This is a genomic window from Streptomyces sp. NPDC048604, assembly GCF_043199435.1.
Classification (GTDB): domain Bacteria; phylum Actinomycetota; class Actinomycetes; order Streptomycetales; family Streptomycetaceae; genus Streptomyces.
In genome coordinates this window covers 86,054-201,396 of sequence record NZ_JBICVX010000014.1, presented here as the reverse complement: position 1 = coordinate 201,396, position 115,343 = coordinate 86,054, and the positions used below count along the sequence as shown (strand labels likewise).

Below are 115,343 nucleotides of genomic sequence, written 5' to 3'. Positions count from 1 at the left end.
TGGTGGCAGGGATCTCCGGGGTCCTGGTCTTCGAGGGGATGACCGGGAACGCGGACGGAGAGTACGACGGCAAGGCACACGGCCCTGTCGAGACGAAGACCAGCAGCGTGGCGCTGAAGACCGCCGACGGCGGGCGCAGCGCCTCGCTGTCGCAGCAGGACACCGAGCCGTTCAGCATGCTCGGCGTCACCTGGGCCGACCCGGCCGCCCGGATGCCGGGCAAGGTCGAGGCACGCGCCCGCGGCGCGGAGTCCGGCGACTGGTCGCGCTGGATCGAGCTGGACGACCACGGCACCGCCGACCCGACGGCCGAGCGCGGCGGCACCGAGCCCGCCTGGTTCGGCGCGTCCGACGGCGTCGAGGTGCGGGTGGTCGCGAGCGGCAGGGCGACCGCCGTGCTGCCGACCGACCTGCGGCTGACGCTGGTCGACCCGGGCAAGAGCAACGCGAAGCCGCAGGCGATGGCGCCGGCCGGGTTCTCGGTCGAGGAGAGCGGGACCCCCACCCCGCCCGCTCCCGAGCCGAGCACCGAGAGCCCCGCGCCCGACCCGTCGACGCCCGCCGCGTCCCCCACCACGGAGGAGCCGCCGCCGGCTCAGTCCACCGAGCCCGCGCCGCCGGCGCCGAGCACCAGCGCGTCGGAGAGCGCCGCGCCGTCCGCCTCGGCCTCCACCACTCCGGCCCCGACGCCCTCGTCGACCGGCCCGACGGCGCCGCCGTCGACGGCCGCCCGGCCTGCGATCACCACGCGGGCCGGCTGGGGCGCCGACGAGTCGCTCAGCCCCGAGGCCCCGACGTATCTTCCGGCTGGGAAGATCAAGGCCGTGGCCGTGCACCACACGGCCGCGACGAACGACTACTCCTGCGCCGACTCGGCGGCGATCGTGCGCGGCATCTACGCGTACCACATCAAGCCGGCCACCCAGGGCGGCAACGGCTGGAAGGACATCGGCTACCACTTCCTCGTCGACAAGTGCGGCACGATCTTCGAGGGCCGCAAGGGCGGCATGGACCTGCCGGTGGTGGGCGCGCACACGTACGGCTTCAACAGCGAGACCACCAGCATCTCGCTGATCGGCGACTACTCGACCACCGCGCCGTCGAAGTCGCAGCTGATCTCGGCCGCGCGGATCGCCGCGTGGAAGCTCGGCCAGTACGGCGTGGACCCGGCCGGCACGACCACGCTGACCGCCGGTGACGTCGGCACCAACTACTTCGGCAAGTCGTGGGCGAAGGGCGCCCAGCTGCCGTTCTCGACGGTCTTCGGCCACCGGGACGGCTACAACACCCAGTGCCCGGGCACGACCGGGTACGGCCAGCTGCCCACGATCCGCTCCTGGGCCGCCGGCCCGGTGGCCGGGCTGAAGGTCACCTCGGTCACCGGCGCGACGCTGTCCGGCGGGACGTACCACACGCGCGGTCCGCTGACCGTCGCCTGGACGTCGACGACCCCGTCCGCGTTCATCGTCCGGCACGAGGTGCTGGTCGACGGCAACGTGGCGGCCACCGCCGCCGGTTCGGCGACGTCCGCCGCGATCACCGTGCCGGCCGGCAGCCACTCGGTCGCCGTGCGCGCGGTGCACACCTCGCGCAAGACCGTGACGACGCCCGCGCTGACCGCGGTCGGCGACACCACCGCCCCGGTCTTCTCCACCACCCCGCGGGTGTACCTGCGGGCCGGCACGGTGAACACCACCGCCGCGCCGCTGAGCCTGGTGTGGAAGGCGACGGACGCCGTCGCGCTGCGCGACGTCCGGCTGACGACGCCGGTGGCCGCGACGTACGGCCCGACGATCACCACCGCCGCGCACTCGGCGAAGCCGGCCGTCACCACGACCTGGACGCTCAACGCGTACGACCAGGCGGGCAACCGGACCACCGCGTCGGTCGGTTCGACGCCGATGATCCTGCAGGAGACCTCCGCGGTCCGCTCCGGCACCTGGGCGGCGAAGTCGTCGACCAGCTACCTGGGCGGCAAGTCCCTCTCCAGCACCGCCAGGAACGCCTCGCTCACCTGGACGTTCACCGGCCGCTCGGTCGCGTGGGTGGTGTCCCGGGCGTCCAACTCCGGCCAGGCGTACGTGTACGTGGACGGGGTCAAGCTCGCGACGGTCGACCTCAGGTCGACGACCGCGAAGTACCGGGACGCGATCTGGACCCGCAACTGGTCCTCGGCGGGCAAGCACACGGTGAAGATCGTGGTGGTCGGCACGGCCGGCCGGCCGACGGTCACCACCGACGGTCTCGTCTACCTGCGCTGAGCAGCCACGCCCAGGCGGCGCCGGCTCCCACCCCTCTCGGGTGCGGAGCCGGCGCCGTTCCGCGTCCGAGGGCGGCTTTGAGGCGGGTGACGAGGGGTTCGGTCCAGCGCGCCGCGAGCGGGCCGACGAGCACCATGAGCAGGACGTAGGCGGTGGCGAGGGGGCCGATCCGCGGGTCGGTGGCGGCGGCGAGTCCGGCGATCACCACGGAGAACTCGCCGCGGGCGACCAGCGCCCCGCCGGCCCGTAGCCGGCCGCGCGGGCCGACGCCGGCCCGCCGGGCCGCGTACCAGCCGGTGGCGACCTTGGTGAGGACGGTGACGACGGCGAGCAGCGTCGCGACGCCGAGGACCGGCGGGATGGCGCCGGGGTCGGTGGACAGTCCGAAGAAGACGAAGAAGACCGCGGCGAACAGGTCCCGCAGCGGGGTGAGCAGCCGGTGCGCACCCTCGGCGACCTCGCCGGAGAGCGCGATGCCGACGAGGAACGCGCCGACCGCGGCGGAGACCTGGAGCCGCTGGGCGATCCCGGCGACCAGCACGGTCAGGCCGAGCACGACGAGCAGCAGCAGTTCGGGGTTGTCGGAGGAGACGGCCCGGCTGAGGTGGTGGCCGTGGCGGAGCGCGAAGTACAGCACGACGCCGACGGTGCCGAGGGCGATGACGAGGGCGATGCTGCCGCCGGCCAGGCCGACGCCCGCCACGAGGGCGGTGAGCAGCGGCAGGTAGAGGGCCATGGAGAGGTCCTCGAGGACGAGGACGCCGAGCACGGCGGGGGTCTCCCGGTTGCCGAGCCTGCCAAGGTCGGCGAGGACCTTGGCGACGACGCCGGAGGACGAGATCCAGGTGACGCCGGCGAGGGCGACCGCGCCGACCGGGCCCCAGCCGAGCAGCAGTCCGGCGACGGCGCCGGGGACGGCGTTGAGGACGAAGTCGACGAGTCCGGAGGGGTATTGGGTGCGCAGGCTGCCGACGAGTTCGGAGGCGGAGTACTCCAGGCCGAGCGTCATCAGGAGCAGGATGACGCCGATCTCCGCGCCGACGGCGACGAACTCCTCGCTGGCGTCGAGCGGCAGCAGGCCGCCCTTGCCGAAGGCGAGGCCGGCGAGCAGGTAGAGCGGGATGGGCGAGAGCCCGATGCGGGCGGCGAGACGTCCGATCAGCCCGAGGGTGAGGAGCAGCGAGCCCAGTTCGACGAGGAGGGCGGTGGTGTCGTGCACGTCACCCTCCGCCGATGATCACGGCGAGCGCGTCGACGCCGTCGCGGGTGCCGACGGCGACGAGGGTGTCGCCGAGGGCGAGCCGGAAGTCGGGGCCGGGGGACGGGTGGACGCTGGTGCGGCGCAGTACGGCGACGATGGAGGCGCCGGTACGGGTGCGGGCACGGGTGTCGCCGAGGAGCCGGCCGGCGTACGGGGAGCGGGAGCCGAGGGGGATGTGCTCGGTGACGAGGTCGAGCCCGTCGGTCTCGATGCCCTCCGGACGGGCCGGGTCGATCAAGTGGGCGAGCTGGGTGGCCTCTTCGGGTTCGAGCGCGACGGACTCGCAGGAGTCGGGGTCGTCGTGACGGTAGACCCCTACGAACCGCCGCCCGTCGTGGTGCACGACGACGGAGAGGTGTCCGCCGGACTCGGTGGTCACGTCGTACTGGGTGCCGACGCCGGGAAGCGGGATGCGACGCGTGCCCATGACGGTCGCCTCTCTGGGAACAGCGGCCGGGTGCGGCAGCGTCGCGACGTGACGATTCGGACTTTCCACCGCAAAACGACGCTCTCACGGTACCACCGGAGACCTGCCCGGGGCGGGACGATGGCAGGTGGACGCCGCGGGCCCCGTCCGGCGCGTCGTACGTCCGAAACCTTCAAGACCGGGCCGCGGCCGAGCCCGTAGCGTGCCGGGCATGAACGCACCTCGACTCGATCTCATCGGACTGGTCGTGGCCGACATGGCCGCGTCGCTCGCCTTCTACCGACGGCTGGGACTCGACCTCCCCGACGGCGCCGAGAACGCCCCGCACGTGGAGGCCACGCTGCCCGGCGGCCTGCGGATCGCGTGGGACACGGAGGAGGTCGTACGGTCCTTCGACCCGGAATGGACCCGCCCGAGCGGCGGCGACCGGCTGGGGCTCGCCTTCCGCTGCGACTCCCCCGCACAGGTGGACGCGGTGTACGAGGAGCTGGTCGCCGCCGGATACCGGGGGCATCTGAAGCCCTGGGACGCGGTCTGGGGGCAGCGCTACGCGGTGGTCCTCGACCCGGACGGCTGCGGCGTCAGCCTCTTCGCGGACGCCGCGTAGGCGCTCAGCGTGGTGCCGGCCAGCGTCCGGGCCTCGCGCGCGAGGTGGGCCTGGTCGGCGCAGCCCGCCGCTACGGCGGCGTCCGCGAACGGGACCCCGGCGGCGACCAGCGCCAGGGCGCGGCGCAGCCGGAGGATCCGGGCGAGGGTCTTGGGCCCGTAGCCGAAGGCCACGAGCGAGCGCCGGTGCAGCTGCCGGGCGCCGAGCCCCACGGCGTCGGCGGTCTCGGCCACCGGCCGGCCGGCCCGGAGCGCGGCGACCACGGCGCGCAGCACCGGGTCCGGCGCGGGCGCGTGGGCGGCGCGGCTCAGCGCCAGCTCCTCCTGGGCGGCGGCGGGAGACGGCGCCGCGGCGATCCGCCCGCCGAGCCGCCGGGCCCGAGCCGCGCCCCACAGGTCCGCGAGCTCGACCCGCAGATCCAGCAGCTCGTGGGCGGGGACGCCGAGCAGCCCCGGCGCGTCCCCGGGCGCGAACCGCAGCCCGGCCCAGGGCGCGCTGCCGACGGGCAGGTGCGGGCGGGTGTCGGGGCCGGCGACGAGCAGCCGCCCCTCGCTCCAGAGCAGGTCCATGCAGCCGTCGGGCAGCACCGGCCGCATGTCGGCGGCCCGCCGTGGCTCCACCGTCCAGAGCACGGCCCCGTCCAGCCGGGAGGCCCGTTCCGCGTACACGCCTCCAGCCTAGGCCGGGGCGGTACGGGACGTCAGTCGCGTTCCCAGCCGCTGTGCAGGCGGGCCTTGACGTCGTCCGGCGGCAGGAACCGCGACCAGCGCTCGGGGAACTCCGAAGGCATGTCCGGGTCGTCCTCGTCGACGTCGTCCGCCTCCGCGCGGGCACGGGCGAGCAGTTCGGCCGCCTGGGCGGCGCGGGCGCGCACGCCGGCCTCGCGGGCGGCGGCGGTGGCGACCGAGGGCCACACCCGGTCGATCGCCGCGTTGACGGCCGCGCCGACCAGCACCGCGAACGCCGAGATGCCGATCCACAGCAGCACCGCGATCGGCGCGGCGAGCGAGCCGTAGATCGTCGGGCCCTCGACCTGGCTGGTCAGGTAGATCCGCAGCACGAAGCTGCCGAGCACCCACATCGCGAGCGCGACCAGGGCGCCGGGGATGTCCTCGATCCAGGGCGAGCGGACCGGTACGGACACGTGGTACAGCGTGGTCAGGAAGGCGACGGAGAGCAGGATGACGGCCGGCCAGTACAGCACCGACACCACCTCCGTGCCCCAGGGGATCAGCTCCACCACCCGGTCCGGGCCGACCACCGCGAGCGGCAGCACGACCGCGCCGATCAGCAGCGCCACGATGTACAGCAGGAAGGCGAGCAGCCGGGTCGCGACGATCCCCCGGTGGCCGTCGAGCCCGTACATGACGGTGATGGTGTCGATGAAGACGTTCACGGCCCGCGAGCCGGACCACAGGGCGATGGCGAAGCCGATGGAGATGAGATCGGGCCGGCCGCCCCGGGTGACGTCCTCCAGGAGCGGTTTGGCGATGTCGTTGACGCCCCGGTCGGACAGCACCGTGCCGGAGGCGCGCAGGATGTTCTCCTGGATGGACGCGACGGTCGTGGTGTCCGTCCAGTCGTCGACGTAGCCGAGCAGACCCAGCAGACCCAGCATCAGCGGCGGCAGCGAGAGCAGGGTGAAGAACGCCGCCTCCGCCGCGAGACCGAGGATGCGGTACTCGATGCACGAGTTGACGGTGTCCTTCAGGAGCAGCCAGACCAGCTTCCGCTTGGAGACGTTGCGGTAGAGGACTCTCGCCCGGTGAAGTCTTCCCCGGCGGCGCTCGGGTGTTTCATTTGCTGCCTGCACCTCCTTACCGTATCGGCATGGCAGCCAGCACCCACACAGTGACCAACCAGGCTCCGCCCCTGGTGGGATACGACGTATTCACGTCCGACCGGGCACTCGTCGAGGCGGTCGAGCGCCATCTGGACCCCGGGCTGCTGCCCGGGGCGCGGGAGGACCTCTCCGCACTCGGCCGCAGCGCCGGCTCGGCCCAGGTGCAGGAATGGGGGGTGCTGGCCAACGAGTACCCGCCGAAGCTGCGCACCCACGACCGGTACGGCCACCGTATCGACGAGGTCGAGTTCCATCCGTCCTGGCACCGGCTGCTCGGCCACGCCGTCGGCGCGGGTCTGACGAACGCCTGGGGCCGGCCCGGCGGCCATCTGCGGCGCGCCGCCGGGTTCCTGGTGTGGACGCAGGTGGAGGCCGGGCACGGCTGTCCGCTGTCGATGACGCACTCCGCGGTGCCGGCGCTGCGGACCGACCCGGAGCTGGCCGCCGAGTGGGAGCCGCGGCTGACCTCGCAGGTGTACGAGCAGGGCCTGCGGCCGGCCGCGGAGAAGGCCGGCGTGCTCTTCGGGATGGGCATGACGGAGAAGCAGGGCGGCAGCGACGTCCGGGCGAACACCACCCAGGCGCGACCGCTGGACGCCGAGGGCGAGTATCTGCTGACCGGTCACAAATGGTTCTGCTCGGCGCCCATGTCGGACGGGTTCCTGGTGCTCGGGCAGGCGCCCGGCGGGCTGACCTGCTTCCTCGTGCCGCGGGTGCTGCCGGACGGCAGCCGGAACGTGTTCGCGATCCAGCGCCTCAAGGACAAGCTGGGCAACAAGTCCAACGCCTCGAGCGAGGTGGAGTTCGACGGGACGTGGGCGCGCCGGGTCGGCGAGGAGGGCCGCGGGGTGCGCACCATCATCGAGATGGTGGCGGCCACGCGGCTCGACTGTGTACTGGGCTCGGCGGCGCAGATGCGGCAGGCGCTGACGCAGGCCGTGCACCACGCCTCGTACCGCAGCGCCTTCGGCGGGCTGCTGATCGAGAAGCCGCTGATGCGCAACGTGCTGGCGGACCTGGCGCTGGAGTCGGAAGCCGCGACGACGCTGGGCATGCGGCTCGCGGCGGCCTACGACGCGGACACCGAAGCCGAGCGGGCGTTCCTGCGGCTGGCCGTGCCGGCGGCGAAGTACTGGGTGACCAAGCGCTGCACGCCGATGGTGGCGGAGGCGCTGGAGTGCCTGGGCGGCAACGGGTACGTGGAGGAGTCGGGGATGCCGCGGCTGCTGCGCGAGGCGCCGCTGAACTCGATCTGGGAGGGCTCGGGCAACGTCCAGGCGCTGGACGTGCTGCGAGCGCTGCAGCGGGAGCCGGCGGCGCTGAACGCGTTCCTGCAGGAGGTCGGGCAGGCGCGCGGGGCGGACCACCGGCTGGACGCGGGGATCAAGGACCTGCTGACCGAACTGGCCGATCTGGACGGGATCGAGGCACGGGCGCGGCGCCTGGTGGAGCGGATGGCGCTGGTGCTCCAGGGCTCGCTGCTGGTCCGGTTCGCGCCGCCGGAGGTTGCGGACGCGTTCTGCGGTTCACGGCTCGGCGGAGACTGGGGGACGGCCTTCGGGACGCTTCCCCACTCGCTCGATCTGGCGAAGGTGGTGGAGCGGGCGCGGGTGGCTCCCTGAGCCGCCCGGGAACGCGAAAGCCGAGGGTGGTGCTGCGCCGACACGGCACCACCCTCCGCTGGTGCACCACACTCACGCACTTCCGGGGGATCCGCCAGAGTTGCAGACGGTTGCAGGATTGTCCGAACCGCCCCGCGCCGGGGAGGCCGGGGCGGCACCATGGGCCTGCGAGGCCGCGCAGTGCAGAACCGATACCGCACCACCGGCGCCTGGGGGATACCGATGAACGACACCGCGCTCGACCTGCGCCGGCTGGCCGCCATGGACGCCGCCCAGGCGTCCCGGCTGCTCCACCGGGTGCGGGAGGAGACCCTGGCCGGCCGGCGGCCGCCGATCGCCCCCCGCCCGGTGATCGACGCCTCGTGGCGGCGGATGTCGCAGCTGGGGCTCGATCCCGACCAGAGCAGCAGGTCCGTACTGCTGCGGCGGGACGAGCTGGAGGAGCGGCGGCGGACGACGCTGATCGGCGAGGTGATGCGGACGCTCACCGCCGGGCTGAGCGGGATCGCCGACGCCTCGATGCAGATCATGGTGGTCACCGACGAGCACGGCCGGGTGCTGTGGCGCGACGGCAACCTGTCGGTGCTGCGCCGGGCCAGCGGGATCTGTCTGGAGGAGGGCGCGGCCTGGAGCGAGTCGAGCACCGGCACCAACGCGGTGGGCACGGCGCTCGCGGTGCGCAAGGCCGTCCAGGTCCACTCGGCCGAGCACTATCTGCAGACCCTGCACAACTGGACCTGCGCCGCCGCGCCCGTGCACGATCCGCGCGACCAGCGGCTGCTCGGGATCGTGGACGTGAGCGGTCCGGCGTCGAGCTTCCATCCGGCCACGCTGGCACTGGTGGCCTCGGTGGCGCAGCTGGCCGAGGCCGAGCTGCGGGAGCGGCATCTGCGGTCGGTCGAGCGGCTGCGGGCGGTGGCCGCGCCGATCCTGTGCCGGGTGGGCGGCCGGGCGATCGCGGTGGACGCGCACGGCTGGACGGCGGCGGTGACCGGGATGGCCCCGGTGGACCGGGTGACGCTGCCCAAATCGTTCCGGGCGGGACGGGTGTGGCTGCCGTCGCTCGGGATGTGCGCGGTGGAGCCGCTGCCGGGCGGCTGGCTGCTGCGGGTGGACGACGGGACGACGGCGGAGGCGGACGGCAGCCGGGTGGTGCTCGACCTGAGCCGGCCGCGCCGCTGGACGGTGGCGGTGTCGGGGGCGGCGGGCAGCTGGACGCAGGAGCTGAGCCCGCGTCATGCGGAGCTGCTGTGGGTGCTGGCCCGCAGCCCCGAGGGGCGGACGGCCGCGGAGCTGGCGCAGGACGTGTTCGGCGACCGGACGCGCACGGTGACCGTGCGCGCGGAGATGTCGCGGATCCGCCGCAACCTGGCGGGCGTGCTGGCCCACCGGCCGTACCGGTTCCACGAGGAGGTCGAGGTCGAGCTCCTCGTCCCCGAGCACCCCGCCGACCTCCTCCCCCACTCCACGGCCCCCGCGGTCCGCGCGGCGTGGGACGCGCCGGCGGGGGCGCAGGACTGAGCCCCGGGCGCACCATCCGTACCCGGTCGTGATCGTCGACCGGTGCATGTGGGCCTGGCGCATCCTGGACGGGATGCAGGCGGAGGTTGTCCGCAATCCGGACGAGCGGCTCACAGAGCGGATGGCCGAGCTGCGCCGGCTGACGGCCGAGGCGTCCTCGGACCCCGGCCCGGCCTGGGAATCTGGGGCTCCGCATGATGCGATGGGCCCATGAGCACCATCACTCTCACCACCTGGTCCCTCGAACAGACCGACCCGTCCGATCTGCGTCCCGCCACGCCGCCGGAGGGCGGCGACGTGACGATCGCGCGGGCCGAGCTGCCCTCGCCGGAGTTCAGCCGCTTCCTCTACACCGCGGTCGGCGGCGACATCCGGTGGAACGACCGGCTGCCGCTGACGTACAAGGAGTGGCAGCAGATCGTCGAGAAGCCGGGCGCCGAGCTCTGGGTGGCGTACGAGAAGGGGACGCCGGCCGGGTACGTGGAGCTGGACCCGCAGGACGACGGCGTGGTGGAGATCGTCTACTTCGGCCTGATCCCGGCCTTCCGCGGCCGCCGGATCGGCGGCCATCTGCTCTCCGAGGGCGTGCGGCGCGCCTGGGACCTGGCCGAACGCTGGCCGGACCGGGAGCCGACCCGCCGGGTGTGGCTGCACACCTGCTCGCTGGACGGCCCGCACGCGATGGACAACTACCGGCGCCGGGGCTTCCGGCTCTTCGACACGAAGGTGGAGGAGGTCGAGGAGTCCGAGACCCCCGGCCCCTGGCCCGGCGCGCACGCCTGAGCCGCCGCGGGGACCACCCCGCGCCCGGGCCCGCAGGAGGGCCCGACGTGACCCAGAGCACACCGTCTCGCGATGCGGGACGGCGGTGTCCACATAATGGATGAAGCTGGACTGGGTCCAAAGTCCCGTGACACGCTTCCGTCATGTCTGGAACTGGAATTGCCTTGGTGAGTCGGCGGCACGTCGACCTCGGCCGCGTGTCCAGCGCCATCTGTCCGGTGCGCTGAGAGAACCAGCAACGCCGCGATTCCTTTTCTGCCCGACTCTGCTGCGCACCGTCGCGCCATCCTCTGACACCTGCCTGAAAGTGCAGGTCAGAGCCGCCCTCCTGCAGTCCCGAAGGACGAAACGCCATGGCCGCCACCCCGGAAAACCCCACCCCCGCCACGCCCCGCCGCAAGGTGAGCCGTCACCGTGGTGAGGGTCAGTGGGCCGTGGGGCACTTCACCCCGCTGAACGGCAATGAGCAGTTCAAGAAGGACGACGACGGTCTCAATGTGCGGACACGCATTGAGACGATCTACTCGAAGCGCGGCTTCGACTCGATCGACCCCAACGACCTGCGCGGCCGCATGCGCTGGTGGGGCCTGTACACGCAGCGCAAGGAAGGTCTGGACGGCACCAAGACCGGTGTCCTGGAGCCGGAGGAGCTGGACGCCGAGTACTTCATGCTCCGCGTCCGCATCGACGGCGGCCGGCTGACCACCGAGCAGCTCCGGGTGATCGGCGAGATCTCGCAGGAGTTCGCCCGCGGCACCGCCGATGTCACGGACCGGCAGAACGTCCAGTACCACTGGATCCGGATCGAGGACGTCCCCGAGATCTGGAACCGGCTGGAGGCCGTCGGCCTGTCCACCACCGAGGCCTGCGGCGACACCCCGCGCGTCATCCTCGGCTCGCCGGTCGCCGGCATCGCCGAGGACGAGATCATCGACGGCACCCCCGCCATCGAGGAGATCTACCGGCGGATCGTCGGCAACAAGGACTTCTCCAACCTGCCCCGCAAGTTCAAGTCCGCGATCTCCGGCTCGCCGCTGCTCGACGTGGCACACGAGATCAACGACATCGCGTTCGTCGGCGTCGAGCACCCGGAGCACGGCCCCGGATTCGACGTCTGGGTCGGCGGCGGCCTGTCCACCAACCCCAAGCTGGGCGTGCGGCTCGGCACCTGGGTCTCGCTGGACGAGGTCCCTGACGTCTACGAGGGCGTCATCTCGATCTTCCGCGACTACGGCTACCGCCGGCTGCGCAACCGCGCCCGGCTGAAGTTCCTGGTCGCCGACTGGGGCGCGGAGAAGTTCCGCCAGGTCCTCGAGGACGAGTACCTGAAGCGGAAGCTCACCGACGGCCCCGCGCCCGAGGAGCCCGCCGGCCGCTGGCGCGACCACGTCGGCGTCCACAAGCAGAAGGACGGCCGGTTCTACGTGGGCTTCGCGCCGCGCGTCGGCCGGGTCGACGGCGCGACGCTGACGAAGATCGCCGAGATCGCGGAGGCGCACGGCTCCGGCCGGGTGCGCACCACCGCCGAGCAGAAGATGCTCGTCCTCGACATCGAGGAGTCCCAGGTCGAGTCGATCGTCTCCGCCCTGGAGGCGCTGGACCTGCGCGTCACCCCCTCGCCGTTCCGCCGCGGCACGATGGCCTGCACCGGCATCGAGTTCTGCAAGCTGGCGATCGTCGAGACCAAGGGCCGCGGTTCCTCGCTCATCGACGAACTCGAGCGCCGTATCCCCGAGTTCGACGAGCCGCTCACCATCAACATCAACGGCTGCCCGAACGCCTGCGCCCGTATCCAGGTCGCGGACATCGGTCTCAAGGGCCAGCTGGTCCTGGACGACGAGGGCAACCGCGTCGAGGGCTACCAGGTGCACCTGGGCGGCGCGCTGGGCCTGGAGGCCGGTTTCGGCCGCAAGGTCCGCGGCCTGAAGGTCACCGCTGCCGAACTGCCCGACTACGTCGAGCGGGTCCTCACGCGCTACCAGGAGCAGCGCGAGGACGGCGAGCGCTTCGCCACCTGGGCGGCGCGCGCGTCGGAAGAAGCGCTGTCATGAGCGAGCGAGCCGCGCCGTTCCACTGCCCGTACTGCGGTGACGAGGATCTGCGGCCGTACGAGCAGGGCAGTCACGGCGCGTGGGAATGCCGGGCGTGCAGTCGAGCCTTCCAGCTGAAGTTCCTGGGGCTCCTCGCCCCGGGAGCTTCGAGCAACTCCGACGGAGGGGAAGAGAGATGACGATCACTCAGGACGCGACCGCGGCCGACCTGAAGGCACTCGCCGAGCAGGCCGGCCGCGAGCTGGAGGACGCCTCCGCGCTGGAGATCCTCCAGTGGGCGGCCGACACCTTCGGCCCGCGTTTCTGTGTCACCTCGTCCATGGAGGACGCGGTGGTCGCCCACCTCGCCTCGCGCGCCATGCCCGGCGTGGACGTGGTCTTCCTCGACACCGGCTACCACTTCCCGGAGACCATCGGCACCCGGGACGCGGTCGACGCGGTGATGGACGTCAACGTCATCACCCTGACCCCGCGTCAGACGGTCGAGGAGCAGGACGCCGAGTACGGCCCGAGGCTGCACGAGCGCGACCCCGACCTGTGCTGCGCGCTGCGCAAGGTCAAGCCGCTGGAGGAGGGCCTGACCAAGTACGCGGCCTGGGCGACCGGTCTGCGCCGCGACGAGTCCCCGACCCGGGCCAACACCCCGGTCGTCGGCTGGGACGAGAAGCGGGATAAGGTCAAGGTCTCCCCGATCGCCCGCTGGACGCAGGACGAGGTGGACGCGTACGTCGCCGAACACGGCGTGCTCACCAACCCGTTGCTGATGGACGGCTACGCCTCCGTCGGCTGCGCCCCCTGCACCCGCCGGACCCTGGAGGGCGAGGACGCCCGCGCCGGGCGCTGGGCGGGCCGCGCCAAGACCGAGTGCGGGCTGCACGGATGACGGACACTCAGGAATCTCAGGAGAAGCACGTGACGGGTGCCACCATCTGGCTCACCGGTCTGCCGAGCGCCGGCAAGACGACGATCGCGTACGAGCTGGCCGGCCGGCTGCGCGGCGAGGGCCACCGGGTCGAGGTGCTCGACGGCGACGAGATCCGCGAGTTCCTCTCCGCAGGCCTCGGCTTCAGCCGCGAGGACCGGCACACCAACGTGCAGCGGATCGGCTTCGTCGCCGAACTGCTCGCCTCGAACGGCGTGAAGGTCCTGGTCCCGGTCATCGCCCCGTACGAGGACAGCCGCGAGGCGGTCCGCAAGCGGCACGCCGGCGAGGGCACGCCGTACGTCGAGGTGCACGTCGCGACTCCGGTGGAGGTGTGCTCCGTGCGCGACGTCAAGGGGCTGTACGCCAAGCAGGCCGCGGGCGAGCTCAGCGGCCTGACCGGCGTCGACGACCCGTACGACGAGCCGAAGAACCCCGATCTGCGGATCGAGTCCCAGAACCAGACCGTGCAGGAGTCGGCAGCGACCGTCCATGCGCTGCTCACCGAGAGGGGTCTCGCATGACGACCGTCGCTCATGTCCACGAGGAGACCGACAGCCCGTTCGCGCTGTCGCACCTCGACTCCCTGGAGTCCGAGGCCGTCCACATCTTCCGTGAGGTGGCGGGTGAGTTCGAGCGGCCGGTGATCCTGTTCTCCGGCGGCAAGGACTCCATCGTCATGCTGCACCTGGCGCTGAAGGCCTTCGCCCCCGCGGCGATCCCCTTCACGCTCCTGCACGTCGACACCGGGCACAACTTCCCCGAGGTCATCGAGTACCGCGACCGCGTCGTCGCCGAGCACGGGCTGCGACTGCACGTCGCCTCCGTGCAGGAGTACATCGACGCCGGCAAGCTGCGCGAGCGCCCCGACGGCACCCGTAACCCGCTGCAGACCGTGCCGCTCACCGAGGCCATCCAGCAGCACCGCTTCGACGCGGTGTTCGGCGGCGGCCGGCGCGACGAGGAGAAGGCCCGCGCCAAGGAGCGGGTGTTCAGTCTCCGCGACGAGTTCTCCCAGTGGGACCCGCGCCGGCAGCGCCCCGAGCTGTGGCAGCTGTACAACGGCAGGCACGCGCCCGGCGAGCACGTCCGCGTGTTCCCGCTGTCCAACTGGACCGAGCTGGACGTCTGGCAGTACATCCAGCGCGAGGGCATCGAGCTGCCGGAGATCTACTTCGCCCACGAGCGCGAGGTCTTCGCCCGCAACGGCATGTGGTTGACCGCCGGCGAGTGGGGCGGCCCGAAGGACACCGAGACGACCGAGACGCGGCTGATCCGCTACCGCACCGTCGGCGACATGTCCTGCACCGGCGCGGTGGACTCCGACGCCACCACGCTCGACGCCGTCATCGCCGAGATCGCCGCCTCCCGTCTCACCGAGCGGGGCGCCACCCGCGCCGACGACAAGATGTCCGAGGCCGCGATGGAAGACCGCAAGCGCGAAGGGTACTTCTAATGAGCACGTCCACCCAGCAGCCGGCCGCCGAGCTGGCCGCCACCACCCTGCTGCGCTTCGCCACCGCCGGGTCCGTCGACGACGGCAAGTCCACCCTCGTGGGCCGGCTGCTCCACGACTCCAAGTCGGTCCTCGCCGACCAGCTGGAGGCCGTCGAGCACGCCTCCCGCTCCCGCGGCCAGGAGGCCCCGGACCTCGCGCTGCTCACCGACGGCCTGCGGGCCGAGCGCGAGCAGGGCATCACCATCGACGTGGCCTACCGCTACTTCGCGACCCCGCGACGCCGGTTCATCCTGGCCGACACCCCGGGGCACGTGCAGTACACCCGGAACATGGTCACCGGCGCGTCGACGGCCGAGCTGGCCGTGGTCCTGGTCGACGCCCGCAACGGCGTCGTCGAGCAGACCCGCCGGCACGCCGCGGTGGCCGCGCTGCTGCGCGTCCCGCATGTCGTCCTGGCCGTGAACAAGATGGACCTCGTCGACTACGCGGAGCCCGTCTTCGCCGCGATCGCCGAGGAGTTCACCGCGTACGCCACCGGGCTCGGCGTCCCGGAGATCACCGCGATCCCGATCTCCGCGCTGGCCGGCGACAACGTGGTGGAGCCCTCCGCCAACATGGACTGGTACGGCGGCCCGACCGTCCTGGAGCACCTGGAGACCGTGCCGGTCAGCCACGACCTGACGGCCTGCCACGCGCGCTTCCCGGTCCAGTACGTGATCCGTCCGCAGACCGCCGAGCACCCCGACTACCGCGGCTACGCGGGCCAGATCGCGGCCGGCGCGTTCCGGGTCGGCGAGACGATCACCGTCCTGCCGTCCGGCAAGCAGTCCACGATCACCGCCATAGACGCGCTCGGCGAGCCGGTGGACATCGCCTGGGCCCCGCAGTCGGTGACGATCCGGCTCGCGGACGACATCGACATCTCGCGCGGCGATCTGCTCGCCCTGAGCGGCGACGCCCCGGCGACCAGCCAGGACGTGGTGGCGACCGTCTGCCATGTGGCGGACCAGCCGCTCACCGTCGGCCAGCGGGTGCTGCTCAAGCACACCACCCGCACCGTCAAGGCGATCGTGAAGGAGATCCCGTCCCGGCTCACCCTGGACGACCTCTCCCAGCACCCGAACCCCGGGCAGCTCGTCGCCAACGACATCGGCCAGGTGAAGGTCCGTACCGCCGAACCGCTCGCGCTCGACGCGTACGCGGACTCCCGCCGCACCGGTTCCTTCCTGCTGATCGACCCCGCGGACGGCACCACGCTGGCGGCCGGCATGGCGGGCGAGTCGTTCGCCTCCGCCAAGGCCACGGCCGTCGCGGACGACGAGGAGGGGTGGGACTTCTGAGATGACCGACCTCTACGCATCCTTCGCCAAGGAAGGCGGCCGGGTGGGCTCCGGCGCCCTCGGCGCGGGCATGGGGGGTGTCGCGCGATGTGCGTGCTGACGCCGATGCGCCGCGTACGCGGCGCCATGCCGCTCCACCCGCTCCACCGCTCACGACACAGACGAAGACTTCGAAGACCCTGAGGGGACAACCTCCGTGCCTGCCTCACGTACCACCCTGCGCCGCTCACTCGCCGCCGCCGCGGCTCTGCCGCTGCTGATCGGCGCGCTCGCCTCCTGCGGTTACGGCTCCCAGGCGAAGAACGACGAGAAGAAGGTGGCCGCGGAGGGCGAGAAGCTCTCCGCCGACGCCGTCCGGCTCGGGTACTTCCCGAACCTGACGCACGCCACCGCCCTGGTGGGACACCAGGAAGGCATCTTCCAGAAGGAACTGGGCGGCACCCAGCTGAAGGTCTCCACCTTCAACGCAGGCCCCTCCGAGATCGAGGCCCTGAACGCCGGCTCGATCGACATCGGCTTCATCGGCCCCTCGCCGTCCATCAACGGCTACACCAAGTCCAAGGGCACCAACCTGCGCATCATCGGCGGCTCGGCCTCCGGCGGCGTGAAACTGGTCGTCAACCCGGACAAGATCAAGACCCTGGACGACGTCGAGGGCAAGCGCATCGCCACCCCCCAGCTCGGCAACACCCAGGACGTGGCCTTCCTCAACTGGGCCTCGGAGAAGGGCTGGAAGGTCGACCCCCAGAGCGGCAAGGGCGACGTCTCCGTCCTGCGCACCGACAACAAGGTCACCCCCGACGCCTACAAGTCCGGCTCCATCGACGGCGCCTGGGTGCCCGAGCCGACCGCGTCCAAGCTCGTCAGCGAAGGCGCGAAGGTGCTGCTCGACGAGTCGGACCTGTGGCCCGACAAGAAGTTCGTGATCACGAACATCATCGTGTCGCAGAAGTTCCTGAAGGAGCACCCCGACGTCGTCGAGGCCGTGCTGCGCGGATCGGTGAAGACCAACGCGTGGATCAACGCCAACCCGGACAAGGCGAAGGCCTCGGCCAACGCCAAGCTGAAGGAACTGTCCGGCAAGCCGCTCGGCGACAAGGTCATCAACAGCGCCTGGCCCTCCATCCGGTTCACCGACGACCCGCTGGCCGCCACCCTCCAGGCGCAGGCCGACCACGCCGTCAAGTCCGGACTCCTCGAGCAGCCCGACCTCAAGGGCATCTACGACCTCACGGCCCTGAACAAGGTCCTCAAGGCCGCCGGCAAGCCCGAGGTCTCCGACGCCGGCCTCGGCGCCAACTAACCCGACCAGCAGCCCAGTTCCCAGGAGGTGACGACCATGGCCACGACCGCCACGCTCGCCGAGGCCGAGGACCGCGCGGTGCAGACGCACGCGGCCCGGCTCGCACATGTCTCGAAGTCCTTCGGCGGACCCAAGGGCGGACAGCTCGTCCTCGACGACATCACGCTCGATGTCGCCCCGGGCGAGTTCGTCACCCTCCTGGGAGCCTCGGGCTGTGGCAAGTCCACCCTGCTCAACCTGGTCGCCGGGCTCGACCGGCCGTCCGCGGGGTCCATCGAGACCCCCGGCGGCCGGCCGGCCCTGATGTTCCAGGAGCACGCCCTGTTCCCGTGGCTCACCGCGGGCAAGAACATCGAGCTCGCGCTGAAGCTGCGCGGGGTCCCCAAGGCCGAGCGCCGCCCCGAGGCCGAGCGGCTGCTCGAACTGGTGCGGCTCGGCGGCTCGTACGGCAAGCGGGTGCACGAGCTGTCCGGCGGCATGCGCCAGCGCGTCGCCCTGGCCCGGGCACTCGCCCAGGCCAGCGACCTGCTGCTGATGGACGAGCCGTTCGCCGCGCTCGACGCCATCACCCGGGACGTGCTGCACGACGAGCTGACCCGGATCTGGCGGGAGACGAACCTGTCGGTCCTCTTCGTCACCCACAACGTGCGCGAGGCCGTGCGGCTGGCCCAGCGCGTGGTGCTGCTGTCGTCCCGGCCCGGCCGGATCGCCCGCGAGTGGCGGATCGACATCCCGCAGCCGCGCCGCATCGAGGACGCCGCCGTGGCGGAGCTGTCCGTCGAGATCACCGAAGAACTGCGTGGGGAGATCCGCCGTCATGGCCAGCACTGAGACCACCGCCCCCAAGGCAGACGACCTCGCGGGACTGGAGGCCGGACTCGACGCGCTGGACAGCGTACAGATCCGCCGGGCCCCGGTGCGCGAGGTGCTGCTGAAGAAGGTCCTTCCGCCCGTCCTCGCCGTGGCGCTGGTACTGGTCGTGTGGCAGCTGCTCGTCGTCGCGAAGGTCGCCGACGAGGGCAAGCTGCCGTCGCCCGGCGCGGTCTGGGACAGCCTGAGCGACATGTGGCTGCAGGGCACGCTCCTGGACGTCCTGTGGACCAGCGTGTCGCGGGCCCTGCTCGGCTTCCTGCTTGCGCTCGCCATCGGCACCCCGCTGGGTCTGCTGGTGGCCCGGGTCGGCGCGGTGCGCGCGGCCATCGGCCCGATCCTGTCCGGTCTGCAGTCCCTGCCCTCGGTCGCCTGGGTGGCCCCGGCGGTGCTGTGGCTGGGCCTGAACGACTCGATGATGTACGCGGTCATCCTGCTCGGCGCGGTCCCGTCGATCGCCAACGGCCTGGTGGCCGGCGTGGACCAGGTCCCGCCGCTGTTCCTGCGCGCCGGGCGGACGCTCGGCGCGACCGGCCTCAAGGGTGCCTGGCACATCGTCATGCCGGCCGCACTGCCGGGCTATCTGGCCGGCCTGAAGCAGGGCTGGGCGTTCTCCTGGCGCTCGCTGATGGCCGCGGAGATCATCGCCTCCTCCCCCGATCTCGGCCTGGGCCTCGGCCAGTTGCTCGAGAACGGCCGGAACAACTTCGACATGCCGGGCATCTTCCTGGCGATCATCCTGATCCTGCTGGTCGGCGTCGCCATCGACCTGCTGATCTTCAGCCCGCTGGAGCGCACGGTGCTGCGCCGCCGCGGTCTGCTGGTGAAGAGCTGATCCCCATGAACCGTCCCGTCCTCCTCGTCATCGCCCACGGCAGCCGCGATCCGCGGCACGCCGCGACCGTGCACGGGCTGGTGCGCGCCGCGCGGGCGCTGCGGCCGGGGCTGCGCGTGGAGACGGCGTTCCTGGACTTCGACCTGCCGTCCGTGTCCGCGGTGCTGGAACGGCTGGCGGCGGAGGGGGTCCGCGACGTGGTGGCGCTGCCGCTGCTGCTGACCCGGGCCTTCCACGCGAAGTCCGACGTGCCCGCCGTGCTGCGCGCCGCCCCGGCGTCGCTGCGGATCCGGCAGGCCGAGGTGCTGGGCCCGTCGCCGCTGCTGCTCGCGGCGGTCGAGCGACGGCTGTTCGAGGCGGGCCTGACGCCCGCCGCCAAGATCTCGACCGGGGTCGTCCTGGCCTCGGCGGGCTCCACCGACCCGGAGGCGATCGCAGCGATCGCACAGACGGCGCGGGAGCTGCGGCGCACCGGTTGGTGCTCCGTGCGGCCTGCGTTCGCCTCCGCTGTAACTGCCGGGGGCTTCCCCCGCACCGAGGACGCGGTCCGTGCGCTGCGCGCCGACGGCGTGCGCCGGGTGGCGGTCGCCCCGTACGTGATCGCCCCCGGGCGGCTGCCGGACCGCATCGCGGCAGGCGCCCGGGACGGCGGCGCGGACGTGCTCGCCGACGTCCTCGGCCCGTCGCCCGAGCTGGCCCGGCTGCTGCTCGAACGCTACGACGGGGCCCGGGCCGAGGAGCGGCTGGCCGCGTGACGCGGCTCGGCCTCAGCTGAAGTCGAGGCCGCCGGTGCGGGTGCGCTTCAGCTCGAACAGGTCGGGGTGGCCGGCCAGGACGCGGAAGCCGTCGAAGAGTTCGGCGGCCTTCTCGCCGCGCGGGATGGCCCGGAGCACCGGACCGAACCAGACCGTGCCGTCCACGTGGATCGTCGGGGTTCCGACGTAGCCGCCCGCCTCGGGGTCCTTGCCCGCGTCGTGGCTGACCCGCACGGTCTCGTCGAACGCGGGGTCGTGGGCCGCGGCGGCCAGTTCGGCGGGCAGGCCCAGTTCGGCGAGGGACTCGGCGACGACCTGGTCGAAGTCCTCGACCTTCTTCTCGTGGATCCGCGTCCCGTACGCCGTGTACAGGTCCCGCAGCACCTGCGGACCGTGCAGCGAGGCGGCCGCGGCGGCGACCCGGACCGGGCCGATCGACTTGTCGACGAGCGTGCGGTACCAGTCCGGGAGCTCGTTGCCCTCGTTGTGGAAGTACAGGCTCATCACATGGAAGCGCAGTTCGACGTCGCGCTGCCGCTCGACCTCCAGCATCCAGCGGGACGCTATCCAGGCGAAGGGGCAGGCGGGGTCGAACCAGAAGTCGACGACGGGCTTGGCGGCGGGTGCGGTCTCGGTGGTCATGACAGCGAGCCTAGTCAGCATGTGGCCTGTGTCAGCGGGCCAATCCGCACTCCGTCAACTGGGCCAACCGCTCAGTCGCGGGTCAGCTCCACGAGCTTGACGACGGTGTTCCAGTTGCGGGTGGTGGCGACGATTCCCTTGGTCCGGGACGGCCGGTGCAGGACCTCGGCCAGCTTGGAGCGGCCCAGGCCCTCGGGGGCGTACAGGTAGAGCGCGCGGTCGCCGAGCCGGAACTCCTCGGGCAGGAAGGCCGCCGGGTCCAGGTCGGCGAAGGTCTCGGGGCCGACGGGCGCGGAGTAGTAGGTGACGTGCAGCTGCTTCCCCTCGAGCTCCGCGGCGGGGAACGGGCAGGCGTCGGCGACGGCGGCGAGGTAGGCGGCGTCGCGGACCAGGCAGTCGACGGTGAAGCCGAAGCGCTTCTCGATGGCCTGCTCCAGCTCGCGGGTGAGCTGTTCCTCGCCGGCGTCGCCGTCCGTGGTGAAGACCGCGTTGCCGCTCTGCAGATAGGTGCGGACGCGGGTGTGGCCGAGTCCTTCGAGGAGGGGACGGAGCTCGGCCATGGGCACCTTGCGGTGGCCGCTCACGTTGATCCCGCGCAGCAGGGCGGCGTAGGTCGTTGTCATGGGCACACGATAGGACGGCCGCCGTGCCCCGTGGGGGAGGGCACGGCGGCCGCCCGGTCATCGTTGCGCCGTGACTACGGCGCGGCCGCTACTCGACGATCTTGAGCAGCTTGTTGGCCGTGCCTTCGGACGGGTTCGAGATCTTGCCCTCGGTGGCGCCGTCGACCAGGGCCTTGGCGACCTCGTCGGGCTTGGCCTCGGGGTGCCCGGCCAGGTAGACCGCGGCCGCGCCGACGACGTGCGGGGTGGCCATGGAGGTGCCGGATATCGTCTTGGTGCCGGTGTCGCTGTCGTTCCAGGCGGAGGTGATCTCCGAGCCCGGGGCGTAGATGTCCACGACCGAGCCGAAGTTGGAGAAGTCCGACTGCTCGTCGTCCTTCGTCGAGGAGGCGACGGTGATGGCCTCCTGGACGCGGGACGGGGAGCCCTGGCCGGCGTCGGAGGACTCGTTGCCGGCCGCGACGCCGAAGGTGACACCGGCGGCGATGGCCTTGCGGACCGCCTCGTCCAGGGCCTCGTCGGCGCCGCCGCCGAGGCTCATGTTGGCGACGGACGGGCCCTGGTGGTTCTTGGTGACCCAGTCGATGCCGGCGACGACCTGCTCGGTGGTGCCGGAGCCGTTGTCGTCGAGGACGCGGACCGCGACGATCTTCGCCTTCTTGGCGACGCCGTGGGCCGTGCCGGCGATGGTGCCGGCGACGTGGGTGCCGTGGCCGTTGCCGTCGTCGGCGCTGTCGTCGTTGTCCACGGCGTCGAAGCCGTGCGAGGCCCGGCCGCCGAAGTCCTCGTGGCTGACGCGGACGCCGGTGTCGATGACGTACGCGGTGACGCCCTCCCCGGCCTTGTCCGGGTAGGTGTACTTCTGGTCGCCCGCGGTCTCGGTCTGGTCGACGCGGTCCAGGCCCCAGGACGGCGGGTTGTCCTGCGTCTCGTTGATCGAGAACTTCTTGTTCTGGACGACCTTGGCGACGGCCGGGTCGGCAGCGAGACGCTTGGCCTCGGTCTCCGAAAGACCGCTGGCGGAGAAGCCGTTGACGGACGAGTTGTACGCGCGGCGCAGGGTGCCGCCGTACTCCTTCGCCAGCTCCTTCTTGTCGGCCTTCTCGTCGAGCAGAACGACGAAACTGCCGTCGATCGCGCCTTCCGCGCCGAGGCCGAAGACCTTGCCCTCGGCCGGGGCCTGGGCGGCGCCGGCGAACGGCATGGTCATTGCGGTGATTCCCGCGGTGACGGCCGCAGCGGTGATTCCGGCGGTGAGCGTCAGCTTGCGGGCACGCTTGTGAGTTGCCATGAAGAGGGGTCTCCTCGTGAGCATGTGTGGGGGGTTGGGCCGCCGGCAGGAAAATCTCCGGCGACTGACAAACGACCCTTGCCCAATGACGCGCTCAGATCAAGACCTTCATACAGCTGTGATTTAGTCAACAAGCCTTCGTAATAACAAGTCGGACGTACCTCTCAACTCGCCTTGGTGCTACCGCTGGTAGCGGTCGAGAACCCGATTTCCGTCCTTCACAAGCCTTTTACGGAGCTCCCTCAAATCAATCGCACCGCTGTAGTACTCCTGGAATGCGGGGGTCGCGACTTTGTCCTTCCACTCCGGATATCCGCGCACCGATTGGGCGGGCGCCGAGCGCAGTTGTGCGGCCACGGCCGCGCCGGTCGCCCAGCCGTCCTTCGCGGTGTGCAGGGAGGGGTCGGCGAGCGCGGCCGTGCCCGTCGGCAGCATCCAGTCGCCGCGGGCGAGCCGGACCATGTTCCGCGGCTGCAGCAGGAAGTCCAGGAAACGGGCGGCCTGTTGCTTGTACGGGCTGTCCTCGGCGATGGACAGCGTCTGCGGGCTGACGCCCTGGGCGAGCCCGTCCGGGCCCGCGGGCGCGGGGAGCACCATCCAGTCGAAGCCCTCGGGCGCCTGCTGGACGATCTGCTGCCGGTACGAGAAGCCCAGCGGCACCATCGCGTACTTGCCGGCGAAGAAGCCGGGCAGGGTGTCGGAGCCGCCGCTGCCCAGCGTCGAACGCGAGGCGCTGCCGTCGGAGTTGACCTGATCGCGGACGGTGCCGGGGACGACCGCGTCCGCCTCGGTGAAGCGGATCGTGACGCGGCCGTCCGCGCCACGGTGGAACAGCCGGCCGCCCGCGGACAGGCCGAGGTTGAGGCTGACGGAGACGGGTTCCTTCAGCGGCCAGGCGATCGCGTGCTTCCCCTCCCCCATCTTCGTGGTGAGGTCCTTGGTGACCCGCCGGAACTCGTCCCAGGTCCAGGGCTGTTCGGGCGTGGGGATGCGAACGCCTGAGGACTGCAGGATCTTCCGGTTGGCCATGATCACGCGCGGCTCCTGGAGGAACGGCACGCCGTAGACCCCCTCGCCGAAGGTGGTCGTCTGCCAGCTCTGGGCGGGGATGTCGGCGCGCAGCCGCTCGGGCAGCAGTCCGCGCAGATCGGCGAGGTAGCCGCCGTACGCGAAGTCGGCCAGGTCGTCGGAGGCGTCGTGGATGACGTCGGGGGCCTCGCCGCCCTCGAAGGAGGTGAGCAGCTGGTCGTGGACGCTGTCCCAGCTGCCCTGCACGTACTCGACCTGGACGTCGGGGTGGGCGGCGTTCCACTCCGCCACCAGTTGCCGGTTGGCGTCGACGGACTCCTTCTGCCAGGCCAGGGACTGGAACCGGAGCCGGACCGGGCCGCCGTCACGCGCCCGGCCGTCGCCGTCGCCGCCCGCCGTGCAGCCGGCGAGCAGCAGGGCGAGGACGGCGGCGAGGGCGGCGCATCTCGGCGCGCGCATCAGGACTTCACCGCCCCGGCCAGCATGCCCCCGGTGATCCGCTTCTGGATGATCGCGAAGATCACCAGTGAGGGCAGGGTGGCGAGGAAGGCCGCGGCGGCGAGCGGCCCGAGGTCGGCGACGCCCTCCGCGCCGAGGAAGTGGGTGAGGACGACCGGCAAGGTCTGCTTCTCCGGGGTCTTGAGCAGGACGAGCGCGAAGAAGAACTCGTTCCATGCGGTGATGAAGGCGAACAGCGCGGTGGCGACGATGCCGGGGGCGAGCAGCGGCGCGGTGACCGAGACGAGGGTGCGCAGCCGGCCGGCGCCGTCGACCGCGGCGGCCTCCTCCAGTTCGGCCGGGACGGCGCGGACGTAGCCGACCAGCATCCACAGCGCGAAGGGCAGCGCCCACACCACGTACACCAGGACCAGTCCGGCCAGGGTGTTGATCAGATGCAGGTTCTTCAGGACGAGGAACAGCGGGATGATCACCAGCACGAACGGGAACGCCTGGCTGACCACCACCCAGCCGGTGGCGGCGGTCGCGAGTCTGCTGCGGCGCCGGGCGATGGCCCAGGCCATCGGGGTGGCGACCAGGACGGCGATCAGGGCGGCGAGGAGCGCGGCGAGCAGGCTGTTGCCGGCCGCCCGGAGCAGCGGCTGCTCGTCGAACGCCTGGCGGAAGTTGTCGAGGGTGGGGTCCTGGGGGATCCAGGTCGGGTGCAGCGAGCCCAGTTCGCGGGCGGGCTTGAACGCCGTGGAGACCAGCCAGAGGAACGGGAAGGCGAGGAACACGAGGTACGCGAGGAGGGCGAGGTACTGGCCGGCGCGGGCGGGTCTGCCGGTGCGGAACGCGCTCATCGGTCCTCGCCTCCTCTGAGCCGGCCGACGAGGTGGAGGGCGAGGAACACGGAGATCACCGCGACCATCACACAGCCCATCGCGGCGGCGTAGCCGAACTGTCCGTACCGGAAGGCCTCTTCGTAGGCGAAGAGCATCGGCAGCCGGGTGCGGCCGCCCGGTCCGCCGCTGGTCAGCACGTAGACCAGGGCGAAGGAGTTGAAGTTCCAGATGAAGTTGAGCGCCGTGATCGCGAGGGCGACCGGCCGGAGCGCGGGCCAGGTGACGGTGCGGAAGCGGCGCCAGGCGCCGGCGCCGTCGAGGGCGGCGGCCTCGTGCAGTTCCCTCGGGGTGATCTGGAGGCCGGCGAGGAGGGTGACGGTGGTCTGCGGCATGCCGGCCCAGATGCCGACGAGGATCACGGCGGGCAGGGCGGTGGCGAGGCCGGTGAGCCAGTCGCGGCCGTCGCCGAGGCCGAGGTCGCGGATCGTCTCGTTGAGGACGCCGGCGTCGGGGTTGTAGACCAGCCGCCACATGATGCCGACGACGACCTCGGGCATGGCCCAGGGGATGATCGCGAGCGCCCGTGCCAGCCAGCGCAGCCGGAGCGGCTGGTCGAGCAGCAGGGCGAGGCCGAGGGCGAGCAGGAACTGCGGGACGGTGACGCCGACGGCCCAGAGCAGGCCGATCCGGAAGGACTCCCAGAAGAGGCTGTCGTGCGCCAGGTCCTGGAAGTTGAGCAGGCCCACCCACTGGGTGGCCTGGGTGCGGCCGGACTGGGCGTCGGTGAACGCGAGGGCGAGGCCGTAGAGCAGGGGGCCGACGCTGAGCAGCAGGATGGGGAGCAGTGCGGGCAGCACGAGGAACCAGGCGCCGTGGTCGCGCCGTCTTCGTTCCGGTCTTCGTCCGGCGGCCGGTTCCGTGACGCCGGACCGCTTCGTCGCGGTCACTGAACTCACTGTTCGACCCCTTTTGTGGCCTTCTGTGATGTCGCTTCCGCCTCCGTCATCGTCCTGACGGTCCGTCGGTTCGTCAAGGCGGCCTGCGTCGGTGCGAGACTTTGTCGCGATTCGCACCTGAGCTGGGGAGACATCGATGGACGAGGCGCGGGCCCGGGAGATCCTGGCCGCCGCGGGACTGCCGGCGGCCGGGGCCGAACTGCTGGCGCTGGGCGAGAACGCGGTCTTCGCGGCGGGCGGCCTGGTGGTGAAGGTCGGCCGCGACGCCGAGCTGCTCGACCGCGCCGAGCGGGAGCTGGCGCTGGCCGGCTGGCTGGCGGACGCGGGCGTGCCGGCGGTCCGCGCGGCCGAGCCGAAGGCCCGGCTGGTGGACGGGCATCCGGTCACGCTCTGGCACCGGCTGCCCGGGGCGGTTCGCCCGGCCGAGCCGCGCGACCTCGCCCCGCTGCTGCGGCAGGTGCACGCGCTGCCCGAGCCGGCGGGCCTCATGCTGCCGCGCCGCGAACTGCTCGGCGGGGTCGAGCGCTGGCTGCGGCTGGCCGGCGGGGCGATCGACCCGGCGGACGCTGCTTTCCTGCGGGAGCGGCGGGACTCCTTCGCCCCGGCGGCCGCCGCGCTCACCCCGCATCTGGCGCCGGGCCCGATCCACGGCGACGCGCTCCCCCGCAATGTGCACGTCGGCCCGGACGGGCCGGTCCTGGTCGACCTGGAGACCTTCTCGTCGGATCTGCGGGAACACGATCTGGTGGTGCTGGCGCTCTCCCGCGACCGGTACGGCCTCGACCCGGCGGCGTACGACACGTTCACCGCGGCGTACGGCTGGGACGTGCGGGAGTGGGAGGGCTGCGCCGTGCTGCGCGGGGCACGGGAGACGGCGAGCTGTGCCTGGGTGGCCCAGCACGCGCCGGCGAACCCGAAGGCGCTGGCCGAGTTCGAGCGGCGGGTGGCCTCACTGCGGGACGGCGACCCCGAGGTGCGCTGGTATCCGTTCTGACATCATGGCCGGGACCGAATTTCCTTGCCGGGACGGGGTGTTGCGATGCGTATGGAACTGTCCGAGGTGACGCTGGACGTCGAGGTGAGCGGCGAGGGACCGGCGGTACTGCTGGTCCACGGCTTCCCCGACTCGCACGAGCTCTGGCGCCATCAGGTGGCCGCGCTCAACGCGGCCGGGTACCGCACGATCGCCCCCACCCTGCGGGGCTTCGGCGGCTCGCAGCGACCGGAGGGCGGACCGGAGGCGTACCACCCGGCGAAGCACGTCGGCGATCTGCTGGAGCTGCTGGCCCGGCTCGACGTCGACCGATTCCATCTGGTCGGCCACGACTGGGGCTCGGGCATCGCGCAGGGTCTGGCGCAGACCGTGCCGGACCGGGTCGCGAGCCTGAGCATCCTGTCGGTGGGGCACTGGGCGTCGGTCCAGGACGCGGGCTGGGAGCAGAAGCAGCTGTCCTGGTACATGCTGCTGTTCCAGTTCGCCGGCGTGGCCGAGGACTGGATGACCCGGGACGGCTGGGCCAACCTCCAGGAGATGCTGGGCGAGCATGCCGACGCGGAGGCGGTCCTGGAAACGCTCAAGGAGCCCGGCGCGCTGACCGCCGCCCTGAACATCTACCGTGCGGCACTGTCGCCGGAGCAGATGTTCGCCCCGGTGCACGAGCCGCAGCCGCTGCCCGGCCCGGTCATGGGCGTGTGGAGCACGGGCGACCGGTTCCTCACCGAGCAGTCGATGACCGGCACCGCGAAGCACGTGGAGGGAACCTGGCGCTACGAGCGGGTCGAGGGCGCGGGCCACTGGCTCCAGCTGGACGCCCCGGAGCGGCTGAACGCCCTGCTCCTGGACTTCCTCGCGGAGCACCCGATCGGCTGACCGGGCTCAGTTCGCGGCGGGGACCGGCTCCCGAAGCGGCCACGACGGGTCGACGACCGCGTCCGGGTCTCCCTTTCTACGCAGGAAGGCCTGGAAGTCCTCGGCCCGTTCGCGGTACCAGGAGATCTGCCGTTCGTGCAGCTCGGCGGGGGCCAGGGCGGCCACCGCCGGGTGCCGCTCGGCTATCGCCACCGCGACCCGGACCGCCGCGAGCGCGTCCGCAGCCGCCTGGTGGGCCGCTTCGAGGACCACGCCGTACTCCGCGCAGACCGCCTCCAGGGTGCGCTTGCCGCGCCGGTACCGGTCCACGGAACGGTCGATGGTGTACGGGTCGATCACCGGGCCTATCGCCCCGCCGAGCCGGTCCCGCAGCGAGGGCAACCCGTGCCGGGCCAGCTCGGCCTCCAGCAGGGTCAGATCGAAGGAGGCGTTGTAGGCCACGACGGGCACGCCCCGGTTCCAGTACCCGGTCAGGATCTCGGCCAGCTCCTCGGCCACCTCGCGCCCCGGCCGCCCCTCGGCGGCCGCCCGCTCGCTGGTGATGCCGTGGATGGCGGACGCCTGCTCCGGGATCCGGATGCCCGGGTCGGCGAGCCAGTCGCGCTGCTGCGCCACCCGGCCGCCCTCGACACCCACGACGGAGGCCGTCACGATCCGCGCCTCCTGCGGATCGGTGCCGGTCGTCTCCAGGTCGAAGCCGACCAGCAATTCCCCATGCCAGGCCATCGGGTCCTCCTTACGTGTACTCCCCCGTTGGTGAATTCACCCTCGCACGGGCCACTGACAACGCCCCCGGAGCGACCGATCACGCCAGGGACAGAAGCGGACAAAGCATCAGGAAACCGGACGGGAGTCGAGCCAGACCGACTCGAACTCCTCCCGGTAGGTGGGGAAGAGTCCGGGTTCCCCCAACCCCCCCGAACCACTCAGCCGCCCGTCCCGGAGCACGTTCCGCCCGCCGCCGCGCAGCACCAGCACCGGGGCCTCCATGCCCCGCGCCCGGCGCAGATAGGACTGCACGACCGCGATCCCGTCCGGCCCGTCGCCGTCCACCAGATATGCCGTGAACCGCGGGGTCTCGTCGAAGACGTGGATCTGGAAGGCGCCCGGATCGCGCAGCTTGGAGCGCACCCGCCGCATATGGAGGATGTTCATCTCCACCGAGCGGCTCAGCTCGCCCTTCTTCAGCCCCAGTTCCCGCTCGCGCCGCTTGACCGCGCTGCTCGCCGGGTTGAGGAACAACAGCCGTATCCGGCAGCCGGACTCGGCGAGCCGCACCATCCGCCGCCCGGAGAAGTTCTGCACCAGCAGGTTCAGGCCTATGCCCGTGGCGTCGAGCCGGCGCGCCCCGCCGAACAGGTCCTCGGCCGGCAGCTGCCGCTGCAGCCGCACCCGGTCGGGGTGGACCTGGACCACGTCCGCGTACCGGTCCCCCACCAGGTCCTCGACCGCGTCGACCGGCAGCCGGTCGGCCGACGGCACGTCCGCGCCGGTGCCCAGGATCTCCAGCAGCCGGGCCGAGGCCCGCTCCGACTGGGCCAGCACGGTCAGCGACAGGGCCCGGTTGCGGGAGACCACGTTGCGCGCGACCTCCAGCTCGTCGAGGGCCAGCTCCACATCGCGCCGGTCGTCGAAGTACGGCTCGAAGCAGGGCCAGTGCTGCACCATCAGCTCCCGCAGCTGCGGAAGCGTCAGGAAGCTCAGCACGTTGTCGTCCGCCGGGTCGAGCAGATAGCCCTTGCGGCGGGACACCTCGCGCACCGCGACCGCCCGCTGCACCCACTCCTGCCCGGCCGGGCCGGCCGCCGCCACCACCCAGTCGTCGCCGTGCACCGGCTCGTACACCGGGCGCAGCACGGCCGCGACCACGGCCCGCAGCCGCTGCTCGACGAGATTCAGCCAGATGTAGGCGCGGCCGGCCCGCTGGGCGCGGGTGCGCACCTCGCTCCAGGCCTCCGCGCCCCAGTCGAGCTCCGAGCCGATCTCCAACGGCCGCACGAGCGGGACCGCGCCCGGCGGCACGGCGAGGACGTCAGGGTCGACAGGGTTCACGGGGTCCCCCTCGTGACCCGCGTCACCTGGGGGAAGCTCCAGACCTCCCGAGCTCACCCACGCACCGCCTTCTGCTCCTGGACGCCCGTTTTCAACGATCAAGGAAGGTTACTCCGGGATCAGGAGGCGGTGCAGCAGGATCGACAGGCTGAGGGTTCAACTCCCCTGCCAGGAAGGCATGTTCCGGCGGGCGAGTTCTCCCGGAGTGAGCTGATTCACCAGTATTCCTCCACCCGCGAGCGCATCACCCGTTCAGGGGAGGCAAGCGAACGGCGCACCATCCGCTTCTATCCGCGCCCGCCGCACCCGGCAGGGTGATGGCGACCATCACCGCGGTCCCCGTCACCGCCAGGCCCGTGCCCGCCACCACCTTCCCCAGATGGCGACGCACTTTTTCGCACACGTATCCCCCTCTGTCCCCCAATGGAGCGTTGGTCACCCGGTAGGACGGGCCGAAGTCCTAGGAGGTTGCGCGACTTTCCGGCAGGATCTGGCGGAAAGCCCCAGTACCCGGATCAGAAGTGGAAGAGTCGTATCTATGCAGGTCTGGCCGGGACAGGCGTATCCCCTCGGCGCCACCTACGACGGCGCCGGCACCAATTTCGCGGTCTACTCCGAGGCCGCAGCGCGGATCGAGCTGTGTCTGATCCACGACGACGGCTCGGAGACCGCGGTCGAGCTGCGCGAGACGGACGCGTTCGTCCGGCACGCCTATCTGCCCGGGGTGATGCCCGGTCAGCGCTACGGCTTCCGGGTGCACGGCCCGTACGCACCGGAGCGAGGGCTGCGCTGCAACGCCGCGAAGCTGCTGCTCGACCCGTACGCGCGGGCGGTCTCCGGCGCGATCGACTGGGGCGAGGCGGTGTACGGCTACCACTTCGGACGGCCGGACTCCCGCAACGACCTGGACTCGGCGCCGCACACCATGACCTCGGTGGTGGTGAACCCGTACTTCGACTGGGGCGACGACCGCCGCCCCCGTACGGACTACCACCGCACGGTCATCTACGAGGCCCATGTGAAGGGCCTGACGATGCTCCACCCGGACCTGCCGGAGGAGCTGCGCGGCACGTACGCCGGGCTCGCGCACCCGGCGGTCATCGGCCATCTCCAGGAACTGGGCGTGACCGCCCTGGAGCTGATGCCGGTGCACCAGTTCGTGAACGACCACCGGCTGGTCGACGCGGGGCTCTCGAACTACTGGGGCTACAACACCATCGGCTTCTTCGCCCCGCACAACGCGTACGCCTCCTGGGGCGACCGCGGCCAGCAGGTCCTCGAGTTCAAGTCGGCGGTGCGGGCGCTGCACCAGGCGGGCATCGAGGTCATCCTCGACGTGGTCTACAACCACACCGCGGAGGGCAACCACCTGGGCCCCACGCTCTCCTTCCGCGGCCTGGACAACCCCTCGTACTACCGGCTCGGCAACGACCCCCGGTACTACACGGACACCACCGGCACCGGGAACTCGCTGCTGATGCGCTCCCCGCACGTGCTCCAGCTGATCATGGACTCGCTGCGGTACTGGGTGACCGAGATGCATGTGGACGGCTTCCGCTTCGACCTGGCGGCCACCCTGGCCCGACAGTTCCACGAGGTGGACCGGCTGTCGTCGTTCTTCGACCTGGTCCAGCAGGACCCGGTGGTCAGCCAGGTGAAGCTGATCGCCGAGCCGTGGGACGTCGGCGAGGGCGGATACCAGGTGGGCAACTTCCCGCCGCTGTGGACCGAGTGGAACGGCAAGTACCGGGACTGTGTGCGGGACCTGTGGCGCGGCGAGCCGCGCACGCTGGCCGAGTTCGCCTCCCGGCTCACCGGGTCCTCGGACCTGTACCAGGACGACGGCCGCCGGCCGCTCGCCTCGGTCAACTTCGTGACCTGCCACGACGGTTTCACCCTGCGGGACCTGGTGTCCTACGACGGCAAGCACAACGAGGCCAACGGCGAGGGCAACCGGGACGGCGAGAGCCACAACCGCTCGTGGAACTGCGGGGCCGAGGGCGAGACCGAGGACATCGGGATCGTCGAGCTGCGGGCCCGGCAGGTACGGAACTTCATCGCCACGCTGATGCTGTCGCAGGGCGTGCCGATGCTCAGTCACGGCGACGAGTTCGGCCGCACGCAGGGCGGCAACAACAACGCGTACTGCCAGGACAACGAGGTCTCCTGGGTCCGCTGGCCCAAGCCGGGCTCCGAGGCCGACGGCACGCTCCTCGAGTTCACCCGGGCGATGGTGCGGCTGCGCCGCGACCACCCGGTGTTCCGGCGGCGGCGCTTCTTCCACGGCCGGCCGGTGGAGGGCACCCACGACGAGCTCACCGACATCGCCTGGTTCACCCCGGAGGGCGAGGAGATGACGGCCCGGGACTGGCAGGCCGCGCACGCGCAGGCGCTGACGGTCTTCCTCAACGGCAACGCGATCTCCGAGCCGGGGCCGCAGGGCGAGCGGATCGCCGACGACTCGTTCCTGCTGATGTTCAACGTCTCGCAGCAGGAGCTGGCGTTCGCGGTTCCGGACGACCACGGGCGGAGCTGGCGGATGGTGGTGGACACCTCGCACCCCGAGGGGATGCCGCCGCAGGAGGGACCGGAGGTGTCGGCGGGCGAGCGGGTGCCGCTGGCGCCGCTGAGCCTGACGGTGCTGCGCCGGCCGGCGTGACGGACGCCGGGCCGGCGTGACGGCCCGGACGCCGGGCTGGTGCTGCGGCCCGGACGCCGGGTGGTGCTGCGGCCCGGAGGTCCGGCCGGCTCACCCGGACGGGTGATGCGGGGCATCGGACGCATGAGCGGATGAAAGGTGCACCGCTTCGGCGGGTACGTACGTTCGTATGACGTCTGCCCCCTTCGCCACCTACCGGCTCCAGCTCCAGCCCGCGTTCCCGTTCGCGGCCGCCGAGCAGGCCGTGCCGTACCTGGCCCGGCTCGGCGTGTCGCACCTGCACCTGTCACCGGTCCTGGAGGCCGTGCCCGGCTCGACCCACGGCTACGACGTCACCGACCACCGGACCGTCCGCGCCGAGCTCGGCGGCGAGGAGGGACTGCGGTCCCTGTCGGCGACCGCCCGGGCCCACGGCCTCGGCCTGGTGACGGACCTGGTGCCGAACCACATGGCGGCATCGCCGCGGCACAACCACGCGCTGCGCGCGGTGCTGCGGGAGGGGCCCGAGTCGCCGTACGCCCGCTGGTTCGACGTCGACTGGGCGGCCGGCGACGGGCGGATCCTGCTGCCGGTGCTGCCCGAGCGGGTCGGCGGGGTGCTCGACGGGATGCGGGTGGCGGACGGGGCGCTGCACGTCGCCGGGCAGGAGTTCCCGCTGCGGGCCGGCACCGAGGGCCTGCCGCTGCCGGAGCTGCTGGACGCCCAGTGGTACCGGCTCGGCTGGTGGCGGCTGGCCCGTACCGAGCTGAACTACCGGCGCTTCTTCACCATTTCGGATCTGATCGGGGTGCGGGTCGAGGACCCGGAGGTGTTCGCCGCCACGCACGGCACGATCGTGGACCTGGTCCGGGACGGGGTGATCGACGGGCTGCGGATCGACCATCCCGACGGGCTCGCCGACCCGGACGGCTATCTGGAGCGGCTGCACGAGGCGACCGGCGGCTGCTGGACGGTCGTCGAGAAGATCCTCACCGGTCCGGAGCGGCTGCCGGCCGGCTGGCCGGTCGCCGGCACCACCGGCTACGACGCGCTGCGGCATGTCGACGGCGTCCTCACCGACCCGGCCGGTTCGGAAGAACTGCGCGATGTCTACCGGGAGTTCGCGGGTCGCGCCGGGGACCGCGGCGGCCACTGGGACGCGACGGCGCGGCGCGCCGCGTACAAGGTCGTCACCCACGAGCTGGCCGCGGAGACCGCGGCGCTCACCCGCGTCGCGGCCCGGATCTGCGCCGCCGACCCGGCGCTGCGCGACCACGCGCCCTGGGCGCTGCGGACGGCGGTGCGCGAACTGCTCGTACGGGTGCCGGTGTACCGCACGTACCGGAGCGGCGGCGAGGAGGTGCTGACCGAGGAGGCGGCCCGCGGAGCGAAGGCGGCGTTCGCGGTGCCTGAGGAGGCCACGGCGGTCGACCTGGTACGCGATCTGGCGCTCGGCCGGCTGGGCGACGGGCCGGATCAGCGGGCGTTCCGGGCGCGGTTCGCCCAGACCTCGTCGGCGCTGCGGGCCAAGTCCGTGGAGGACACGGCGTTCTACCGCTACACCCCGCTGCTCTCGGCGAACGAGGTGGGCGGGGATCCGGACCGTCCGGCGGTCACGCCGGACGAGTTCCACGCGTATTGCGCCCACCTCGCCCGCGACTGGCCGGCCACCGGCACGGTGCTGACGACGCACGACACCAAGCGCAGCGCGGACGTGCGGGCGGCGATCGCGGTCCTCGCGCAGTGCCCGGACCGGTGGGCGGAGCTCCTGGAGGAGGTCGCCGGGATCCCGGCCCCCGACCCGCATCTGGCGTGGACGGCCTGGCAGACCGCGTTCGGCTTCGGCGTCCCGGACCCCGAGCGGCTGGGGCCGGCGCTGCTGAAGTCGGTGCGGGAGGCGGGCCTGCACACGAGTTGGACGGAGCCTGACCCGGCGTACGAGAAGGCGGTGACCGAGTTCGTGGCGGCGGGGCCCGGCCGGATCCCGCTGCGGACGGCGTCGGAGACGGCCTTCGCCCTGGAGCCGCACATCCGGGCGCAGCTGCTGGGCGCGGCGCTGGTGCAGCTGACGATGCCGGGGGTGCCGGAGCTGTACCAGGGCACGGAGCGGGAGTACCGGGCGCTGGTCGACCCGGACAACCGGGCGCCGTTCACGGTCGGCGCCGACGACGAGAAGACCGCGCTGACCCGGGCGGCGCTGGCGCTGCGCCGGAGCCGCCCGGAGCTGTTCGGCGCCCGCGGAGGGTACGCGCCGCTCCCCGCCGAGGGCCCGGCGGCCGCGCACTGCCTGGCCTTCGTCCGCGGCGACGGCTCGGTCACCGCGGTCACCCGGCTCTCCCTGCGCCTCGTGGAGTCGGGCGGCTGGCGGGACACCGTACTGCCGCTGCCGGAGGGCGTCTGGGCCGATCTGCTGGACGGCGGCCGCACGTTCCCCGGCGGCGGGCCGGTCCTCCTGAAGGACCTGTTCGCGGACCGGCCGGTGGCCCTGCTGGAACGCCGCTAGCAGCGGGGCAGATTCACGGTCCCGTTGCTGAGCTTGGTGCTCGAGGCCCAGCCCTCGTTCTTCGTGCCCTCGGCGCGGGCGTAGATCCACTTGTTGCCGTAGGCGTTGGTGATGTAGCAGTGGTAGTAGAGCTTCACGCCGGTCTTGACCTCGCTCACGTGCCCGCATTCCGCGTACGGACCGGTGTAGAGGTGGGTCGTCGAGGCCACGGTGCCGTAGGCGTCGCTGCGGTTCTCATGGGCCCAGCCGGTGCAGGCGGTCGACACCGGGGTCGGCTTCGTCGCCGTCGGGGTGGGCCGGGGCTTGGCGGAGGCCGACGGGCTCTCGGCCGGCTCGTCGGCCGCGCCGCCGGGCTTCTTCGTCGGGCTCGGCTCCTTCTCGTCGTCCCCGTCGCCGTCCGGCTTCTTCGAGGCCGACGGCTTCAGGGACGAACTGGGCGAACCGTCGGGCGACAGACTGCTGCCATCGGTCGGCCAAGGGCCGTCCGTCGGCAGGTCGACGCCGGGCGGCGTCACCCGCGCGTCGTCCTCGGTGGTGCCGCCCTGCTGGGTCAGGGCGTAGGTGATGCCGCCGCCCGCGGCGAGGACCGCGACGGCCGCGGCCACGGCGACGAGGGTGCGGCTGCCGCGCTGCCGGGCACGGCGGGCCGCGGCGCGGCTCGTCTCGGGGGCGGGCACTCCGGCTCCGGGCGGGCCCGCGACCGGCGCGCCGTGCTGCGGGAACGCCGGCGGCACCGGGGGCTGGGGGTAGCCGTAGGCGGGCTGCGGCGTGGGCTGCGGAAACACCGGGGGGCCGAATCCGGGGGCCGGGGCCGCGGGATCAGGCGTGGGCACGGAGGTCGGGGTTGTGGACGCGAGGGGCGCCGTCCCTCCCGCGGCGACGCGCTCCAGCATGCCGCGCGCCTCGTCCGCGCTGGGCCGCCGCTCCGGTTCCTTCGCCATCAGCGCCTGCAGCACCGGCAGGAGCGGTCCGGCCCGGCGGGGCTCCGGCAGGGGCTCGGTGACGATCGCCGACAGGGTGGACCAGGCGGACGTGCGGCGGAACGGCGACGTGCCCTCGACGGCCGCGTACAGCGTCATGCCGAGCGACCAGATGTCCGAGGCGGGACCGGGCTCCCGGCCCTGCGCGCGCTCCGGCGCGAGGAAGTCGAGCGAGCCGATGATGTCGCCGCTGCGGGTCAGCTTGGCCATGGCCTCGTCGCCGGAGGCCTCCATGGTGGCGATGCCGAAGTCGGTGAGGACAACCCTGCCGCCGTGTTCCAGGAGCACGTTCGCGGGCTTGACGTCCCGGTGCAGTACGCCGACCCGGTGCGCGGCGTCGAGCGCGTCCATCAGCGCGGCGCCGATCGCCGCGGCCTCGCGCGGCTCCAGCGGGCCGCGCTCCGTCAGCACGTCGTCGAGGGAGGCGCCTTCGACGAGTTCCATGACGATGACCGGCAGGCCCTGCTCCTCGGTCACGTCGTGCACGGTGACCACGCCGCTGTGCCGGACCCGGGCGGCGGCCTGCGCCTCGCGCTGCATCCGGGTCCGCAGATCGGCCAGTTCGGCCGCGGAGGCGTCGGTGAAGGCCCGCAGCACCTTGACGGCGACCTCGCGGTTCAGCATCGTGTCCACGGCCCGGGCGACCACGCCCATGCCGCCGCGCCCGATCACGGACGTCACCCGGTAGCGCCCTCCGAGCAACTTGCCTATCAGCTCCGTGGCGTTCGCATCCCCCGCCGTCACCGCACGCTCCGATCCTCGCTGTTCATGTTCCGTCGACCCGGAAGCCTCCAGGGTAGAGGCACGAATGTGAGGGGATTGAGGCGGGCGTGCGCAGGTATGGGGACCGCACACGGTCGGAAACGCCCTAGCCGCCGGGCCGGACCAGGAGGCTGCGCGGGGCCCGCGTGATCAGGCCGGTGAACTCGGGGCGGAAGCCGTCCGCCCGGCGCAGGTTCGGCATGGCGTCGAAGAGCGCGCGCAGGGCGTACCGGGCCTCCAGCGCGGCGAGCAGGACGCCCGGGCAGGGGCCGGCGCCGTAGGTGAGCTGGCCGTGGTCGTCGCGGCGGTGGTCGTAGGCGTCCGGGTCGCGGAACCGCTCCGGGTCCCGGCCCGCCGAGCCGATCAGCAGCGCGACGGACGCGCCGGCGGGGAGGACGCCGCCGCCGACCGGGACCTCCGAGGTGGTGCGGCGCATCGCGATCTGGACGGGCGGGTCGCGGCGCAGCGCCTCGGTCCAGGCGCGGGCGACGACGTCGTCGGGGGCCTCGCGCAGTTCGGCGGCGCGGTCCGGGTCGTCGAGGGCGTGGGCCAGGAAGGTGGCGAGCGCCTTCTCCCGGACGGCGAGCTGGGCGGTGCAGCGGCCGGCGAGGGCGCTCGCGGCCCGGCCGCGGACCAGCCGCATCATGTCGCGGTAGGGCACGCCGGCCGCCGCGGCGACGGTGCCGGCGGGCAGCCAGTGGCAGAACTCGGCGACCAGGTCGACCTGCGGCCGCCCGGCGATCCGCCGGGCCAGCACGTACGCGGTCCGCTCGGCGACCGCGCGCAGTTCCGTGGCGTCCACGCCCTGGTGGCCGACGGCGCAGGGCGGGTCGCCGGGCCGGTGCCCGTGGCCGAAGCGGCCGTCGGTGAGGGCGGCGGCCACGTCCGCGTACCGGCTGAGCAGCCAGGCCCGCAGCAGCGGGTCGTACGTGAGCGGGAACTCCTCGCGCAGCGTGCGGTACAGCCGGTACGGGTCGCGGCCCACGCCCGGCTGCACGGGGCTGGGCGGCACGGTCCGCGGGACGGGCCCGCCGGGGGCGCCGGAGTGCAGGTGCTGCGTCATGCGGGCCCCCTGGGTTCGGTGCGGCCGCCGGGAGAACGGCCGCTCCGTGGCGGCACGCCTGGCCCCACCTCACCACCTGAGCGCGGCGCCCGCAGTCCGCGTTGCGCCGAACGGGTGAGGCCCGCGGGCGGCCTCAGCGCGTGGAGAGCGGCCTCAGCGCGTGGAGAGGGTGAAGCTCATCTGGCCGAAGCCCACGACGTCGCCGGCCCGCACGACGACCGTGCCGGTGACGCGGCGGCCGTTGACGGTCGTGCCGTTCGTCGAGCCGAGGTCGCGCAGCAGCCACAGGCCGCCCTGCTGCCCCAGCTCGGCGTGCAGCCGCGACACCGTCTCGTGGCTGAGCCTCAGCCCGTTCACCGGGTCGCGGCCGATCCGCAGCGGGTGCGGGCCCGGCTCGGGCAGCAGCAGCTTCGGCAGCCGCTCCGACGTCCAGGCGCGGCCGAGCCGCGCGGTGAACGCGGAGACCTTCTCGACGGCGCCGACGACCTTGCGGGTCCAGGTGCCCTCGGCCCGCAGGTCGGCGGTGAGCACCGCCAGTTCGTCGGGCCGGCGGGCCGCCAGGGCCTTCTCCATACGGAACAGGAAGGTGTCGTGCGAGAGCCGGCCCTGCGCCGCGCCCTCCCTGAGTATCACCAACGCCCGGTCCCGCTCGGCGTCGGAGAGCCGAGCGGACTGGGTGGGGAACTCGAAAGGGGTCGTCACAATCCAGATTGTCGGCCGGAACGGCCTGAAGTGTCCAGAAGCCAAAATGCGTACCGCCGTTCCGGGCGGCTTGTTAGGGTCACGCTCTCGACTTCCCTGGAGGAACCCCCTGTTGAACGCTGAACGTCTGTCCGTGCCCGACGAGCACGACGGACTCGTACTGCGCCCCCTGTCCGGACCGGAGGAACTGGATCTGTTCCTCGGCCTGAGCTACGTCCTGGACGACGAACTGGCCGGCGACCTGGAGACCGGACGGCGGCTGCCCGAGTGGATGTGGGTCGCGCTGCGCGACGGCCGGGTCGTGGCCCGGCTCGCCTGGTGGACCAAGGCCCGCGGCGGCGAGCCCATGTTCCTGGACTTCTTCGATCTCGACGCCGCCCTGCCCGAGGAGGAGCGGAGCGCGATCGGGCTGCGGCTGCTGCTGACCGCGACCGCCGCGGTCGTCCCGGCGGGCGCACAGCGCCCCGAGTTCGGGCGGTTCCTGCCCGCGGACTGGCGCGAGGACGACGCCGTCCGCGCCGAGCTGGAGACCCTGTTCGCGGTCCTGGAGAAGTCCGGCGCCCGGCCCCTGGTGGAGCGGCTGCGGCTGGAGTGGCAGCCCGGGACGCCGGTGCCGGAGCCGTCCGGCCGGCTGGTGTTCCGCCCGGTACGGGACCGTGAGGACCTGGTGGCGCTGATGACCCCGGTCATGGAGGGCACCCTCGACGCCCACGGGCAGGCGGACCTCGCGTCCGGTCTGTCGGCGCGGGAGGCGGCGGAGCTGCAGTACGACGAGGAGCTCGCGCAGTACACCACGCCCCGGGAGTGGTGGCGGATCGCGGAGCTGCCCGGCACCGGCGAGCCGGTCGGCTTCGTGATCCCGGCCCGCAACAACTACCACCCGATCATCGCGTACATCGGCGTGCTCCCCGCCCACCGCGGCAAGGGCTACATCGACGAGGTGCTGCGGGAGGGCACTGCGGTCCTGGCGGCGCAGGACGTGCCCCGCATCCGGGCCGCGACCGACGTCGGCAACGTGCCCATGGCAAGGTCCTTCGCACGGGCCGGGTACACGACGTTCCAGCGCGCGATCGACTTCGTGTGGGACGCGCCGGACGCCTCGGGTTCCTGACCGCGTGGCGGCGTCCGCTGCCAGGATGGGTCCCGTCGTGCTCCGATCCGTCGGCGAGGGGATCCACCAGTGCTGTTCGAGGTGTGGGCGCCGCACGCCCGCGACGAGGTCGTCCTTGAACTGGGCGGCGACCGCCGTCCGTTGACCCGGGACCCGGTGCGGGAGGGCTGGTGGCTGGCGGAGGCGGAGGCCGCCGACGGCGACCGGTACGGCTACGCGCTGGACGGCGGGCCGGTGCTGCCTGATCCGAGGGCGCGCCGGCTGCCGGACGGGCCGGGCGGCCGCGGCGCGGTCGTCGACCACTCCGCGTACGCCTGGCGGCACCCCGTCCCGCGCCGGTCGCTGCGCGGCGCGGTCCTGTACGAGCTGCACATCGGCACGTACACCCCCGAGGGCACGCTCGACGCGGCGGCGGCCCGGCTCGGCGAACTGGCCGAGCTGGGCGTCACGCACGTCGAACTGATGCCGCTCTGCCCGTTCCCGGGGGTGCACGGCTGGGGGTACGACGGGGTGGCGCCGTGGGCGGTGCACGAGCCGTACGGCGGGCCCGAGGCGCTGAAGCGATTCGTCGACACGGCGCACGGCCTCGGGCTCGGCGTGGTCCTGGACGTGGTGCACAACCACCTCGGCCCGTCCGGGAACCATCTGCCGGCCTTCGGCCCGTACTTCACCGACACCCACCACACGCCCTGGGGCGCGGCGGTGAACCTGGACGCGCCGGGCTCCGACGAGGTCCGCGCGTACTTCCTGGGCAGTGCGCTCGCCTGGCTGCGGGACTACCGGATCGACGGCCTCCGGCTGGACGCCGTGCACGCGCTCGCCGACACCCGGGCGCTGACGTTCCTGGAGGAGCTGTCCGCGGCGGTGGACGCGCTCGGCGCGGAGGAGGGCCGGGAGCTGTTCCTGATCGCCGAGTCCGATCTGGGCGACCCGCGCACGACCCGACCGCGCGCGGCCGGCGGTCTCGGCCTGCACGCCCAGTGGAACGACGACTTCCACCACGCCCTGCACACCGCGCTGACGGGCGAGGCGCAGGGCTACTACGCGGACTTCGCGCGCGCCCCGATGGCCGCGCTGGCCAAGACCCTCGGGCATGTCTTCTTCCACGACGGCAGCTATTCGGCCTTCCGCGGCCGGCACCACGGCCGCCCCGTCGACCGGGTCCGCACCCCCGCGCACCGCTTCCTCGGCTACGCGCAGACCCATGACCAGGTCGGCAACCGGGCCCTCGGCGACCGGCTCTCTGCGTCCCTCTCCCCCGGCCTGCTGGCCTGCGCCGCGACGCTCGTGCTGACCGGCCCGTCGGTGCCGATGCTGTTCATGGGCGAGGAGTGGGGCGCGCGCACGCCCTGGCAGTACTTCACCGACCACACCGACCCCGAGCTGGCCGAGGCGGTCCGGCAGGGCCGCCGGCGGGAGTTCGCAGCGCACGGCTGGGCCGAGGAGGAGGTGCCGGACCCGCAGGATCCGGCGACCCGCGACCGGTCGGTGCTGGACCGCGCCGAGCGGGAGCGCGAGCCCCACGACCGGCTGCTCGCCTGGTACCGCGAGCTGGTCGCGCTGCGCCACGCCCATCCCGATCTGACCGACCCGGACCTCGCCTCGGTGCGGGCCGCCTTCGACGAGCAGGCCCGCTGGCTGGCGTTCCGCCGCGGCGACCTGCGGGTCGTGGTGAACCTCGCCGACCGCCCGGCCGAGATCCCGCTGGGCGCCCGGCACCGGGTCCTCGCCGCCTGGGAGCCGGCCGAGGCGCCGGGTCCGGACGGGCTGCTGCGGCTGCCGGCCGAGTCGTGCGTGGTGCTCGCGAACGGCCTGTCGCGGGGGTAGCCGGGGCGGGACCCGGGGCTGCCGCCCCGGGTCCGCGCACCGCGTCAGCCCGGTCCGGGGTTCTCGGCGACGAGACGTTCCAGCAGGTCCTCGAAGTCGCTGCCGACGACGATCCGCAGCCCCTCGCCGTCCTCGTCAAGGTCGCTGAGCTGGGTGAGCGTGCCGTCGCGCCACCAGAAGACGTACGGGCTGATCGCGCCCGGGGTGTCCGCGTAGCCGGCGGCGGCGAAGGAGGCCATCGCGCCGAGCGCCGGGATGATCCCGGTGTCGCGGATGGGGTGGAAGGCGAGCTGGTGCCGGAACGGCATGGCGACCAGGGCTCCGTGTTCGGTGAGGGGTTCGCCGGTGACCCGGCGGACCACCGCGTCCAGGTCCAGGACCCGGCTGGCGGTGTAGAAGGAGTCCCCGAGCAGCACCTCGAAGCGCATGCCGTCGGAGTCCCGCACGGTCTCGTGGCCCTCGACGGGCAGCCCGCGCAGATTGGCGTGTGCCCGGTCGCGCAGCTGCTGGAGGTCGCCGAGGGGTTCCAGGGCCTCGTCGGTGAGCATCATGACGCTCTCCGGGAGGTCGAGCGCGAGGATCTCGTACAGGCCGGGGGCGACGCTGCGGGCGTAGCAGAAGGCCGTCGGGTCGATGCCGTCGGCGCCGACCACGCGCGGGTACAGCTGGGCCCGGATCTGCTCCGGGGAGAGGGTGTCGAGGGCGGACGGCGCGTCCAGGGTGCGCAGCACGCGCTCGACGTGCCGGCGGATCAGGTCCGGCCAGACGCGCGGTCCGCGGTCGTCGTTGTGGCAGACGGCGGCGAGGTTGCCGAGTCCGAAGTGCCGGTCGCTGTCGTCGCTCACCATGTCCGCGTAGACGGTCACTTCGAGGCCGTGCTCGGCGAACGCCTCACGGACGTGGCCGCGGAAGAGCGCCCCCTCGCGCTCGGAGAGGTACCCGAACTCGGCATCCCTCGGCGTCTCGTCCCCGTCCCGCTTCGCCCCGCGCCGGAACCACCCCACCTGCGCCTCCCATCGAGCCCTGTCGCCGCCGGCCACCCGCGCCGACGTCACCTTACCGAGGGGTGACGTACCCACGCGGGGGCGGAGTCATGGGTGGGTTCCGGCGCGGGCCGGTCAGGTCATGTGCACGACCAGGTCGGCGCGGTGGCGGCCGCGGGCCACGAGGCGGGCGTTCGGTTCGTCGGAGTCGTGGACCCAGCGGTCGGCGCGGGCGGGGTCCTTGCCGAAGCGGACATGGCGTTCGACGAGGCGGGGAATGCGGCGGCGGTCGTCGAGGTCCAGGTACCAGACCTCGTCGAGGAGCGCGCGGACGGCGGCCCAGTCGCCCTCGTCGTGCAGCAGGTAGTTCCCCTCGGTGACGACGAGCGGGACGCCCGCGGGCACGGGGACCGACCCGGCGACCGGCTCCTCCAGGGAGCGGTCGAAGGCGGGGGCGTAGACGGTCGTGCCGGGCTCGGGCGAGCGGAGGCGGGCGAGCAGTGCGGCGTACCCGGCCGCGTCGAAGGTGTCGGGGGCGCCCTTGCGTTCGGTTCGCCCGAGGCGGCGCAGTTCGGCCTGGGCGAGGTGGAAGCCGTCCATCGGGACGAGCACGGCGAGTCCGTCGAGGCGGGCGACGAGACGGCCCGCGAGCGTGGACTTGCCCGCACCCGGCGGCCCGGCCAGGCCCAGAACACGGCGGCCGCCGGGGACCGCGAGACGGCGGGCGCGTGCGGCGAGCTCGTCGAGCCGGGCGGAGTCCATGGGCGCCATTGTCGCTCCGCGGCCCGTCCGCCGGGGTGTCGGCGGTCGCTGTTACGTTCGGCGGCATGACGGATGCCCTGCTGAGCATGCTGCGCGCCCGGCCCCGGCTGGCGGAGCTGGCGGCGTACCCCTTCGAGTTCGACCTGGCCCGCGCCGAGCACGGCGAGGAGGTCGTCCTGGCCTCCGGGGCCTCGCTGGAGCCGATCGCCGGGGACGGCTCGGGCGGCACGTACTTCCTGTGCGGCGGGAGCGCGGTGCTCTACGCCTCGTCGGAGGGGCAGGCCGGGCTGATCGGGGAGAGCGTCACGGCGGCCCTGGAGGTCCTGATCGGGCTGCCGGGCTGGTGGGACGTGCTGGGACGGGACGCGGACGCGCGAGCGGCGGCGGTCGTCCCGTACGGCCCGGACCCGGAGGCGGCGCGGGCCGAGCTGCGCGCCGGCCTGGGCCTCCCCGAGCGCACCCCCGAGGAGCTGCTGGCCCGGCTGCACGGGGCGCTGCTGCGCACGGAGCCGGAGTACGTGCTGCTGAACGCGGTCGACGGACTGGCGTACGAGCTGCTGGACGAGCTGCCCCGCCCGACGCTGCGGGAGCAGGTGCTCGCGGCGGGCGTGGACGGCGAACTGCCGGACAAGGACGACGAGTTCGCCTGGATCGCGGCGGCCCTCGGCCGCGGCCTGCGGGCCGAGGCGCACATCCGCCTGATCCGTCTCCTCGACGACACCGGTCCCGACGCGACTCGCCTCGGCCGGATCGCGACGGGCCTGGAGACGGCGGGCGACCCGTCCCACGCCGCCCGCGCCCAGCGCCTGTTCCTCTCCCTCCAGGACACGGCCCTCGCCCGCGGCTCGGCCGGCCGCGCCCTGGCCCGCCTGGAACGCCTCGCGGGCGACCCGGCGGCGGCCCGCGGCGCGCTGGACCGCGCGGTGGCCGATCTGGACGCCCGCCCGGCGGACCACCGGCCGCCGGGTCAGCAGGAGCTGGACCTGGGTCTGCCGCCCGCACCCGCCGATGCCTCCGCCGAGAACTGGCGCCGCCTCGGCATCGGCCGCATGATCGCCGAGGAGTACCTTCACCTGGCCCTGGCCGAGGCCGCGGCCGGTCACCCCGAACCGGCCCGTACGGCCCTGCTGGAAGCCCGCGCGCTGCTCGACGCGCGTTCGTCCCCGTACGACGGCCTCGGCGACCTCGCCGGGCGTGCCGCATGGGCAGTCCAGCGCCTCGGGTGACCGAAACCGTCCCTTGCCTACCAGAGGTAACGCTGCTTACGGTCAACGGACTTGACGAACGGGAGGGAACCATGGAAAGCACCAGGCGAACCCAGGACGACGCCCCGACCAAGCCGGAGATCAAGAAGGTCGCCGTCCGGGACGAGGGCAGGAAGCGCGACCGGCTCACCATCGAGAAGCGGCCGGCCTCCTGAGCGGGCGGGAGCCGGTGTCCGGGGCGGTTTCCCCGGCGCCGGACGCCGGCGTCCCGTCCCGGCTGCGGGTCCGGCTCGTGACGATGCCCTGGCAGCCGATCGATCTGCCGTCGCTGCAGATCGGGCTGCTGCGCGCGCTGCTCGCCCGGACCCGGCCCGACGACGAGGTCCGCGAGTTCCACGGATCACTGCGCTGGGCGGAGTTCCTGCTCGACCGGACCGACGGACTGCTGCGGCCCGCCGACCACGTCGAGGTGGGCAGCGACTCGATCTTCGACGGGCTCGGCGACTGGGTCTTCTCCGGGGTGCTGTACCAGGACCCCGGCTGGGGCGTCGACCGGCTCGACGCGTACGCGGAGCGCCGCGGGATCCCCGTGGACAAGGCGCACGCGATGCGGGTGCACGCGGCCGAGTTCATCGACCGGAGCGCCGCCGAGATTCTTGCCGACGACCCGGACGTCGTCGGGTTCACCAGCACCTTCATGCAGAACGTCGCCTCGCTGGCGCTCGCCGCCGAGCTCAAGCGCCGCCGCCCCGGCATCGCCGTGGTGTTCGGCGGCAGCAACTGCGACGGGCCGATGGGCCACGCCCTGCACCGCAACCATCCGTTCGTCGACCATGTCGTGCGCGGCGAGGGCGAGTACGCGTTCCCCGCGCTGCTCGCACACCTCGCCGCCGGCACCGCGCCCCGCGACGTGCCCGGCCTGTGCTGGTGGGACGGCGGGGTCTCGCGGGCGAACGAGGAGTCGCGGCGCACGGTCGCCCCGGCCGACATCCCCTCGCCGGACTACGACGTGTGGCACGCGGAGGTGGAGGCCTCGCCCGTCGCCGAGTACGTCCGGCCCAAGCTGGTCGTCGAGGGTGCGCGCGGCTGCTGGTGGGGCGAGAAGCACCACTGCACGTTCTGCGGGCTCAACGGTTCGGCGATGGCGTTCCGCGCCAAGCCCGGCGAGCGGCTGTGGCAGGAGGTGGAGCGGCTCGTCCGGCGGCACCGGATCCTCGACGTCGTCACCGTCGACAACATCATCGACATGGCGTACTTCACCGACTTCCTGCCGCGCGCCGTCGCCGCCGACTGGGACCTGCTGATGCACTACGAGGTCAAGTCCAACCTGACACGGGAGCAGTTGGAGCTGCTCGCCCGCTCGGGCGCGGTGCACATCCAGCCAGGCATCGAGAGCCTGAACAACCGGGTCCTCGGCCTGATGGACAAGGGCGTCACGGGCGCGCGCAACGTGCGCACCCTGCGCGAGTGCGCGGATCTGTCGCTGACGTGCACCTGGAACTACCTGTACGGCTTCCCCGGCGAGACGGCCGCGGACTACGACCCGGTCGTGGCGCAGTTCCCCGCGCTGGTCCATCTCCAGCCGCCCGGCGGCGCGTTCCGCATCCAGCTGGAGCGCTTCAGTCCGCACTTCGCCGATCCGTCGCTGGGCTTCGCGGAGCGCCGGCCGGCCGAGATGTACGGGCACGTGTACGACCTGCCCGAGGCCGAACTCGCCGATCTGGTCTATCTCTTCGACACCCCGCCGCGCGGCCTCGGCGGCCCGGCCGAGCAACGGCTCGTCGCGGCGGTCGCCGACTGGCGGGCCGGGCACGCCGGTTCGACGCTGCTGCAGGAGACGGACGCGGACGGCGCCCTGCTGGTGCACGAGGGGCGTTCCGGCCGGCCGGAACGAACGTACCGGTTCACCGGCTGGGAGGCCGCCGCCTTCCGGCGGCTGGAGGACGGCCGTTCGGCCGGTGCGCTGCGCCGGCTGCTCGCCGAGGAGGGCCTGGAGGTGCCGGCGGAGCGGCTGGCGGAGTGGCTGGACGAGTGCCTGACGCTCGGGCTGCTGTTCTTCGACGGCCGCGCGTACGTCTCGCTGCCGTTGCGCCACGCCCCGATCGGCGCACCGGCGGACGACCCCGAGGCGGTGACGGTATGAGCCGTACGACGGCCACCCTCCCCCTCGGCGCGGGCGGCCGCGCGACCGCCGAGGCGGTACGGCTGCTGCGCGACTGCCAGAGCGCGGCGCGCACCCTGCGCTGGGGGATGGACACCGACGACCCGCCGTTCGACACCGCGCTGCTGCACCACCTGCCGCCGCCGCAGACCGGCGCGCCGGCCTGGCGGGAGCGGTACGCGTACGGGCTGCTGTACCACCGGCGCGGACCGGACTTCGTGACGGTCCTCGACCGCCGGGACCCGGCCGGCTCGGCCCGGTTCACGCTGGACGCGCCCGCGCTGGTCGAGGCGTTCCTGGCCGTCCAGGAGCCGGTGGAGCTCCACTCGCTGGACGCGGCGGTACGCGAGGCCGTGGCGCTGCTGGCGGAGGAGCGGCTGGTCCTGGTCACGGACGGCTGGGCGGTGGGCCTGCCGCCGCGGCTGCGCCGCTGGCCCGTCCCCTGCACGAGCGTCTGACCCGTGACCGCCACGCCCGGCCGGCCTCCGTCGGCCGCGGACACGGCCGGCGGCGCGGCAGGCGCGGGCAGACCCGCGCCCTGGCGGGAGCTGCGCCGGCACCGCCCGTTCCTGCTGCTCTGCGGCGAGCAGGCGGCCAGTTCGGTCGGCCGGCAGATCACCGCGCTCGCGCTGGCGCTGCTGGCGGTGACCCAGCTGGACGCGGGCCCGTTCGGGGCGTCGGCGCTGCTGGCGCTGACGTACCTGCCGGGCGCGGTGCTCAGCCCCTTCGCGGGGGTGCTCGCGGACCGGGCCCGGCTGCGCACACTGGCCGTCACGCTCACCGCGCTGCAGGTGGTCGTGGTCGGCTCGGTGCCGCTCGCCGGGGCCCTGGGGAGGCTCGGGCTGCCGCAGCTGTATGTCGTCGCGGGCCTGTCGGGGGCGCTGACCTGGACGCTGTCGGTGGTGCTGCAGGCCGCGCTGCCCCAGGTGGTCCGCCCGGGGCTGCTGCTGAACGGCAACGCGGCGCTGACCGGGGCGCGTACGGCGGGGCAGATCGGCGGGCCCGCGCTCGGCGGCGTCCTCGTCGGCCTCGTCGGGGCCTCGCCGGCGCTGCTGGCCGGCGTGGTGGCGTACGGCGTGGAGACGGTGCTGCTGTTCGCGCTGCCCGCGGCGCTGAACCGGCCGGCCGCGCCGGCCGCCGCCGGTCCCCGGTTCGCGGGGCTGTGCGAGGGCTTCGCGGTGGTGCGGGCGGAGCCGGTGCTGCGCCGGCAGGTGCTGGCGGGGGCGGGGTTCAACCTGGGCAGCGGGGCGGCGGACGCGCTGTTCGTGCTGTACGCGGGACGTGAACTCGCCCTCAAACCTTGGCAGTTGGGGGGCGTGTACGCGACGTTCAGCGTGGCCACGGTCGCCGGGGTGGTGCTCGCGGGCCGGTTCGCTCGGACGATCGGGCTGTACCGGGCGACCCGGATCTGCGCCCTGGTCGCCGCGCTCGCGATCTTCCTGGTCCCGGCGGCCTCGCTGGGGCTCGCCTTCCCCGCCCTGCTGGCGTACCAGCTGGTGTTCGGCGGTGCGGCGACGGTCTGGGCGATCTCGATGACCACGACACAACAGCTGATCGCCCCGCCGGGCCTCCAGGGCCGGGTCGCCGGTTTCGCGCAGGCGGCGCTGCTGACCACGGTCCCGGTGGGGGCGCTGTCGGGCGGGGCGCTGGCGTCCTGGCTGGGGAACGTGCCGGTGCTGACGGGCGCGGCGGGGGCGACCGTCCTGGCGGCGCTGTCGTTCTGGCTGCCGCACCGGCCGGCACCGCGCGGCTCGTGAGTGCCGCGGGCCGCCCCGTGTCATCGGCGACCGCCGCTGAGACACGGGGCGGATCACACGCGGTCACTGACCGCTCCTCACACTCCGGCGGTGGGCGAAGGCGCCCCGTCTCGGCGTTCACCCTGCTGGTCGCGCCCCGGGTCCGCGACGGCGAACTGGCTCTCGTGCACGGCAACCCCGATGCGGCGCACTCGTTCTCGTACACCGAGGACGGCGCGGCGGCGCTGGTGGCGGTCGGCCGCGACGAGCGGGCCTGGGGAAGGGCCTGGCACGCCCCGGTCATCACCACGACCCTGCGCCAGGCCGCGACCGGCCTCGCCGAACTCCACGGAGCGCCCGAGCCGCGGCTGGAGCCGCTCACCGAACGGGACCTGGCGCTGATGTCCTTCACCGATCCGCTGTGGCGGGAGTTCTCGGAGATGGGCTCCATGTCCGAGCGGCCGTTCCTCGTGGACGACAGCGACATCCGCGACACCTTCGGGCTCACGGCCTCGACGCTCCACGAGGCGCTGGCGGCCTGATCGGCGGTGGGCGGGCCGGAACCCCCGGCCCGCCCACGGCGTCCGTCCGCCCTTGCGTCGTAGGGTGAAGGCCGCAGCTGAGGGACGGGAGACCGAGATGGCCGGGACGACGCCGACCGAGGCGCAGGTGGCCGAGCTGACGGCCGAGCTGGCCGCCCTCGAGGACCCGAGGATCCGCGAGGTGAACGAGAGGCACGGCGACGACCACGGCGTGAACCTCGGCAAGCTGCGCGCGATCGCGAAGCGGCTGAAGACCGAGCAGGAGCTCGCGCGCGGGCTCTGGGCGACCGGCGAAAGCGCGGCCCGCCTGCTGGCCCTCCTGATCTGCCGCCCCAAGGCGTTCACCCGCGACGAGCTGGACGCCATGCTGCGCGAGGCGCGCACCCCCAAGGTGCAGGACTGGCTCGTGAACTACGTGGTGAAGAAGAGCCCGCACGCCGAGGACCTGCGGCCGGCCTGGTCCGCCGACCCGGATCCGGTCGTCGCGAGCGCCGGCTGGGCGCTGACCGCCGAACGCGTGGTGAAGAAGCCGGCCGGTCTCGACCTCGGCGCTCTGCTCGACGTCGTCGAGGCGGAGATGAAGGACGCCCCGGACCGGCTGCAGTGGGCGATGAACAACTGCCTCGCCCAGATCGGCATCGAACACCCCGACCAGCGCGCCCGCGCCCGCGCCATCGGCGAGCGCCTGGAGGTCCTCAAGGACTACCCGACCTCCCCGGGCTGCACCTCCCCCTACGCCCCGGTCTGGATCGACGAGATGGTCCGCCGCAAGGACGCCGGAACCACGTCCTGACGGCCGCCTGCGCTCCCGGGCCGTCGCACGTCCGGTCAGCCCGAAAGGGCAGCGGTGGGCGCGTGGGCGGTTGCCCTTGCAGGCGTGTGGCGGGGGCGCGGCGTGGCGCAGCATGGGGGCCGAAAGGGGTGAGGGCTCCGTGGTCAACTGCGGCGAGTGCGGGAACCGGTGCGCGCCGGGCGAGCAGTTCTGCGGATCCTGCGGAGCCTTTCTCGAATGGGCGCGGCCGGACACCCGGGCGGACGCTCCCCCGGCAGGGCCGGAGGCCGCCGCGCAAGGGGCGGAGCCGGCACGGACGGAACCCGTAAGGCCGGAACCCGTAAGGCCGGAACCCGCACGGCCGGAACCCGCACGCACGGAACCGGCCCGGACGGAACCGGCCCAGACGGAACCCGCAGCGCCGGAGCGCCGCCCAGCCGTCCCGCCGATGCCCAGTTCCCCGCCTCTGCGTGCCGTGCAGCCGCGCGTCGAGGAGCCCGGCCGTCCGGTGCCCCCGCCGTCCCGGGACCGGGGCGCGGCCGAGCCGCCGCTCCAGGCCGGCGACCTCGTCTGCGGCCGGTGCGGCAGCGGAAACGTGCCGACCCGGCGCTACTGCCGGCGCTGCGGCGCCTCCCTCGCGGACGCCCCCGTCGTACCCAAGGCCCCCTGGTGGCGGCGACTGTTCACCCGCCGCGCCGGGCGAAAGCCCGTCGCCGGGGAGCGGCCGCCGCGCCGGCAGTGGCGGCGGCCGCGGTTCGTCCTGCCGCTCCTGGTCCTCGTCGCCCTGGGCGCGGCCGGGTACGCCTTCCGTGGTGAGGCGGGCCGCGCTGTGGAGGCCGTACGGGACCGGACGTCGAAGACCGAGCAGGTGCATGCGACGAAGGTGACGGCGTCGAGTGCGCGCAAGCAGCACCCGGCCGCCCTCGCCGTGGACGGCACCACGGACAAGCACTGGACGCCCGCGCGGCCCGGAGCCGCCGAAGGGGAGTATCTGGAGGCCACGTTCGCCGCGCCGATCCGGCTGCTCGACCTCGTCGTGCATCCCGGCAGCTCACCGGTGGCCGAGAAGTTCCTGACGCAGGCGCGGCCCGGCAGCCTGTCGGTGACCGTGACCTCGAGCGACGGCCGGACGACCGTCCGGACCGTCCGGCTGGCCGACGTACCGGGCCCGCAGCGCTTCCACCTGCCCGTCAGCGACGCCGTCCGCGTCCGGCTGACGGTCCGGAGCACGTACGGGGCAGGGAACGAGCGGTATCTCGCCCTGGCCGAGGTGGAGTTCTTCAAGCGGCGCTGAGCGACTCCTACAGCACGCCGAGGGCGTCCAGCATCTCCGCGTGCCGACGCTCCACGTGCCGGGCCGCCACCGGGTCACCGGCCTGCCGGTGGGCGGCGATCAGCAGCCGCCACACCGCGTCCTGGAAGGGGTCCAGGGACAGGGCGTGCGTGGCGGCCGCCACCGCCGCATCCGCACGGTCCCGGCCGAGTTCCACCTCGGCCAGGGTGTGCGCCGCCTGCACCGCCTGATTGCGGTACCGCTCGCGGATCGGCACCACCCACTCCGCGGGGCCGTCCTCCGGCAGCAACTCCCCGGTGTAGAGCCGCAGCGCCCGTCCCAGCGGCCCCGCCGCCCGCTCCGCGTCTCCGTGCGCGGCCGCCCGCAGGCCCTCCCCGACAGCCGCCTCGAAGGCCCGCACGTCACAGCTGCTCCCTGGTTCCAGGACGAGCATGTACGCCTCGCCCGACCGCACGAGCAGCTGGGACCGTCCCCGGTCGGGGCCCGGCTCCAGGACGGTCCGCAGGGCCGAGACCGCGACCTGCAGCCCGCGCCCGGCGGTGCGGGCGGGGCTCTCCGGCCACAGTGCGGCCATCAGCTCCTCCCGGTGCACGGGCCGCCCCGCGTGGACGGACAGCAGCCGGGCCAGCGCCCGGACCCGCGGCCGGGCACGGTTCCAGGCCGGCGGACGGCCGGCCAGCGTGGCCTCGTACCGGCCGAAGCAGCGCAGCGACAGGGGCGCGTCCTGGCCGGTGCCGGAGCGGTCCGCGGCGCCGGCGTGCCGGGCGGGCGCCCCGGAGCGCCGGGCCAGATGCGCCCGGAGCAGCGGCACGTCGGTGTCGAGCCCGTACTCCTCGGCGAACTCCGGCAGTTCGGGCCCGTCGGGGGGACGTTCCATGAGCTGCACCAGCCGCGGCGGCAGCAAGCTCAGGACCTCCCTGTCCAGGTACGTGCGCAGTGCGGCCGAGTCCAGCGGGTCGCGGCCCGCCAGCACCGCGGGCCCGCTGAGCTTGAGCACACCGGGCCAGCCCCGGGTGAGTTCGGCCAGCTCCCGGCCGGCCTCGGGAGCGTCGGCGAACATCGCCGCCATCTCGCCTGAAGCCAGCCGTAAATGACGAGCAGTCAGTACCGCGGTGTCGGCCAGCTCCAGCCGGGTGAGGTTCAGCGCGGGCATCCGGCGGCCCGACAGGACCAACCGCAGGTTCGGCGGCGCCAGCAGGGCCAGTTCCTCCAGCACCCCCTCGGCGGGGCTGCCGTGCACGTGGTGGACGCCGTCCACGAGCAGCAGGACGGGATCCGCGCACTGTTCGACCGCCAGCAGCACGGACTCCACGCAGACCGGTTCGGCCACGCCCAGTTGCCGTCCCAGCCTGGCGAGCAGCGCATGCACGCCGAGGGTGTCCCGGGACGGCCGCCAGTGCAGCACCTTCCCGGGGAAGGCCTCCGCGGCGGACGTGAGAAGGGTGCTCTTGCCGTATCCGGCAGGAGCGACGACCAGGGTCAGGGGCACCGTCCCCCCAGCGAGCACCGGCACCAGCCGCTCGCGCACCGTCCCGCGCATGAGGCCTCTTCCCCCGACGGAAGCCAAGCAGAGACTCTCACTCTCCGCATATGAGCAGTAACTCAATACTGCACCGAAACCGCGCCGTGCAAGAGCTGTGCGCCTCTCGTGCAGAAACGGGGCACGATGGTGACCGTCCCGTTGACAGCTACGCCGGGATCACCTCGACGGTGAACGGCACATGCACCGGCCGGTTGCGGGCCACGAACGCCGACACGGCCGCCGCGTCCACCGCACCCGCGTCCGGGACCCGCAGCCGCACGGTCAGGTGCGGTCGGGGCGTTCCCGGGAGCGGGGTCCGCGCGGTCGGCGACCACACCGTGCCGCCGCTCTCCTCGATCTCCGGCGTGATCCCGAATACCTGGCGGATCTGCTCCGCCAGGCCGTTCGCGGTGCCCCGGGACGCGTGCCCGCGCACCGCGCCGCGCACCGCGCCCTCCGCGCCCACCCAGGCCGCGAGCAGCGCCAGGAGGTCGTCGGGGGCCAGCCGCGGATCGAAGTACGCGGGCAGGCTGTCGAGCACCGCCAGCACGGGCGCCAGCACCTCGTCGAACCCTTCCGTGAGCCGCTGGACGAAGTCGTCGTCGGCGTAGACGCCCGGCAGCTGGGGTCCCAGCGGATGCCGGGTGCGCAGCCCGGGCACGATCCGGCGCTCACTCACCTCCTCGCCCCTCACCGCTCATCGCCCGTCCACCCGCACCTGGTGGTCGTAGCTGAACACCAGCGCGCCCGCGTCCAGCGCGATCCGCTCCGCGGACTCGCCGCGCCGCCGGGTCTCGAGGTCCGCGGGAAAGAGCCGCACGCCCTCCACCGACTCCACCCCCGCGACCTGTTGCAGCACCGCGTACACCTCGCCGCTGTGCACGGCACGCCCGAACGGCCAGCCGTCCCCGCCGGGCCCGCCCGTGAGCGGGTTCAGATACCGGTACAGGGCGGCCAGCGCGGTCCGCTGCACCCGGGCGACCGGGATGCCCGCCACTGCCCGGAGCACCGCGACCACCGTCACGCCCTGGTAGTACGGCGGCTCGACGACCAGCCGGGCGCCCAGCATGCGCCTCCGGTCCAGCTGCGCCGCGACCCCGGCCAGCAGCTCCGGCGGGCAGGCCATCCGCCCGAACTCCAGGCGCCCTTCGCCGTCGTCCTCGGCGGCGGGCACCAGCAGCACGCGGACCCCTCCCGCGCCGGCGTCGACACAGCGCACCCGGGCGACCTCCGGGGCCGCCCGCCGGGTCAGGTACTCGTAGTCCTCGGCCGTCACCGCCCGTTCCCGGGAGCGCAGCGCCAAGGCGCCCCGCAGGCGGGCGTTCGCCACGTCCTCGCCGTCGACTCCGCCGCTCGCCGCCCGGCGGTTCTCCACCCGGGCGATGTACGGGATGGAGCTGCGCAGGACGGCGAGCGCACGGCGCGCCACGTTGCCGCGCCGGCCCCCGCCCGCGAGGTACGGACGCACCCGCACCGGAACTCCCCTGTCGGGGACCGCCCCGTACTGGCGGAGGGTGCCGTCGGCCTCCCTCACCGCGGGACCGAAGCTCACCTCGCCGGTGCTGCGGTCCAGCCGTACGTGCCGGTCGAGGGGGCCGGACTCCCCGAAGTGGTCGACCTCGGTCCACGGTGCCCATTCCCCCTCAGGGGTGGCCGTCTCCACGACGAACGGAGGGCCGCCGGCCACCACCGGGGCCCGGTCCAGCGCGAACGTCTGGGCGGGCGTCCCTTCGGACGTCCCGAGGAGTTCCTCGCCCGCCCGCTCGGCGTTCACCGCCGGGGCGGTCCCCCCGATCGTGAACGCCTCGGCGGCCAGCAGCTCCGGGGTCGCCGAGTACGTGCGCTGTCCCTCGGCCGGCTCCTGGACGACGCACCGCAGCCAGCCGGCCCGCTGCCTGGCCTCCACGGAGGCCAGATGCCCTGCGGGCAGCTGGATCAGCACGTCGCCGGGCCGGTTGAAGCCGCCCGTGCCGTCGCGATCGACCTCGCAACGGGTCCAGCCCTCGGTCGTCCACGCCTCCCAGGCCAGCGGCGGGTGTTCGGGGTCGATGCCGTGGCCGGCGACCGGGAAGTCCAGCCGCAGCGCGACCACGCAGGAGGGCGCGGCCTGCGAGAGGCCGAAGAGCAGGGCGTCACCGGGGCGCGGCACGGCGGAGAAGCAGGGCACCCCACGGCCGGCCAGGGGTCCCCCCGGACCGGGGGACAGCTCGGGCCCCCGGTCGGCGGCGACGGCGCCCGGCTCGCCGCCCACGACGGCGACGGCGGCCAGTTCCACGGGCACGACGGCCAGTTCCCCGACCGTGGAGAAGACCACGGCCTCCTCGGTCTCGGTGCGGTGCGTGGCGACCTCGGTCCCCTCGCGTACGCGCACGGTCTGGGCCTGCGGCGCCGAGAGCCAGAAGGTGACGTCGGTACGGGCGGCCGCGGGCGGGTACAGGGTGAGCCCGATCAGGTCGAGGAACGCCAGGTGGTTCTTGTCCGGGACCCGGTTCAGCCGGTAGATCAGCTGGTCGGTCATGTGCGCGAAGGCCTCGATGAGCGTGACGCCCGGATCGGAGACGTTGTGGTCGCTCCACTCGGGGCAGCGCTGCTGGATCATCCGCTTGGCCTCGTCGACGAGATCCTGGAAGCGCCGGTCGTCGAGATGGGGCTCGGGCAGACTCACAGGTCCCCCGCCTCTCCGCCGCCCTCCGGGGACGCGCCGTCGTGCGCGGGGATCACGTAGAACGGAAAGACCAGGTTGCGGGGGTCGTTCGTGCCTCTGGAGACGTAACGGATGTCGATGTAGAGGGTGCCCTCGTCCTGCGCGTCGAAGGTGACGGCGACGTCGGCCACCTCGATCCGCGGCTCCCAGCGCTCCAGTGACAGCCGTACCTCGTACGCGATGTGGGCGGCGGTGGCCGCGTCGGCCGGCGCGAAGACGTGGTCGTGGATCGCGCAGCCGAACTCCGGGCGCATGGGCCGCTCCCCGGGCGCGGTGCCGAGGATCAGCCGCATGCTCTCCTCGATCTCCCGGTCCCCGCCGACCAGGGCCACGGAACCGGTCGCGTCGGTCCGTACCGGAAAGGCCCAGCCGGAGCCGATGAACTGCTCTCCCACGGCCCTCAGCCCCCGATCAGGACGGTGACCGCGCCCATGACGATCGGCGCCCCGCACGCGGCCATGTCGCCCATGCGGGCCGCTGGCAGGCCGCCGATGAGGACGGTGGGGCAGCCGGGTGGGGCGATCACGGAGGGCGGGTGCACGGCCGGGGGCGGGAAGGAGCAGATGTGCGGGGTCGAGACGACGGCAGCGGGCATCCCCGCGATGAGCACGGTGGGCACTCCGGGCGGCCCGATCACTCCCGGATGCCCGGTGGGGTCACCGACGCGTGCGGCAGGCGGCATCTGTCGTGTCTCCTCTGATTGCTCTGGCTGTTCTGATTGCTCTGATTGCTCTGATTGCTCTGATTGCTCTGGCGGTCCGGTTGCTCTGGTCGCTCTCGTCGCCCGCTAGTTGATCCGGACGAGCGCGGCGCTGATCGAGCAGCTGGCCCCGCCCTTGATCTCGGTACTGGCCTGGCCGTTGACCCCGACCGTGGTTCCCTTGACGTCGACCTGGCCGTTGGTCTGGAGCTTCAGGGCGCCCGCCCCGCCGTCGACCTCGACCCCGGTCTGGGCCTTCACCTGGACGGACTGGCCGGACAGTTCGAGCTTCCCGGTGCCCGCGTCCAGGGTGATGCCCGAGTCGGCCTTGACGGCGACCTTCTCCTTGGCGGTGATCTCGACCTTGCCGTCGCTGTGCACGGTGACGGAGGTGGATTTCTGGTCCAGGTGCAGGGTGAGCTTCCCGTCGCCGGTCGCCAGGCGGACGCCGCTGGGCCCGTTCGCCGCGTCCAGCAGCTCCAGCCGGTTGCCGGAACGGGTCACCAGGGAGCGCCGGTTGGTGGCCCCGCTGGTGGAGTCGACGAGCGGGGAGTCGTGTGCGTACGGCTTGTCCTGGCCGTTGTAGAGGCCGCCGAGCACATACGGACGGTCCACCCGGCCCTGCTCGAAGCCGACCAGCACCTCGTCGCCGACCTCGGGTCCGAAGATGCCGCCGCCGCCCTTGCCGCCCGCCTCCGCGGTCCTGGCCCAGTCGCTGACGTAGTCCCCGTCGAGCCAGGGGAACGCCAGCTTCACGCGGCCCCGTTCCTCGGGGTCGCGGGTGTCGGTGACAGTCGCGTTGACGAGTCCGCCGATCCGGTCCTGCGCGAGCCCCCCGCCGCCGCCCGACGCGAGACCGTACAGCGAGCGGTTGGAACGGCCGCCGACGGTGAGCCATGTCTGGTAGCCGGTGTCCGGGTCGAACACGTGCCGGCTCGCGGAGATCGTGTACTTGCCCTCGAACGGCGCCCCGACGTTGGCAAGGGTGACGGCGGTCCCGGCGCGCAGCTGCGGAATGCCCATCGCGACCGCGTCGAGTTCCGCGAAGGAGGCGGCGAGGTCGGCGGCGAGCGCCTTCGCGGCCTGGTCGGCCTCGGCCTGGGTGCCGTACGGGGTGTCCGTGGCCAGGAAGACCGCCTTGCCGAACGCGTCGGCGGCCTGGCCCGGGGTCAGCCCGAGTTGCAGCCGTTCGCTGCGGTCGGCGGGGGCCCGGCCCACGACGGCCGCCTTGGCCTGGACGTCCCAGCCGCGCACCTCGACCTGCTGGACCTGGTCGGCGGCCGTCACGGCGGCGTGGCAGCGCAGCAGGTTCCGTCCGAACTCGAGCACGTACGGGCTGGCCTGCGGCCGGGTGGACGTCGAGGGGGCGGTGCGCGCACGGGCCGGGGTGCGGAAGACGAACGCCCCGTCCACGACGGCCACTTCGGCCCCCGCGAGGTCCGCGAGCCGGTGCAGGAACTCCCAGTCCGTGATGCCCGGCTGGGCCAGATGCTCGTACACCGTGGCAGTGGAGTCGACCGTGCCGATGGGCAGTCCGGCCCGCTTCGCCACCTGTACGGCGATGTCGGAGGCGGTCATCTGCCGGTATCCGGCGACCCTGCGGCCCCGGAAGAAGCGGTGAGCGTGGTCGAGCCCGCGGACCACGGTGAAGGTGCCGGTGGTGTCGAGGTCGATCTCGACGGCGGTGACCTCGCCGGACACCAGCAGTTCGCGCTGCGGGTCGTCCCCGGCGCGCGCAAACAGCTTCATCGGCGTGCCGATGGTGATGCCCGTCTTCTGCAGGACCGCATGATGCGGATCGCGGAAGCGGACGACGAAGAGGTCGGGCAGCTGGGTGCTGTCGTCGACGTAGGCGGAGACGATCAGTTCGGCGACGGGCGCGGGCAGCGGCTGCCCGTTCGCCTCGACGGCGAGGGTGTTGGCGAAGCTCTCACCGGCCATGCGCGTCAGGCTCCCAGTTCCTCGGCGGCGGGCAGCAGCAGTTCCGTCCCGGGGGCCAGCCGCATCGGGTCGTCGATGCCGTTGGCCCGCGCGATGTCCCGCCAGGCGGCCGGGTCCCCGTACTCCCGCCAGGCCAGCAGCGCCAGCGTGTCCCCGGTGACGACCCGGTGCACACGGCGGGCGGCGAGCGCGCCGGAGGTGGGGTTCTGGCCGGGCACGGGCCCGCTGATCTCCTCCAGGGTGACCTGGCAGGTGGCGCGGATGGGCAGGCCGCCGGGGGTGAACAGCGTGTACTTCGCCTGGACCTGGCTGACGTACCCGACGAAGCCGGTGAGCCCGCCCCAGTGGAAGATCACCCACGGGGGCACGCCCTGCTGCTTCTGATGGGTCTGATCGGTCGGCACGCAGCAGGACAGCAGTTCCTCGACGGACTTCACGACCCGGTCGTCCTGCACGTCGGTCGCGTCGAAGAACATCTCCAGCGTGAGCTTGGAGGGCCCGGCTCCCTTGAACTCGGCGGGGCCGGCCTTCTTGGCGCCCTTGGCGGTCTTCCGCTCCCACTTGGCCGTCTTGGCGAGCGTCAGCTCCTTGGGGTTGAACTGGAAGTCGATCTTCCCCATGCGCGGTCCGGGGGTCGTCGTACCGCCGTCGGCCGGCGGCTGGCGCAACTCCAGGTAAGCGCGCTCGAGTTTGGGGCGGGAGCCGCCGCCGTTGCCGTTCGGGTCCTTGGCGGGGCCGGGCGGCGGGGCGGAGGCGATGAAGGCGACGGGCTGACTGGGCATGGGGACCGGCCTCCTATCGTCCGGCGTCGATGAAGCCGTGGTGGGCGATCTCCAGGGTCTCGGTGGCGACCTTGACGGTCTCGGGGTTCAGCTGCGGCCCGGTCCAGCGCACCGGCACGACGTCCATCAGGCTCCAGCGGGCGACGACCGTGCCGTCGACCGTCATCGCGCTGATGTGCGCGGTCTTGCGGGCGACGCCGGAGATCATGCCGGAGAGCCAGGCGGTGACCTTCTCCGTGTCCTTGGTGACCGGGCGGGTGAGCTTGATGTTGGAGTACTTGATGCGGGAGGGCAGCTGCCAGACGTAGCCGTTGTTGCCGCCCTCCTCGCGCTGCTCCATGACGACCTCGCAGCCGAGGCCCTCGCAGCTGTTGAAGGCGCCGAGGTTGATGTTGTCGATCTCGACCATGAAGCACACGCTGACCGCGGGGTCCTGGTCCTGTGCCATACGGCTTCCTTCTGCTCAGTGGCGGGGGTCGAGGCGGACGCCCGCGCGTTCACGGTCGAGGCGGAGTTCGGCGCGGAGGAGGCGGCTGAGGGGCCCGATGAGCCGCCGGACGAGTTCGTCGGTGGACTCCTTGGCGGCCTGGGCCGGTGCCGGGGCGGTGCCTGGTGGTGGCGCCGGGGGCGGGGGGTCGGGGGCGGGGGCGGACCCGGGGGCGGACTCGGAGGCGGGCTCGCGCTGGACGGCGGGCAAGGTCCGGGCAGCGGGCGGAGCCGGAGGCTCGGCGGCCCGCTGGAGCGGCGGGGCGGGCGGAGCGGACGGCGGCTGCGGAAGGTCCTCCCCCAGCCGGACCGGCTCGGCGAACCGGAGTTCCGCGGGCGGCGGCCCGGGCCGTAGGGGGACGCTGTAGGGCTGCGGTACGGCAGCGAGACCCTGCTGCCCTGAGACGGGCGGCGAGCCGGCGGTCACGACGCGCTGCAGGGGCGCGGGCGCTGGTGATTGCGGGGCGGACCACGCGAGGGCGGTGGACGGCCGCGGTACGGCGGCGAGCCCGGGCCGGCCGGAGACGGCCGGCGGGCCGGGGGTCGCAGCGCGCTGCAGGGGGGCGGGGGCCGGTGACGGCGGCACGGGTGACGACGGCACGGTCGCGGTGGCCGGTGACGGGGTGGGCGTAGGCGCCCAGGACACCGGTACGACCAGGGGCTCGGCGGGGTCCGGGGCGCTCGGGGAGCCGGGTCGCCCGGAGGGTTCGGGGGCCTCGGGGGTGGGTGCGGAACGCAGTTCCAGGCCGCGGTCGCCGACGAGGCCGACGACGGGCTCGGGGCCCGGTTCGGGCACCAGGGCAGTCGTGCGCTGCAACGGCAGGACGCTCACGACGGGCTGCCGGAGGGGACTTTCGGCCGGCGGTGCGGCAGGAGACTCGGGGACCACCACCGCTGCCGGGGGCGTCACGCGGTCCTCCTGGGGTGCTGCGGACGCGGCTGCGGGCACCGGTGTCCCGGAGAGCGGCTCCCCGATGCGCCCGGCCCGGGAGGGGGGCTGGGCGGAGAGAGGGCTGCCCGGTGTCTCGCGCTGCAGGGGCACCGCCGGGATGGGAGCGCCCAGCCCCGGCCTCCGGGCGACACGCTGCACGGGCGCGGGCAGGAGCGGGGTTACGGGCGCGGGCAGGGGTACGGGGACGGATACGGGCGGGGGGACGGGCGCAGGCGGCGGTGCCGGGGTGTGCCCCGCAGGCTCCACCACCGGCCGCCCCTCGGTCTCCGTGGCGGATGTCGACCCGGGATCCGACGGGACCTCGTCCCCGCTCACCCGTTCGACCGGCCGCTCTCCCAACAGCGGCCGGACTTCCTCCGCCTCGGGCTCCGGAGCGGGTTCCTGAGCGCGTTGCGCCGTCACCGCGGCCTCCGGTTCGGCCGCCTGCGGTCGTACGACCGGCTCCGGCGAAGGCGCAGGGGCAGGGGCAGGGGCAGGGGCAGGGGCAGGGGCAGGGGCAGGGGCAGGGGCAGGGGCAGGCGCGGTCTCCGAACCCGGCTCCACCACCCGCTGCACCGGTACGACGGGCGGAGCCTGAGGCTGGGGCGCCACCGGCGCGGGCCGCACGGACGCCGAGGTCTCGGGCGCCTCGACAGCCGACTGCGCCGACGTGATCGGCCGCTCCCCCACCAGCCGCACGTCCTCCTGCGGCCGCGGCTCAGGAGCGCGCTCACCGGCCGGCTCCTCGGCCCTCTGTACCGGAGCGACCGCAGGCGCCGGGCCGGTCTCCAGGGGGAGCGCCGCAGCCGCCGTCGGCTGCTCCGTCACGAGGGGCCGTACCTGGGGCGCGGGAACGGAATCGGGCGCCCGCTGGATGTCCCCCTGCACGGGAGCCGCCTGCGTACCGCGCTCCACAACCGGCTCCCGCTCCTGCCGCGCGATCGGCTGGTCCCCTACGAGCGGCCGGACCTGGGGCTCCTGCCGCGCACCCGGCTCCTCCGCCCTCTGGACCCGGACGGCCTCAGGTGACGGCGATTCAATCGGTGTCGCGGGTCTCGGCTCCGGGGCAGAGACGGGCGGCAGCGGCGCGGCCGGCAGCCTTCGCACCGGCAGCTCCACCGACCGGGACACCGTCAGCACCGGTAAGGGCGGCTGCGGGCGAACCGGTGACGCGGCGGCCGGCTCGGGCTCCGGAGTCACGGGCACCGGCTCACCCCCGCTCGGCAACGGAGCCTCCGTCCTGTGAACCGCACCGGGACCGGGAACCTGCGCCGACGGCGGCTCGGCCCCGGACACGACGGGCTCCTCCGACCGCTGCGCCGGTGCCACAGGCGCCTCCCGCGCCACCGACCCCGACCCCGGCGCCGCCCACCGCTGGACCACTCCGCCGGCAGACGGCACGTCCGCGACGCCGTGCAGCACGCCCGACGGCGCCTCCGCCGTCACCGCGTGCCCCAGGGTCAGCGAGAGCGAGGGGTTCTGCCGGCCGGCCAGCCGCGCCTCGAAGCCCGCGGGATCCGTGACCAGCGCGGGCATGCCGAACGTCAGCCGCTGCACCGGCAGTTCGCGCCATCCCGGATCAACCTCCCGGGCGGGCGCCGGCCCTGCACCCGCGACCTCAGCCGCAGCCGCAGCCGCAGCCGGACCACCGTCCGCGCCCGGACCGCCCTGTGTGAGCCGGTTCCTGAGCCACTCACGGACCCCCACCGCTCACCGCCCTCCGGCCAGCCGGTTCAGGCGGGCGATCTGATCGACGTACCGGCGCCGTTCCGGGTGCTCCAGGTCCAGAATCGAGTCCATGTCCCAGTGGAAGTGGTAGGCGATGTACGCGACTTCGTCGTACAGGTCGTCGGTCGCGTACGTCACGATTCCCCCAGGCGCCCACCTGCCAGATCGACCGCGAAGCCGGTGGCGCACGAGGGACAGGTCACCTGGGCCCGCGTATGCCCCTCGGCGTTGATCCGCCGGTAGAAGTCCTGCAGGAAGGCGAGGTCCGAGGCGAACATGTCCTCGATGACGCCCGCGTGGACGTCCGTCACCGAGCCGATCCGCTCCACCACCCGCCCCAGCAGCACCACCGAGAGATAGGCCGGGTTCTCCCGCACCCGGTCGTCCCGCAGCGGGACGAGCTCGTCGCGCGCGGTCGCGAGCCGCATGACACCCGTCCGGTGCACCTGTCCCGCGCCGTCCACGTACCCGCGCGGCAGCTCGAAGGTGAACTCGGTCCGCATCCGCTCCACAGCCGCCGGGGCGGCCGTGGCGGCCGGCTCGGGCGGTTCGGCGGCCTCCGCCGCCCCCGGGGCAATCTGGCGACGCATCAGGGCCTCACGCCACATCCATCTGCTCGTACGTGATGACGAGCTTCTCCGTCAGCACGCTGGTGTCGCCGGCCTTCAGGGAGCTGATCTCCAGGCTCTTCGGCCAGGCGTTGACCAGCGTGTACCGCTTGATGGCCACGCCCTCGTAGTCGAAGACGATGATCGCCCCGCCCTTGCGCGCGGTGGCCATCTTCCCGAACCGCGCGTCCTTGATCCACTTCTCGAAGCTGTTGTCGGCGGTCAGACCGCGGGTCAGCGTGACCTCGCCGGCCTTCGCGCGCCCCGGCAGCTTCTTGATGACGTACTTGCCGTCCGCCGTGTTCTGCTTCAGCTCGATGACGTCCTGCTCCATCTTCAGGCCCGTCACCTCGTTGATCTGCTTGATGACGACCCCGTCGATCTCCAGCCCGAAGGAATGACCGACCGAGGTGTCCATGTCGGGAAGTGCCATGACGTCTGCCCCCTACCTGCTCTACTCGTTGACGAGGCTGGTGCCGCCCGAGAACTGGGCCAGCCGGAAGATCACGAACTCGGCGGGCTTCACGGGCGCGATCCCGATCTCACAGACCACCTGCCCCGCGTCGATGCCCTCTGCCGGGTTCGTCTCGCGATCGCATTTCACGTAGAAGGCCTCGTCGGGCGTCAGCCCGAAGAGCGCGCCCTTGCGCCACTCGTTGACCAGGAAGGCCGAGATGGTCCGACGGATACGGGCCCACAGCGCGTCGTCGTTCGGCTCGAACACCACCCACTGCGTCCCGATGAGGATCGACTCCTCGATGTAGTTGAACAGCCGCCGGACGTTGAGGTAGCGCCAGGCCGGATCGGACGACAGGGTCCGCGCGCCCCACACCCGGATCCCGCGCCCCGGGAAGCTGCGGATGCAGTTCACACCGATCGGGTTGAGCAGGTCCTGCTCGCCCTTGGTCAGATGGACCGCCAGGTCCACGGCCCCCCGGACGACCTCGTTCGCGGGAGCCTTGTGCACGCCCCGGCTCTCGTCGTTCCTGGCCCACACGCCCGCCAGCGCTCCGCTGGGCGGGACGAACTTCATCTGGTTCGGGGCGCTGGGGTCGGCCACCTTCACCCAGGGGTAGTACAGGGCCGCGTACTTGGAGTCGTAGCCGGCGCCTGTCATCCGCCATTCCTTGACCCGCTGCGGAGAGAGGTCGGGCAGCGGGTCGATGATCGCGACGCGGTTCCCCATCAGCTCGCAGTGGGCGATCATCGCCAGCTGGACGGCCTTGACGCCCTCGGCGTCCAGCGCGCCCTGCTGGTAGGCGCTCATCAGGTCCGGCACCGCCAGCATGGTGATCTCGTCGACGGTCTCGAGACCGCCGAAGCCGGTGCGTTCGTCCGCGCTGCCGACGTAGTCCGACGGGGCGAGGGACGCCGGGACGGCGGGCACCGCGGCGGGCGCCGGCGCCGGGGCGAGGCCCACACTCTGGTTCTCGGGCCGGGCGTGCGTCTGGGCGGGGCCGGCGTCCTCCACGGTGATCAGCCGCGACTTGTCGCGTACCACCGTGACCACGTAGTTGCGCTGGCTCCTCTTGGCGGAGACCTGCCAGGTCTCCTCGACCCGGTCGCCCCGCTTCACGTTCAGCGTGAAGGCGTCCTCGCCGGGCGACTCCCCGGACGCGTCCGCGACCTCGACGGCGACCCCGTCGCCGGTCCCCTCCAGCGCGGCGACCTGGAACCCGCCGAGCGCGCTCCGGGGCCCCGCGGGCAGCGCCCCGGACCTCCCCCGCTTCGCGGCGGCGGGCCGCGACTCCTGGGCGGCAGCCGATCCGTCCCCGCCGACCCGTACGACGTAGCAGGTCCCGCCTCCGTTGAGGAAGTAGGCGTAGACGGCGTGGGCCAGGTACGAGCCCTCCACGAAGTCCCCGAAGGTGGAGGTGAACTGGCTCCAGTTCGCCACCAGGGTGGGCGTGTCGCAGGGGCCCTCCGCTGCCAGCCCGACGAAGGCGGCCACGGCGGTCCCGACGCCCTCGATCGGGCGCGAGCCGGCCTCGACCTCTTCGACGTAGACGCCTGGTGACAGGTACGACGGCATCCTGACCCTCCCCTGGGACGTAACGGCCGCGCCCAGCCTGCGCCGCGCCCCCCTTCAAGGTCATGACCTCCCGTACGGCCCCAGGGGAATCCCGTGTTGCCCGTTCGGGCATCCGCGCCACGCCCGTGCCCCGCCGCCCCGGTCAGCCCGCGCCCCGACCTCCCCGGTCAGCCCAGGCCCTGTCGGCGCCCCAGAATGCCCACCTGCCGGCGGAGCTCTGTCTCCATCTCCCCCTCCCGGCGGATCAGTTCCTGGAGCTTGCCCTGGATGCCCGGAAGCGTGTTCAGCTTCGCGTCGGCCATGATCTTCGGCGCCATACTGATCCACGAGCTGTCCGAACGGGAGCTGTTGACGCTCTTGCGCAGCGGCACGAGGTTGTCCGGCCAGTTGGCGATCGTGAGCTGGTTCTCGCGGCTGAGCTGGACGAAGCCGATCGGCTGCCGGCCCGGGCCGGCGGGCGGGCAGACCAGCCGGGAGATCCACTTCATGGGGAAGATGTGCTCGGCGGTCATGGGGTCGGCCGGGGCGTTCGGTGCCTGCATGATGTCCCCGAGGAAGTCACGGCCCACCTTGGTCGCGGCGTCCGCGATGGCCTTGTTCCCGGCCGTCGACTCCGTGGCGGCGCGCAGCCGTTCCACCAGCGCGGAGAAGGAGCCCATCCGCCGGTGCTCCTGCTGTGCCTCCGCCTGCTTGACGTTCGCGAGCCGCTTCTTGATCTCCGCGGCCAACTCGGCGAGTTCCTTCAGGTCCGCGCGCTGGGCCTCGCCCAGACGCAGGTGCTCGGCCCGTGCCGCCTGCTGCTCGGGCCCGGGCGGCAGGCTGTCCCTCCGGGCCTTGGCCGCTTCGACCAACGGCTTGCGGGATTCCCAGCTCGCCTGCCTGCCGCTCCGGTCCGTCTCGGCGGCGGTCAGCAGGTCCTTGGCCTCCCCGAGCTTGGCGGCGAGTACCGAGTCCCGGGCCTCCATCATCTCCGCCGCCTGCTGCTCCTCCGTCAGCGCCTCGGACTGCTTGGTCTCGACGGGGTTCACCTCGCCGCGCACCGCCCACCTGGGCCCGGCGGCCTCGAGTTCGAGGCTCTTCATGCCGTACTTGACCTTGATGGCGGCGAAGGCCCCCCGGACCACCAGCTTCGACATGGGGCGGCCCGCATAGCGGTTGGCCACGGCCAGGGCCGCTGCCATGCCCTTGTCCAGGCGGGCCTTCTTGCCCTCGGGCGAGTCGTCGCCGCCCTGGACCTTGGACTTGAGCTTGCCCATCATCTTCTTGCCGGCGTCGGCGATCTTCCCGACCACCCAGTCGACGGCCTTCATCACCGGGGCCTGGACCTTCTCCAGGATCTCCTTGATCTTGGCCGAGATGCCGCCCAGGCCCAGCAGGCTCGCCAGGAAGTCCAGGACCACCGGGACCGCCTTCGCCAGCGCGCCCTCGATCATGGCCGGTACGCCGCCACCGCCGCCGCTCGCGATGCCCTCGATGGAGTCGAGCACCGAGTCCACGAAGCTCTTGATCTGGGCCGCTCGGTTGACGAAGAACATCACCACGTCGTAGATCGCCTTGCAGGCCCGTACGAAGGCCGATGCCGGATTCAGCAGCGAGACGATCCAGGTGATGCCCGCCGTGACGATCTTCTCGATCACGAAGTCCTTGATCGCGCCGATGACCGTGTCCTTGAGATCGGACAGCTTCTCGACGATCCACTTCCAGAGACCGCCGAGGCCCTCCGTCATCAGGACCTGGACCATCTCGAAGCCGGTCTCCAGCGCGCCCATCGCGCGCTCGCCGATCCGGGCCACGATGCGTGTGCGGATGTTCTGCCACGTCAGGCCCAGGATCGAGAGGACCAGCTTGAGGATGCCCTTGGCGTCGAAGGTCTCCGGGATCTCGATGCCTCCCGCCGACAGCTGACCGAACAGCCACTGCTTGAGGCCGTTCTTGAGGTGTTCGCCGATGCGGGCGGCGAAGCCCGTCACGCCCGCCTTGACGGCGTTGACCAGGTTGCCGAGGAAGCCGATCGGATTCGTGATGATCTTGTCGATGGCGCCGGCCGCGCGGGCCAGGACGCCGAGGAGCATGTCCTTGAGCTTCAGGACGGTCTCGATCGTGCCCGCGACCGCGTCCTTCGCCTTGCTCAGCAGGCCCTTGTTCTCCTCCTGGAGCTTCTTGATCTCCTCGTCGAGCTCGCCCCGTGCCGCGACGTACTTGTCCGCCAGGTCCTGCACCAGCGACTGCGACTTCTCCGAGACCGAGGACTCCAGCTGCTGGAACTCCCCGCCGATGCGGTCCGCCGACTCCTGGGCGAACTTCCGCAGGCTCGCGGGCTGTTCGGCGACCTTGTCGGCGATCCTCTGCTTGCCTCGCGCGATCGCGGTCGACGCGTCGGCCAGCCGCCTGCCGATCAGGTCGGCGATGTTCGAGATGACCGTCCGCATCTCGCGCTCGTAGACCAGCCGCGCCTCCGCGAAGATCTGGTTCGCCCGCGGCGGCGGGTCGAGCACCGCGTCCGCAAGCCAGCGGGCCGCGCCCGTGACGCCGGAGTAGCGCTCGTCCTTCCAGGCCTTCATCTTGGTCCGGTGGTCGGCGTCGAAGGCTGCCTTCGCCGCCTTCTGCCCGTTCTCGAACGCCGTGTCGACCTCGGTGTCGAGGCCGCCCAGGATGCCCTCGACCTCCTTCTTCGTCGCGTCGAAGATGCCGTTGATCTCCGCCGTGACGCGTGCCCGCTCCTGCTCCTCCTTGGACTGCCCGGTTCTCTGACCGGCCGCGACCTGCTGCGCCGAGCCCGCCTTCACCGCCGTCATGGCCTGGACGCCGGCCGGGCCCGCGGCGGCCGCGCCGCCCTGCTCGGCGGCGACCCGGACGGCCTCGTTCGCGCGGAACTCGGCGGGAGCCTTGGCCGCGTGGGAGTCGGACTCCTGCTTCGCGTCCAGGGCCTCCTTGAACTGCGGCTCGTTGGAGGCCGCCAGCTGCCCGGGGGTGACCTTGGCCTCCACCATCATGGCGTCGGTCTCCTTGGGCCCCGTACTCAGGTCGGTCTGCTCGGGCGGGGCCTTCGCAACCGCGGCCGCCTTCGGATCCGGGGGCGCGAGCGTCGGCGGCGCGGGCTGTCCCGGCAGCGGAGTGACCGGTTTCTCGACGGCCTTCGACTCGTCGGGGGCCTTCGCGGTCTTCTCCGTGATGTCCTTGGCCGAGCCCTCCTTGCCCGTCTTGACCTGGCCGGACACCTGGGACTTGATGTCGTCCGTCTTCCCGGACTCGGTGAACTTGTCCGCCTCGTCGAGGGTCTTGGGCGCCTTCGCGGCGATCGCGGCGGACACGGCCGCGACGAAGGCCTCCTTGTCGAAGGCGCCGGGCTTCGCCGCGCCCATCTCCCCGGCCTGCGCCGCCTTGGCCTGCGCCTCCTTGTCGTTCCCCGGCGGCTTCGCCGCGTCCTGGGCCGCCTTGGCCTGGGACGCCGCGGTGGGGTGCTTGGTGAGCGCGGCCTTCTTGGCCCGCAGGTCCCCGGCGACCTTCTTGAAGCGGGGGTCGGTGGCGGGGGTCAGACCGGTGGGAGCGGCGGGCAGGGAATCCAGGCGCTGGACGGCGGGGGCGACGCCCGCGGGCATGGTGCCGGCGGGGGCGACGCCCGCGGACGTGGCGCCGGCGGGGGCGACGCTCGCGGACGTGGCGCCGGCGGGGGTCCGGTTCGCCACGAGCCGCGCCACGGCCGCGTTCCCGGCCCGTCCCTGGAGCCGCTGCAGGCTGCGCGCGTCGACGGTCCGGGGGCGGGCCGCGGTGGGCGCGTCGGACTGTACGGGGCGCCGCGGTCCGGCGTTCTCCCGTACCGGCTCGTCACCGGCGGACCGGTCCGCGGGAGCCTTCACTCCGCCGGGGCCTCCTCCTCTTCGCCCTCTTCACCGGCGGCACGCTGGACGAACACGCCCTGTACGGAGGGCTCTTCGCCGCCGGGCGCCGCTGCCTCACGCTGCACCGGGGCCACGGGGGCGGGCGCGGCCATCACCCGCTCTGCGTTGGCCACGGCCTCGCGTTCGAACCGGTCGGACGGATCGCTGACCTTGATGCCCCCGGCCGTCTCGGTTCCGTCCACGGGGCCCGAGCGCTGCTGCACGACATGCGTCAGCTCGTGCGCCAGGGTGGTGCGGCCCTGGTGCGAGCCCGGGTCGTAGGCGTCCCGCTGGAACACGACGTGCGAACCGACCGTGTAGGCGTGCGCGTTGACGGACCGGGCCGAGTCGTGCGCGGCGGAGTCGGTGTGGATCCGCACGTCGCCGAAGTCGCGCCCGAGCCGGGCCTCCATGTCGCCGCGGACCTCGGGATCGAGCGCCTGGCCGCCTCCCGAGTTGACCACGTCGTGCACGGAGGAACGCTGGACGGCCGCCCGGACCCCGCTGTTCCCGAGGGTCCGCTGCAGCCGCAGCATCCCGGCGGGGCCGAGCGCGTCGGCCCGCCCGCCGGCCGCGGCCTTCAGCAGCAGCGCGTCGGGGGCGCCCGCGGCCTCCTGGTCCGCCTTGGGCCGCGGGCCGGCCACGAACTCCACGTCGTGCTCGGGTCCGTGCTCGTGTCCGTGCATCTCTCCCCCTGCCTGGGTGGCCGCGCTGCCCCGCCACCATCCCGGGCGTGACGCCTCGCGAGCAGGGGCCCCGGGCGCCCGCCGAGGGCACCCCTGTCTGCCCCTTCGGGCAGACGGCTCCTCTGCCACGGTCCCCTACCGCACCAGCCCCACGTACGGCCCGAACTCGCTCTCCAGGCACAGCCGCCCCAGCTTCCGGTACTCCCTCGCCACCGCCGCCACCAGGTCCGCCATCGACACCGGACGGGCCGCCTCCGCCGCCAGATACGCCGCGGTCACCGCCGCCGAGCGGATGTCGCCGCCCGCGAGCTCGAACGCCCGCCCGCAGAAGTCCAGATCCAGGTCGTCGGCCCGGGGCAGGGAGGCGCCCAGACACCGGTCCCACAGCGCCTCCCGCTGCTCCGCGTCCGGCAGCGGGAAGTCCACGACCAGGTCCAGACGGCGGGTGAAGGCCTCGTCCAGGTTCGCGCGGAGGTTCGTGGCCAGCACGGCCAGCCCGTCGAACGTCTCCATCCGCTGCAGCAGATACGCGCTCTCCACGTTGGCGTACCGGTCGTGCGCGTCCTTGACCTCGGACCGTTTGCCGAAGACCGCGTCCGCCTCGTCGAACAGCAGCACGCCGTTGACCCCCGCGGCCTCCGTGAAGATCCGCTCCAGGTTCTTCTCCGTCTCCCCCACGTACTTGTCCACGACCGTCGCCAGATCGACCGTGTACAGGTCCAGCCCCAGCGCCCCGGCGATGACCTCCGCCGACATGGTCTTGCCGGTCCCGGAGTCCCCCGCGAACAGGGCCATGACGCCGCGTCCCCGCCCGCCGCCCGGCCGCATCCCCCAGTCCCCCAGCACCCGGTCCCGGTGCCGTGCCCTCGCCGCCAGTTCGCGCAGCTGTCCCCGCACCCCCGCCGGCAGCACCAGGTCGTCCCAGCCCACTCCCGGTGTGATCCGGCGGGCCAGCCGCTCCAGCCCGGAGGTGTTCTGCGCCCGCGCGCCGTACAGCAGTTCCGCCTCGCCCACCGGGCCGCCCGCCAGCACGGCCTGCTGTCGTGCCGTCGACGCCGCGCGCCGCATCTGCTCCGGCGTGAGGACGAAGGCCGCCACCGCGTCCCCCGTCCCCCTTCCCAGCACGGACGACCACAGCGCCGTACGCGCCGCCGCCCCCAGCCGCTCGACCTCCACCAGCAGCGGCGTGCGGTCCGACCACTGCGGGTCCCAGCCCGCCTGGCCCGCCATCAGCACCGGGACGGGCAGCCCCGCCAGGGTCCGCAGCAGATCCGGCCGTTCCGCCAGGGCCTCCGCCGGAGCCGCGATCAGGCCCGCCCCGGCGAGCGCGGCCTCGCGGCCCGCCGCCAGGACAAGAGCCGCCGGGTCGGGGCGGCGGGCCAGCCGTGCCAGGTCCAGGGCGAGCGCCGGGCGCCCCGCCCCGGCCAGGGCGTCGGCCGCCAGCTCCTGTGCGGTGCCGCCCGCGGGCTCGCGCACGTACACGGGTGAGATCGCCTGGGCGAGCGCGCCGGCCAGCCGCTCCGGCAGATCGCCCAGCGCCCCTGCCGGCAGGGTCCCCGCCCGCACCGGGCGCACCACGTCCACCAGGACGGGGTCCCCCGCGTCGTCGCCCAGCAGATGGCTCGCGACCCGGTCCGGGACCCGCAACGACCGCCCGAGGAAGGACCGTTCCGGCTCCTCCACGAGCAGCAGGCCGCGGTCCACCAGCGGCCCCCCGGCCGTCAGCCGGGCGCGCGCCCCCGCCGACGCGGCGGGCGCACCGCACAGACCCAGGGCGAGCCCGATGGTCGGGCGGCGACGCGTCACGTCGTCGTTCAGGTACCCGTAGAGCTGTTCGAACCGCCGGTCGAGGTCCGGGGCCAGCGCGATCAGCAGCAGCTCGACGTCCAGCGGCTCCAGGCCGAAGTCACGCCGGAGCCGGTACAGCCGGGAGGACTCGGCCGCCGCCTCCAGGGCCTCCACGGCCCCCCGGTCGCCCCCGTCCACCGGGTCCGGCCAGGGCGTCGTCGGCTCGTCCAGGATGCGCAGGACCGCGTCGTCGGACAGGTACAGGCCACGGAAGGGGTCGTCCGCCTCCGGGTCCCCGGCCCGGCGCGCCTGTACGGCCCGGCGCACCCGTGCCTCGACGATCCCGAGCCGCCCGAGCAGGTACTCCATCAGGCCCCCGCCCGCCGACCGGGGCGGCGGGCGCGCGGGCCACGCTGCCCCGGAACCGGCGCGGACGCGGGGGGTGCGGGCGGGGCGTGGACGTCGGACAGGTCCACCGCCAGCCCCTCCTCCACCGGCGGCCCGGCCGCGTAGACGGGCGCCGTGGTCACCGGTGCGCTCACCACGACGTCGAGTGAGGGCTTCAGTTCTCCGCCCAGCGCCGACCACACGTCGGCGAACGCCCGGTCTTCCGGCGGGGGCAGCGCGATCGAGACGGGAACCGGCAGTCCGGTGGACGTCAGCGCGGGACCGAGGCGCCCGCCGGGCAGCGCGTCGTGCTTCAGGAAGCACGCCAGCAGGGCCGACAGCAGCCGGTGCTCGTCCTCCGGCCGCTGCGTCCACGCGCTGATCAGGTACGAGAGCTTGAAGTAGCGCGGCGGAAGGGTCCGTGCGGTGACCCTGCCCTGCTCGTCGTAGACGTTCTGCCGTCCCCGCGAACGGCGCCGCAGGTCCTCGCGGATGTCGTACAGGTACAGGTTCACCGTCGGGGTGTTGCGACGGGCCGCCCAGTCCCGGGTCGGCGCGTCGAACACGACGTCGACGTCCGTGCCCGCTCCCAGCGCCTCCCCGCGCACCAGCTCCCGCAGTGCCTCGTCCACTTCGTGGATCACGTCGCACCTCACCCGCGCCACTGGAAGTCGGACGGCTGCAGCACCCCGGGGACCACCAGGTACTCCGCCTTCACCTCGCGGAAGAACGGCGCCGCCCCGCCCGCGTGGGCGGCCCGCAGGTCACGCGGTCCCAGCGCGTCCTGGACGAGCACGAGCACCGGCGCCGAGAAGGTCCCGTCCGCCCGCACCACCACCGGGGCGGCCGCCGCGGTCACGCCCTTGCTCCAGCTCAGCCGGACCGTGGCCCCGGGCGGAAAGGAGCTGCCGGTGGCCTGTGTCACCGAACCGGGCGGCCCCAGCTCCGGGTTCAGTACGAGCACCGGCTCGCGCACGGTCAGGGCCGCGCTCGCCGTGTTGTCGGCGGGATCGCTGTCGGACCCGGTCGTCGCGACCGTCGCCGTGACGGCCCCGGTCAGCGCCCGGTCCGCCGCGAGCTGCAACGTCACGGTCGTACGCGCTCCGGGGGCGAGGTTCGCGAGCCCGCAGCCGACCGCGGTCAGGCACGGCGGCCGGGACGCCGACACGAGCCGCAGCCCGGGCGGCGTCACGACCCTCAGGGTCAGCCCCGTGGCGGTGACACGACCGCCGTTGCGGACGGTCACCTCGGCGGTGATCCGGCCTCCCGAGTACGCCGTGCGCGGTCCGGCCGTCAGCGACACGGACGGGTTCGCGGAGCGCGCCGACGGCGGGCGCTTGTCCACGGTCAGCGGCGTCGAGGCGGAGTTGTTCGTCGGATCCGCGTCCGCCCCGGGTGTGGTGACCGTTCCGGCGACGGTGCCCCGCAGCGCCGTGTCCGCGGTCACCACCCGGGTGACGGTCACTGTGGCGCCCGGTGCGAGGTCCCCGAGCGCGCAGCCCGTGGCCGGGCAGGCGGGGCCGGCCGTGACGACGGCGAGTCCGGGCGCCAGTACGGGGGTCAGCAGCACCGACTCGGCGGTGGCGTCCCCGAGGTTCCGTACGGTGTAGACGACGGTCGACCGGCCTCCGGTCGGCACCCGGGCCGGTGTCGCGGTGACGGTGACCGCGGGGTCGGGCATCCGCGGGTCGACGACCGTCAGGTCCACCGACGCGCGGTCGTTGTCGGGGTCGATGTCCCGGGTGCTCGCGGCGACCTTGCCCTCGATCGTTCCCGAGAAGGCGTTCTCGGCGGTGTAGACGAGGGTGATCTCCTTCTCCGCACCGGCCGCGATGCTGCCGAGGGCGCAGCCCGCCGCCGGGCACGGCGTGCCCGACACGAGGGTGAGACCCGGTGGCACGGTCAGCGTGAGCAGGGCGTTCGCGGCGGTCGCGGTGCCGATGTTGCGTACGGTGAACTCCACGGTGGAACGCTCGCGGATCCTGACGACGGGCGGGGTGGCCGTGGCGGTGACCGCCAGGTCCGGGACCACGACGCTCACGACGACCGAGGCCGTGTTGTCCTGCGGCCGGTGGTCGGTGAGGCCGCCTTCCGCCGTCGCCTCGATCCGCTGTGCGCCCGGCACGACGCCCTTCACGCCCAGCGCGATCCGCGTCTGTGTCCTGGACCGCAGGGCGCCCACCTCGCAGACCAGATGCCGGGCATCGGCCGGATCGGCGGCGCAGGCCCCCGCGGGGTCGCCCGGACCGGCGGACTCCAGGCCCGGCGGCAGCTTCACCCGGACCCGGGTACGCGGGGAGTCGGCGACTCCGTGGTTCCGCACGACGAGCACGACGGCCCCGGTGTCGCCCAGCATCAGAGGGGAGTCGCCGGTGGTGAGCGACACCTGCAGGTCCGAGCTCGGCTTCCAGGTGGGCTGCTGCTGCCCGTTGTAGATCTTGCCGGGCAGTGTCTCGCCGCGGCCGTCCGCGGGGTCGACGAGCCTGATCCGCCGGTCGCTGACCCCGTCCCAGCCGGACACCAGCACGTCGACGGCCAGCCGGGAGCCGTCGGGCGACCAGGCCGGGTTGTCCGGCTCGACGTGGTCCGGTGACTCGCCGTCCGGCGCGGGCACCGTCCGGGGGCACAGGTTCCCGAACGGCACGAGCGCCCGGCAGGCGGTGCCGTCGTCCCGCGCCTCGAGGACCATGCGCGGCCCCTCGTACCCCGAGCGCGGGGCCGCCAGCAGCCCGGGGCCCTCGTCGGGCAGACCGGTCTGGCGGACGAAGGCGACGCGGCCGGAGCCGGGCCGGTAGGCGGGCCGTACGTCGACGACGCGGCAGTCGGGGTCGCCGCACTGGGCCGCCGAGACGTCGAACTGCGCGCCGCCCGGCTCGGCCTCCGCGGTCCAGATGTGCCGGTCGCGGGTGTCGCCCGGGGGCACGTCGAGAGCGGTCGTGCCGCCCTCGCGGATCGAACGCGGTTTCCCCGACACCAGGCCGATCTCGGGCCAGCAGACGCTCCATCGCGAGAAGGCGAGTCTTCCGCCGTCCGGCGACCACGCCGGATCACGGTCGTCCGACAGGCACTGGTACCCGGGCCGCGAGCGCGCCGGCACCGTGGAGAGCAGCCGCCCGTCCCGCGGTCCCCGGGAGACGTCCACGACCGCGATCTGCCACGCCGGCCGGTCGTTGCCGGACGAGGGCCGCGCCCGCCGCGCGAAGGCCAGCCTGGTGCCGTCGGGGGACCAGGCCGGCCGCTGCTGGTATTCCCCCTCGCCCATCCCCTCGTACCGCAGCGGCACCGCCCGGGCCAGGCCGAGCTCGTCGCCGACCAGGATCTGCTCGGTGTCCGGGGTCTCCGGCTGCCCCGTGGTCCGTACGAAGGCCATGCGCCGCCCGTCCGGCGCGTAGGCGGGGTCGGCCAGGGCGCTCTCCCCGCCCTGCGCGGCCCGCAGTTCGAGCCGCTCCGACGGCAGGGCCGCACGCTGGCGCTCGATGTCGAAGTCCTCCGGGTCCTTCCCGGACACCATGACCACGGGGCCGCCACCCGCCGGGGTGTACCAGCCGACGCTCTCGGTCTCGTACGGCACCGCGTCCTCCGGGTCGAAGAGCGGCGTGCCCGTGCAGTCGCACGGCCGGGCGGGGTCGACGAGGTACGGCTCGTCGTGGAGGAACACGATCCGGTCGCCGTCCGGCGACCAGGCGGCCCCGTGCCGTGCCGACGAGGCGTACGCCGCCCCGACCGCGAGCCGCTGCTCCGGTACGGCGCCCCGCCCGGCGGCCGGCACCACGACCAGCGCCTGCCGGCTCGGGTCGGCGATCCGGGTGACGTACGCGATGCGGTCCCGGCCGCCCGGATGCGCGGGCTCCCAGACGGGCTTGGCCGCGGGACTCTCCCCGTACGAGACCGGCGCCTCGGTGCCGCCCGCGGCCACGGTCGTGCGGTAGGCCCGCTCGTCCCGGGTGAAGACGAACTCCGTACCGTCCGGGGACCAGTCGGCCCAGTCCGCGTTCGGCACGGCCTCGCGCAGCCCGCTGCCGTCGGTACGGACGACCCAGACGGAGGGCGCCGTGCCCCCGGAGCGGCCTCCGGAGGCGTCGCAGCGGTCCCGGGAGGACCTGCTGCCGTCCCCTTCGTCGTTCTCCCAGGACACGAAGGCGATCCACCGCCGGTCGGGGGAGAGCACGGGGTCGGCGATCCGCACTCCCCGGCGCGCGAGGACGAGGGTGACGGGCCCGTCACCGGTGCGGCGGAACAGACCCTCCCCGGTGCCGTCGCGGTCGCTGACCCACACCAGGTCGTCGCCGCGCGCGGAGGCCTGGCAGTCGTTGCCCGCCCCGCCGGGCGGCAGCAGCGGGGTGAGGGCGCCGCGCCGGCCGACCGTGGCCACGCTGCGGTGCGGGCCGTCGCCGATGTACGCGATTCGGCCCGGGTCGGGTGCGCGCTCGTCCGCCGCGGCGCGCGCGGGCGGAGGTTCGGCCGCCGTGACCGCGGGGCTCACGGCGGGCACCGTGCCCACCAGCACCATGGCGAGCATCAGACCCAGCCCTCGCCGACCTCGCATGAAGCCGAAGCCACTTCGTCGCACACGCGTCCGCCGGACGGTTCCCCACGCGCTCCGGGACGCCCCGGGGCGTCTCCGACGGCATCCGGACAGCCCTCCTCGGGGGAACCCTCGCTCGTGCCGCATCCCCCGGACAGCCGGGCAAGGGGCAGTGGTGGGGGTAGCCGCCGCTGCCCTAAGAGGCAGACCGCCGGGATCACCGGCGCGGGCCGCAGGCATCCTGCCACGGACGGCCGGGATCACCGACGGCGGACCACCGGCGGCCGCACTCAGATGAAGCCCTGCCGCATGGCGTACGCCACGGCGTGCGAGCGGTTGCGCAGCTGGAGCCGGGTGGTCACGTCGTGGAGGATGTTCTTGACCGTGCGCTCCGAGAACGCCAGCGCCCGCGCGATCTCCGCGGTGTCACTGCCCTCCGCGACCAGTCGCAGGACGTCGATCTCCCTCGGGGCCAGCCCGGTGAACGCGAGTCCGCGCGGATCGAGCACCTGCCGCTGCAGCCGGCCCACCTGGTCGAGCAGCCGCCCCAGCAGGTCGGCCGGTACGCTGCCCTCGCCGCGCGCCGCCGCCGTGATGACCTGCACCAGCCGCTCCGCCGAGGCCTCGCCGCGCCGGACGACGCCCACCACCCCGCATTCGACGGCGGCGACCAGCCCGGTGTCGTCGATCTCGGTGGCCACCAGCACGATCCGGCCGTCGCCCGCCCGCTGGAAGCGGCGCAGGGTCTGCAACTCCCCCTCGCCGACCCGGTCCACGGACACCACGGCCACACTCGGCCCGTCGCCCTCCTCCTCGCCCAGCAGCTGGAGTTCGGGGCAGTTCCGCAGCTGCCCCGCCAGCCCCGCCCGCGAGATCGGGTCCTGAGCGGTCAGCCGCACCCGGATCCGCTCCACGCCGCACTCTCCCTGGTAACGCATCGTGTACACCCCCCTGATCGGCGCCCCCACGCCTGTGAGAGCCCCGCCTTCCGAACCTGGACTGCCTCACCGTGCGCCCAGTGAACACCCGGGCAGTCAGCAGGCACTCCACGCCGACTCAACGGGCAACGCAGCGTGCCCCCGGGTGTGTCCGTATGGGAGCGGTGGCCCTTCGACCCGGCTTCCTACTGTCCTCGCATGACCACTTCCGCTCATCTGGACGCCTCCCCGGTCTCCGTGCTGCCCGGCGAGGAGGCCCGGATCCCGCTGGACGTGCGCAACGGCGGGAACGTCGTCGAGGCCTACGCCTTCGAGGTGCTGGGCCCGGCCGCGCAGTGGACGGTGGTCGAGCCCGCGACGCTGTCCCTGTACCCGGACACCGCCGGCCAGGTGGAACTCGTGGTCCGGCCACCCCGGGACACGACCGTCCCTCCGGGTGAACTCGCCTACGGCGTACGGGTGTCGCCGCAGGAGCAGCCGCAGCACGCCACGGTTCCCGAGGGCGTGCTGCACATCCGCCCGTACGCCGACCTCACCGCGGAGCTGAGCCCGCGGCTGGGTCAGGGCCGCACCGGCGCCCGCTTCCAGGTGGCGCTGGACAACCGCGGCAACTATCCGCTGTCCGTCTCCCTTTCGGGCAAGGACCAGGGCGACCTGCTGACGTTCGGGCTGCCGGCCGAGCCCACCGTGGTGGACCCGGGCCGGGCGGCGTTCGTGAGGCTGCCCGTCCGGCCGAAGCGGTGGATGTGGCGCGGTGTGGCCGTGCCGCACGCCTTCCAGGTCACCGCGGCTCCGTCGGCCGGTCCCGACGGCGTGCCGGAGGCGGCCCCGGCGCAGCTCGACGGCAGTCTGCTGCAGCGTCCGATCGTCTCGGCCGGCCTGCTGAAGCTCCTGATCCTGCTGCTGGTGCTGCTCGCCCTGCTGGCGGGGCTGTGGTTCGGACTGCTGCGCCCGGTCGTCCGCAGCGCGGCCAAGGAGGCGGTGAAGGCCCCGGTCGAGGCGGCCGCGTCCAAGGCCGCCGATGCGCAGAAGGCGGCCGACGAGGCCAAGGAGGCCGCGTCGGCGGGCTCCGGCGGGGGCAAGCCCGGCCCGAGCGGCAGCGCGTCGCCGAGCCCGTCGGCCTCGGCGACGCCCGGCACGGGCCCGGCCCCGCTCCCGGGGGCGGCCCTGTTCTCGCACCGGCTGACCGCCTCCGCACCGGCGAACGGCACGGACTCCGCGACCTACAAGGTCCCGGACGGCAAGGTGTTGCGGCTGACGGACCTGGTCCTGGAGAACCCCCAGGGCGACACCGGCACCGTCACGATCTCGGTGGGCGGCAAGCCCCTTCTCGCTCCCGCCCTGGAGAACTTCCGCGAGCAGGACTTCCACTGGGCGTCGGCGATCCTGGCCGGCTCGAAGCAGGAGATCACGGTGACGGTCTCCTGCCGCACGGTCGGCCGCCCGCCCGCCGGCCCGGCCCCCACCCGCTGCAACACGGCGGCCCTCTTCAGCGGCACGCTGGAGTAGCCCGCCGGTCTCCCCGCCCGGCCCGGGCCCGGCGGTGTGCGTCCGGGCTCCGGCGGGCCGGCCCGTGGGAGGGCCCGGCTCAGCCCTCGTCGGGGGTGAGGCGCAGGGAGATCGAGTTGATGCAGTAGCGCTGGTCCGTGGGCGTGGGGTAGCCCTCGCCCTCGAAGACGTGGCCGAGGTGGGAGCCGCAGCGGGCGCAGCGGACCTCGGTGCGGACCATGCCGTGGGAGGTGTCCGCGAGGAGCTCTACGGCGTCGCTGTTCTTCGGGTCGAAGAAGCTCGGCCAACCGCAGTGCGAGTCGAACTTCTCGTTCGAGGTGAACAGCTCCGCGCCGCAGGCACGGCAGGAGTAGACGCCCTCCGTCTTGGTGTCGGTGTACTCACCGCGGAAGGCGGGCTCGGTGCCGGCCAGCCGGAGCACCTGGTACTCCGACGGGGTCAGCTGGGCCTGCCATTCCTCGTCCGGCTTCTCGACCTCGTACGCCATCGTGTGCTCCTCAGCTCGACAGTCGGGCGAGGATCCGCGGTCCCAGATCGGTGACGTCGCCCGCGCCCATGGTGAGAACGAGGTCGCCCGGCTTCGCCATTCCCGCGATCACGTCCGGGACGGTGTCCTTGTCGTGGACCGGGGTGACGTCGGCGCCGGCCGCGCGGGCCGCGTCGATGATCAGCTCGCTGGTGACGCCCGGGATCGGGTCCTCGCGGGCCGGGTAGATGTCCAGGACCACGGACGCGTCGGCGAGGGCGAGGGCGTCGCCCATCTCCGTGCCGAGTTCCTGCGTGCGCGAGAACAGGTGCGGCTGGAAGACCACCAGGAGCCGGGAGCCGCCGGCCGCGCCGCGCATCGCCTCCAGGTCGGCGGTCATCTCGGTGGGGTGGTGCGCGTACGAGTCGATCACCTGCACGCCCGCGGCCTCGCCCTTGAGCTGGAGGCGGCGGCCGACGCCGGTGTACGCGGTGAGGGCCTGGGCCAGCTCCGCCGGGTCGATGCCCACGCGGGAGCCGGCGGCGAGGGCCGCGGCCGCGTTGTGGGCGTAGTGACGGCCGGGGACGGAGACGGTGAAGGTGTGCTCGACGCCGTCGAGGGCGACGGTGACCTCGCTCTTCATCCCGTTCGGGGTGATCCGCAGGATGCGGGCGTCGGAGTCCTCCGACTCGCCGACCGTGAGGACGCTCAGGCCCTCGCGGTCCGCCACCCGGCGGGCCAGTTCACGCGCACCCGCGTGCTCGCCGACGACCAGCGTGCCGCCCGGGCGGATCTTGCCGACGAAGGCCTCGAAGGACTCGTAGATCTCGTCCATCGACGCGTAGTTCGCGTGGTGGTCCAGCTCGACGTTGAGGACGATCGCGACCTCGGGGTCGTACTTCTGGAAGCTGCGGTCGCTCTCGTCCGCCTCGGCCACGAACACCGCGCCGGCGCCGTGCCGCGCGTTGGTGCCGGGGCCGGCGAGGTCGCCGCCGATCGCGTACGAGGGGTCGAGGCCCAGCTCGGTCAGGGCGACGGCGAGCATCGAGGTGGTCGTGGTCTTGCCGTGCGTGCCGGCGACGGCGACCGCGCGCAGCCCGTCCATCAGCGAGGCCAGCGCGTCGGAGCGGTGCACCACCGGGATGCCGAGTTCGGCGGCCCGGGCCAGCTCGGGGTTGTCGGCGCGGATGGCGCTGGAGACGACGACGCAGCTGGCGTCGTCGGCGAGGTGGCCCGCCGCGTGCCCGATGTGGACGGTCGCGCCGAGCGCCCGCAGCGCCTCGGCGGTCGCGGACTCCTTGGCGTCGCTGCCGGCGACCTTCGCGCCGCGCTGGGCGAGGATCTTCGCGATGCCCGACATTCCGGCACCGCCGATGCCGATGAAGTGCGGCCGCTCCATGGCGGCGGGAACGGCGGCGGCAGGGATGGCGGAGGCCATGCGGTTGTCTCCCCGAGGTGCGGCGTACATGTACACAGGTCCCCCAGCGTAGTGGCTGGGGGCGACAGCGCGGCGCGGGCGGGGGCGGCGCACGTACGTACGTCGTGCGTGCGGCACGGGCCGGTCCCGGGGGCCCTCCCACCCCCCGGACCCGGCCCGCCGCCCCGCCACACCCCCCGGCGAAACCACCTCGTCCGCGTGGGCGAACAGCTTCAGGACCGGGACGCCCACCTTGTGGCGGGCTCTGGACGCCCAGTCGCGGTGGAAGAACTCCTCCACGTAGTGCGGCGCGGTCAGCACGATGACCTCGTCCGCGTCCGACTCCTCGACCACGGCCTTCATCTTGTTCAGGGGGTGGTCCTCGACCACCTGTCCGACCGCCTCGCAGCCGGTGTCCCGGAGCCTGAGAAGCGAAGCCTCCAGGGCCCGCTCGGCCAGCGTCCGGGCCTCCGTCCCCTCCGGTTCGCCCCCCTCGTGGGCCGCCTCCCTGAGCTCGCCCATCGCGACGTCGTCGATGGCGCGCAGCAGGACATCGGCCTGGTCGCCCCTGGGCTGCATCAGCACGATGAACGAGACCGTCTCGTCGCCGTGCAGGGTGGTGACGAATTCCACGTCGACGTTCGTCAGGGGCTTCTCGATCATCAGAACGCTTGTGAACACTTCAAAGCCCTTCTGCGGAAACCATCCTTCCCCGTGCCCGCACGGGGTTGCCGTGAGTAAGTGTGCCCAGCGGAAGCGAACCGGAACGGGATATTCCGCTTCGTGTCAGAACCGACGGTAGCGGGTGTAGAGGAACCCGGCCTCCTCCAGAACGGAGGCGAGCGAGAACCGTGCAGGGACGGTCACGGAAGGGCCTCCGGCGATCCTCTGCGCACTCCCCGCGGTCATGGTCGGAGACACCGTCCAGCACAGCTCGTCCAGGGCGGCGGACGCCACGAACTGCCCGAGCAGCCGCGGACCGCCCTCCGTGAGCTGTCGCCGCAGCCCGAGGGCCGCCAGCTCCCGCTTCGCCCGCTCCGGATCCACCCGGCTCCCCTCACCGGCCGTGACCACCCGGACCCCGGCCCGCTCGGCCGCCGCCACCCGCTCCGGCGGCGCGGCCTCGCCGGCCAGCAGCACGGTGGGGACCAGGGGCGAGGTGAAAAGCGGAAGGGAGAAGTCGAGATCGAGGGAGGAGCTGACGATCGCGATGACCGGCGCGGGCGCCTGCCCGGCGGCCGTCCGGCGGGCCGCGAAGACCTCACGGGCCCGGGCCGGGCGGTACTGCTCCTGCCGTACCGTCTCGGCCCCCACGACCACCACGTCCGCGAGAGCCCGCAGGGTGCCGAAGATCCGCATGTCGGTGTCGGAGGAGAGGGGCTGGGAGCGGCCGTCGTGCTGGGCCGCGCCGTCGAGCGAGGAGACCATGTTGGCCCGCAGCCAGACGCCGTCGGGGCCGGCGGCCTCCTCGGGGTAGGCGTAGGCGTCGGCGAGCTCGTCGAGGGACCACTCCCTGTCGGCGGCGGCGGCGTCGTCGATTGCTGTCATGTCCGTCACAGGGAACAGGCGTCGCATCCTCGCAGTCTGACACGCCCCTTACAGTGGGGAACTGTGTCGACCCGTGCCCTCTCCGACGCGTCCCCCACCGAGGCGACGCCCCTGTCCCTGTGCGCCCGCGAGCCCCATGTCCCCGCAGACCGCCTGGTCGCGGAGATGGTGCCGCCGCCGCGTTTCGACTCGGTGCGGTTCGACACCTACATCCCGGACCCGAACCAGCCCAGCCAGTCCGACGCCGTCAAGATCCTGAGCGGCTTCGCCGACGGCCTCGGCGGAGCCCACGCCTCCGGCGCCGGCAAGCGCCGCTGGTTCTCCCGCGCCCCGAAGCAGACCGTGCCCGCCGGCCCCCGCGGGGTCTACCTGGACGGCGGTTACGGCGTCGGCAAGACCCACCTGCTCGCCTCCCTCTGGCACGCCACCCCGGCCGAGCCCGCGCTCAAGGCCTTCGGCACCTTCGTGGAGCTGACGAACCTGGTCGGCGCGCTCGGCTTCCAGCAGACCGTGCAGACCCTGAGCGGACACCGTCTGCTGTGCATCGACGAATTCGAACTGGACGACCCGGGCGACACCGTGCTCGTCTCCAGCCTCCTCGCCCGTCTCGTCGAGCAGGGCGTGGCGCTCGCCGCGACCTCGAACACGCTGCCGGGCAAGCTCGGCGAGGGCCGGTTCGCCGCCGTGGACTTCCTCCGCGAGATCCAGGGCCTCTCGGCGCACTTCCGCCCGCTGCGGATCGACGGCGAGGACTACCGGCACCGCGGACTGCCCGAGGCCCCGGCCCCGTACTCCGAGGAGGCCGTCACCAAGGCCGCGTACGCCACCCCCGGCGCCAGCCTCGACGACTTCCCGCACCTGCTCGACCACCTGGCCAGGGTGCACCCCAGCCGGTACGGCGCGCTGACGGACGATCTGACCGCGGTGTGCCTCACCGACGTGACGGCGGTGCCGGACCAGTCGACGGCGCTGCGCCTGGTGGTACTCGCCGACCGTCTGTACGACCGCGAGATCCCGGTCCTGGCCTCGGGGCTCCCCTTCGACCGGCTGTTCAGTGAAGAGATGCTGAAGGGCGGGTACCGGAAGAAGTACTTCCGTGCGATCTCCCGGCTCACCGCGCTCGCCCGCGACGCAAAGGGGTTGGTGGACCAGTAGGTTGGGGCCATACCCGATCGAAAGGGATTCACCATGGCCACCACCCGGCACGCCCACACCGTCTGGGAGGGCGACCTCCTCAAGGGCAAGGGCGTCGTCACCCTCGACTCCTCCGGTCTCGGCAAGTACGAGGTCTCCTGGCCCTCCCGCGCCGAGGAGCCGAACGGCAAGACCAGCCCGGAAGAGCTGATCGCGGCCGCGCACTCCTCGTGCTTCTCCATGGCCTTCTCCAACGGTCTGGCCAAGGCCGGCAACCCGCCGGCCCGCCTGGAGACCAAGGCGGACGTCACCTTCCAGCCGGGCGAGGGCATCACGGGCATCCACCTCACCGTGCGCGGCGAGGTCCCCGGCCTGGACGCCGACAAGTTCCAGGCGCTGGCCGAGGACGCCAAGAAGAACTGCCCGGTGAGCCAGGCCCTGACCGGCACGACGATCACGCTCACCGCCGAGCTCGTCTGACCGTTCCCGGCGCAGACGCCACATGAGGCGACGTGGACCCGCATGGTTCACGTGTCACCACAGTGCGTGGTACACACATGCGGGTCACACGTCACACACGCACCACATACCGCCTGTCCGCCAACAGGAAGTGGGTAGTTGCCTCATGTCCGCAACACGACGTCAGATCCTCTCCCGCACCGGCGCGTCCGTCGCCGGCATCGCCTTCTCCGGCGCGTTCGCCGAGCTGTTCGCCGGCACCGCCGCCGCCCGCGGCCACTCCCCCGCCGCCGGCTACGGCCCCCTCGTCCCCGACCCGGCCGGTCTGCTCGACCTCCCGAAGGGCTTCCGGTACACGGTCCTCTCCCGCGAGGGCGAGCCGCTCCGCTCCGGTGAAGGACCGGTCCCGAGCAACCACGACGGCATGACCGCCCTGCCCGGCCGCCGCGGCCGCGTCCACCTCGTCCGCAACCACGAGAACCGGGCCACGGCCAGACTCGGCGTCCCGACGGTGAAGGGCCTGACCTACGACCCGGCCGCCAAGGGCGGCTGTACGGCGCTCACCCTGGACGGCCGGAACAATGTGCTCGACGAGCGGGTCGCCGTCGCCGGCACCGCCGTCAACTGCGCGGGCGGGCCCACCCCTTGGCGGACCTGGCTGACCTGCGAGGAGACCGAGGACAAGGCCGGCACGAACGGCTACACCAAGGACCACGGCTTCGTCTTCGAGGTCGACCCGGCCGATCCGCACCGCACCGGCGCGGTCCCGCTCACCGCGATGGGCCGCTTCCAGCACGAGGCGATCGCCGTCGACCCGGAGAGCGGCATCGTGTACGAGACCGAGGACGCCTTTCTGCAGCCGTTCGGGCTCTTCTACCGCTTCCTGCCGGAGCGGCCGCTGGGCGGTACGGGCTCGCTGCGGGCGGGCGGGGCGCTGGAGGCCATGCGGGTGCCGGGGGTGCCGGACCTGTCGGCGGTCCAGGAGACCGGAACGCGGTTCGAGGGCGTCGAGTGGGTGCCCGTACCCGATCCGCAGGCCGCCGAGACTCCGATCCGGCTGCAGGACTTCGGCCCGAAGGGCATCACGCACGCGCAGAAGCTGGAGGGCTGCTACTGGGGCGGCCGCGCGGTGTACTTCGTGTCCAGCTTCGCCCGCGCCAAGGACGGCTCCGCCGCGACGCACTACGGCCAGGTGTGGAAGTACGAGCCGCACCGCCGCCGCCTCACGCTGGTCGTGGTGTTCGGGCCGAGCACGGACATCCAGCTGCCGGGCGAGTCCCCCGACAACATCTGTCTCGCGCCGAGCGGCGGCCTGATGGTCTGTGAGGACGGCGAGGGCGCGCAGCACGTGTACGGCGTGAACCGGCGCGGCGAGGTGTACGCGGTGGCGCGCGGGGCCAACGACATCGGCGACCCGGGCGCCCCCGAGTGGGGCGAGTTCGCGGGCGTCACCTTCGCCCCGGACGGCCGGACGATGTACGTGAACTGCTACACCCCCGGCACGACCTTCGCCGTGACCGGCCCCTGGCGCTGACGGCTCCGTCCGCCTGACCCCTTCCTCCGGGTGCGCGGCCTCGGTCGCGGGCCCGGAGGTTCCGTCGCAGGATCGGGGGGGAGCGGACCGGAAGGGGCACACGGTGGCGAAGAAGCCGGCGGCGAAGAAGCCGAAGAAGGGCCGGGACCTGAGCGAGCTGCTGCGGGTCCCGCCGGGCTCCCGGGTCGACCTCTCCGCGTACGACGCCGCCGCGACCCCGGGCGGTCCGCCCGACAAGGCGGCGGGCCTCGCGGCGACGGCCGCGCTGGGGCCGCGTCTGGCCGGGCTGCAGGAGCGGCTGTTCGCGGCGAGCACGGCGGGCGACCGCCGCCGGCTGCTCCTGGTGCTGCAGGGCATGGACACCAGCGGCAAGGGCGGCACGGTCAAGCACGTGATCGGCTTCTTCAACCCGTCCGGCTGCCGGATCAAGGCGTTCAAGGCGCCCACGCAGGAGGAGCTGAACCATGTGTTCCTCTGGCGCATCATGCAGGCGCTGCCGCAGCCCGGCGAGATCGGCATCTTCGACCGCTCGCAGTACGAGGACGTGCTGATCGCCCGGGTCCACGGGCTGGCGCCGCAGAAGGTGCTCGACCGGCGCTACGAGCAGATCAACCGCTTCGAGCAGGCGCTGACGGAGGACGGGGTCACCCTCGTCAAGGTCTTCCTGCATCTCTCGTACGAGGAGCAGCGCCGCCGGCTCCTGGCACGGCTCGACAACCCGGACAAGCACTGGAAGTTCAGTCCGGACGACATCGAGGAGCGGGCGCGGTGGCCGCAGTACCAGAAGGCGTACGAGCTGGTCCTGGAGCGCTGCTCGACCGAGGAGGCCCCGTGGTACGTGGTGCCGGCCGACCGCAAGTGGTACCGGAACTGGGCCGTCAGCACGCTACTGCTTGAACATCTGGAGGCGATGGATCCGGCGTATCCGCCGGGGACCTTCGACGTGGCGGCTTCGCGCAAGACGCTGCTTCTCGACAGCCTCGTGGAGCCCGCCCGGTTGCCCGAGGTGTCGGGTCGCAAGTAAGAGGTGATGATCGGATATTTTCCGGTCGTGACCAACTCTGTACGAAGACTGACGGCGCGTGCCGTTTCGGGGGCAGTTCTGGGAGCCGTGCTGGCAGCGACGCTCGTCGGCTGCGGCACGGACGACGCCCGCGTCGAGGGCGCCGGCCCCGGCAAGGGCACCGCGGCGCGGCCTTCCGCCTCCGCGTCGCCAGCGACGCCCTCCGCACCGGCGCCGGCCGGGAAGCCCTCGCGGTCCGGCCCGCCCTCCGCGAGTGCCGCGCCCGGGCCGGGGACGGCGCGCCAGGCGCCGCCGACGCTCGCCCCCGGACCCGGCGGCCGCACGGCGGTGTTCGAGCGGGGCGCCGCCTCGGCCGGCAAGGTCGTCGCGCTGACCTTCGACGCCGACATGACGGCCGACCAGGGACCCCGCGCCGCACGCGGCGAGCACTTCGACAACCCGCAGCTCATCGCCACCCTGCGCCGCCTGAAGGTGGACGCCACCGTCTTCATGACGGGCCGCTGGGCGGAGGAGTACCCCGCCCAGGCGCGGTCCATCGGCACCGACCCGCTCTTCGAGATCGCCAACCACTCCTACAGCCACCACGCCTTCGCCTCGCCCTGCTACGGGCTGCCGACGGTGGCGCGCGGCGACATGGCGGCCGACGTGCGCCGGGCCTTCGACGCGTTCCGGCGGGCCGGGGCGCGCCATGTGGTGCCGTACTTCCGCTTCCCCGGCGGCTGCTACGACGACGAGGCGCTGCGCGCCCTCGGCCCGGCGCAGGTGACCGCGGTGCAGTGGGACGTGGTGAGCGGCGACGCCTTCGCGAAGGACGGCGACGCCGTCGCCGAGCAGGTCCTGGCGGGCGTCCGGCCCGGCTCCCTGGTGGTCATGCACTGCACCCGCAGCGCGGCCCCGGTGACCGAGCAGGCGATCCGCCGCATCGTGCCCGAACTGCGCGCCCGCGGCTACCGCTTCGTGAAGGTCTCGGAGCTGATGGCCGGGGCACGGAGCTGATGGCCTCGGGCGCGGGGCCGGTGGTCCGGGGCTAGTTCGCCGAGTGCTTCTGCGGGGTCAGTTCGCTCGGGCGGACGACGACGAAGCCCTCGCCGTCCAGGCGCAGCTGGACCGCCTCGCCGGAGCCGCCGCGGATCATCGAACCGATCGACTGGGAGCGGTGGAGCGAGGTGTCCAGCGCCGCGCTCCAGCCGACCACCGCGTCCGTGTCGACGAAGACCGGGGCGTTCGGGGCGACGGGGATGACGATGGGGCTGCCGTCGCAGACCAGCGCCAGCTTGCCGTGGCCGGTGAAGAGGCTGTTGAACAGGCCGCCGCCGGTCATGCCGGCGCCCTTCACGGTCCTGATCTCGTAGGAGAGGGTGGCGTCGAAGCAGAGCACGTTGCGGCCGTTGACCGTCAGCGAGTCGCCGTGCTCCAGCTCGACGATGAAGCAGTTCTGTGCCTCGTGCGCGAACCAGGCCTCGCCCTGTCCGCGCACGGCCATCAGCGGCAGGCCCTCGCCGGTGACGGCGCGCTTGAGCATGCCGCCTATGCCCTGGCCCTTGCGCTCGAACTGGAGGTTGCCGCGGAACGCGATCATCGCGCCCTGTCGGGCGTGCATCTCGCCGTTCACCGCGTACTTGACGGACTTGGAGTTCTGCAGGCTCATGCCGGGTGCGACGGCCTGCTGCGCCAGATTGTCTGCTGAAAAGAGATCGCTCTTCATGCCGGGCATCCTGGCCCGGAATGCCTCATTCCGGCAAAACCCCCCTGGGGAAAAGCGGTCGGGCCGGCGGACCGGGCGGTGGCAGACTGGGGCCCGTGAGCAGTGACGACACCTCGAACACCCCCGCACAGACCCCGGCCGGCGGCGCCGCCGAGCGCCCGGCCGACCCTCGCGACGCGGCCCCGCAGTTCGTACTGCCCCTGGTCGTCCGCATCGAGAAGGCCGAGCCCCCGGCCCGTACCGACGCGCTGCAGACCGCGGCCCGCGCCGTCCTGGAGATCCTCGCGGACGAGCGGTCGAACGGCGACGGAGTGTGGGCGGACGCGATGCGCGACTGGCAGGACGCCCGGATCCGCAAGGTGGTCCGCCGCGCCCGCGGCGCGGAGTGGCGGCGCGCCTGCGCGCTGCCGGGCATCACCGTCACCGGGGAGCACGCCGAGGTACGGGTCTTCCCGCCGGTCCCGCTGGACGGCTGGCCCAAGGAACTGGTCAAGCTCCAGGTCTCCGGCACCGAACTCGACGACCCCGCCGAGCCGGAGGAGTTCGCCGAGGGCGCGGCCGTGCTGTGGCTCAACCCGGAGCTCGACATGTCCGCGGGCAAGGCGATGGCCCAGGCCGGGCACGGCGCGCAGCTCGTGTGGTGGCAGCTGCCGGACGCGGAGCGCAAGGCGTGGCGCGAGGCCGGGTTCCCGCTGGCGGTGCGGACCGTCGCGTCCCCGGAACGCTGGGCGGAGCTGACGACCAGCGGGCTGCCGGTGGTCCGGGACGCGGGATTCACCGAGATCGCCCCGGGCTCCTGCACGGTGGTGGGCGACTTCCCGCGACTCGGCGGCTGATTCCGGCCCCGGTGGCTGATCTTCCTCGGCCCGCGGTTGAACGCGGGGCCGAGGACGTACGTACCTCCCCATATCGGCAAGTGGGTTGAACCGCGGCACGGTTGGCGGTTCAGTCTGCGGTGTTGGACTCACCCCGGGAGGCACGCCACAGTGTTGCAACGCGTCAACGGAACGGCCCTCATCATCGCGGCGCTGGTCGCCACGGTCGGCGCGCTCGCGTTCCCCGTGTGGACCTACGCCGACCGCTCCGGCACCGGCGAGGCCAATCTGGCCGCCTCCTCCGTGGCCACGCAGTGGGGGCCGCTGTCCGCCACCGACCGGGACTTCCTGGTGAAGGTGCGGCTCGCGGGGCTGTGGGAGCTGCCGGCCGGCCAGCAGGCCATCGAGCGCGCGCCGAGCCAGGCCATCCGGGACGCCGGCGACCACCTCGTGGTCGGCCACGCCGACCTCGACCGACGGGCCCGGGACGTCGCCGCCAAGCTGGGCGTCGAGCTGCCGAACCAGCCGAACGAGCAGCAGCAGGGCTGGCTGCGCGAGCTGTCCGCGGCAAGCGGCGAGGAGTACGAGCGCAAGTTCGCGAACCTGCTGCGCAACGCGCACGGCAAGGTCTTCGCGCTGGTCGCCGAGGTCCGGCACACCACCCGCAACACCCTGATCCGGCAGCTCGCGAGCGACGCCAACCAGACCGTGCTCGACCACATCACCATGCTGGAGCAGACCGGAATGGTCGACTTCGACGCGATCGCCAACGAGGCCGCGGGCCGCAAGTCGGCCAGCCCGACCGGCCCCCCGGTGCCGAACGGCAACCTGCCGCCCGCGCCGACGCCCGTCGTGCCGACGGGCGAGGACCAGTCGTTCACCTCGCGCCCGGTGCCGGGCCCGGTCGTCAACACCGACCGGCCCTAGGAGGCGTCGGACGCGCAGGCGGTACAGGCCGCGTCGGCGGTATACGCCGCTCCGGTCGGGCCGAAACCTCAAATCAACCTCTGAACGTCCCCCTGTCTGGATTCGAACCCGCGCCGCGGGGCCATCAGCTCAGGGACCGAAGGAGGGGGAACATGGCGGAACTCGGCATCGGCATCGGCTGGCGGCCGGAGATCGCGGACGCGGTGGAGGGACTGCCCGGCGTCGACTGGGTGGAGGTGGTGGCCGAGAACATCTGCGCGGGCCATCTCCCGGACTCGCTGGTCCGGCTCCGGGAGCGCGGTGTGAAGGTGGTCCCGCACGGCGTCTCGCTGGGCCTCGGCGGCGCGGACCGCCCGGACCCGGCGCGGCTCGCCGACCTGGCGGCCACGGCGGAGGCGCTCGGCTCGCCGCTGGTCACCGAGCACCTCGCGTTCGTCCGCGCGGGCGGCCCGCTCACTGCGAGCCCGGCCCTGGAGGCGGGCCACCTGCTGCCGGTGCCGCGCACCTGGGACGCCCTCGACGTGCTCTGCGAGAACGTCCGCATCGCGCAGGAGGCCCTGCCGGTGCCGCTGGCCCTGGAGAACGTGGCGGCGCTGATCTCCTGGCCCGGCGAGGAACTGTCCGAAGGGCGGTTCCTGGCGGAGCTGGTGGAGCGTACGGGGGTACGGCTCCTCATCGACGTCGCCAACCTGCACACCAACCACGTCAACCGCGGCGAGGACCCGGCGCGGGCGCTCGCCGAACTGCCGGTGGAGGCGATCGCGTACGTGCACGTCGCCGGCGGCGAGGAGCGCGACGGCGTCTGGCACGACACGCACGCCCACCCGGTCCCCCGTCAGGTCCTCGACGTGCTCGCGGACCTGGCCTCCCGGATCTCCCCGCCGGGCGTCCTGCTGGAGCGGGACGACGACTTCCCCCCGGCGCGGGAGCTGGCCTCGGAGCTGGCGGCGATCGCCGCCACGGTCCGCACGGCGGCGCGGACCGGCGCCGACCGACCGCTCCTGGTCGGCGCGGGCGCCCGCGTCTCCGGCGGTCCGATGCCCGAGCCCACCGAACCGGCCCCCGAAGCGCCGGACCGCGTGGCGGAGCCGGCCGGGCGGCCCGGGGCGCGGGAGCGGGTGGCTCTCGCGCAGGCGGCGCTGCTGTCGGCGCTGGTCGCCGGGACGCCCGCGCCGGAGGGCTTCGACGCGCAGCGCCTGAAGGTGCAGAGCCGGGCCCTGCTGGCCAAGCGGGCCGCGGTCGTCGCCAAGGTCGCGCCCGAGCTGAGGGAACTGCTCGGGAACGAGTACCGGCCGGCGTTCTTCGCGTACGCGGAGTCCCGGCCGATGCCGGGCAGCTACCGCCGCGAGGCGCTCGACTTCGCCGAGCATCTGCTGGTCGCCGGCCGACCCGCCGACCCGGACGCCCGGCGTCGGCTCACGCAATGGTGGCAGGACCGGGTGGGGGTGCGGCCGCCGGGCCGTGCCGCCCGGCTCGTGCGCGCCGCCCGCTCCGTCCTGGCAGGAAGGTGATCGGTCATGGGCATGAATCTGCTCGCCGCACTCGTCTATGTCGCCGTCCTGGCCAGCGTGATCACGCTGATCGTCCGGCTGTCGAACTCCCGGTCCGGCTCCGGCGGGGCGCTGTACGACGTGCCGGAGGCCGCGTTCCTGCGGGGCGGCCCGGCCCGCGTCGTGGACTCCGTGCTCGCGACCATGCACGCCGACGGCCTGATCGGCATCGGCGGCCCAGGCATCGTCGTCCCGCTCGGCCCCGGCCCCCGGCATCCCGTCGAGCAGGCCGTCCTCGCCGAGCTGGCCGCCGCCCCGCACGGCGCGCTGCACACGCTGCGGCTCGCGGTCATGCGGCACCCGTCGGTCCAGGAGATCGGCAACCAGCTGGCCGCCCGCGGACTGCTGGTCACGCCCGCCGCCCGCCGGGGCGTGGTCCGCTGGGCGATGATCCAGGGCTTCGGCTCGTTCGCGATGATCTTCGTGTCGGTCTTCATCACCGTCGGGAGCTTCTACACGGGTGAGCCGGTGCCGTTCGTCCTGAAGGTGCTTCCCGCCCTGGGCTTCGGCATCGTCAGCGCGCTGATCTGCGGGGCGATCGCCGCGGGCCGGGTGACCGGGGCCGGGCAGCGCGCGCTCCTCTCCTACCGGCGGCAGTTCCCGTACCGGACCGACGCCGGGTTCCTGGTCGCGCTGCGCGGCCTCGGCGCGCTGCCGGACCCGGAGCTCCAGGCGCAGCTGATCACCGCGGCCCGGATGCCCCGCACGTCGGCCGACAGCGGCAGCGGCTCCACGGACCTCGTGGCCGTGTGGTGCGCGGGGATCAGCGGCGGCGGGGGCGGCTGTGGAGGCGGCGGAGGCGGGAACGACGGCGCCTCGGGCTGCTCCAGCGGCTCGAACTGCTCCTCCAGCAGTTCGTCGTGCTCGTCCTCGTCGAGCAGTTCGAGCTGCTCGTCGAGCAGCAGCAGCAGTTCGAGCTGCGGAAGCTCCAGCTGAGAAGGCTGAGCGTGGGGAAATGACGGCGGGTGCGACGCGCAGTGTGCTGCGCGCCGCACCCGGAGCCGGACCCGGTGTCGCTGGAGCGGCGGACGATGCCCCGTCCGCCCTCTGATCTTCCGGGTCAACGGGCGACGGCCCGGCTGGGAGCCGGGCCGCCACCAGGTTCGTACGACGGTCAGGCCAGTCCCGCCACCAGTTCCGCCACACTACGGCGGCGGCCGGTGTAGAACGGCACCTCCTCGCGGACGTGCATCCGCGCCTCCGAAGCGCGCAGGTGACGCATCAGGTCGACGATCCGGTACAGCTCGTCGGCCTCGAAGGCCAGGATCCACTCGTAGTCGCCGAGCGAGAACGAGGCGACCGTGTTGGCCCGGACGTCGGGGTAGCCGCGGGCCATCTTGCCGTGGTCCGCCAGCATCCGGCGACGGTCCTCGTCCGGCAGCAGGTACCAGTCGTAGGAGCGCACGAAAGGGTAGACCGAGACGTAGTCGCGCGGGGTCTCGTCGGCCAGGAAGGCCGGGATGTGCGACTTGTTGAACTCGGCGGGGCGGTGCAGGGCCATGTTCGACCACACCGGCTCCAGAGCGCGGCCAAGCTTGGTCCGGCGGAAGAGGTTGTACGCCTCCTGCAGCTCGTCCGAGGTCTCGGCGTGCCACCAGATCATGACGTCGGCGTCGGCCCGCAGACCGGAGACGTCGTAGGCGCCACGGACGGTGACGTCCTTGGCGGCGAGCTGGTCGAACAGCTCCTGGACCTCGTCGGCGTAGCCGGCCCGGTCCACCGGGAGAACGTCGCGCAGCTTGAAGACGGACCACAGGGTGTAGCGGATGACCTCGTTGAGGTCCTTCGCCTTCTTACCGGCGTTCGGGATCTTTTCGGGCGCACTCATGCGTCCATTCTCGCCCGTCACGGACAGTGCCCTGCACCGGGGTCGGCCGTTTCGGACGTGGCGATGATCTCGTCCGCGGCGCGATGGGCCGAGGCGATGCACGCGGGGATGCCGACGCCGTCGTACACCGCGCCCGCCACCCGCAGTCCCGGCAGCTTGGCGACGGCCGCGCGGATCCGGGCGACACGGGCGAGATGGCCGACGGGGTACTGCGGCAGGCCGCCGATCCAGCGGGTCACCGTGGCGGCGACCGGCGCGGCGGCGAGGCCGACGGCGGCGCGCAGATCGGCGCGGGAGAGGTCGGCCAGTTCGGCGTCCTCGCGGTCCAGCTGGACCTCCTCGCCGTGCCGGCCGAGGGAGGTGCGCAGCACGAAGAGGTCGGGCGCGGCGTCGGCGACCCAGCTCCACTTCTGGCTGGAGAAGGTGGAGGCCTTGATGGAGCGGCCGTCGACGGGGGGCACGAGGAAGCCGGAGCCGGGCAGGCCGGTGACATCGGCGCGCCGGAAGGCGAGGGTGACCAGGGCCATGGAGGCGTACTCGACCGCGCCGAGCTCGGCGGAGGCAGCCGGCGACTCGGCGGCGAGCAGTTCGGCGGCGGACCAGGCCGGGGCGGCGAGGACCACGCCGTCGGCGTACAGGACCTCGTCCGCGGCGACGATCCGCCACCGGGTGCGGGGCGCGTCGCCGTCCTGGACCCGGCGGAGTTCGGTGACCGGGGCGTGGGTGCGGATCTCACCGCCGGCGGCGCGGATCGCGTCGGCGACCGCGGCCGGCAGCAGGCCGATGCCGCCGGCGAGGCCGGCGAACGCCGCGCCGCCGAGGCCGGTGGCCGCGCCTGCGGCGTCGGCGGGGGTGGCCGCGCCGGCCCGCTGGACGGCGCGGACGGCCTCGGTGAGGGTGCCGTGGGCGCGGGCCTCGTCGAAGAGCTTCGGCACGGCGGCCCGCATCGAGATGCGATACGCGTCGCCCGCGTACACCCCGCCGAGCAGCGGTTCGACGAGGCGGTCGACGACCTCGCGGCCCATGCGCTCGGCGACGTACGCGCCGATGGCGACGTCCTCGCCCAGCTCGGACGGGGGCAGTTCGCGGTCCTGCCCGACCCGGCGCAGTCCCTCCGCGGAGAGCAGTCCGGCCAGTGCGGCCGCGTCGCCGGGCACGCCCATGACGTGGCCCTTGGGCATCGGGCGGAGCGCGTCCCGGGTCCACACCGAGGCGGTCGTGGTGGCGGGCGCGACGATCCGGTCGCCGAGGCCGACGGCCCGGGCGAGGGACACGGCCTCGGGGCGGCGGGCGAGCAGCGACTCGGCCCCGAGGTCGACGGTCGCCCCGGCGACCTCCCCGGCCTCCAGCTTGCCGCCGACCCGGTCGGCGCCCTCCAGGAGCGTCACCCGCACACCGGCCTCGGCGAGGCGGTGCGCGGCGGCCAGTCCGGCGATGCCGCCGCCCACGACGACGACATGACGGCCGGCCGGGGCGGGGGCGCCCGTGGGTGTGTCCGCGTTCATGCCTCCACTCTCTCAAAGCGCCGCGCGGCGCCCGACGCGGGCCCACGGCGGGCCCACGGCGCGCGGTCACGTTCCGAGTCCCGAACGTGACCGCATCGCTACCGGGAAAGGGCAACCCGCGCCCCCGCCCCGCGCGTCGAAGAGGCATCATCCGGCAGATCCCTGGGGGGACCCCATGCGAAGAACACGGATCGTCGCGGCGGCGCTGCTCGCCGCGTCGCTGACCCTGGCGGGCTGCGGCGCGGACGACACCGGCGACTCCAAGTCGGCGGACAGCAAGGGCCTGACGGCGCCTCAGGACGGCGCGAGGGAGGGGGCGGCGGACACGGCGTCAGGCGCGGAGTCCGGCGCGGGCGGCGCGCAGAAGCCGGCGGACGCCAAGAGCCCGGCGTCCCTGCCGCGCCAGCACATCGTGCGGACGGCGGAGCTGCACGTCGAGGTCGCCGACGCGACGAAGGCGCTGGCCGCGGCGAAGGGCGTCGTCGAACGGGCGAGCGGGCACGTCGCCGACGAGACGACCGAGCGGGTCGACGACACTCACATCACCTCCCGGGTGGTGCTGCGCGTCCCGCAGGAGAAGTACGCCGCCGTGCTCGCGGAGCTCTCGGGCACGGGCCGGCTGCTCTCCCGCACGGCGGGCGCCAAGGACGTCACCGAGCAGGTGGTGGACGTCGAGAGCCGGATCGCGACGCAGCGGGCCAGCGTGGAGCGGGTGCGCAAGCTGATGGAGCGGGCGACGGCGCTGAGCGACGTGGTCAGCCTGGAGGGCGAACTGAGCCGACGTCAGGCGGACCTGGAGTCGCTGCTCGCGCAGCAGGCGTCGCTGAAGGACCGTACGTCGCTGGCGACGATCACGCTGGGGCTGACCGAGCCGGAGGGCCCGGGGAAGCCGGAGGGCGACGACCGGCCGGGCGTCCTGGAGGCCCTCGGCGGCGGCTGGGACGCGCTGGTGGCCTCGCTGGCGTGGCTGGTGGTCGTGCTCGCGGCGCTCGCGCCGTGGCTGGGCGTGCTCGCGGCGCTGTACGCGACCTGGCGGCTGCTGGTCCGGCCGCGGCTGCGGAAGCGGCGGCCGTCCGGAGCGGGGACGGCAGCGCGCGAGGGCGCCGGTACGGCACCGCTGCCCGCACCGCGCCCCGACGGAGCCCCCGCCGCGGCGCGGGCGCCCGAGGAGGGCTGACCGGCCGCCCCGGACCGGCCGCCGGGCACCCGGACAGTACGGGCCCGGCCGTTCGGCCGGGGGGCCCGGCTGGACCACTGACCTCATGTGCTGGACCACTGACCTCATGTGACGGTTTGCGGCCGCGCCGTCACCATGAGCCACTGGTCGCATGATCAGACACACCGCGCGTGCGCTCTGCGCCGCCTCACTCGTCCTCGCTCCGCTCGCCCTGAGCACCCCCGCCCACGCCGTGACGGCGTGCACCGTCAACGGCGTGCCGGCCTCCGGCCCGGTCGTCAACGGCACGGCCGGAGCCGACTTCATCCAGTGCGCCTCGGTGGATCCCGGCCATGTGGTCAACGGCCTCGGCGGGGCCGACTACATCGTGCTGACCGGCCCCGTCGGGGGCACCGTCGACGCCGGCGCCGGCCGGGACTCCGTCACGGCCCGGGCGGCCTCCGTGATCAGCGGCACCGTCACGGGCGGCGCCGACGCCGACTACATCCAGGTGCAGGGCGTGATCGCCGCCGGCGGCGCCGTCAGGGGCGACACGGCCGGCGACTACGTGATCGTCAACGCCAGCCAGGGCACCACCGACGGCGGCCCCGGCCTGGACTTCTGCCGGGTCGGCTCGGGCAACCCGCCGATCAACTGCGAGTTCTGAGCAGTCCCCGCCTCAGCGCGCGGTGCGCGTGTGGACGTAGTCCACGAGACGCGTGAGCGCGTCCGGGTCGGTCGTCGGCAGCACCCCGTGACCGAGATTGAAGACATGCCCCTCGAGTCCGCTCGCGGCGGCCAGGACCTCGTCCGTCTTGGCCGCCACCGCCTCGGGGGTGGAGAACAGCACGGCCGGGTCCAGGTTGCCCTGGAGCGCCTTGCCCGGGCCGACGCGGCGGGCGGCCTCGTCCAGCGGGACCCGCCAGTCGACGCCGACGACGTCCGCGCCCGCCTCGCCCATGAGGCCGAGCAGCTCGCCGGTGCCCACGCCGAAGTGGATCCGCGGCACGCCGTACGAGGCGACCGCGTCGAAGACCTTCGTCGACGCCGGCATCACCGAGCGGCGGTAGTCGGCCGGGGCGAGCGCGCCCACCCAGGAGTCGAAGAGCTGCACGGCGGACGCGCCGGCCTCGATCTGGACCTTCAGGAAGGCCGAGGTGATCTCCGCGAGCCGGTCCAGCAGATCGGCCCACAGCTGCGGGTCGCCGTACATGAGCGCCTTGGTGTGCTCGTGGTTGCGGGACGGACCGCCCTCCACGAGATAGCTCGCGAGGGTGAAAGGCGCGCCCGCGAAACCGATCAGCGGGGTGGACCCCAGCTCGCCGGTGAGCATGCCGATCGCCTCGGTGACGTACGAGACGTCCTCGGGGGTCAGGTCGCGCAGCCGGGCCAGGTCCTCGCGGCGGCGGACCGGGTCGGCGACGACCGGGCCGACGCCGGGCTTGATGTCGAGGTCGATGCCGATGGCCTTCAGCGGCACCACGATGTCGCTGAAGTAGATCGCGGCGTCCACGTTGTGGCGGCGCACCGGCTGCAGCGTGATCTCGGTGACCAGCTCGGGCCGCATGCACGACTCGAGCATGGGGATGCCCTCGCGGACCTTGAGGTACTCGGGCAGGGAACGCCCTGCCTGCCGCATGAACCAGACCGGCGTGTGCGGTACGGGCTCGCGGCGGCACGCCTTCAGGAAGGCGGATTCCTTGACGGCGTCGGTCTGCGTCTTCTGGCCCGAGGGGCTTCCGTTGGCACTCACGCCCAGAATCTTCGCATGTGCGGGGAAGCGGCCCGCGCGGGCCGGGTGTCCCTCCCTGCGCGGGAGCCCCGTTCCGCCTACTCTTCCCCGCATGGCTGCGGCTCAGGGAAAGTTCTCCGATCAACCTGATCATTCCGATCAGTCCGACGGCAACGGCGGGACGGGCGGCACGGGGCAAGAACCCGTGCCGCCCGCCTTCCGCAGGGCGGTCGACGGACTCACTTCGGCCCGGCTGCGGCCGGAGATCGAGATCGATCCGACCCGGCCGCCGCAGCGCCTGGCGCCGTTCGCGTACGCACTGGAGGCGGCGGTCGTCGCGGACGGCGAGGACCTGGCGGACGGCCGTCTGGTGCTGCTGCACGATCCGGCCGGGCACGAGGCCTGGCAGGGGAACTTCCGCCTTGTGACCCTGGTGCGGGCGGAGCTGGAGCCGGAGATGGCGGCCGACCCGCTGCTGCCGGAGGTCTGCTGGTCCTGGCTGACCGGGGCCCTGGAGGCGCGCGGCCTCGGGTACGGGGAGGCGAGCGGGACGGTCACGCAGGCCGGTTCGCACTACTTCGGCGGGCTCGCGGACCGGCGGCCGGCCAGCCAGATCGAGATCCGGGCCTCGTGGACGCCGCAGGAGGTGCTGGGCGGGGCGCCGGACTCGGCCTCGCACCTGGCGGCCTGGTGCGATCTGCTCTGCCAGATCGGGGGGCTGCCGCCGTCGCCGCTGGGGCACACGGAGGACGGGACGGGGTCGGCTCCGGGCGCGGGCGTGGTGTCGCTGCCGCAGCGGCGGGGACCGCAGCAGGCCTGACCGTCGTTTTCGGCGGGCCGGCACGGGAGCGCTCCCGTGCCGGCGGGTACGCGAGCGGCTACAGGCGCGCGTAGGGGTCCTTGTTCCGGCTCACTCGTAGGATGATCGATCACGTGTCCGAATTGCCCCGAATGTTACTCACCAAATCGTGATCTTTCTCTAAAGGCGGGCGGCCGAGCTGCCGAAGAGGTCAGTGACCCCTCACGCAGGAGTCCACCCCCCGGCTTCTTCCCCGAGCCGGGCTCCGTCCCGCACCTTCCCCCCAGGAGGCCTGGTGTCCGTTCTCCTCGAGCAGCCCGCAAGCCTGGTCGCCTACCGCCCGAACAAGCCGACGGCCATGGTCGTCGTGGCCGACCCCCGAGTCCGCTCCACCGTCACCCGTCATCTCTGGGCGCTCGGCGTGCGCGACGTCATCGAGGCGTCGTCCATCGCGGAGGCCCGTCCCCGCGTCGGCAGCCCGCGCGACATCTGCGTGGCCGACGTCCACCTGCCCGACGGTTCCGGGCTCACCCTGCTGTCCGAGACCCGCGCGGCGGGCTGGCCCAACGGCCTGGCCCTCTCCGCGGCCGACGACATCGGCGCCGTACGCAACGCCCTCGCCGGCGGTGTGAAGGGCTACGTGGTCACCGGAACCCGTACCAACATCGGCCACCCCACCCGCCCCGGAGTCGCCCCCATCGGCTCCGCTGCCGCCCGTATGCACCGCCGCCCCCCGGGCGCCCCGAGCCACCCGGGCGGCTACCGCGAGCTCTCCGGCCGTGAGGTCGAGGTGCTCCGGCTGGTCGCGGAGGGCCAGTCCAACAAGGCCATCGGCGTCTCGATGGGCCTGTCCGCACTCACCGTGAAGAGCCACCTCGCCCGTATCGCGCGCAAGCTCGGCACGGGCGACCGCGCGGGCATGGTCGCCGTGGCCCTGCGCACCGGCATCATCCACTGACGCCCGGCCGGGCAGCCGCGCCCGTCGACGGAACGTTCCGTCGACGGGCGGCGTCCGTTCACGGATACCCTTGACTGGTGACCGACGCCCATGAGACCGCAGCAGACACCGCACTGCGCACCACCGGGGGCGGCCCCCCGGACGACGTCGACCCTGCGAACGGGCTGCCGACGCCTCTTCTGGCGCCCCGCGAGGGCGTGCCGCCCGTGGTGGCGACCGAGGACGCGCTGAACGAGGTGATCGCCGCCTTCGCCGCCGGGCGCGGCCCGGTCGCCGTCGACGCCGAGCGGGCCTCCGGCTACCGGTACGGACAGCGGGCCTATCTCGTCCAGCTGCGCCGCGAGGGCGCCGGCACCGCGCTGATCGACCCCGTCGGCTGCCCCGACCTCTCCGGGCTCGGCGCGGCGCTCGACGACACCGAGTGGATCCTGCACGCCGCCACCCAGGACCTGCCCTGTCTGCGCGAGATAGGCATGCTCCCGTCCTCCCTCTTCGACACCGAGCTGGCCGGGCGGCTCGCGGGCTTCCCGCGGGTGGGTCTCGGCGCGATGGTCGAGAGCGTGCTGGGCTACGCCCTGGAGAAGGGCCACTCCGCGGTGGACTGGTCCACCCGCCCGCTGCCCGAGCCCTGGCTCCGGTACGCCGCGCTGGACGTCGAGCTGCTCGTCGACCTGCGTGACGCACTGGAGAAGGAGCTGGACCGGCAGGGCAAGCTGGAGTGGGGCCGCCAGGAGTTCGACGCGATCGCCTCGGCCCCGCCCGCCCCGCCCCGCAAGGACCCCTGGCGGCGCACCTCCGGGATGCACAAGGTCCGCCGCCGCCGGCAGATGGCGGTGGTACGGGAGCTGTGGACGGTCCGTGACGCGATCGCGCAGCGGCGCGACGTCTCGCCGGGCAAGGTGCTGAGCGACGGGGCCATCGTCGAGGCCGCGCTCGCGGTGCCGGTGAACGTGCAGGCGCTGGCGGCGCTGCCGGGCTTCGGCCACCGGATGGGCCGGCGTCAGCTGGAGCAGTGGCAGACCGCGGTGGACCGCGCCCGGGCCCTGCCCGACGCGCAGCTCCCGCAGCCCGGGGCGGCGGCGGCGGGCCCGCCCCCGCCGCGCGCCTGGGCGGACAAGGACCCGGTCGCGGCGGCTCGCCTGGCGGCGGCGCGTACGTCGGTCTCGGCGCTCGCGGAGCAGCTGAACCTGCCGCAGGAGAACCTGATCACCCCGGACACGGTCCGCCGCGTCTGCTGGGAGCCCCCGGCCGACGGCGACGTGGCGACCGCCCTGCGCGGCTACGGCGCCCGCGCCTGGCAGGTCGAGCTGGTCACGCCGGTCCTGGTGGCGGCGCTCGTCTCGGCGTCCGCCTGACGCCGGAGCCAACATGTCGGCGGGGTGACCCCGCAGCCCCCGGCCGTTCCCGGCCGGGGGCTGCGTCGTCCTACGGTGCCGGGCTGAGGACCCCGTTCTTGTCCATCTCGAAGACTCCGTGGGTCTTGCCGTCGACCTTCAGGTGCTTGAGCCAGTGCTTCGAGAGGTTGTGCAGGTTCTTGTGCTGCATCTCCCAGGGCATGGAGTGCCCGGCGCAGGCCATGGTGACCAGCAGCTTGTGGGATCCGGCGACCGCGTCGTACAGGGCCGGGACCGAGAAGTTGAGTTCCGGGTTCGTGCTCGGCGGTTTGGTGTTCGCCACCTTGTCGAACTCCCCGTGCACGATGAGGACGGGGACGCTGCCGCCGAGGACTCCGCCCTTCGCCGCGGTGGTGTTGTTCCAGCCCCACCGGGCGAAGTTCCTGATCCGGTTGAGGCCCTGCCCCGGCGGGCCCCAATTGCTGCCGACCGAGTCGCACTTCATGATCGCTTTCCACGCCTCTTCGACGACGTCGTCCTCGCGCTGGCCCGGGCAGTGCACCTCGCCGCCCCACCCGCTCTTGAAGCCGTCCTTCGTGCCCACGATCGTCGGGTAGCCGGGCTGCGGCAGCATGCCCGGCGGGTTCGACGTGCCCTTGGGCGGGAACATCGGCGCCAGCAGGAACAGGCTCGACACCCTGCCGGGGTTGTCGACCGCGTAGGGCCCCATCGTGAACGCGGCCGCGGACCAGCCGATGAAGGCGATCTTGTCGACCTTGCGCTCCTTGCAGATGTACTCCACGACGCTGGCCAGCTCGTCCCGGTCGCTGTACGAGTTGTTCAGCTGGAACGCGTAGTTCGGCGGCCCCGGCGTGAACCCGGCGGGCCGCGGTGTCAGAAGGTGCTGCTGGGCGGGGTTGACGTTGCGCGGGTCGGCCATCGCCGGGCGGGGCGACAGTCCGGCGCCCTGGAGGTCCATCATGAAGACGTCGTATCCGGCTTTCGCCAGCGCGTCGGCCCAGCCGTACGACTTGTACATGAGGTCGAAGCCGGGGAGCGACGGAATACTTCGGCCGTGCAGCATCAGGACGACCTCGCGCTCCGGGAGATGCCCCGGGGGCGTGCCGTCGCGCTCACGCACGAACAGCTCGACCTCCTCGCCGGCGTTCGCAGGGACGGTGGAGACGTGCTTGACCTTGTGATCGATCAGTTCGACGGCCATGAGGATCCGTTCTGTCGGCTCGGTCCGGGGAGAAAACCCCGACCCCGCCAGGCTCGGCGCGCCGGGCCGCCCTCGCCACGCCACGGGGTCCGTGGGTGTGACCTTCGCCGCTCCGGCCCGTGGGACTGGGCAGCTTGGTTACCCGTAAGTAGCATGGGGGGAGCAAGCGCGCGCTTAGTCGCGCGCCGCAGCAGTGCCATCCCGCACCCTGGAGGAGAGCCATCGTGCCTCGTACCGTCAGGGACGTCGTCTTCGTCGACGGCGTCCGCACCCCGTTCGGCAAGGCGGGCCCGAAGGGCATCTACCACGAGACCCGCGCCGACGACCTCGTCGTCAAGGCCATCCGGGAGCTGCTGCGCCGCAACCCCGGCCTCGACCCCGCGAAGATCGACGAGGTCGCCATCGCCGCGACCACGCAGATCGGTGACCAGGGTCTGACCCTCGGCCGCACCGCCGGCATCCTCGCCGGTCTTCCGCAGTCCGTCCCGGGCTACTCCATCGACCGCATGTGCGCCGGCGCGCTGACCGCCGTCACCTCGGTCGCCGGCTCCATCGCGTTCGGCGCCTACGACGCCGTCATCGCCGGTGGCGTCGAGCACATGGGCCGCCACCCCATGGGTGAGGGCGTCGACCCGAACCCGCGCTTCGTGAGCGAGAAGCTGGTCGACGAGTCCGCCCTGTTCATGGGTATGACCGCCGAGAACCTGCACGACCGCTACCCGAGCATCACCAAGCAGCGCGCCGACGAGTACGCCGTGCGCTCGCAGGAGAAGGCCGCCAAGGCGTACGCCGACGGCAAGATCCAGCAGGACCTGGTGCCGATCTCGGTCCGCCGCACCAACGCCGAGGCCGGCGAGACCGGCTGGGGCCTGGTCACCGCCGACGAGCCGATGCGCCCGGGCACCACCCTGGAGTCGCTGGCGAACCTGAAGACGCCGTTCCGCGTCCACGGCAACGTCACCGCCGGTAACGCGGCCGGTCTCAACGACGGCGCCACCGCCTCGATCATCGCCTCCGAGGACTTCGCCCGCGAGAACAACCTCCCGGTGAAGATGCGCCTCGTCTCGTACGCCTTCGCCGGCGTCGAGCCCGAGGTCATGGGCTACGGCCCGATCCCGGCGACCGAGAAGGCGCTGGCCCAGGCCGGTCTCTCGATCGAGGACATCGACCTCTTCGAGATCAACGAGGCCTTCGCGGTCCAGGTCCTGGCGTTCCTGGAGCACTACGGCATCGCCGACGACGACGCGCGTGTCAACCAGTACGGCGGCGCCATCGCCTACGGTCACCCGCTCGCCTCCTCCGGCGTCCGTCTCATGACGCAGCTGGCCCGCCAGTTCGAGGAGAACCCGCAGGTCCGTTACGGCCTCAACACGATGTGCGTCGGCTTCGGCATGGGCGCGACCGTCATCTGGGAGAACCCCCACTGGGAGGGCAAGTGAGCACCACCGCCGAGCTTCTGAAGGGTGCGGCCGAGCTGTTCCCGGACGAGGTCGTCACCAGCGCCCACGTACGGCACTTCGAACTGCCCGCGGGTGCGGGCCGGTTCGCGCTGATCACGCTGGACAACGGCTTCGACCACACCAAGCCGACCACCTTCGGCCCGCAGTCCCTCGCCAACCTGAACGCGGCGATCGACCAGGTCGAGGCGGAGGCCGCGAACGGCGAGATCGTCGGCGTCGGCATCACCGGCAAGCCGTTCATCTTCGCCGTGGGCGCCGACCTCAAGGGCGTCGAGCTGCTCAAGCAGCACTCCGACGCGCTCGCCATCGGCAAGGGCGGCCACGACGTCTTCAAGCGTCTGTCCGCGCTGGCCGTGCCGACCTTCGCGTACTACAACGGCGCGGCGATGGGCGGCGGTGTCGAGGTCGGTCTGCACTGCACCTACCGCACCGTCTCCAAGGCCCTGCCGGCCTTCTCGCTGCCCGAGGTCTTCCTCGGTCTGGTCCCCGGCTGGGGCGGCTGCACGATCCTGCCGAACCTGATCGGTGCCGACAAGGCCGTCACCGTCATCATCGAGAACTCGCTGAACCAGAACCGTCAGCTCAAGGGCAAGCAGGTCTTCGAGCTCGGCATCGCCGACGCGATCTTCGAGGGCGCCGACTTCCTGGAGCAGTCGCTGATCTGGACCGCCTCGGTCCTCAACGGCTCGGTCACGGTGGAGCGTCCGGAGATCGACCGCGGTGAGGGCTGGGACCAGGCCGTCGCCAAGGGCCGGTTCATCGCCGACTCCAAGGTGCACGGCGCGGCCCCGGCCGCGTACCGCGCCCTCGACATCATCGAGGCGTCCAAGGACGGCGACCTGCAGAAGGGCTTCGACGCCGAGGACCAGGCCCTCGCGGACCTGATCATGGGTGGCGAGCTCCGCTCCGGCATCTACGCCTTCAACCTGGTGCAGAAGCGCGGCAAGCGCCCCGCCGGTGCCCCGGACAAGTCGCTGGCCCGCCCGGTCACCAAGGTCGGTGTCGTCGGCGCCGGCCTGATGGCCTCCCAGCTCGCGCTGCTCTTCCTGCGCCGCCTGGAGGTGCCGGTCGTCCTGACCGACATCGACCAGGAGCGCGTCGACAAGGGTGTGGGCTACGTCCACGCCGAGATCGAGAAGCTGCTGGGCAAGGGCCGGATCAACCAGGACAAGGCCAACCGTCTCAAGGGCCTGGTCTCCGGTGTCCTGGACAAGGCCGCCGGCTTCGCGGACGCGGACTTCATCATCGAGGCCGTGTTCGAGGAGATGTCCGTCAAGCAGAAGGTGTTCGCGGAGGTCGAGGCGGTCGCCCCGGCGCACGCGATCCTCGCCACCAACACCTCCTCGCTGTCGGTGTCGGAGATGGCCTCCAAGCTCCAGCACCCGGAGCGCGTGGTCGGCTTCCACTTCTTCAACCCGGTCGCGATCCTCCCGCTCCTGGAGATCGTGCGCGGCGAGAAGACGGACGACGCCTCCCTCGCCACCGCCTTCGGTGTCGCGAAGAAGCTGAAGAAGACCGCGGTCCTCACCAAGGACGCCCCGGCGTTCGTCGTGAACCGCATCCTGACCCGCTTCATGGGCGAGATCCAGAACGTCATCGACGAGGGCACCCCGGTCGAGACGGCCGAGAAGGCCATCGAGCCGCTCGGCCTGCCGATGTCCCCGCTGGTCCTCCTGGAGCTCGTCGGCCCGGCGATCGGTCTGCACGTCTCCGAGACCCTGAACCGCGCCTTCCCGGAGCGCTTCAAGGTCTCCCCCAACCTGAAGGCGGTCGTCGAGGCCGGCAAGCGCGGCTTCTACACGTACGAGACCGGCAAGCCGGTGCTCGACCCGGAGGTCGCCGCCCTCCTCAAGCAGGGCGACGTCGTCCTGGCGGAGGAGCAGGTGCGCGAGCGCGTCCTGGACGCGGTGGCGCAGGAGATCGGCCTGATGCTGGAGGAGGGTGTCGTCGCCGAGGCGCAGGACATCGACCTCTGCCTGATCACGGGCGCCGGCTGGCCCTTCCACCTGGGCGGCATCACGCCGTACCTGGACCGCGAGGGCGTCTCGGAGCGCGCCAACGGCAAGCGCTTCCTGGCGCCTGGCGTGGCGAGCGTCCCGGCGTAACACCGGAGCTGTCCCGCGGATGCCCGTCCCCACCTCGTGGGGGCGGGCATCCGCCGTGATGGCAGGATGGTGGATCTTGTCCTCGGAAGAACGGCACCTTCGGCACCATGCACAGACCCGGCCCACGGTTCAGCCGCCGCACCCTGCTGATCGGCGGCGCCGCAGCGGCCTCGCTGGCGACGGGCGTCGCGGTCGGGTCCCTTCTCGGGCCGGACGACGAGCGCCGGGCGGGCGACGACGCGCCGCGGACACCGGTGCGACCGCCGGCGAGGGTCGGGGGCTTCGACGTGGCCCGGCCGGCACGTCTGTGGCGTCCGACGCCGCTCAGCGACGTCACCGGCCCCCAGTCGCTGGCCTTCGACGACGTCAACCGCCGGGTGTACGTGGCGCAGGCCGTCCGGGGGCGCGGACGGGACGGGGACCTGTGCATCACCCGGTACGACTTCTCCGGCCGCCGGCTCGGCCGGATGAGCCTGCGCGGGTTCGGGCACGGCGTCTCGATCGGCGTGGAGCCGGCCGGTGACCGGACCTGGCTGTGGGTGGAGTCTGACGCAGACCGGACCGGCTACGGGCGCGCGGTGGCCCGGGTGCGCTTCCGGGACGGCGCCGTCCTCGACGAGAGTGCGGCACCGGTCCGCCAGCTGCGGGCGGCGCCCGACGGCAGCCGCCGCGTCCACCCCGCCGTGGACATGGCCGGGGGGCGGGTGCTGATCGCCTACCGGACCGACGGCGAACTCCGTTATGGGCTGCACCGGATCGAGGATCTGAAGTCGGGGAACACGAGCCCCACCCAGATCATCGAGAATCCGGGAATCCTGGAGGGCGAGACGTTCCAGGGCTGCGCGTTGTACGGGAATTATCTCTACCTGCTCACCGGAAATCCTTACAGCAGACCCGGTGGCCGCAATCCGGAAGGCTCGGGCGGAAACACTTTCATTTCTGCGATCGACGTCACGACCGGTGAATCGGCAGGTCGTCAGCGCGTCTTGGTGGACCTGGATCTGAATTACCGTGAGCCGGAGGGAATTGCCGTCCGGCTGACGCCCGAACCGCTGCTCTGCGTCGGATTCTCCGTGAAATCGCCGGGGCGCAGGAACATCGCGCTCTACGGGTTCCACCCCCACGAACCGCACCGGCAGTGACCGATCGATGACCTGCGGCCACCTGCGACACGGCCCGGAACATCACCTTCCCGGCATCTCCGGATAACGGTTCGGCAACCCGCGCCGCCCCGTTCACCTCACAGCCTCCCTCCGTTCATTGGCCGTCCCGCCGCTGCATATACTTCGGCGAGCACTCACAACCTCCACACAACGCCATCCGCGCAGCCCGCCACGGCGGGCTGGGGACGTACGTGACGTGCGTCACGAAATTCCCCGTGCGGACAGCAGCGTCGCTGCCGCGTGCAGCAGCGTTGAAGGAGGTCCGGCACCGGTCATGGGCAAACAGCAGGGTCAAGCCATTCTCGGAGTGCTCATATCGAGCGCGCTCGTGCTCAGCTTCATCGGGATGCTGGTCGCCGTCGTCATGCCGTCGCTCACGCTGTTCGCCGGCTCGGCCGCCGTGAGCTACCTCGCCGACCTGATGCTGCACAGCTCGCAGTCCCCCACCCTGGAGCGGCTCCGGGACTCCCGCTTCGGTCTGACGATCCGCTTCCTGATCCGCCAGTTCCTGCTCCTCGCCCTGTGCGGGTCGGTCACGGACATCGACTCGTTCGTCGTCCAGATGACCTCGGTCGGACTGCTGCTGCTGTTCGCGCTCCAGCTGGCCTACGGCGCGCTGCTCAAGCACGTCCGCAAGAAGCGCCAGGAACTGCCGTACACCGTGCGCGGGCTCGACGTGGAGGCCCTGGGCATCCGGCGGATGCCGCACCCGTTCCTGATGAACAAGCACGTCCGCAAGACGCTGCACCTCGACGTCCCGCTCTTCGCCGGCACGCTCGGCACCATGGCGACCGACAACTGGCGGTACGTCACCTTCGGCGGCATCATCTCCGTCTCGGTGGCCTATCTGGCCCTGCTCGCCCTCGTGCCCGGCGCCCGGAACGCGCTGATCCTGCCGAGCGCCGACGAGGCCATCGACGAGCTGAACGAGCAGCTCGCCCACTACCGCCCGCAGGTCGCGCTGTACTTCACCTTCGCCGCGATCTCCCGCGACTTCATGTACCAGGTCAACATGTGGCTGGAGTCGCTCGAAGCGCTCGATCTGCGGCCGGTCATCGTGCTGCGCGAGCGGGCGACCCTGAACTACCTCGACGCCACGGGCGTCCCGGTGATCTGCGTGCCCAAGGCCGAGTTCCTGGCCCGGGTCGAGATGCCCGAGCTGCGCGTCTGCCTCTACCCGGGCAACGCCGGCAAGAACGTCCACATGCTGCAGCGTGCCGAGGTCAAGCACGTCTTCATCGGTCACGGCGACAGCGACAAGGCCGCCTCCAGCAATCGCGTCAGCAAGGTCTTCGACGAGATCTGGGTGGCCGGCCGGGCCGGCCGCGACCGCTACGAGCGCATCAAGCACGCCGTCAGCCACCACCAGATCGTCGAGGTCGGCCGCCCGCAGCTGATGTCCCTGCACCGCTGGACGGGCCGGGTCGCGCAGCCGATCCCCACGGTGATCTACGCGCCGACCTGGGAGGGCTGGACCGACGACGCCTGCTACACCTCGGTCATCCCGGCCGGCGAGCAGCTGATCGAGGCGCTTCTGTCGCACGAGCGGCGACTGCGCATCATCTACAAGCCGCACCCGCTGACCGGCACCCGCTCCCCCGCGGCGGCGGCCGCGCACCGCCGCATCATCGCCCTCCTGGAGGAGGACAACGCCCGCCGCTTCGGCCGCCGGATCAGCAACTCCAAGGGGGCCGCGCGCAAGCTGGCCCGCATCGACAAGCGCATCGCCGAGCTCTCCGAGCGCGGCGTCCGCTCGCCGTACCCCGACCTGACGGAGCAGGAGCGCACGGCCCGCATCCGGCGCAGCCGCAACCAGGCCGGCGCCCTCTACTGGAACGCCATTCCGGACGAGGCGCACCACGTGGTGCTGGACCGGATTCCCGCGCTCAACGACTGCTTCAACCACTCCGACCTGCTCATCGGCGACATGTCCAGCGTGGTCTCGGACTTCGTCGCGACCCGTAAGCCCTACGCCATCTTCAATCTGGAGGGGCTGCCGGACCAGGAGTTCCGCAACGAGCAGCGGACGGCGTCCGCCTCGTACCTGCTGGACTCCGAGTGCAACGGCCTGAGCGAGGCGCTCGACGCCATGCTCAACCCGGAGCGGGACGTGATGGCGCCCTATCGCGAGCAGCTGAAGGACTACCTGCTCGGCGCGGACTACCCGCCGTCGGTGGTGCGGTTCAACGCGGCGGCGAACGCGCTCTACGAGCGGGGGCTGCGGGACTTCCCGATCGAGTACCCCGAGCGCGTGTACGTCGACGCGTGACCGTTCCCGCCGCCCAGCTTCTCCCTCTCGCTTTCGTCATCGGTTCTGCTTCATCCGCCACCCAGGAGGCCGGAAAACCTTGTCCAGCCGTGCAATCCGTCGCCGTACCTGTGCCGTCGTCCTCGCCGGAGGCTCGGGGCAGCGCGTCGGGCTCGCGATTCCGAAGCAGCTTCTGAAGATCGCCGGCAAGTCGATCCTCGAGCACACTCTCTGCGTCTTCGAGAACGCCCCGGAGATCGACGAGATCATCGTGCTCATGGCGCCCGGCTACACCGCCGAGGCCGAGAAGATCGTCGCCAGGGCCGGACTGAGCAAGGTCTCCCGCGTACTGCCCGGCGGCGCGACCCGCAGCGAGACCACCAGCCTCGCCATCCGCGCCGTCTCCGAGGAGCTCGGCGAGGGCGAGGACTGCAACCTGCTCTTCCACGACGCCGTCCGCCCGCTGCTCTCCGGCCGCGTGGTGACGGAGTGCGTGGCGGCGCTGGAGCGCTACGAGGCCGTCGACGTCGCCATCCCGTCGTCCGACACGATCATCGTGACGCGCACGCACGGCGGCGACGGCGAGTTCATCACCGAGGTCCCGGACCGCTCGCGGCTGCGCCGCGGCCAGACCCCGCAGGCCTTCCACCTCTCGACCATCCGCCGCGCGTACGAGCTGGCGCTCGCCGACCCGTCCTTCGAGGCGACCGACGACTGCTCGGTGGTGCTCACGTACCTGCCGGACGTCCCGGTCCACGTCGTCATGGGCGACGAGTACAACATGAAGGTCACCCAGCCGGTCGACGTGTTCATCGCGGACAAGCTGTTCCAGCTGGCCTCGACCGCGGCCCCGGCGCCGGCCGGCGAGGACTGGTACCGCGAGCGGCTGACCGGCCGGACCATGCTGGTCTTCGGCGGCTCGTACGGCATCGGCGCGGACATCGCGCGACTCGCCGAGCAGTACGGCGCCACCGTGTACGCGCTGGGCCGCTCCACCACCGGCACGCATGTGGAGAACCCGGCTGACGTCGAGGACGCCATCACCAAGGCGTACACCGAGACCGGCCGCATCGACTACGTCGTCAACACCGCCGGCGTCCTGCGCATCGGCCGGCTGGCCGAGACCAGCGACGAGACGATCCGCGAGGCGACCGCCGTCAACTACCTCGCCCCGGTCAACATCGCCCGCGCCTCCTACAAGTACCTGGCGGAGAGCGGCGGTCAGCTGCTGCTGTTCACCTCCAGCAGCTACACCCGCGGCCGCTCCGAGTACAGCCTGTACTCGTCCGCCAAGGCCGCCGTGGTGAACCTGACCCAGGCGCTCGCGGAGGAGTGGGCGGAGGACGGCGTCCGGGTCAACTGCGTGAACCCGGAGCGCACCGCCACCCCGATGCGGACCAACGCGTTCGGCCAGGAGCCCGAGGGCTCGCTGCTGTCGTCCGAGGCGGTCGCCCTCAGCTCGCTCGACGTGCTGCTGTCCCCCATGACGGGCCACGTCATCGACGTACGGCAGCAGGACCCCACAGCTACGGCCGCGCCCCTGTCGGGCTTCGAGCGGGCCATCGCGTCGGTCCTCAGCGGCCGAGAGACCCAGGACATCTAGGCCCGTCCGGGCCGGGCGGCTCCGTCGAGGGAGAGAGCATGACGTACGCAAGCGACCACTCGGGCCCGCGGGCCAGGATCTTCCTGGCCGGCGGTTCGGGGACGGTGACCCGGCCCGCCAGCCACCTTCCCATGATGGGCTGGGGGCAGGCACTCGACCTGTTCCTCACCGACGACGTGGAAGTGGTCAACTGCTCCCGGGGACGGGCCAGTACGAAGAGCTTCCGGGAGCGCGGACGCCTCCAGTGGATCCTCGACGCCATGTCCCCCGGCGACTACCTGATCATGGCCTTCGGACAGATCGACTGGAAGCCCGACCCGGGCATCCACACCGAGCCGTTCGAGGACTTCATCGAGCATCTGCGGGCGTACGTCACGGGCGCCCGCGAACGCCAGGCGCACCCGATCCTGATGATGCCGTTCGAGCGGCGCCGCATCGACCGGCACGGCAACGTCAGCCGGTTCCTCGCCGACTACCCGGTGGCCATGCGGCAGCTCGCCCAGGAGGAGTTCGTCCCGCTCATCGACGTGTACGGGCAGAGCCTGCAGTGGTGGGAGGAACTGGGTCCGGAGGACACCAAGCACGTCTTCACCTATCTGCGCCCCGGCGAGCCCCTGATGCCGGTCGTGCAGGACGCCGACAACGTCCACCTGCGCGCCGACGGCGCCGTCGAGGTGGCCCGGTTCGTGGCCCGCGCGCTGATGACCCAGCGGCTGGTCCCGGCGCACTGGGTCAGGGACCTGGACCGGCGCACCTTCTCGTACGACGAGATGGGCTGGCTCGACGACGCCACGTTCCAGCACCGTACGAAGTCCCGTGTCACCCCCGCCCGCGACCTGGAGACCGGCTCATGAACCACGTGCTGTGCAGCGGCCGGGCCGTCGGCACCGAGGAGTCCTCTCCCGGTGTGGCGCACGCCTCGCTCTACTGCTCCCAGCCCCCCTTCAGCGGCGTCGCCCCGGGCGACATCGTCCAGTTGGGCCTCTCGGTCGCGGTCGACGGCGCCCCGTTCGCCTACGCGTACCTGCAGGAGAAGTACTTCGGCGGCGCGGCCGAGGTCGTCTCGGTCCAGGACGTGGAGTACTTCCCCAGGCAGCGTCAGTACCGGGTCCGGGCCGAGCCCGGCGAGAACGGCATCGGGTTCGTCTGGATCCGGGTGAAGGAGCCGAAGAAGAAGGAGCCGCGGCTGCGCCCGCACATCGCGGTCGCCCTGCCGAACCGGGACACCGGCAAGCTCGTGCGCACGGGCTCGCTGCGCGACACGTCCCTGCTGATCCGGACGATGTTCGCGCCCGGTCTGCGGATCGTCACCGCCCCCGGCGCTCAGGGCTCCGTCCATGTGCTCTCCGCGGCCCCCCAGGGCAGCACGCCGATCGAGGTGGACCAGCCGCGGCACGGCACCGCTCACCTCACCCACGACGGCTGGCTGACCTACCTCCCGCAGCCCGGGTTCACCGGCTACGACCGGTTCCGGTACACGGTGGCCCTGCCCGACGGAAGCAAGACCACCGCCCCCGTGAACGTGCTCGTGGGCGAGCCGGCCGACCGGCCCGGCGTCTTCCCCGAACAGCCGGCCGTCACCGACTTCCAGCCTTGGCAGTGGTCCAACCTCACCGGCGAGATGCCGTGGCCCCGGCCCACCGATCGACCCCACCACGGATAGGCGTCATCCCATGACCACTCCTGCACCTGTGCACCCGGGAGAGATCCGCGACGTCACCGTGGTCCTCCATGTCCGCGATCACGCCCGCACCCTGGGGGCCTGCCTGGACTCGCTGCTGGGCCAGTCGATCGGGACCGACCGGATCGAGCTCATCGCGGTCGACGACGGTTCGACCGACGAGAGCGGCTCCGTGCTGGCCGAGGCGCAGCGCCGGCATCCGCACCTGCTGCGCACGGGCCGCCTGCCGCGGGGCCTGTCCACGTCCGAGGCCCGCAACTGGGGCATGAGCCAGGCCACGGCCCGGTACGTCCTCTTCCTGACGGGCGCGGACCGGCTCACCCCCACGGCACTGGAGCGGATGGTCGCCTCGGCCGACACCAACGAGTCCGACGTCGTGCTCGGCAAGCTGGAGAGCTCGGGCAAGCACGCCGTGGCGACGTCGATGTTCCGCAGGACCCAGGCGTCGGCGGATCTGTACGGTTCGAAGGTCTACTGGTCGCTGACGCCGGACAAGCTGTTCCGCACGAGCCTGCTGCGCCGCCGGGGGCTGGCGTTCCCCGCGGACATGTCGTTCGGCGAGGACCAGGCCTTCACCGCGGCCGCCTACATCGGCGCCGACAACATCTCCGTGGTGGCCGACGAGCCCTGCGTCGTCAAGGGACCGTCGTCGGCCGGGCCGGTGGCGCTCGCCCAGCGGGTCGAGCTGGCGGCGCGGATGACGGCGCTGGTGTGCTCGCTGGTGCCGCCGGGCCCCCGGCAGAATCTGCTGATCTCGCGCCATCTGGAGACGGAACTCGGCAAGGCGACGGGGGCGTTGCTGCTCGCCTCGGACAACCACGCCGAACGGGAGCGGGCCCTGTGGGCCGCCGCGGAGTTCCTGCGCCAGGTCCCTCCGGGTGCTTCGGCACTGCTGCCCCGGCCGCTGGCCGTGCGGCTGGCGCTGATCGCGGCCGGCCGCCATGCGGAGGCCCAGCAGATGGCGGCGTACGAGGCGGACAAGAACAACCCCGTCCCGAAGAAGACGGTGGAGAACGGCCGTGTCTACACCACGCTGCCGTTCTTCCGTGATCCCTCGGTCGGGCTTCCTGACGAACTGTTCGACATCACCGACAAGATGACGGTGAATCAGGAGCTGACGAGCCTGAAGTGGAGCGGCCCGATCCTGCTGCTCGACGGGCATGCGTTCTTCGAGCAGCTCACCACCCGCGAGCGGGCCACGAAGGTGGTGCTGCGGCATCGTCCCACCGGGGCGGAGGAGCGCTTCTCGGTCACCGCGCGCCGGGACGAGACGCTGATGAACTCCAAGGGGAAGCCCCGGGCGATGGGCCGGTTCTCCACCCGGATCAACCTCCGGCAGATGTCGGACGGCTGGCCGCTGCTCCCGGGCGTCTGGGACGTCTTCCTGGCCGTGAGCTTCGAAGGGGTCACCCAGGAGGTCCGGCTCGGCCGCAGGCGCGCCCCCGAGGTCGACGTCGTCAGCCGGATGCCGATGGTCTTCGCCCCCTCGGCCACGACGGCGGGGCACGAGTTGGCCGCCACGCCGTTCTACACGGAGGAGGGCGACCTCAGCCTCGAGATCTCCGAGCGGCTGCCTCTGCCGGGCGCCCGCTGACCCCCGGCCCCCGGATCAGTACCGGCTCCACCGTCCGAACACGAGGCCGTCCTGCGCGGGGTTCTGCCGGGCCACGAGCAGGGCGCCCTCGTGGTCAACGACGGCCACGACGAGGCGCCCCATGCCGTCGACGGCCACCTGCGGGGCGCTCACCGGGCCGCCGGTGTCAGGGAGGGCGTTCCACCAGGTGCCGTACCCCTCGCCCTCGGTGACGTAGGCGGTGACGTCCACGGTGCCGTGCGGGCCGTTCTGCGCGAGGAACGTGCAGTCGTAGCCGCCGATCATGGTGCGGCCGACACCGGGGCGGCCGACACCGCCCGCACCGCCCAGGGACATCAGGCTGCCCGGGGCGTCCCCGGCCGCCGCACGCCAGGCGACGAGCGAGTCGTCGCCCGGGTAGCGCCAGAAGTAGGTGGCGCGCTTGCGGCCGGTCTCGACGGCGATCTGAGTGCCGTCGACGACGGGAGTGGCGAAACGATCCCGCATGGCGAAACGGCCGCCTCCGGCCCCCGCCCAGCGGTCCACCAGACCGTCGGCGTGGCTCACGGCCAGGACCTCCAGCGGCCCGCCCGCAGGCATCGCCGCCGCGAACTCGCCGGTGTACGCCTCGGTGCTGACGCTCTTCCAGCGGCCCCACCGCCCGTCCGCGGCGCGGCTGCGCCGCAGGATCCCGCCGGTGCGCAGCGAGACCAGGACGTGCACGGAGCCGGACGTCTGATTGACGACGACCACCGGTCCGGCGATCACGGGATCACCGGGCGCGGCGCCCGGGGCGACCGGCTCCCCGAGGTCGTGCCAGTAGTGCAGGGGACGCCCGGTCTGGAACTGGCCGCTGAGCACGACGCGCGGCGGGTCGCCGCCGTCCGGCCGGCGCAGCCCGGCGAGGTACACGTACCCCTCGCTGCTGCGTGCCAGGGACAGCCGCCCCGCCCAGCCCTCCACGTCGAACGCCTCGGGGGCGCCGAAATGCCCGTCCGCGCTCTCGGTCCAGCGGACGAGGCCCTCCGGAGACGGTCCGTACGCGGTCAGCCGGCCGTCCCCGCCGAGGAACAGCCAGCGCGCCGGACGGCCCTCCGGGGACGACGGGCCGGCGAGGGGTCGGTCCGCGGCCGGACCGGGACCCACCCGCCGACTCCTGTTTCCGCCACGGCTCATGACCACCGCCGCCCACCTCTCCGTCCGCCCGTGGTGCCGCAGCCGGTCACACGGGTCCTCGCTCGTTCATGGGGAAGCAGTCCACCCCCGCCGACCTCCCGACCACTGGGATCTGCATATTATTCACCGAATCCTTGGTTGACAGATGTGCCGGTCTCACGAGCCGGCCGTTTCTCGCGCACGCCCTCGGGCGTCCCCGACGGAAGAGGCCCGACGAGCAATGACGGACCAGAACACCGCGCCGAGCGCACCCGCGTCGTCCCGTGGGGAAGCCGGGGGGTCGAGGAGGGGTTCCCGGCGCGGGAACGGCCGCAGGCGCCGCAGGACCGGGCGCATAGTCCTGCTCGTGCTGCTCGTGCTGGTGCTCGCGGCCGGCGGCGGGCTGTACTGGATGTACAGCAGCCTCGACTCGAACATCAAGGGCGTCGACATCGACAAGGCGCTCGGTGACAACCGGCCGCAGAAACTGCCGACCACCGGGCAGAACCTGCTGGTGCTCGGGTCCGACTCGCGGGCCGGTGCCAACGGGGACCTGGCGGGCGGCACGGTCGGCGGGGCCCGGTCGGACACCGCGCTCGTGGTGCACATCCCCGAGGGCCGCACCCAGGCCGTCGCCGTCAGCATCCCGCGCGACACGCTCGTGACCCGGCCCGAGTGCGAGCGCACCGGCGGCGGGACCGCGCCGACCGCGCAGCGCGTGATGTTCAACTCCGTGTACGCGCAGTACGGTCCGGCCTGTGTGGTCAAGACCGTCGAGGAGATGTCCGGAGTCCGGCTCGACCACTACCTGGAGATCGACTTCGCCGGGTTCAAGGACCTGGTCGACGCCATCGGCGGCGTCACCGTCGACGTGAAGGAGCCGATCAAGGACGGGGCGAGCGGGCTCGACCTGGAGGCCGGTCCGCAGAAGCTGGACGGCACCCAGTCGCTCGCGTACGTGCGCACCCGGCACGGCGTCGGCGACGGCAGCGACCTCGGGCGCATCGGGCTCCAGCAGCAGTTCCTGATGGCCCTGCTGAGCGAGGTCAAGCGGCAGGACCTGCTGGGCAGCCCGGCCAAGGCGTACAAGATCGCCGGCTCCGCCACCAAGGCGCTCACCACCGACTCGCAGCTGGCCTCCCTCCGGTCGCTGAGCGAGTTCGCGCAGAGCATGAACGGCGTCGACCCGCAGAACATGGAGACGATCATGCTGCCGGTCGCGTACGACAAGAAGGACCCGAACCGCGTCGTCGCCGCCGAGCCCAACGCCTCCCGGCTCTGGAAGGCGATCCGCGAGGACGGCGACATCCCCGCGTCCGCCAAGAAGTCCCCGGCCACCGGGGGCTGAGGCCCGCGCACACGGAAGCGGGGGGGGGGGGCCGCCGGGGGGGGGGGCGGGGGGGGGGGGGGGGGGGCGCGGGCGGGGCGGCGCCCCCCCCGGGGGGGGCCC

The 115,343-nt window shown here is 72.9% G+C and carries 99 protein-coding genes and 1 pseudogene (1 of these 100 cut by a window edge); 54 read left to right on the top strand and 46 right to left on the bottom strand.

Annotated features, from left to right (window positions below):
- Positions 1-2,261, top strand: partial view of an N-acetylmuramoyl-L-alanine amidase gene (locus ACGFMM_RS27535; protein WP_393649144.1) — the 3' portion only. Its footprint begins 37 nt before the window's first position; 2,261 of the gene's 2,298 nt are visible here — the last part of the coding sequence; its start codon lies beyond the left edge, outside the window; it ends in the stop codon at positions 2,259-2,261.
- On the opposite strand, the gene ACGFMM_RS27530 is transcribed toward ACGFMM_RS27535, so the two are convergent.
- Together ACGFMM_RS27530 and ACGFMM_RS27525 are read right to left on the bottom strand one after the other, a co-directional pair.
- A complete protein-coding gene (locus ACGFMM_RS27530) occupies positions 2,230-3,480 on the bottom strand; it encodes a cation:proton antiporter (protein ID WP_393649143.1) in 1,251 nt (416 codons plus the stop codon). The genes ACGFMM_RS27535 and ACGFMM_RS27530 overlap by 32 nt on opposite strands.
- Position 3,481: 1 nt before the next feature.
- Complete coding sequence (locus tag ACGFMM_RS27525) at positions 3,482-3,949, bottom strand: cation:proton antiporter regulatory subunit (RefSeq protein WP_393649142.1); 468 nt, start codon at positions 3,947-3,949, stop codon at positions 3,482-3,484.
- A 211-nt stretch (positions 3,950-4,160) separates the two neighbouring features.
- Here ACGFMM_RS27525 and ACGFMM_RS27520 point away from each other — a divergent pair, with 211 nt between their 5' ends.
- Entirely contained in the window at positions 4,161-4,556 is a 396-nt protein-coding gene (locus tag ACGFMM_RS27520; protein WP_393649141.1) for a VOC family protein, read from the top strand.
- Here ACGFMM_RS27520 and ACGFMM_RS27515 read toward each other — a convergent pair.
- A complete protein-coding gene (locus tag ACGFMM_RS27515) occupies positions 4,496-5,224 on the bottom strand; it encodes a helix-turn-helix domain-containing protein (RefSeq protein ID WP_393649140.1) in 729 nt (242 codons plus the stop codon). The two genes, ACGFMM_RS27520 and ACGFMM_RS27515, sit on opposite strands and share 61 nt — an antisense overlap.
- 32 nt (positions 5,225-5,256) lie before the next feature.
- Positions 5,257-6,369 carry a YihY/virulence factor BrkB family protein gene (locus ACGFMM_RS27510; RefSeq protein ID WP_393649139.1) on the bottom strand — a complete coding sequence of 371 codons (1,113 nt, stop codon included), beginning with the start codon at positions 6,367-6,369 and terminating at the stop codon, positions 5,257-5,259.
- 17 nt (positions 6,370-6,386) lie between these two features.
- Between ACGFMM_RS27510 and ACGFMM_RS27505 the strand changes: the two genes are divergently transcribed.
- From ACGFMM_RS27505 to ACGFMM_RS27440, 14 genes are all read left to right on the top strand, one after another.
- Positions 6,387-8,021: an acyl-CoA dehydrogenase family protein gene (locus ACGFMM_RS27505; protein WP_393649138.1), complete on the top strand. Its 1,635-nt coding sequence runs from the start codon at positions 6,387-6,389 to the stop codon at positions 8,019-8,021.
- Between the two features lie 222 nt (positions 8,022-8,243).
- Positions 8,244-9,542 carry a GAF domain-containing protein gene (locus ACGFMM_RS27500; protein ID WP_393649137.1) on the top strand — a complete coding sequence of 433 codons (1,299 nt, stop codon included), beginning with the start codon at positions 8,244-8,246 and terminating at the stop codon, positions 9,540-9,542.
- 210 nt (positions 9,543-9,752) lie between these two features.
- Positions 9,753-10,325 carry a GNAT family N-acetyltransferase gene (locus tag ACGFMM_RS27495; protein WP_393649136.1) on the top strand — a complete coding sequence of 191 codons (573 nt, stop codon included), beginning with the start codon at positions 9,753-9,755 and terminating at the stop codon, positions 10,323-10,325.
- Positions 10,326-10,468: 143 nt separating this feature from the next.
- Entirely contained in the window at positions 10,469-10,552 is an 84-nt protein-coding gene (locus tag ACGFMM_RS27490) for a putative leader peptide (RefSeq protein WP_360326930.1), read from the top strand.
- Between the two features lie 126 nt (positions 10,553-10,678).
- Positions 10,679-12,376: a nitrite/sulfite reductase gene (locus tag ACGFMM_RS27485; protein WP_393649135.1), complete on the top strand. Its 1,698-nt coding sequence runs from the start codon at positions 10,679-10,681 to the stop codon at positions 12,374-12,376.
- Positions 12,373-12,555 carry a hypothetical protein gene (locus ACGFMM_RS27480; RefSeq protein WP_393649134.1) on the top strand — a complete coding sequence of 61 codons (183 nt, stop codon included), beginning with the start codon at positions 12,373-12,375 and terminating at the stop codon, positions 12,553-12,555. The genes ACGFMM_RS27485 and ACGFMM_RS27480 overlap by 4 nt, the downstream gene beginning before the upstream one ends.
- Positions 12,552-13,259, top strand: coding sequence for a phosphoadenylyl-sulfate reductase (locus ACGFMM_RS27475; protein WP_393649133.1), 708 nt, complete (start codon positions 12,552-12,554; stop codon positions 13,257-13,259). The genes ACGFMM_RS27480 and ACGFMM_RS27475 overlap by 4 nt, the downstream gene beginning before the upstream one ends.
- Positions 13,256-13,822, top strand: coding sequence for an adenylyl-sulfate kinase (gene cysC / locus ACGFMM_RS27470; protein WP_393649132.1), 567 nt, complete (start codon positions 13,256-13,258; stop codon positions 13,820-13,822). The genes ACGFMM_RS27475 and cysC overlap by 4 nt, the downstream gene beginning before the upstream one ends.
- Complete coding sequence (gene cysD, locus ACGFMM_RS27465; RefSeq protein WP_393649131.1) at positions 13,819-14,754, top strand: sulfate adenylyltransferase subunit CysD; 936 nt, start codon at positions 13,819-13,821, stop codon at positions 14,752-14,754. The genes cysC and cysD overlap by 4 nt, the downstream gene beginning before the upstream one ends.
- Positions 14,754-16,097: a sulfate adenylyltransferase subunit 1 gene (locus tag ACGFMM_RS27460; protein ID WP_393649130.1), complete on the top strand. Its 1,344-nt coding sequence runs from the start codon at positions 14,754-14,756 to the stop codon at positions 16,095-16,097. Before cysD ends, ACGFMM_RS27460 begins: the two co-directional genes overlap by 1 nt.
- Positions 16,098-16,293: 196 nt before the next feature.
- Positions 16,294-17,400, top strand: coding sequence for an aliphatic sulfonate ABC transporter substrate-binding protein (locus tag ACGFMM_RS27455; RefSeq protein WP_393649129.1), 1,107 nt, complete (start codon positions 16,294-16,296; stop codon positions 17,398-17,400).
- Positions 17,401-17,436: 36 nt separating this feature from the next.
- Entirely contained in the window at positions 17,437-18,231 is a 795-nt protein-coding gene (locus tag ACGFMM_RS27450) for an ABC transporter ATP-binding protein (RefSeq protein ID WP_393649128.1), read from the top strand.
- The gene (locus ACGFMM_RS27445) at positions 18,218-19,105 is read left to right on the top strand and encodes an ABC transporter permease (RefSeq protein ID WP_393649127.1); all 888 of its coding nucleotides are present in this window, start codon (positions 18,218-18,220) and stop codon (positions 19,103-19,105) included. Before ACGFMM_RS27450 ends, ACGFMM_RS27445 begins: the two co-directional genes overlap by 14 nt.
- Positions 19,106-19,110: 5 nt before the next feature.
- Positions 19,111-19,860, top strand: coding sequence for a sirohydrochlorin chelatase (locus ACGFMM_RS27440; RefSeq protein WP_393649126.1), 750 nt, complete (start codon positions 19,111-19,113; stop codon positions 19,858-19,860).
- A gap of 12 nt (positions 19,861-19,872) precedes the next feature.
- On the opposite strand, the gene ACGFMM_RS27435 is transcribed toward ACGFMM_RS27440, so the two are convergent.
- The 6 genes from ACGFMM_RS27435 to ACGFMM_RS27410 form a co-directional block, all read right to left on the bottom strand.
- Positions 19,873-20,502 (bottom strand): DsbA family protein, encoded by a 630-nt coding sequence (locus ACGFMM_RS27435; RefSeq protein WP_393649125.1) that lies wholly within the window; start codon positions 20,500-20,502, stop codon positions 19,873-19,875.
- A gap of 71 nt (positions 20,503-20,573) precedes the next feature.
- Positions 20,574-21,125 (bottom strand): DUF1697 domain-containing protein, encoded by a 552-nt coding sequence (locus tag ACGFMM_RS27430; RefSeq protein ID WP_393649124.1) that lies wholly within the window; start codon positions 21,123-21,125, stop codon positions 20,574-20,576.
- Positions 21,126-21,213: 88 nt separating this feature from the next.
- Entirely contained in the window at positions 21,214-22,416 is a 1,203-nt protein-coding gene (locus ACGFMM_RS27425; protein ID WP_393649123.1) for a S8 family serine peptidase, read from the bottom strand.
- Between the two features lie 180 nt (positions 22,417-22,596).
- Positions 22,597-23,904 (bottom strand): ABC transporter substrate-binding protein, encoded by a 1,308-nt coding sequence (locus ACGFMM_RS27420; RefSeq protein ID WP_393649122.1) that lies wholly within the window; start codon positions 23,902-23,904, stop codon positions 22,597-22,599.
- Positions 23,904-24,746: a carbohydrate ABC transporter permease gene (locus ACGFMM_RS27415; protein ID WP_393649121.1), complete on the bottom strand. Its 843-nt coding sequence runs from the start codon at positions 24,744-24,746 to the stop codon at positions 23,904-23,906. The genes ACGFMM_RS27420 and ACGFMM_RS27415 overlap by 1 nt, the downstream gene beginning before the upstream one ends.
- Positions 24,743-25,684, bottom strand: a complete 942-nt coding sequence (locus tag ACGFMM_RS27410) for a carbohydrate ABC transporter permease (protein ID WP_393649120.1) — start codon at positions 25,682-25,684, stop codon at positions 24,743-24,745. Before ACGFMM_RS27410 ends, ACGFMM_RS27415 begins: the two co-directional genes overlap by 4 nt.
- 136 nt (positions 25,685-25,820) lie before the next feature.
- Here ACGFMM_RS27410 and ACGFMM_RS27405 point away from each other — a divergent pair, with 136 nt between their 5' ends.
- Together ACGFMM_RS27405 and ACGFMM_RS27400 are read left to right on the top strand one after the other, a co-directional pair.
- A complete protein-coding gene (locus tag ACGFMM_RS27405) occupies positions 25,821-26,678 on the top strand; it encodes a phosphotransferase enzyme family protein (RefSeq protein WP_393649119.1) in 858 nt (285 codons plus the stop codon).
- Positions 26,679-26,723: 45 nt separating this feature from the next.
- Positions 26,724-27,554, top strand: coding sequence for an alpha/beta fold hydrolase (locus ACGFMM_RS27400; RefSeq protein ID WP_393649118.1), 831 nt, complete (start codon positions 26,724-26,726; stop codon positions 27,552-27,554).
- Positions 27,555-27,560: 6 nt separating this feature from the next.
- On the opposite strand, the gene ACGFMM_RS27395 is transcribed toward ACGFMM_RS27400, so the two are convergent.
- The 3 genes and pseudogenes from ACGFMM_RS27395 to ACGFMM_RS27385 all read right to left on the bottom strand — a co-directional run.
- The gene (locus ACGFMM_RS27395) at positions 27,561-28,280 is read right to left on the bottom strand and encodes a 3'-5' exonuclease (RefSeq protein WP_393649117.1); all 720 of its coding nucleotides are present in this window, start codon (positions 28,278-28,280) and stop codon (positions 27,561-27,563) included.
- Between the two features lie 108 nt (positions 28,281-28,388).
- Positions 28,389-29,663 (bottom strand): SAV2148 family HEPN domain-containing protein, encoded by a 1,275-nt coding sequence (locus ACGFMM_RS27390; RefSeq protein ID WP_393649116.1) that lies wholly within the window; start codon positions 29,661-29,663, stop codon positions 28,389-28,391.
- A gap of 223 nt (positions 29,664-29,886) precedes the next feature.
- Positions 29,887-29,997, bottom strand: a pseudogene (locus ACGFMM_RS27385) (Tat pathway signal sequence domain protein); the annotation flags it as partial.
- 147 nt (positions 29,998-30,144) lie between these two features.
- Here ACGFMM_RS27385 and glgX point away from each other — a divergent pair.
- Positions 30,145-32,265 (top strand): glycogen debranching protein GlgX, encoded by a 2,121-nt coding sequence (gene glgX / locus ACGFMM_RS27380; RefSeq protein ID WP_393649115.1) that lies wholly within the window; start codon positions 30,145-30,147, stop codon positions 32,263-32,265.
- A 169-nt stretch (positions 32,266-32,434) separates the two neighbouring features.
- Positions 32,435-34,747, top strand: a complete 2,313-nt coding sequence (treY, locus tag ACGFMM_RS27375) for a malto-oligosyltrehalose synthase (RefSeq protein WP_393649114.1) — start codon at positions 32,435-32,437, stop codon at positions 34,745-34,747.
- Here the strand turns inward: treY and ACGFMM_RS27370 are convergent.
- From ACGFMM_RS27370 to ACGFMM_RS27360, 3 genes are all read right to left on the bottom strand, one after another.
- Positions 34,744-36,471: a protein kinase gene (locus tag ACGFMM_RS27370; protein ID WP_393649113.1), complete on the bottom strand. Its 1,728-nt coding sequence runs from the start codon at positions 36,469-36,471 to the stop codon at positions 34,744-34,746. The two genes, treY and ACGFMM_RS27370, sit on opposite strands and share 4 nt — an antisense overlap.
- 124 nt (positions 36,472-36,595) lie before the next feature.
- Complete coding sequence (locus tag ACGFMM_RS27365) at positions 36,596-37,552, bottom strand: cytochrome P450 (protein ID WP_393649112.1); 957 nt, start codon at positions 37,550-37,552, stop codon at positions 36,596-36,598.
- A gap of 153 nt (positions 37,553-37,705) precedes the next feature.
- Positions 37,706-38,254, bottom strand: a complete 549-nt coding sequence (locus tag ACGFMM_RS27360; RefSeq protein WP_393649111.1) for an FHA domain-containing protein — start codon at positions 38,252-38,254, stop codon at positions 37,706-37,708.
- A 112-nt stretch (positions 38,255-38,366) separates the two neighbouring features.
- Here ACGFMM_RS27360 and ACGFMM_RS27355 point away from each other — a divergent pair, with 112 nt between their 5' ends.
- Complete coding sequence (locus ACGFMM_RS27355; RefSeq protein ID WP_393649110.1) at positions 38,367-39,365, top strand: GNAT family N-acetyltransferase; 999 nt, start codon at positions 38,367-38,369, stop codon at positions 39,363-39,365.
- Between the two features lie 69 nt (positions 39,366-39,434).
- Entirely contained in the window at positions 39,435-41,192 is a 1,758-nt protein-coding gene (gene treZ, locus ACGFMM_RS27350) for a malto-oligosyltrehalose trehalohydrolase (RefSeq protein WP_393649109.1), read from the top strand.
- Positions 41,193-41,236: 44 nt separating this feature from the next.
- Here the strand turns inward: treZ and ACGFMM_RS27345 are convergent, their stop codons facing one another.
- Together ACGFMM_RS27345 and ACGFMM_RS27340 are read right to left on the bottom strand one after the other, a co-directional pair.
- Positions 41,237-42,196, bottom strand: coding sequence for a hypothetical protein (locus ACGFMM_RS27345; protein ID WP_393649108.1), 960 nt, complete (start codon positions 42,194-42,196; stop codon positions 41,237-41,239).
- A 114-nt stretch (positions 42,197-42,310) separates the two neighbouring features.
- Positions 42,311-42,946, bottom strand: coding sequence for a nucleoside/nucleotide kinase family protein (locus ACGFMM_RS27340; RefSeq protein WP_393649107.1), 636 nt, complete (start codon positions 42,944-42,946; stop codon positions 42,311-42,313).
- A gap of 56 nt (positions 42,947-43,002) precedes the next feature.
- Here ACGFMM_RS27340 and ACGFMM_RS27335 point away from each other — a divergent pair, with 56 nt between their 5' ends.
- The 8 genes from ACGFMM_RS27335 to ACGFMM_RS27300 all read left to right on the top strand — a co-directional run bounded on the left by ACGFMM_RS27335 (position 43,003) and on the right by ACGFMM_RS27300 (position 50,647).
- Positions 43,003-44,163, top strand: a complete 1,161-nt coding sequence (locus tag ACGFMM_RS27335) for a hypothetical protein (protein ID WP_393649106.1) — start codon at positions 43,003-43,005, stop codon at positions 44,161-44,163.
- 71 nt (positions 44,164-44,234) lie between these two features.
- Positions 44,235-44,357, top strand: coding sequence for a hypothetical protein (locus ACGFMM_RS27330; RefSeq protein WP_393649105.1), 123 nt, complete (start codon positions 44,235-44,237; stop codon positions 44,355-44,357).
- 14 nt (positions 44,358-44,371) lie between these two features.
- Positions 44,372-46,285 carry a RiPP maturation radical SAM C-methyltransferase gene (locus tag ACGFMM_RS27325; protein ID WP_393649104.1) on the top strand — a complete coding sequence of 638 codons (1,914 nt, stop codon included), beginning with the start codon at positions 44,372-44,374 and terminating at the stop codon, positions 46,283-46,285.
- Positions 46,282-46,761: a DUF5825 family protein gene (locus tag ACGFMM_RS27320; RefSeq protein WP_393649103.1), complete on the top strand. Its 480-nt coding sequence runs from the start codon at positions 46,282-46,284 to the stop codon at positions 46,759-46,761. Before ACGFMM_RS27325 ends, ACGFMM_RS27320 begins: the two co-directional genes overlap by 4 nt.
- A gap of 3 nt (positions 46,762-46,764) precedes the next feature.
- Positions 46,765-48,060, top strand: a complete 1,296-nt coding sequence (locus ACGFMM_RS27315) for an MFS transporter (RefSeq protein WP_393649102.1) — start codon at positions 46,765-46,767, stop codon at positions 48,058-48,060.
- A gap of 164 nt (positions 48,061-48,224) precedes the next feature.
- Positions 48,225-48,581, top strand: coding sequence for a hypothetical protein (locus ACGFMM_RS27310; RefSeq protein WP_393649101.1), 357 nt, complete (start codon positions 48,225-48,227; stop codon positions 48,579-48,581).
- Positions 48,582-48,678: 97 nt separating this feature from the next.
- A complete protein-coding gene (locus tag ACGFMM_RS27305; protein WP_393649100.1) occupies positions 48,679-49,374 on the top strand; it encodes a DNA alkylation repair protein in 696 nt (231 codons plus the stop codon).
- A gap of 427 nt (positions 49,375-49,801) precedes the next feature.
- On the top strand, positions 49,802-50,647 hold the full coding sequence (locus tag ACGFMM_RS27300; RefSeq protein ID WP_393649099.1) for a discoidin domain-containing protein: 846 nt from the start codon (positions 49,802-49,804) through the stop codon (positions 50,645-50,647).
- A gap of 7 nt (positions 50,648-50,654) precedes the next feature.
- Here the strand turns inward: ACGFMM_RS27300 and ACGFMM_RS27295 are convergent, their stop codons facing one another.
- The 19 genes from ACGFMM_RS27295 to ACGFMM_RS27205 all read right to left on the bottom strand — a co-directional run bounded on the left by ACGFMM_RS27295 (position 50,655) and on the right by ACGFMM_RS27205 (position 76,283).
- Positions 50,655-52,187, bottom strand: coding sequence for a BTAD domain-containing putative transcriptional regulator (locus ACGFMM_RS27295; RefSeq protein ID WP_393649098.1), 1,533 nt, complete (start codon positions 52,185-52,187; stop codon positions 50,655-50,657).
- Between the two features lie 148 nt (positions 52,188-52,335).
- Positions 52,336-52,848, bottom strand: coding sequence for a phage tail protein (locus ACGFMM_RS27290; protein ID WP_393649097.1), 513 nt, complete (start codon positions 52,846-52,848; stop codon positions 52,336-52,338).
- Between the two features lie 18 nt (positions 52,849-52,866).
- Complete coding sequence (locus ACGFMM_RS27285; RefSeq protein ID WP_393649096.1) at positions 52,867-54,834, bottom strand: putative baseplate assembly protein; 1,968 nt, start codon at positions 54,832-54,834, stop codon at positions 52,867-52,869.
- A complete protein-coding gene (locus ACGFMM_RS27280; RefSeq protein WP_393649095.1) occupies positions 54,831-55,268 on the bottom strand; it encodes a GPW/gp25 family protein in 438 nt (145 codons plus the stop codon). The genes ACGFMM_RS27285 and ACGFMM_RS27280 overlap by 4 nt, the downstream gene beginning before the upstream one ends.
- A gap of 5 nt (positions 55,269-55,273) precedes the next feature.
- A complete protein-coding gene (locus ACGFMM_RS27275; RefSeq protein WP_318102392.1) occupies positions 55,274-55,555 on the bottom strand; it encodes a PAAR domain-containing protein in 282 nt (93 codons plus the stop codon).
- A gap of 105 nt (positions 55,556-55,660) precedes the next feature.
- A complete protein-coding gene (locus ACGFMM_RS27270; protein WP_393649094.1) occupies positions 55,661-57,514 on the bottom strand; it encodes a VgrG-related protein in 1,854 nt (617 codons plus the stop codon).
- 5 nt (positions 57,515-57,519) lie between these two features.
- Positions 57,520-58,296 (bottom strand): LysM peptidoglycan-binding domain-containing protein, encoded by a 777-nt coding sequence (locus ACGFMM_RS27265; RefSeq protein ID WP_393649093.1) that lies wholly within the window; start codon positions 58,294-58,296, stop codon positions 57,520-57,522.
- Between the two features lie 13 nt (positions 58,297-58,309).
- Positions 58,310-58,744, bottom strand: a complete 435-nt coding sequence (locus tag ACGFMM_RS27260) for a phage tail protein (protein WP_393649092.1) — start codon at positions 58,742-58,744, stop codon at positions 58,310-58,312.
- Positions 58,745-58,759: 15 nt separating this feature from the next.
- Positions 58,760-59,599, bottom strand: coding sequence for a hypothetical protein (locus ACGFMM_RS27255; protein WP_393649091.1), 840 nt, complete (start codon positions 59,597-59,599; stop codon positions 58,760-58,762).
- A 1,824-nt stretch (positions 59,600-61,423) separates the two neighbouring features.
- Positions 61,424-61,579 carry a DUF6760 family protein gene (locus ACGFMM_RS27250; protein WP_393649090.1) on the bottom strand — a complete coding sequence of 52 codons (156 nt, stop codon included), beginning with the start codon at positions 61,577-61,579 and terminating at the stop codon, positions 61,424-61,426.
- The gene (locus ACGFMM_RS27245) at positions 61,576-62,031 is read right to left on the bottom strand and encodes a hypothetical protein (protein ID WP_393649089.1); all 456 of its coding nucleotides are present in this window, start codon (positions 62,029-62,031) and stop codon (positions 61,576-61,578) included. The genes ACGFMM_RS27250 and ACGFMM_RS27245 overlap by 4 nt, the downstream gene beginning before the upstream one ends.
- 7 nt (positions 62,032-62,038) lie before the next feature.
- Positions 62,039-62,482: a phage tail protein gene (locus ACGFMM_RS27240; protein ID WP_318102405.1), complete on the bottom strand. Its 444-nt coding sequence runs from the start codon at positions 62,480-62,482 to the stop codon at positions 62,039-62,041.
- 21 nt (positions 62,483-62,503) lie between these two features.
- On the bottom strand, positions 62,504-64,081 hold the full coding sequence (locus ACGFMM_RS27235) for a phage tail sheath family protein (protein ID WP_393649088.1): 1,578 nt from the start codon (positions 64,079-64,081) through the stop codon (positions 62,504-62,506).
- A gap of 167 nt (positions 64,082-64,248) precedes the next feature.
- Positions 64,249-67,938 (bottom strand): hypothetical protein, encoded by a 3,690-nt coding sequence (locus tag ACGFMM_RS27230; RefSeq protein WP_393649087.1) that lies wholly within the window; start codon positions 67,936-67,938, stop codon positions 64,249-64,251.
- A complete protein-coding gene (locus ACGFMM_RS27225) occupies positions 67,935-68,645 on the bottom strand; it encodes a DUF4157 domain-containing protein (protein ID WP_393649086.1) in 711 nt (236 codons plus the stop codon). Before ACGFMM_RS27225 ends, ACGFMM_RS27230 begins: the two co-directional genes overlap by 4 nt.
- A 135-nt stretch (positions 68,646-68,780) precedes the next feature.
- Entirely contained in the window at positions 68,781-70,802 is a 2,022-nt protein-coding gene (locus tag ACGFMM_RS27220; RefSeq protein ID WP_393649085.1) for an ATP-binding protein, read from the bottom strand.
- Entirely contained in the window at positions 70,802-71,464 is a 663-nt protein-coding gene (locus tag ACGFMM_RS27215; protein ID WP_393649084.1) for a DUF4255 domain-containing protein, read from the bottom strand. The genes ACGFMM_RS27220 and ACGFMM_RS27215 overlap by 1 nt, the downstream gene beginning before the upstream one ends.
- Before the next feature lie 8 nt (positions 71,465-71,472).
- Positions 71,473-75,366 carry a CARDB domain-containing protein gene (locus ACGFMM_RS27210; protein WP_393649083.1) on the bottom strand — a complete coding sequence of 1,298 codons (3,894 nt, stop codon included), beginning with the start codon at positions 75,364-75,366 and terminating at the stop codon, positions 71,473-71,475.
- A 269-nt stretch (positions 75,367-75,635) separates the two neighbouring features.
- Positions 75,636-76,283 (bottom strand): response regulator transcription factor, encoded by a 648-nt coding sequence (locus ACGFMM_RS27205; RefSeq protein WP_393649082.1) that lies wholly within the window; start codon positions 76,281-76,283, stop codon positions 75,636-75,638.
- A 198-nt stretch (positions 76,284-76,481) separates the two neighbouring features.
- On the opposite strand from ACGFMM_RS27205, the gene ACGFMM_RS27200 reads away from it, so the two are divergent.
- On the top strand, positions 76,482-77,792 hold the full coding sequence (locus ACGFMM_RS27200) for a hypothetical protein (protein WP_393649081.1): 1,311 nt from the start codon (positions 76,482-76,484) through the stop codon (positions 77,790-77,792).
- 79 nt (positions 77,793-77,871) lie between these two features.
- On the opposite strand, the gene msrB is transcribed toward ACGFMM_RS27200, so the two are convergent.
- From msrB to ACGFMM_RS27185, 3 genes are all read right to left on the bottom strand, one after another.
- Positions 77,872-78,279, bottom strand: coding sequence for a peptide-methionine (R)-S-oxide reductase MsrB (gene msrB / locus ACGFMM_RS27195; protein WP_393649080.1), 408 nt, complete (start codon positions 78,277-78,279; stop codon positions 77,872-77,874).
- Positions 78,280-78,289: 10 nt separating this feature from the next.
- Positions 78,290-79,696 (bottom strand): UDP-N-acetylmuramate--L-alanine ligase, encoded by a 1,407-nt coding sequence (gene murC / locus ACGFMM_RS27190; RefSeq protein WP_393649193.1) that lies wholly within the window; start codon positions 79,694-79,696, stop codon positions 78,290-78,292.
- Positions 79,697-80,461: 765 nt separating this feature from the next.
- Positions 80,462-81,250 carry a pyrimidine reductase family protein gene (locus tag ACGFMM_RS27185; RefSeq protein ID WP_393649079.1) on the bottom strand — a complete coding sequence of 263 codons (789 nt, stop codon included), beginning with the start codon at positions 81,248-81,250 and terminating at the stop codon, positions 80,462-80,464.
- A 36-nt stretch (positions 81,251-81,286) separates the two neighbouring features.
- Between ACGFMM_RS27185 and zapE the strand changes: the two genes are divergently transcribed.
- The 5 genes from zapE to ACGFMM_RS27160 all read left to right on the top strand — a co-directional run bounded on the left by zapE (position 81,287) and on the right by ACGFMM_RS27160 (position 86,370).
- Positions 81,287-82,378 (top strand): cell division protein ZapE, encoded by a 1,092-nt coding sequence (gene zapE / locus ACGFMM_RS27180; protein WP_393649078.1) that lies wholly within the window; start codon positions 81,287-81,289, stop codon positions 82,376-82,378.
- Positions 82,379-82,411: 33 nt separating this feature from the next.
- Positions 82,412-82,837: an OsmC family protein gene (locus ACGFMM_RS27175; protein WP_393649077.1), complete on the top strand. Its 426-nt coding sequence runs from the start codon at positions 82,412-82,414 to the stop codon at positions 82,835-82,837.
- Positions 82,838-82,982: 145 nt separating this feature from the next.
- Positions 82,983-84,350, top strand: coding sequence for an alkaline phosphatase PhoX (locus ACGFMM_RS27170; protein ID WP_393649076.1), 1,368 nt, complete (start codon positions 82,983-82,985; stop codon positions 84,348-84,350).
- A gap of 103 nt (positions 84,351-84,453) precedes the next feature.
- Positions 84,454-85,374: a polyphosphate kinase 2 family protein gene (locus tag ACGFMM_RS27165; RefSeq protein ID WP_393649075.1), complete on the top strand. Its 921-nt coding sequence runs from the start codon at positions 84,454-84,456 to the stop codon at positions 85,372-85,374.
- Positions 85,375-85,464: 90 nt separating this feature from the next.
- A complete protein-coding gene (locus ACGFMM_RS27160) occupies positions 85,465-86,370 on the top strand; it encodes a polysaccharide deacetylase family protein (RefSeq protein WP_393649192.1) in 906 nt (301 codons plus the stop codon).
- 31 nt (positions 86,371-86,401) lie between these two features.
- On the opposite strand, the gene ACGFMM_RS27155 is transcribed toward ACGFMM_RS27160, so the two are convergent.
- On the bottom strand, positions 86,402-87,079 hold the full coding sequence (locus ACGFMM_RS27155; protein WP_393649074.1) for an AIM24 family protein: 678 nt from the start codon (positions 87,077-87,079) through the stop codon (positions 86,402-86,404).
- 95 nt (positions 87,080-87,174) lie between these two features.
- On the opposite strand from ACGFMM_RS27155, the gene ACGFMM_RS27150 reads away from it, so the two are divergent.
- The 4 genes from ACGFMM_RS27150 (at position 87,175) to ACGFMM_RS27135 (ending at position 91,307) form a co-directional block, all read left to right on the top strand.
- Complete coding sequence (locus ACGFMM_RS27150; protein ID WP_393649073.1) at positions 87,175-87,915, top strand: peptidyl-tRNA hydrolase; 741 nt, start codon at positions 87,175-87,177, stop codon at positions 87,913-87,915.
- A gap of 153 nt (positions 87,916-88,068) precedes the next feature.
- Positions 88,069-88,821, top strand: a complete 753-nt coding sequence (locus tag ACGFMM_RS27145; RefSeq protein WP_393649191.1) for a DUF4142 domain-containing protein — start codon at positions 88,069-88,071, stop codon at positions 88,819-88,821.
- Between the two features lie 152 nt (positions 88,822-88,973).
- Complete coding sequence (locus tag ACGFMM_RS27140; RefSeq protein ID WP_393649072.1) at positions 88,974-90,332, top strand: DUF692 family multinuclear iron-containing protein; 1,359 nt, start codon at positions 88,974-88,976, stop codon at positions 90,330-90,332.
- 6 nt (positions 90,333-90,338) lie between these two features.
- Positions 90,339-91,307 carry a TIGR04222 domain-containing membrane protein gene (locus tag ACGFMM_RS27135; RefSeq protein ID WP_393649071.1) on the top strand — a complete coding sequence of 323 codons (969 nt, stop codon included), beginning with the start codon at positions 90,339-90,341 and terminating at the stop codon, positions 91,305-91,307.
- A 178-nt stretch (positions 91,308-91,485) separates the two neighbouring features.
- Here ACGFMM_RS27135 and hemQ read toward each other — a convergent pair whose 3' ends face one another.
- Together hemQ and hemG are read right to left on the bottom strand one after the other, a co-directional pair.
- A complete protein-coding gene (gene hemQ, locus ACGFMM_RS27130; protein WP_393649070.1) occupies positions 91,486-92,199 on the bottom strand; it encodes a hydrogen peroxide-dependent heme synthase in 714 nt (237 codons plus the stop codon).
- 17 nt (positions 92,200-92,216) lie between these two features.
- Complete coding sequence (hemG, locus tag ACGFMM_RS27125) at positions 92,217-93,704, bottom strand: protoporphyrinogen oxidase (protein ID WP_393649069.1); 1,488 nt, start codon at positions 93,702-93,704, stop codon at positions 92,217-92,219.
- A 175-nt stretch (positions 93,705-93,879) separates the two neighbouring features.
- On the opposite strand from hemG, the gene ACGFMM_RS27120 reads away from it, so the two are divergent.
- Positions 93,880-94,881 (top strand): DUF4349 domain-containing protein, encoded by a 1,002-nt coding sequence (locus ACGFMM_RS27120; RefSeq protein WP_393649068.1) that lies wholly within the window; start codon positions 93,880-93,882, stop codon positions 94,879-94,881.
- A 151-nt stretch (positions 94,882-95,032) separates the two neighbouring features.
- On the top strand, positions 95,033-95,527 hold the full coding sequence (locus ACGFMM_RS27115) for a hypothetical protein (protein WP_393649067.1): 495 nt from the start codon (positions 95,033-95,035) through the stop codon (positions 95,525-95,527).
- Between the two features lie 12 nt (positions 95,528-95,539).
- On the opposite strand, the gene hemE is transcribed toward ACGFMM_RS27115, so the two are convergent.
- Positions 95,540-96,613 carry a uroporphyrinogen decarboxylase gene (hemE, locus tag ACGFMM_RS27110; RefSeq protein ID WP_393649066.1) on the bottom strand — a complete coding sequence of 358 codons (1,074 nt, stop codon included), beginning with the start codon at positions 96,611-96,613 and terminating at the stop codon, positions 95,540-95,542.
- Positions 96,614-96,704: 91 nt separating this feature from the next.
- Here hemE and ACGFMM_RS27105 point away from each other — a divergent pair, with 91 nt between their 5' ends.
- The 3 genes from ACGFMM_RS27105 to ACGFMM_RS27095 all read left to right on the top strand — a co-directional run bounded on the left by ACGFMM_RS27105 (position 96,705) and on the right by ACGFMM_RS27095 (position 99,704).
- Complete coding sequence (locus ACGFMM_RS27105; protein ID WP_393649065.1) at positions 96,705-97,412, top strand: DUF3000 domain-containing protein; 708 nt, start codon at positions 96,705-96,707, stop codon at positions 97,410-97,412.
- Between the two features lie 274 nt (positions 97,413-97,686).
- On the top strand, positions 97,687-98,349 hold the full coding sequence (locus ACGFMM_RS27100; RefSeq protein WP_393649064.1) for a LuxR C-terminal-related transcriptional regulator: 663 nt from the start codon (positions 97,687-97,689) through the stop codon (positions 98,347-98,349).
- A 77-nt stretch (positions 98,350-98,426) separates the two neighbouring features.
- Positions 98,427-99,704 carry an HRDC domain-containing protein gene (locus ACGFMM_RS27095; protein WP_393649063.1) on the top strand — a complete coding sequence of 426 codons (1,278 nt, stop codon included), beginning with the start codon at positions 98,427-98,429 and terminating at the stop codon, positions 99,702-99,704.
- A gap of 70 nt (positions 99,705-99,774) precedes the next feature.
- Here ACGFMM_RS27095 and ACGFMM_RS27090 read toward each other — a convergent pair whose 3' ends face one another.
- Positions 99,775-100,905 (bottom strand): alpha/beta fold hydrolase, encoded by a 1,131-nt coding sequence (locus ACGFMM_RS27090; RefSeq protein WP_393649062.1) that lies wholly within the window; start codon positions 100,903-100,905, stop codon positions 99,775-99,777.
- A gap of 224 nt (positions 100,906-101,129) precedes the next feature.
- Here ACGFMM_RS27090 and ACGFMM_RS27085 point away from each other — a divergent pair, with 224 nt between their 5' ends.
- The 8 genes from ACGFMM_RS27085 (at position 101,130) to ACGFMM_RS27050 (ending at position 112,759) form a co-directional block, all read left to right on the top strand.
- On the top strand, positions 101,130-102,344 hold the full coding sequence (locus ACGFMM_RS27085) for an acetyl-CoA C-acyltransferase (RefSeq protein ID WP_362014462.1): 1,215 nt from the start codon (positions 101,130-101,132) through the stop codon (positions 102,342-102,344).
- Positions 102,341-104,470: a 3-hydroxyacyl-CoA dehydrogenase NAD-binding domain-containing protein gene (locus ACGFMM_RS27080; protein WP_393649061.1), complete on the top strand. Its 2,130-nt coding sequence runs from the start codon at positions 102,341-102,343 to the stop codon at positions 104,468-104,470. Before ACGFMM_RS27085 ends, ACGFMM_RS27080 begins: the two co-directional genes overlap by 4 nt.
- A 107-nt stretch (positions 104,471-104,577) precedes the next feature.
- Positions 104,578-105,612: a signaling protein gene (locus ACGFMM_RS27075; RefSeq protein ID WP_393649060.1), complete on the top strand. Its 1,035-nt coding sequence runs from the start codon at positions 104,578-104,580 to the stop codon at positions 105,610-105,612.
- Between the two features lie 328 nt (positions 105,613-105,940).
- Positions 105,941-107,902 carry a hypothetical protein gene (locus ACGFMM_RS27070; RefSeq protein WP_393649059.1) on the top strand — a complete coding sequence of 654 codons (1,962 nt, stop codon included), beginning with the start codon at positions 105,941-105,943 and terminating at the stop codon, positions 107,900-107,902.
- A 79-nt stretch (positions 107,903-107,981) separates the two neighbouring features.
- On the top strand, positions 107,982-109,484 hold the full coding sequence (locus ACGFMM_RS27065; protein WP_393649058.1) for an SDR family NAD(P)-dependent oxidoreductase: 1,503 nt from the start codon (positions 107,982-107,984) through the stop codon (positions 109,482-109,484).
- Between the two features lie 38 nt (positions 109,485-109,522).
- Entirely contained in the window at positions 109,523-110,338 is an 816-nt protein-coding gene (locus ACGFMM_RS27060; RefSeq protein ID WP_393649057.1) for a rhamnogalacturonan acetylesterase, read from the top strand.
- Positions 110,335-111,147: an Ig-like domain-containing protein gene (locus tag ACGFMM_RS27055; protein WP_393649056.1), complete on the top strand. Its 813-nt coding sequence runs from the start codon at positions 110,335-110,337 to the stop codon at positions 111,145-111,147. Before ACGFMM_RS27060 ends, ACGFMM_RS27055 begins: the two co-directional genes overlap by 4 nt.
- A 10-nt stretch (positions 111,148-111,157) precedes the next feature.
- Positions 111,158-112,759: a glycosyltransferase gene (locus ACGFMM_RS27050; protein ID WP_393649055.1), complete on the top strand. Its 1,602-nt coding sequence runs from the start codon at positions 111,158-111,160 to the stop codon at positions 112,757-112,759.
- A 15-nt stretch (positions 112,760-112,774) separates the two neighbouring features.
- On the opposite strand, the gene ACGFMM_RS27045 is transcribed toward ACGFMM_RS27050, so the two are convergent.
- A complete protein-coding gene (locus ACGFMM_RS27045; protein WP_393649054.1) occupies positions 112,775-113,884 on the bottom strand; it encodes a hypothetical protein in 1,110 nt (369 codons plus the stop codon).
- Between the two features lie 250 nt (positions 113,885-114,134).
- On the opposite strand from ACGFMM_RS27045, the gene ACGFMM_RS27040 reads away from it, so the two are divergent.
- Entirely contained in the window at positions 114,135-115,241 is a 1,107-nt protein-coding gene (locus ACGFMM_RS27040) for an LCP family protein (RefSeq protein ID WP_393649053.1), read from the top strand.
- Positions 115,242-115,343: the final 102 nt, after the last annotated feature.

Coding starts and splice junctions, on each gene's coding strand:
- ACGFMM_RS27525 (WP_393649142.1), bottom strand. CDS start 3,949: ATGGGCACGCGTCGCATCCCGCTTCCCGGCGTCGGCACCCAGTACGAC.
- ACGFMM_RS27520 (WP_393649141.1), top strand. CDS start 4,161: ATGAACGCACCTCGACTCGATCTCATCGGACTGGTCGTGGCCGACATG.
- ACGFMM_RS27505 (WP_393649138.1), top strand. CDS start 6,387: ATGGCAGCCAGCACCCACACAGTGACCAACCAGGCTCCGCCCCTGGTG.
- ACGFMM_RS27500 (WP_393649137.1), top strand. CDS start 8,244: ATGAACGACACCGCGCTCGACCTGCGCCGGCTGGCCGCCATGGACGCC.
- ACGFMM_RS27495 (WP_393649136.1), top strand. CDS start 9,753: ATGAGCACCATCACTCTCACCACCTGGTCCCTCGAACAGACCGACCCG.
- ACGFMM_RS27490 (WP_360326930.1), top strand. CDS start 10,469: ATGTCTGGAACTGGAATTGCCTTGGTGAGTCGGCGGCACGTCGACCTC.
- ACGFMM_RS27485 (WP_393649135.1), top strand. CDS start 10,679: ATGGCCGCCACCCCGGAAAACCCCACCCCCGCCACGCCCCGCCGCAAG.
- ACGFMM_RS27480 (WP_393649134.1), top strand. CDS start 12,373: ATGAGCGAGCGAGCCGCGCCGTTCCACTGCCCGTACTGCGGTGACGAG.
- ACGFMM_RS27475 (WP_393649133.1), top strand. CDS start 12,552: ATGACGATCACTCAGGACGCGACCGCGGCCGACCTGAAGGCACTCGCC.
- cysC (WP_393649132.1), top strand. CDS start 13,256: ATGACGGACACTCAGGAATCTCAGGAGAAGCACGTGACGGGTGCCACC.
- cysD (WP_393649131.1), top strand. CDS start 13,819: ATGACGACCGTCGCTCATGTCCACGAGGAGACCGACAGCCCGTTCGCG.
- ACGFMM_RS27460 (WP_393649130.1), top strand. CDS start 14,754: ATGAGCACGTCCACCCAGCAGCCGGCCGCCGAGCTGGCCGCCACCACC.
- ACGFMM_RS27450 (WP_393649128.1), top strand. CDS start 17,437: ATGGCCACGACCGCCACGCTCGCCGAGGCCGAGGACCGCGCGGTGCAG.
- ACGFMM_RS27445 (WP_393649127.1), top strand. CDS start 18,218: ATGGCCAGCACTGAGACCACCGCCCCCAAGGCAGACGACCTCGCGGGA.
- ACGFMM_RS27440 (WP_393649126.1), top strand. CDS start 19,111: ATGAACCGTCCCGTCCTCCTCGTCATCGCCCACGGCAGCCGCGATCCG.
- ACGFMM_RS27435 (WP_393649125.1), bottom strand. CDS start 20,502: ATGACCACCGAGACCGCACCCGCCGCCAAGCCCGTCGTCGACTTCTGG.
- ACGFMM_RS27430 (WP_393649124.1), bottom strand. CDS start 21,125: ATGACAACGACCTACGCCGCCCTGCTGCGCGGGATCAACGTGAGCGGC.
- ACGFMM_RS27425 (WP_393649123.1), bottom strand. CDS start 22,416: ATGGCAACTCACAAGCGTGCCCGCAAGCTGACGCTCACCGCCGGAATC.
- ACGFMM_RS27420 (WP_393649122.1), bottom strand. CDS start 23,904: ATGCGCGCGCCGAGATGCGCCGCCCTCGCCGCCGTCCTCGCCCTGCTG.
- ACGFMM_RS27415 (WP_393649121.1), bottom strand. CDS start 24,746: ATGAGCGCGTTCCGCACCGGCAGACCCGCCCGCGCCGGCCAGTACCTC.
- ACGFMM_RS27405 (WP_393649119.1), top strand. CDS start 25,821: ATGGACGAGGCGCGGGCCCGGGAGATCCTGGCCGCCGCGGGACTGCCG.
- ACGFMM_RS27400 (WP_393649118.1), top strand. CDS start 26,724: ATGCGTATGGAACTGTCCGAGGTGACGCTGGACGTCGAGGTGAGCGGC.
- ACGFMM_RS27395 (WP_393649117.1), bottom strand. CDS start 28,280: ATGGCCTGGCATGGGGAATTGCTGGTCGGCTTCGACCTGGAGACGACC.
- glgX (WP_393649115.1), top strand. CDS start 30,145: ATGCAGGTCTGGCCGGGACAGGCGTATCCCCTCGGCGCCACCTACGAC.
- treY (WP_393649114.1), top strand. CDS start 32,435: ATGACGTCTGCCCCCTTCGCCACCTACCGGCTCCAGCTCCAGCCCGCG.
- ACGFMM_RS27365 (WP_393649112.1), bottom strand. CDS start 37,552: ATGACGCAGCACCTGCACTCCGGCGCCCCCGGCGGGCCCGTCCCGCGG.
- ACGFMM_RS27340 (WP_393649107.1), bottom strand. CDS start 42,946: ATGGCGCCCATGGACTCCGCCCGGCTCGACGAGCTCGCCGCACGCGCC.
- ACGFMM_RS27335 (WP_393649106.1), top strand. CDS start 43,003: ATGACGGATGCCCTGCTGAGCATGCTGCGCGCCCGGCCCCGGCTGGCG.
- ACGFMM_RS27330 (WP_393649105.1), top strand. CDS start 44,235: ATGGAAAGCACCAGGCGAACCCAGGACGACGCCCCGACCAAGCCGGAG.
- ACGFMM_RS27320 (WP_393649103.1), top strand. CDS start 46,282: ATGAGCCGTACGACGGCCACCCTCCCCCTCGGCGCGGGCGGCCGCGCG.
- ACGFMM_RS27305 (WP_393649100.1), top strand. CDS start 48,679: ATGGCCGGGACGACGCCGACCGAGGCGCAGGTGGCCGAGCTGACGGCC.
- ACGFMM_RS27300 (WP_393649099.1), top strand. CDS start 49,802: ATGCCCAGTTCCCCGCCTCTGCGTGCCGTGCAGCCGCGCGTCGAGGAG.
- ACGFMM_RS27295 (WP_393649098.1), bottom strand. CDS start 52,187: ATGCGCGGGACGGTGCGCGAGCGGCTGGTGCCGGTGCTCGCTGGGGGG.
- ACGFMM_RS27275 (WP_318102392.1), bottom strand. CDS start 55,555: ATGCCGCCTGCCGCACGCGTCGGTGACCCCACCGGGCATCCGGGAGTG.
- ACGFMM_RS27270 (WP_393649094.1), bottom strand. CDS start 57,514: ATGGCCGGTGAGAGCTTCGCCAACACCCTCGCCGTCGAGGCGAACGGG.
- ACGFMM_RS27265 (WP_393649093.1), bottom strand. CDS start 58,296: ATGCCCAGTCAGCCCGTCGCCTTCATCGCCTCCGCCCCGCCGCCCGGC.
- ACGFMM_RS27260 (WP_393649092.1), bottom strand. CDS start 58,744: ATGGCACAGGACCAGGACCCCGCGGTCAGCGTGTGCTTCATGGTCGAG.
- ACGFMM_RS27245 (WP_393649089.1), bottom strand. CDS start 62,031: ATGCGTCGCCAGATTGCCCCGGGGGCGGCGGAGGCCGCCGAACCGCCC.
- ACGFMM_RS27240 (WP_318102405.1), bottom strand. CDS start 62,482: ATGGCACTTCCCGACATGGACACCTCGGTCGGTCATTCCTTCGGGCTG.
- ACGFMM_RS27235 (WP_393649088.1), bottom strand. CDS start 64,081: ATGCCGTCGTACCTGTCACCAGGCGTCTACGTCGAAGAGGTCGAGGCC.
- ACGFMM_RS27225 (WP_393649086.1), bottom strand. CDS start 68,645: ATGCACGGACACGAGCACGGACCCGAGCACGACGTGGAGTTCGTGGCC.
- ACGFMM_RS27220 (WP_393649085.1), bottom strand. CDS start 70,802: ATGGAGTACCTGCTCGGGCGGCTCGGGATCGTCGAGGCACGGGTGCGC.
- ACGFMM_RS27210 (WP_393649083.1), bottom strand. CDS start 75,366: ATGCGAGGTCGGCGAGGGCTGGGTCTGATGCTCGCCATGGTGCTGGTG.
- ACGFMM_RS27205 (WP_393649082.1), bottom strand. CDS start 76,283: ATGCGTTACCAGGGAGAGTGCGGCGTGGAGCGGATCCGGGTGCGGCTG.
- ACGFMM_RS27200 (WP_393649081.1), top strand. CDS start 76,482: ATGACCACTTCCGCTCATCTGGACGCCTCCCCGGTCTCCGTGCTGCCC.
- msrB (WP_393649080.1), bottom strand. CDS start 78,279: ATGGCGTACGAGGTCGAGAAGCCGGACGAGGAATGGCAGGCCCAGCTG.
- murC (WP_393649193.1), bottom strand. CDS start 79,696: ATGGCCTCCGCCATCCCTGCCGCCGCCGTTCCCGCCGCCATGGAGCGG.
- ACGFMM_RS27185 (WP_393649079.1), bottom strand. CDS start 81,250: ATGCGACGCCTGTTCCCTGTGACGGACATGACAGCAATCGACGACGCC.
- ACGFMM_RS27175 (WP_393649077.1), top strand. CDS start 82,412: ATGGCCACCACCCGGCACGCCCACACCGTCTGGGAGGGCGACCTCCTC.
- ACGFMM_RS27170 (WP_393649076.1), top strand. CDS start 82,983: ATGTCCGCAACACGACGTCAGATCCTCTCCCGCACCGGCGCGTCCGTC.
- ACGFMM_RS27155 (WP_393649074.1), bottom strand. CDS start 87,079: ATGAAGAGCGATCTCTTTTCAGCAGACAATCTGGCGCAGCAGGCCGTC.
- ACGFMM_RS27140 (WP_393649072.1), top strand. CDS start 88,974: ATGGCGGAACTCGGCATCGGCATCGGCTGGCGGCCGGAGATCGCGGAC.
- ACGFMM_RS27135 (WP_393649071.1), top strand. CDS start 90,339: ATGGGCATGAATCTGCTCGCCGCACTCGTCTATGTCGCCGTCCTGGCC.
- hemQ (WP_393649070.1), bottom strand. CDS start 92,199: ATGAGTGCGCCCGAAAAGATCCCGAACGCCGGTAAGAAGGCGAAGGAC.
- hemG (WP_393649069.1), bottom strand. CDS start 93,704: ATGAACGCGGACACACCCACGGGCGCCCCCGCCCCGGCCGGCCGTCAT.
- ACGFMM_RS27120 (WP_393649068.1), top strand. CDS start 93,880: ATGCGAAGAACACGGATCGTCGCGGCGGCGCTGCTCGCCGCGTCGCTG.
- ACGFMM_RS27115 (WP_393649067.1), top strand. CDS start 95,033: ATGATCAGACACACCGCGCGTGCGCTCTGCGCCGCCTCACTCGTCCTC.
- ACGFMM_RS27105 (WP_393649065.1), top strand. CDS start 96,705: ATGGCTGCGGCTCAGGGAAAGTTCTCCGATCAACCTGATCATTCCGAT.
- ACGFMM_RS27090 (WP_393649062.1), bottom strand. CDS start 100,905: ATGGCCGTCGAACTGATCGATCACAAGGTCAAGCACGTCTCCACCGTC.
- ACGFMM_RS27075 (WP_393649060.1), top strand. CDS start 104,578: ATGCACAGACCCGGCCCACGGTTCAGCCGCCGCACCCTGCTGATCGGC.
- ACGFMM_RS27060 (WP_393649057.1), top strand. CDS start 109,523: ATGACGTACGCAAGCGACCACTCGGGCCCGCGGGCCAGGATCTTCCTG.
- ACGFMM_RS27055 (WP_393649056.1), top strand. CDS start 110,335: ATGAACCACGTGCTGTGCAGCGGCCGGGCCGTCGGCACCGAGGAGTCC.
- ACGFMM_RS27050 (WP_393649055.1), top strand. CDS start 111,158: ATGACCACTCCTGCACCTGTGCACCCGGGAGAGATCCGCGACGTCACC.
- ACGFMM_RS27040 (WP_393649053.1), top strand. CDS start 114,135: ATGACGGACCAGAACACCGCGCCGAGCGCACCCGCGTCGTCCCGTGGG.